91 protein-coding genes and 3 pseudogenes (1 of these 94 running past the window's edge) are annotated in these 115,343 nt (G+C 52.6%); 79 read left to right on the plus strand and 15 right to left on the minus strand.

What is annotated here, in order from left to right:
• Positions 1 to 303 precede the first annotated feature (303 nt).
• From ACFPQ4_RS17455 to ACFPQ4_RS17580, 26 genes and pseudogenes are all read left to right on the plus strand, one after another.
• Positions 304 to 1,404: a hypothetical protein gene (locus ACFPQ4_RS17455; protein ID WP_378113163.1), complete on the plus strand. Its 1,101-nt coding sequence runs from the start codon at positions 304 to 306 to the stop codon at positions 1,402 to 1,404.
• A 449-nt stretch (positions 1,405 to 1,853) separates the two neighbouring features.
• Positions 1,854 to 3,170, plus strand: a complete 1,317-nt coding sequence (locus ACFPQ4_RS17460) for a PDDEXK family nuclease (RefSeq protein WP_378113165.1) — start codon at positions 1,854 to 1,856, stop codon at positions 3,168 to 3,170.
• Positions 3,167 to 4,084 (plus strand): HNH endonuclease, encoded by a 918-nt coding sequence (locus tag ACFPQ4_RS17465; RefSeq protein WP_378113166.1) that lies wholly within the window; start codon positions 3,167 to 3,169, stop codon positions 4,082 to 4,084. The genes ACFPQ4_RS17460 and ACFPQ4_RS17465 overlap by 4 nt, the downstream gene beginning before the upstream one ends.
• A 55-nt stretch (positions 4,085 to 4,139) precedes the next feature.
• On the plus strand, positions 4,140 to 5,318 hold the full coding sequence (locus tag ACFPQ4_RS17470) for a competence protein CoiA family protein (protein WP_378113167.1): 1,179 nt from the start codon (positions 4,140 to 4,142) through the stop codon (positions 5,316 to 5,318).
• Between the two features lie 810 nt (positions 5,319 to 6,128).
• Entirely contained in the window at positions 6,129 to 7,880 is a 1,752-nt protein-coding gene (locus ACFPQ4_RS17475) for an Eco57I restriction-modification methylase domain-containing protein (RefSeq protein WP_378113168.1), read from the plus strand.
• A 24-nt stretch (positions 7,881 to 7,904) separates the two neighbouring features.
• Entirely contained in the window at positions 7,905 to 8,618 is a 714-nt protein-coding gene (locus ACFPQ4_RS17480; RefSeq protein ID WP_378113260.1) for a PaeR7I family type II restriction endonuclease, read from the plus strand.
• Between the two features lie 550 nt (positions 8,619 to 9,168).
• Positions 9,169 to 9,465 carry a hypothetical protein gene (locus ACFPQ4_RS17485; RefSeq protein WP_378113169.1) on the plus strand — a complete coding sequence of 99 codons (297 nt, stop codon included), beginning with the start codon at positions 9,169 to 9,171 and terminating at the stop codon, positions 9,463 to 9,465.
• Positions 9,452 to 9,676 carry a DUF4314 domain-containing protein gene (locus ACFPQ4_RS17490; protein ID WP_378113170.1) on the plus strand — a complete coding sequence of 75 codons (225 nt, stop codon included), beginning with the start codon at positions 9,452 to 9,454 and terminating at the stop codon, positions 9,674 to 9,676. Before ACFPQ4_RS17485 ends, ACFPQ4_RS17490 begins: the two co-directional genes overlap by 14 nt.
• Positions 9,677 to 10,016: 340 nt before the next feature.
• The gene (locus tag ACFPQ4_RS17495; RefSeq protein ID WP_378113171.1) at positions 10,017 to 10,325 is read left to right on the plus strand and encodes a hypothetical protein; all 309 of its coding nucleotides are present in this window, start codon (positions 10,017 to 10,019) and stop codon (positions 10,323 to 10,325) included.
• On the plus strand, positions 10,309 to 11,880 hold the full coding sequence (locus tag ACFPQ4_RS17500) for a recombinase family protein (protein ID WP_378113172.1): 1,572 nt from the start codon (positions 10,309 to 10,311) through the stop codon (positions 11,878 to 11,880). Before ACFPQ4_RS17495 ends, ACFPQ4_RS17500 begins: the two co-directional genes overlap by 17 nt.
• Positions 11,881 to 11,910: 30 nt before the next feature.
• Positions 11,911 to 11,997 (plus strand): annotated as a pseudogene (locus tag ACFPQ4_RS17505) (helix-turn-helix domain-containing protein); the annotation flags it as partial.
• Positions 11,998 to 12,245: 248 nt separating this feature from the next.
• Positions 12,246 to 13,634 (plus strand): MDR family MFS transporter, encoded by a 1,389-nt coding sequence (locus ACFPQ4_RS17510; RefSeq protein ID WP_378113173.1) that lies wholly within the window; start codon positions 12,246 to 12,248, stop codon positions 13,632 to 13,634.
• A gap of 188 nt (positions 13,635 to 13,822) precedes the next feature.
• Positions 13,823 to 14,545 carry an SDR family NAD(P)-dependent oxidoreductase gene (locus tag ACFPQ4_RS17515; RefSeq protein ID WP_378113174.1) on the plus strand — a complete coding sequence of 241 codons (723 nt, stop codon included), beginning with the start codon at positions 13,823 to 13,825 and terminating at the stop codon, positions 14,543 to 14,545.
• Between the two features lie 143 nt (positions 14,546 to 14,688).
• Positions 14,689 to 14,919, plus strand: coding sequence for a response regulator transcription factor (locus ACFPQ4_RS17520; RefSeq protein WP_378113175.1), 231 nt, complete (start codon positions 14,689 to 14,691; stop codon positions 14,917 to 14,919).
• A gap of 436 nt (positions 14,920 to 15,355) precedes the next feature.
• Complete coding sequence (locus ACFPQ4_RS17525) at positions 15,356 to 16,033, plus strand: VanW family protein (RefSeq protein WP_378113176.1); 678 nt, start codon at positions 15,356 to 15,358, stop codon at positions 16,031 to 16,033.
• 22 nt (positions 16,034 to 16,055) lie between these two features.
• Complete coding sequence (locus tag ACFPQ4_RS17530; RefSeq protein ID WP_378113177.1) at positions 16,056 to 17,723, plus strand: GspE/PulE family protein; 1,668 nt, start codon at positions 16,056 to 16,058, stop codon at positions 17,721 to 17,723.
• Between the two features lie 26 nt (positions 17,724 to 17,749).
• Positions 17,750 to 18,961, plus strand: coding sequence for a type II secretion system F family protein (locus ACFPQ4_RS17535; protein WP_378113178.1), 1,212 nt, complete (start codon positions 17,750 to 17,752; stop codon positions 18,959 to 18,961).
• Positions 18,962 to 18,985: 24 nt separating this feature from the next.
• The gene (locus ACFPQ4_RS17540) at positions 18,986 to 19,591 is read left to right on the plus strand and encodes a prepilin-type N-terminal cleavage/methylation domain-containing protein (RefSeq protein ID WP_378113179.1); all 606 of its coding nucleotides are present in this window, start codon (positions 18,986 to 18,988) and stop codon (positions 19,589 to 19,591) included.
• Positions 19,592 to 19,670: 79 nt separating this feature from the next.
• Positions 19,671 to 20,633 (plus strand): type IV pilus biogenesis protein PilM, encoded by a 963-nt coding sequence (pilM, locus tag ACFPQ4_RS17545; RefSeq protein WP_378113181.1) that lies wholly within the window; start codon positions 19,671 to 19,673, stop codon positions 20,631 to 20,633.
• A 4-nt stretch (positions 20,634 to 20,637) separates the two neighbouring features.
• Positions 20,638 to 21,249 carry a hypothetical protein gene (locus tag ACFPQ4_RS17550; RefSeq protein ID WP_378113182.1) on the plus strand — a complete coding sequence of 204 codons (612 nt, stop codon included), beginning with the start codon at positions 20,638 to 20,640 and terminating at the stop codon, positions 21,247 to 21,249.
• Between the two features lie 2 nt (positions 21,250 to 21,251).
• Complete coding sequence (locus ACFPQ4_RS17555) at positions 21,252 to 21,914, plus strand: hypothetical protein (protein ID WP_378113183.1); 663 nt, start codon at positions 21,252 to 21,254, stop codon at positions 21,912 to 21,914.
• Positions 21,915 to 21,936: 22 nt separating this feature from the next.
• Positions 21,937 to 23,004, plus strand: a complete 1,068-nt coding sequence (locus tag ACFPQ4_RS17560) for a type IV pilus twitching motility protein PilT (protein WP_378113184.1) — start codon at positions 21,937 to 21,939, stop codon at positions 23,002 to 23,004.
• A gap of 108 nt (positions 23,005 to 23,112) precedes the next feature.
• The gene (locus ACFPQ4_RS17565; protein WP_378113185.1) at positions 23,113 to 25,893 is read left to right on the plus strand and encodes a vWA domain-containing protein; all 2,781 of its coding nucleotides are present in this window, start codon (positions 23,113 to 23,115) and stop codon (positions 25,891 to 25,893) included.
• Positions 25,894 to 25,910: 17 nt separating this feature from the next.
• Positions 25,911 to 26,453 (plus strand): type IV pilus modification PilV family protein, encoded by a 543-nt coding sequence (locus tag ACFPQ4_RS17570; protein ID WP_378113186.1) that lies wholly within the window; start codon positions 25,911 to 25,913, stop codon positions 26,451 to 26,453.
• A 4-nt stretch (positions 26,454 to 26,457) separates the two neighbouring features.
• On the plus strand, positions 26,458 to 27,090 hold the full coding sequence (locus ACFPQ4_RS17575; RefSeq protein ID WP_378113187.1) for a PulJ/GspJ family protein: 633 nt from the start codon (positions 26,458 to 26,460) through the stop codon (positions 27,088 to 27,090).
• Between the two features lie 13 nt (positions 27,091 to 27,103).
• A complete protein-coding gene (locus tag ACFPQ4_RS17580; protein WP_378113188.1) occupies positions 27,104 to 29,029 on the plus strand; it encodes a hypothetical protein in 1,926 nt (641 codons plus the stop codon).
• A 10-nt stretch (positions 29,030 to 29,039) separates the two neighbouring features.
• Here the strand turns inward: ACFPQ4_RS17580 and ACFPQ4_RS17585 are convergent, their stop codons facing one another.
• Positions 29,040 to 29,333 (minus strand): DUF5658 family protein, encoded by a 294-nt coding sequence (locus ACFPQ4_RS17585; protein ID WP_378113189.1) that lies wholly within the window; start codon positions 29,331 to 29,333, stop codon positions 29,040 to 29,042.
• Positions 29,334 to 29,492: 159 nt separating this feature from the next.
• Here ACFPQ4_RS17585 and ACFPQ4_RS17590 point away from each other — a divergent pair, with 159 nt between their 5' ends.
• The 4 genes from ACFPQ4_RS17590 (at position 29,493) to ACFPQ4_RS17605 (ending at position 33,597) form a co-directional block, all read left to right on the plus strand.
• Positions 29,493 to 30,539, plus strand: coding sequence for an ABC transporter transmembrane domain-containing protein (locus tag ACFPQ4_RS17590; RefSeq protein WP_378113190.1), 1,047 nt, complete (start codon positions 29,493 to 29,495; stop codon positions 30,537 to 30,539).
• 90 nt (positions 30,540 to 30,629) lie between these two features.
• Positions 30,630 to 31,298 (plus strand): ABC transporter ATP-binding protein, encoded by a 669-nt coding sequence (locus ACFPQ4_RS17595; RefSeq protein ID WP_378113191.1) that lies wholly within the window; start codon positions 30,630 to 30,632, stop codon positions 31,296 to 31,298.
• Positions 31,299 to 31,373: 75 nt separating this feature from the next.
• Positions 31,374 to 32,123, plus strand: a complete 750-nt coding sequence (locus tag ACFPQ4_RS17600) for a hypothetical protein (protein ID WP_378113192.1) — start codon at positions 31,374 to 31,376, stop codon at positions 32,121 to 32,123.
• A gap of 130 nt (positions 32,124 to 32,253) precedes the next feature.
• On the plus strand, positions 32,254 to 33,597 hold the full coding sequence (locus ACFPQ4_RS17605) for a DRTGG domain-containing protein (RefSeq protein ID WP_378113193.1): 1,344 nt from the start codon (positions 32,254 to 32,256) through the stop codon (positions 33,595 to 33,597).
• On the opposite strand, the gene ACFPQ4_RS17610 is transcribed toward ACFPQ4_RS17605, so the two are convergent.
• Positions 33,594 to 33,899: a YtpI family protein gene (locus ACFPQ4_RS17610; protein ID WP_378113194.1), complete on the minus strand. Its 306-nt coding sequence runs from the start codon at positions 33,897 to 33,899 to the stop codon at positions 33,594 to 33,596. The genes ACFPQ4_RS17605 and ACFPQ4_RS17610 overlap by 4 nt on opposite strands.
• 198 nt (positions 33,900 to 34,097) lie before the next feature.
• Here ACFPQ4_RS17610 and ACFPQ4_RS17615 point away from each other — a divergent pair, with 198 nt between their 5' ends.
• The 8 genes from ACFPQ4_RS17615 to ACFPQ4_RS17650 all read left to right on the plus strand — a co-directional run bounded on the left by ACFPQ4_RS17615 (position 34,098) and on the right by ACFPQ4_RS17650 (position 49,567).
• Positions 34,098 to 35,834 (plus strand): sensor histidine kinase, encoded by a 1,737-nt coding sequence (locus tag ACFPQ4_RS17615; protein WP_378113195.1) that lies wholly within the window; start codon positions 34,098 to 34,100, stop codon positions 35,832 to 35,834.
• Positions 35,827 to 37,416: a response regulator transcription factor gene (locus ACFPQ4_RS17620; RefSeq protein ID WP_378113196.1), complete on the plus strand. Its 1,590-nt coding sequence runs from the start codon at positions 35,827 to 35,829 to the stop codon at positions 37,414 to 37,416. Before ACFPQ4_RS17615 ends, ACFPQ4_RS17620 begins: the two co-directional genes overlap by 8 nt.
• A gap of 197 nt (positions 37,417 to 37,613) precedes the next feature.
• A complete protein-coding gene (locus ACFPQ4_RS17625) occupies positions 37,614 to 41,474 on the plus strand; it encodes a sugar-binding protein (RefSeq protein WP_378113197.1) in 3,861 nt (1,286 codons plus the stop codon).
• A gap of 106 nt (positions 41,475 to 41,580) precedes the next feature.
• Positions 41,581 to 43,575 (plus strand): GH39 family glycosyl hydrolase, encoded by a 1,995-nt coding sequence (locus ACFPQ4_RS17630; RefSeq protein WP_378113261.1) that lies wholly within the window; start codon positions 41,581 to 41,583, stop codon positions 43,573 to 43,575.
• A gap of 219 nt (positions 43,576 to 43,794) precedes the next feature.
• Positions 43,795 to 44,709, plus strand: coding sequence for an ABC transporter permease (locus tag ACFPQ4_RS17635; RefSeq protein ID WP_378113198.1), 915 nt, complete (start codon positions 43,795 to 43,797; stop codon positions 44,707 to 44,709).
• Positions 44,710 to 44,719: 10 nt separating this feature from the next.
• Positions 44,720 to 45,640 (plus strand): carbohydrate ABC transporter permease, encoded by a 921-nt coding sequence (locus ACFPQ4_RS17640; protein WP_378113199.1) that lies wholly within the window; start codon positions 44,720 to 44,722, stop codon positions 45,638 to 45,640.
• 78 nt (positions 45,641 to 45,718) lie between these two features.
• Positions 45,719 to 47,293 carry an ABC transporter substrate-binding protein gene (locus tag ACFPQ4_RS17645; RefSeq protein ID WP_378113200.1) on the plus strand — a complete coding sequence of 525 codons (1,575 nt, stop codon included), beginning with the start codon at positions 45,719 to 45,721 and terminating at the stop codon, positions 47,291 to 47,293.
• Between the two features lie 105 nt (positions 47,294 to 47,398).
• Positions 47,399 to 49,567 carry a GH92 family glycosyl hydrolase gene (locus ACFPQ4_RS17650; protein ID WP_378113201.1) on the plus strand — a complete coding sequence of 723 codons (2,169 nt, stop codon included), beginning with the start codon at positions 47,399 to 47,401 and terminating at the stop codon, positions 49,565 to 49,567.
• A gap of 64 nt (positions 49,568 to 49,631) precedes the next feature.
• On the opposite strand, the gene ACFPQ4_RS17655 is transcribed toward ACFPQ4_RS17650, so the two are convergent.
• On the minus strand, positions 49,632 to 50,126 hold the full coding sequence (locus ACFPQ4_RS17655) for a hypothetical protein (protein ID WP_378113202.1): 495 nt from the start codon (positions 50,124 to 50,126) through the stop codon (positions 49,632 to 49,634).
• Between the two features lie 4 nt (positions 50,127 to 50,130).
• Complete coding sequence (locus ACFPQ4_RS17660; protein ID WP_378113203.1) at positions 50,131 to 50,454, minus strand: YtrH family sporulation protein; 324 nt, start codon at positions 50,452 to 50,454, stop codon at positions 50,131 to 50,133.
• A gap of 135 nt (positions 50,455 to 50,589) precedes the next feature.
• On the opposite strand from ACFPQ4_RS17660, the gene ACFPQ4_RS17665 reads away from it, so the two are divergent.
• The 7 genes from ACFPQ4_RS17665 (at position 50,590) to ACFPQ4_RS17695 (ending at position 59,939) form a co-directional block, all read left to right on the plus strand.
• Positions 50,590 to 54,348, plus strand: coding sequence for a DNA polymerase III subunit alpha (locus ACFPQ4_RS17665; protein WP_378113204.1), 3,759 nt, complete (start codon positions 50,590 to 50,592; stop codon positions 54,346 to 54,348).
• A 723-nt stretch (positions 54,349 to 55,071) separates the two neighbouring features.
• A complete protein-coding gene (locus ACFPQ4_RS17670) occupies positions 55,072 to 55,260 on the plus strand; it encodes a hypothetical protein (protein WP_027087913.1) in 189 nt (62 codons plus the stop codon).
• 81 nt (positions 55,261 to 55,341) lie between these two features.
• Entirely contained in the window at positions 55,342 to 56,208 is an 867-nt protein-coding gene (accD, locus tag ACFPQ4_RS17675) for an acetyl-CoA carboxylase, carboxyltransferase subunit beta (protein ID WP_378113206.1), read from the plus strand.
• The gene (locus ACFPQ4_RS17680; RefSeq protein ID WP_378113207.1) at positions 56,198 to 57,154 is read left to right on the plus strand and encodes an acetyl-CoA carboxylase carboxyltransferase subunit alpha; all 957 of its coding nucleotides are present in this window, start codon (positions 56,198 to 56,200) and stop codon (positions 57,152 to 57,154) included. Before accD ends, ACFPQ4_RS17680 begins: the two co-directional genes overlap by 11 nt.
• Positions 57,155 to 57,211: 57 nt before the next feature.
• Positions 57,212 to 58,966, plus strand: a complete 1,755-nt coding sequence (gene pyk / locus ACFPQ4_RS17685; protein WP_378113208.1) for a pyruvate kinase — start codon at positions 57,212 to 57,214, stop codon at positions 58,964 to 58,966.
• Between the two features lie 77 nt (positions 58,967 to 59,043).
• The gene (locus tag ACFPQ4_RS17690; RefSeq protein WP_378113209.1) at positions 59,044 to 59,508 is read left to right on the plus strand and encodes an acyl-CoA thioesterase; all 465 of its coding nucleotides are present in this window, start codon (positions 59,044 to 59,046) and stop codon (positions 59,506 to 59,508) included.
• Positions 59,509 to 59,531: 23 nt separating this feature from the next.
• Complete coding sequence (locus tag ACFPQ4_RS17695) at positions 59,532 to 59,939, plus strand: FxsA family protein (protein WP_378113210.1); 408 nt, start codon at positions 59,532 to 59,534, stop codon at positions 59,937 to 59,939.
• Between the two features lie 5 nt (positions 59,940 to 59,944).
• Here the strand turns inward: ACFPQ4_RS17695 and ytvI are convergent, their stop codons facing one another.
• Positions 59,945 to 61,027: a sporulation integral membrane protein YtvI gene (gene ytvI / locus ACFPQ4_RS17700; RefSeq protein ID WP_378113212.1), complete on the minus strand. Its 1,083-nt coding sequence runs from the start codon at positions 61,025 to 61,027 to the stop codon at positions 59,945 to 59,947.
• A gap of 241 nt (positions 61,028 to 61,268) precedes the next feature.
• Here ytvI and ppk1 point away from each other — a divergent pair, with 241 nt between their 5' ends.
• Positions 61,269 to 63,356, plus strand: coding sequence for a polyphosphate kinase 1 (ppk1, locus tag ACFPQ4_RS17705; protein WP_378113213.1), 2,088 nt, complete (start codon positions 61,269 to 61,271; stop codon positions 63,354 to 63,356).
• A 21-nt stretch (positions 63,357 to 63,377) separates the two neighbouring features.
• Here ppk1 and ACFPQ4_RS17710 read toward each other — a convergent pair whose 3' ends face one another.
• Complete coding sequence (locus ACFPQ4_RS17710) at positions 63,378 to 64,922, minus strand: Ppx/GppA phosphatase family protein (RefSeq protein ID WP_378113214.1); 1,545 nt, start codon at positions 64,920 to 64,922, stop codon at positions 63,378 to 63,380.
• 296 nt (positions 64,923 to 65,218) lie between these two features.
• Here ACFPQ4_RS17710 and citZ point away from each other — a divergent pair, with 296 nt between their 5' ends.
• The 6 genes from citZ (at position 65,219) to ACFPQ4_RS17740 (ending at position 72,289) form a co-directional block, all read left to right on the plus strand.
• Positions 65,219 to 66,334 (plus strand): citrate synthase, encoded by a 1,116-nt coding sequence (gene citZ / locus ACFPQ4_RS17715; protein ID WP_378113215.1) that lies wholly within the window; start codon positions 65,219 to 65,221, stop codon positions 66,332 to 66,334.
• 141 nt (positions 66,335 to 66,475) lie between these two features.
• The gene (gene icd, locus ACFPQ4_RS17720; RefSeq protein ID WP_378113216.1) at positions 66,476 to 67,768 is read left to right on the plus strand and encodes an NADP-dependent isocitrate dehydrogenase; all 1,293 of its coding nucleotides are present in this window, start codon (positions 66,476 to 66,478) and stop codon (positions 67,766 to 67,768) included.
• Positions 67,769 to 68,316: 548 nt separating this feature from the next.
• Positions 68,317 to 69,261 carry a malate dehydrogenase gene (gene mdh, locus ACFPQ4_RS17725; protein WP_378113217.1) on the plus strand — a complete coding sequence of 315 codons (945 nt, stop codon included), beginning with the start codon at positions 68,317 to 68,319 and terminating at the stop codon, positions 69,259 to 69,261.
• Between the two features lie 154 nt (positions 69,262 to 69,415).
• Positions 69,416 to 69,850, plus strand: coding sequence for a hypothetical protein (locus tag ACFPQ4_RS17730; protein WP_378113218.1), 435 nt, complete (start codon positions 69,416 to 69,418; stop codon positions 69,848 to 69,850).
• A 109-nt stretch (positions 69,851 to 69,959) separates the two neighbouring features.
• A complete protein-coding gene (locus ACFPQ4_RS17735; RefSeq protein ID WP_378113219.1) occupies positions 69,960 to 71,132 on the plus strand; it encodes an MDR family MFS transporter in 1,173 nt (390 codons plus the stop codon).
• Between the two features lie 20 nt (positions 71,133 to 71,152).
• Positions 71,153 to 72,289 carry a glycerate kinase gene (locus ACFPQ4_RS17740; RefSeq protein ID WP_378113220.1) on the plus strand — a complete coding sequence of 379 codons (1,137 nt, stop codon included), beginning with the start codon at positions 71,153 to 71,155 and terminating at the stop codon, positions 72,287 to 72,289.
• Positions 72,290 to 72,457: 168 nt separating this feature from the next.
• Here the strand turns inward: ACFPQ4_RS17740 and yfbR (ACFPQ4_RS17745) are convergent.
• Positions 72,458 to 72,840: pseudogene (yfbR, locus tag ACFPQ4_RS17745) on the minus strand (5'-deoxynucleotidase); the annotation flags it as partial.
• A gap of 126 nt (positions 72,841 to 72,966) precedes the next feature.
• Positions 72,967 to 75,249: a KAP family P-loop NTPase fold protein gene (locus ACFPQ4_RS17750; protein WP_378113221.1), complete on the minus strand. Its 2,283-nt coding sequence runs from the start codon at positions 75,247 to 75,249 to the stop codon at positions 72,967 to 72,969.
• Between the two features lie 225 nt (positions 75,250 to 75,474).
• Here ACFPQ4_RS17750 and ACFPQ4_RS17755 point away from each other — a divergent pair, with 225 nt between their 5' ends.
• Together ACFPQ4_RS17755 and ACFPQ4_RS17765 are read left to right on the plus strand one after the other, a co-directional pair.
• Positions 75,475 to 76,707, plus strand: a complete 1,233-nt coding sequence (locus ACFPQ4_RS17755; RefSeq protein WP_378113222.1) for a restriction endonuclease — start codon at positions 75,475 to 75,477, stop codon at positions 76,705 to 76,707.
• 214 nt (positions 76,708 to 76,921) lie between these two features.
• Positions 76,922 to 78,298: pseudogene (locus tag ACFPQ4_RS17765) on the plus strand (IS1182 family transposase); the annotation flags it as partial.
• 328 nt (positions 78,299 to 78,626) lie between these two features.
• Here ACFPQ4_RS17765 and yfbR (ACFPQ4_RS17770) read toward each other — a convergent pair.
• Positions 78,627 to 79,214, minus strand: a complete 588-nt coding sequence (gene yfbR, locus ACFPQ4_RS17770; RefSeq protein ID WP_378113224.1) for a 5'-deoxynucleotidase — start codon at positions 79,212 to 79,214, stop codon at positions 78,627 to 78,629.
• Between the two features lie 91 nt (positions 79,215 to 79,305).
• Here yfbR (ACFPQ4_RS17770) and ACFPQ4_RS17775 point away from each other — a divergent pair, with 91 nt between their 5' ends.
• The 3 genes from ACFPQ4_RS17775 to ACFPQ4_RS17785 all read left to right on the plus strand — a co-directional run bounded on the left by ACFPQ4_RS17775 (position 79,306) and on the right by ACFPQ4_RS17785 (position 83,551).
• On the plus strand, positions 79,306 to 80,853 hold the full coding sequence (locus ACFPQ4_RS17775; protein ID WP_378113225.1) for a fumarate hydratase: 1,548 nt from the start codon (positions 79,306 to 79,308) through the stop codon (positions 80,851 to 80,853).
• Between the two features lie 49 nt (positions 80,854 to 80,902).
• Positions 80,903 to 82,705: a two-component system histidine kinase PnpS gene (gene pnpS, locus ACFPQ4_RS17780; protein WP_378113226.1), complete on the plus strand. Its 1,803-nt coding sequence runs from the start codon at positions 80,903 to 80,905 to the stop codon at positions 82,703 to 82,705.
• A 117-nt stretch (positions 82,706 to 82,822) separates the two neighbouring features.
• The gene (locus ACFPQ4_RS17785; protein ID WP_378113227.1) at positions 82,823 to 83,551 is read left to right on the plus strand and encodes a response regulator transcription factor; all 729 of its coding nucleotides are present in this window, start codon (positions 82,823 to 82,825) and stop codon (positions 83,549 to 83,551) included.
• A 20-nt stretch (positions 83,552 to 83,571) separates the two neighbouring features.
• On the opposite strand, the gene ACFPQ4_RS17790 is transcribed toward ACFPQ4_RS17785, so the two are convergent.
• Positions 83,572 to 84,540 (minus strand): LacI family DNA-binding transcriptional regulator, encoded by a 969-nt coding sequence (locus tag ACFPQ4_RS17790; protein WP_378113228.1) that lies wholly within the window; start codon positions 84,538 to 84,540, stop codon positions 83,572 to 83,574.
• A 282-nt stretch (positions 84,541 to 84,822) separates the two neighbouring features.
• Here ACFPQ4_RS17790 and bglX point away from each other — a divergent pair, with 282 nt between their 5' ends.
• A complete protein-coding gene (gene bglX, locus ACFPQ4_RS17795) occupies positions 84,823 to 86,958 on the plus strand; it encodes a beta-glucosidase BglX (protein ID WP_378113263.1) in 2,136 nt (711 codons plus the stop codon).
• A gap of 62 nt (positions 86,959 to 87,020) precedes the next feature.
• Here the strand turns inward: bglX and ACFPQ4_RS17800 are convergent, their stop codons facing one another.
• Both ACFPQ4_RS17800 and ACFPQ4_RS17805 read right to left on the minus strand, forming a co-directional pair.
• On the minus strand, positions 87,021 to 87,893 hold the full coding sequence (locus ACFPQ4_RS17800; protein WP_378113229.1) for a carbohydrate ABC transporter permease: 873 nt from the start codon (positions 87,891 to 87,893) through the stop codon (positions 87,021 to 87,023).
• A 15-nt stretch (positions 87,894 to 87,908) separates the two neighbouring features.
• Positions 87,909 to 88,859, minus strand: coding sequence for an ABC transporter permease (locus tag ACFPQ4_RS17805; protein WP_378113230.1), 951 nt, complete (start codon positions 88,857 to 88,859; stop codon positions 87,909 to 87,911).
• 148 nt (positions 88,860 to 89,007) lie between these two features.
• On the opposite strand from ACFPQ4_RS17805, the gene ACFPQ4_RS17810 reads away from it, so the two are divergent.
• From ACFPQ4_RS17810 to ACFPQ4_RS17820, 3 genes are all read left to right on the plus strand, one after another.
• A complete protein-coding gene (locus tag ACFPQ4_RS17810; RefSeq protein WP_378113232.1) occupies positions 89,008 to 90,789 on the plus strand; it encodes a sensor histidine kinase in 1,782 nt (593 codons plus the stop codon).
• 34 nt (positions 90,790 to 90,823) lie between these two features.
• Positions 90,824 to 92,431 carry a response regulator transcription factor gene (locus ACFPQ4_RS17815; protein WP_378113233.1) on the plus strand — a complete coding sequence of 536 codons (1,608 nt, stop codon included), beginning with the start codon at positions 90,824 to 90,826 and terminating at the stop codon, positions 92,429 to 92,431.
• 108 nt (positions 92,432 to 92,539) lie between these two features.
• Positions 92,540 to 94,249: a type 2 periplasmic-binding domain-containing protein gene (locus ACFPQ4_RS17820; protein ID WP_378113234.1), complete on the plus strand. Its 1,710-nt coding sequence runs from the start codon at positions 92,540 to 92,542 to the stop codon at positions 94,247 to 94,249.
• Positions 94,250 to 94,301: 52 nt separating this feature from the next.
• Here the strand turns inward: ACFPQ4_RS17820 and ACFPQ4_RS17825 are convergent, their stop codons facing one another.
• Both ACFPQ4_RS17825 and ACFPQ4_RS17830 read right to left on the minus strand, forming a co-directional pair.
• Complete coding sequence (locus ACFPQ4_RS17825; RefSeq protein WP_378113235.1) at positions 94,302 to 94,709, minus strand: endonuclease/exonuclease/phosphatase family protein; 408 nt, start codon at positions 94,707 to 94,709, stop codon at positions 94,302 to 94,304.
• Positions 94,710 to 94,770: 61 nt separating this feature from the next.
• The gene (locus ACFPQ4_RS17830; RefSeq protein ID WP_378113236.1) at positions 94,771 to 95,640 is read right to left on the minus strand and encodes an AraC family transcriptional regulator; all 870 of its coding nucleotides are present in this window, start codon (positions 95,638 to 95,640) and stop codon (positions 94,771 to 94,773) included.
• Positions 95,641 to 95,763: 123 nt separating this feature from the next.
• Here ACFPQ4_RS17830 and ACFPQ4_RS17835 point away from each other — a divergent pair, with 123 nt between their 5' ends.
• Positions 95,764 to 96,843: a Gfo/Idh/MocA family protein gene (locus ACFPQ4_RS17835; protein WP_378113237.1), complete on the plus strand. Its 1,080-nt coding sequence runs from the start codon at positions 95,764 to 95,766 to the stop codon at positions 96,841 to 96,843.
• Between the two features lie 48 nt (positions 96,844 to 96,891).
• On the opposite strand, the gene ACFPQ4_RS17840 is transcribed toward ACFPQ4_RS17835, so the two are convergent.
• Positions 96,892 to 97,767 carry a helix-turn-helix transcriptional regulator gene (locus tag ACFPQ4_RS17840; protein ID WP_378113238.1) on the minus strand — a complete coding sequence of 292 codons (876 nt, stop codon included), beginning with the start codon at positions 97,765 to 97,767 and terminating at the stop codon, positions 96,892 to 96,894.
• A gap of 189 nt (positions 97,768 to 97,956) precedes the next feature.
• On the opposite strand from ACFPQ4_RS17840, the gene ACFPQ4_RS17845 reads away from it, so the two are divergent.
• The 17 genes from ACFPQ4_RS17845 to phoU form a co-directional block, all read left to right on the plus strand.
• Entirely contained in the window at positions 97,957 to 99,441 is a 1,485-nt protein-coding gene (locus ACFPQ4_RS17845) for a sugar ABC transporter ATP-binding protein (protein ID WP_378113239.1), read from the plus strand.
• Between the two features lie 20 nt (positions 99,442 to 99,461).
• The gene (locus tag ACFPQ4_RS17850) at positions 99,462 to 100,421 is read left to right on the plus strand and encodes an ABC transporter permease (RefSeq protein ID WP_378113240.1); all 960 of its coding nucleotides are present in this window, start codon (positions 99,462 to 99,464) and stop codon (positions 100,419 to 100,421) included.
• A 151-nt stretch (positions 100,422 to 100,572) separates the two neighbouring features.
• Complete coding sequence (locus ACFPQ4_RS17855; RefSeq protein ID WP_378113241.1) at positions 100,573 to 102,048, plus strand: sugar ABC transporter ATP-binding protein; 1,476 nt, start codon at positions 100,573 to 100,575, stop codon at positions 102,046 to 102,048.
• Between the two features lie 31 nt (positions 102,049 to 102,079).
• Positions 102,080 to 103,057: an ABC transporter permease gene (locus ACFPQ4_RS17860; RefSeq protein WP_378113242.1), complete on the plus strand. Its 978-nt coding sequence runs from the start codon at positions 102,080 to 102,082 to the stop codon at positions 103,055 to 103,057.
• A gap of 74 nt (positions 103,058 to 103,131) precedes the next feature.
• Positions 103,132 to 104,178 (plus strand): substrate-binding domain-containing protein, encoded by a 1,047-nt coding sequence (locus ACFPQ4_RS17865; protein WP_378113243.1) that lies wholly within the window; start codon positions 103,132 to 103,134, stop codon positions 104,176 to 104,178.
• Positions 104,179 to 104,411: 233 nt separating this feature from the next.
• Positions 104,412 to 105,374 carry a sugar phosphate isomerase/epimerase family protein gene (locus ACFPQ4_RS17870; RefSeq protein WP_378113244.1) on the plus strand — a complete coding sequence of 321 codons (963 nt, stop codon included), beginning with the start codon at positions 104,412 to 104,414 and terminating at the stop codon, positions 105,372 to 105,374.
• A 20-nt stretch (positions 105,375 to 105,394) separates the two neighbouring features.
• Positions 105,395 to 106,531 carry a Gfo/Idh/MocA family protein gene (locus ACFPQ4_RS17875; RefSeq protein ID WP_378113264.1) on the plus strand — a complete coding sequence of 379 codons (1,137 nt, stop codon included), beginning with the start codon at positions 105,395 to 105,397 and terminating at the stop codon, positions 106,529 to 106,531.
• A 211-nt stretch (positions 106,532 to 106,742) separates the two neighbouring features.
• Positions 106,743 to 107,831: a TolB family protein gene (locus ACFPQ4_RS17880; RefSeq protein WP_378113245.1), complete on the plus strand. Its 1,089-nt coding sequence runs from the start codon at positions 106,743 to 106,745 to the stop codon at positions 107,829 to 107,831.
• A 25-nt stretch (positions 107,832 to 107,856) separates the two neighbouring features.
• Positions 107,857 to 108,711, plus strand: a complete 855-nt coding sequence (locus ACFPQ4_RS17885) for a phosphate ABC transporter substrate-binding protein (protein WP_378113246.1) — start codon at positions 107,857 to 107,859, stop codon at positions 108,709 to 108,711.
• A 96-nt stretch (positions 108,712 to 108,807) separates the two neighbouring features.
• Positions 108,808 to 109,767: a phosphate ABC transporter permease subunit PstC gene (gene pstC / locus ACFPQ4_RS17890; protein ID WP_378113265.1), complete on the plus strand. Its 960-nt coding sequence runs from the start codon at positions 108,808 to 108,810 to the stop codon at positions 109,765 to 109,767.
• The gene (gene pstA, locus ACFPQ4_RS17895) at positions 109,764 to 110,630 is read left to right on the plus strand and encodes a phosphate ABC transporter permease PstA (protein ID WP_378113247.1); all 867 of its coding nucleotides are present in this window, start codon (positions 109,764 to 109,766) and stop codon (positions 110,628 to 110,630) included. Before pstC (ACFPQ4_RS17890) ends, pstA (ACFPQ4_RS17895) begins: the two co-directional genes overlap by 4 nt.
• A 141-nt stretch (positions 110,631 to 110,771) precedes the next feature.
• Positions 110,772 to 111,674, plus strand: coding sequence for a phosphate ABC transporter substrate-binding protein (locus ACFPQ4_RS17900; protein WP_378113248.1), 903 nt, complete (start codon positions 110,772 to 110,774; stop codon positions 111,672 to 111,674).
• Positions 111,675 to 111,750: 76 nt separating this feature from the next.
• The gene (pstC, locus tag ACFPQ4_RS17905; protein ID WP_378113249.1) at positions 111,751 to 112,653 is read left to right on the plus strand and encodes a phosphate ABC transporter permease subunit PstC; all 903 of its coding nucleotides are present in this window, start codon (positions 111,751 to 111,753) and stop codon (positions 112,651 to 112,653) included.
• Positions 112,650 to 113,537: a phosphate ABC transporter permease PstA gene (pstA, locus tag ACFPQ4_RS17910; protein ID WP_378113250.1), complete on the plus strand. Its 888-nt coding sequence runs from the start codon at positions 112,650 to 112,652 to the stop codon at positions 113,535 to 113,537. The genes pstC (ACFPQ4_RS17905) and pstA (ACFPQ4_RS17910) overlap by 4 nt, the downstream gene beginning before the upstream one ends.
• A 12-nt stretch (positions 113,538 to 113,549) precedes the next feature.
• Entirely contained in the window at positions 113,550 to 114,308 is a 759-nt protein-coding gene (gene pstB, locus ACFPQ4_RS17915; RefSeq protein ID WP_378113251.1) for a phosphate ABC transporter ATP-binding protein PstB, read from the plus strand.
• Positions 114,309 to 114,336: 28 nt separating this feature from the next.
• Positions 114,337 to 115,098 (plus strand): phosphate ABC transporter ATP-binding protein PstB, encoded by a 762-nt coding sequence (gene pstB, locus ACFPQ4_RS17920; RefSeq protein ID WP_378113252.1) that lies wholly within the window; start codon positions 114,337 to 114,339, stop codon positions 115,096 to 115,098.
• 22 nt (positions 115,099 to 115,120) lie between these two features.
• A protein-coding gene (gene phoU / locus ACFPQ4_RS17925) for a phosphate signaling complex protein PhoU (protein ID WP_378113266.1) crosses the window boundary here: on the plus strand, positions 115,121 to 115,343 show its start. The gene runs 437 nt beyond the window's last position; 223 of the gene's 660 nt are visible here — the first part of the coding sequence; its start codon is at positions 115,121 to 115,123; its stop codon lies beyond the right edge, outside the window.

Here is a 115,343-nt window from a genome sequence, read left to right on the forward strand (position 1 = left end):
TATATCGGTCTATGTTTGGACATCTTTTACCGGCTAATTTCGGTCATGGTAGGTTAGCGGAAACAGTAAAATTCCTAGCTGCCGCGAAAATCGGCAGCTATTTCTTTTGTTATGGATATTTCCTCAGCTGTCGATTCCTTCGACAGCTTTTTCTCTGCCCTTATGAGGTGCTAATTTATAACTCCTTTGAATGCTCAACATTTACTTGCAATCCACCCCAACCTACGGTATGAACAACAACAACCTCAATGAGGGCGCTTCCCGCCCATTCGTTGACAATGCCAATTCTAATTGGAGGTAGTTATGAACAGAAAAGACAGAAAAGAATTCGTCAAAGCGTTGAGTAAACACTTAGACGTAAAGCCGAAGTACTTAGGAGCTCCTAGCTTCACTTACGAATTTGATACTCCTAACGGTGTCTACGTGGTCGATCAGGCTGGAAAGTTAACCGATTCCAATGGTAAAGAAGTCGAGGTTAAAGCCCTAATAAGCGGCACTTTAGTCGAGGGGATATCCAATCCCTCAGCCCCTTCCAATCCTGTCGATACAGCCGATTTTGACGCTCCTGCTGACCCTTCCGAGTCGGAAGCCCCGAACGATTCTGTTAATTTGGACGATCCTGTATCTCCAACAGCACCCGACCACCCTATCCCTCAGGAAAGCCCTGAAGATACTGACGCTCCATACGCTCCTTTTCCACCAGACGATGCCGTTCATATCGAGCCTATCGCTTCGGAAGAGTCTGCAGCTTCTACCACTTCTGCTGAACACGCCACACCCGCTGATCCTGAACCGTTGTTAGAGCCGGCAGCTCCATCCGATCAGTCCGTACTGCCTTTCACCGACCTTGAGGTCACGGTTGATATGGACGATCACACTGGAGCCACCCTGCGGAATTTGGCGAATCTGATTTATAGTCGCCAAGCACTCATTGCCAAAGCTCTCGGCTACAGCGGAAACATTATCGAAGAGCCATTCATCGCCGCTATCCATGAGCTGATATTCGACACCAATGAGAAAGTAACGGAAAAGATCGTAGAGGTAGCCTACCTCTGCCCAGGGATCACCTTTGATTTCGACAATAAGAAGCTCACTTTCAAGTTTTTCACTGGTGAGCTGGACGCTGATAAGGTTCAAGCCTACACGCATTTTGTAGCTCTGCTGAACCAGACGGCAAAGACGTTGAAGTACGCATCGTCTAAATCGAAGGATACCGACAATGAAAAGTTCACTTTCCGCTTGTTCCTGATTCGGCTCGGGATGGTCGGAGAAGAGTACAAGTTAGCTCGAAAAATCCTGTTAAGTCGGCTTGAAGGTAACTCCGCTTTCCGAAATGGCGTCAAGCCTGAGAAGGCAGTAGCGGAATCAGTAGAAAGTGTAGGAGTAGCCGAAGACATATCGTAATTCACCGTTATGCAGGGTTCCGAAGTTGTCGCTATCACTTGGCAGCTTCCGGTTTTTCAAAGTTATATAATTTGCTGAGCTAAGGTGTCGAGAAAATCGACACCTTATTTTGTTGTATCGAGGATTAATCGGTATCTGAACCGCCATAGCCAGATTTTATGTTTCTCACCGCAGCAGGGGGAGCTTATTGAGATTTTTCTATTTAAAGAGTAGCGCGGCGAGAAAAGATATTAAGTACAAGGTGAAGTCCAACAACAATCAAAGATTAATTCAAGCGATTCAATAATTAAGGCAACTGAATGACCAACAGTATGTATTCCGTAGCGAAGAACCTCTCCATATTTCTTGGAGAGGTTCTTCGTCTCTATCCTTATTAACTTGGCAACCGACAAAATAAACTCTGTGGTAAAATGTGTTAAGAGTGAGATTGTTAATGCAGGTGATCTTTGATGAAAATGACCACAGAACTCTATAAGTCTAAGGTTTTTGATTTAGTAGGAGACGAGTACACAGTTCTTGGAACTTATATAAACGCTAATGCCAAGATCACCCTTAGACATAACAAGTGTGGTTCGGAAATAACAATGAGACCGTACTTGTTTATCAACGGCACACGATGTAGACGGTGCTTCATTGAAAGTAGGAGAAGGACTCAGGATCAATTTGAAGATGAGGTTCGTAAGCTCGTTGCCGATGAGTATCGAGTCATCGGAGATTATGTTGCAAGCGGCACTAAAATAGAGATGCAACATAACAAATGTGGTCATAACTTCATGGTCACTCCCGCTCACTTTTTGCATGGAACTCGGTGTCCGCAATGCTTTGGAGCACACAAGAAGTCTGATGAACAATTTAAACAACAGGTACATGATCTTGTGGGTCAAGAGTATGTATTTCTTGCGGAGTATAAAGCAGCTCGTTTTAAACTTCCTGTTCGCCATCAGGTATGTGGCAAGGAGTACTTTATTACAGCTAATGACTTCCTTGGTGGTAAGCGATGCCCTCATTGCTATGGTAATCTCAGAAAAACCACCGAAAAGTTTAAACAGTCTCTCAGGGATAAATACGGTGAAGAGTATCTTGTTTTAGGAGAGTACAAGAACAATCGTATCAAGATTGAGCTAAGGCATACTGTCTGCGGGCACGAATATAGTGCTTCACCTGATAATGTCCTTGCGGGGTATGGATGTCCAAGGTGTGCAGGTAATATTCAATGGACAACGGATGACTTCAAGAAGTATGTTGAGGAGCAAGAAGGTTCAAATTACGAAGTGCTCGGAGAGTATGTTAATTCAAAAACCAAGTTAATGATGCGTCATGTGAGTTGCGGCTTTGAGTTCAAGACTACATTAGATGAATTCAGAAATGGTAATAGATGTCCTTATTGTAGGGAGTCAAAAGGGGAGAAGCGCATAACGAACTTCTTAACTCAGCAGCAGCTTCGATTCATCCGACAGTACAGATTCGATGATTGTCGCTACAAGAAACCCTTACCTTTCGATTTTGCTGTGTTTAAGGGGGATTCACTTCTCTGTGTTATCGAGTATCACGGTAGGCAGCATTACGAAATAGTCAAAGCATTTGGTGGAGTAACGGGACATAAGGAAGTGCGCAGGAACGATTCGATTAAGACGGACTATTGTATAGACAGGGGTATACCTTTGATCATAGTCCCTTATTTGGAGCTTTCCAATTTAGAGCGGTTTTTAGAGGAACAACTAGGCGCTCTTACAAACAATAATGTTGAGATGGAGAACTCTACATGACTAATAAGATCATTCCAACAAAAGAAGATCCTATTGTAAATCCGTGGTTACATAAAATAGGTAAGGAACGAGCAGAGCAATGGCTGAAGGATAATGGTGCAATAACGACCGACGAAGATGATGATGATGGGCAAACCCATTTTGTACATGGTGATAATGGCGAATCAATTAAGATTACCGTCCGTTGGCATCATGAAGGTAAAGACAAACCGACTTCTGCACCTAACGTCTCTGCTGTACAAGAGCTTCCATCTAAAGTAAGTCATACCTTACTGGTTCGAACATTCTTCGGTTATGAGGGGTTCGATACTGATTACTGCTACTTTACGTTTATTCCGAGAGCTTTCGCTACGACATCGCAAGATGTAACTTACCGGACCAAGAAGAAAGACTTCATTTATGAGTTAATCCCGCAATCGCAGTTGGAAACGTTTCCTTACAGCAATAACACGTTGCCAGAAGATACGGTAAAAGAAATGGAAGACATGGCTAGTGAGGTAAACTCCCTACCGTTATCCTCCACCGAAAAGGACCAAATGATTAGAGCCCGAATCGGTCAGGGCAAATTCAAACGTGATCTGTTAAAACAAAGTGATAAATGCCGCCTATGCAGCGTTTCAGATCAACGGTTTCTGATTGGAAGCCATATCAAGCCTTGGAGTAAGTGTGAAGAACAGCCGTACGAGCGAATCGATCCCTTTAACGGATTCCTGCTTTGTCCCAATCACGATTCCTTGTTCGATAAGGGGTTAATCTCATTCATCGATTCCGGTGAGGTCATCATTTCGCCTTCAGTCGATACCTTAACGAGAATGTTATTAAACATTCGGGACACTGATGTCATCAGTGTAGACGAGAAGCATCTACCTTACCTGCAATGGCATCGCGTGCACCACAAGGATAAGCTCAGTTAAGCTATTCGAAGCCATTGTTCTTGCCTGTCATTTTTGTTTTTAGAGAAGGGATCATATGTCGATTAAACTTGCAGTTGCCCTTGAGGATAATAAGTATGTAAGGCATATAAAGGATAGACTTAGCAAATCAAGTATATACACTTGCCCTTTTTGCCGAGAAGAGGTAATAGCGAGGAAGGGGTCTGAACGACAACATCATTTTTCACATGCACCAGGCACCAACTGCACTGCAAGTGAAGAAACGATTCTACATTACAATGCTAAGCATTATCTTCTGTATTGCATCAAAAATGCTATTGATATTACTTTTAATGTACCTACAGAGATGATTAAAGACTCGAGAATTACACCAATTTTCGATAGCTTGGGGTTGCGTAAATATCCTTTATCTCTTGCTGCCTTGATAGATTTTTACGGAAAGTCTAATGGATCTTGCGTCGAGAAAGCAATAGGACCATATATTGTTGATGTGCATATGCCAGTTAAGATGCACTCATCCTTTGGGGTCATTTTTGAAATTGTCGTGACTCACGAAATGGAGCAAGAAAAGCTTAATTGGCTTCATCAATACGGTGTCCCGTACCTAGAGCTTTCTCCAGTTGAACGGAGTGATAATTCATTTGACTTTGATATGCTCCGAATTAATATACCTCACTATTTTAATAGAATGGAAAACAATTTCGTAACCAATAGTATCGTTAACTTTTATGACGAAATCTACTCTCAATTAAAGGATTACATCGAAGTTGATCATAAGAAAAAACAAGAGAAAGATCTAAAGATTAAGGCTTGGGATTGGGTAACGGAGAAGATTCTTTATGGAAATCTCCGTTATTGGGTTCCTGAGGAAGCCCAAAAACAAATGAAAAGCTTAACAATTCGTCCCTTTAAGGATCTCGCAATAACGAACACAAAAACAATGCACGGAGCAGCATATAAAAGAGTAAAAGAACATCGAATGGTATTCGCGGTAGATGACTCCGATCATGAAAACTTGGTTCTAAATGATAAGAACGTCCTTGAGGAATTACTACATAAATTAGCTGTTGCCTATCCAACAGAGATGTTGATGGGTAAGGGTATAAATGGGAGAGAAGGTGTTGTTGGCTTTAAGTTTTTAAACCTGATTGACCCTATCACTTACGAAAAAGAATGGCAAGATCATATGAAGGAGTTCTTTCTAACTGTTCGCAATCGCCTAGAAAAGCAAGAAAACAATGAAGATGATGAGTAGGAGGCTCGACACCAACACCGATTTGACTCCCATTGAGAACTTGTATATACATTAATATTTAAGGGGCATTAACAAGTCCAAAAGTGAGGTGACTCCCTCGGCATTCGCATCCCAAAGTCCCTTGCCTTGAAGGTAGCTCTGGAGGCTCTGAAGTTGATCTCGATGTGGAAGATGGTCACCTAGTAATCAAGCCAATCTCGAAAACCTCCTTCCGAGTAACCCTTGGAAGGCTTCTTATATACATCTGAAGCACTGTAGACAGCTCAATATTGAAGTTCCTAACTTTTTCAACTATACTAATATAAGAACGCATGTTCTTTTCTTAGGGGTGTTACCGTTGGGACATAAGCTTGAAGGCAGTGGAATGTGGGAATCGTCACGCATGATCTTGCCTAAGCTTAGGAGACGGATCATCCACGACTATAAAGAGTAAAACCACAGCGAGAAACCGACCTCAGTCGAAGTGGAAATCCAAGTCATTGCGGCGATTGTAGCTCAGTCTTACCGTCAGGAGGTAGAAGCGACCATCGAGGTATTTGATCCGTTCGAGTCTAAGGAAATTCGAGGTATAGTCACGAAGGTCGATCAGCAGCTGAGACGTTTCCGAGTCGGGGAACACGAATGGGTTAATTCAGTGAGGTAATAAAAGCAAGATGAAATAAAGACAAAGTTTACCTTTCAGAGGTTCGCCTTTGAAAGGTATTTTTCAATATCCGCATCACCTATCCCCACATTAAGGTAAAGTACTAAGGCTGTCGGTCGTATGGTATTATTGGAGTTAGATTTTGTCGAAGAAAGGTGCAATGTGTAATGAACAGTTTAGAAGTAGACATACAGCCTACTCAAATAGACATAATTGAATCTAACCAACTTGCTCCCGTTAGTGTCCTTGATGAGATAGTTAAGAAAAAGTCGGGATCTTTCTATACAAAGCCTGAAATTGTAGAATTAATCCTTGATCTGGTAGGCTATACTGCTAATTCGCCATTATTTGAAAAGTCCTTACTTGAACCTTCAACGGGGCATGGAGCATTTCTTATTCCGGCAGTTGAGCGGCTCTTAGAATCTTTAGTTAATCATTTAGGACACAACGTCTTTAATGATGAAGAAAACTTGTATAACTTACTTCATAAGGCAATTCGCTCAATTGAATTGAATAAGGAAAAACATGAGTATTTGATTGAAGCACTTACCGAAGTATTTCTTAAAAAAGGGGCTTCAGCTCGATTTAGTAAACGTCTACTCGACAAGTGGCTTGTGCAGACGGACTTTCTATTCTGGAATCAACCAGTTGAGCAGCCCTTCGACTTTATAGTCGGTAACCCACCGTACATTCGAATCGAAAACATCGAAGAAACGGTTGCTAAAAAATACAGATCAACATATAAGACATTGTTTGATCGAGCAGATATCTATGTTGCCTTCATTGAACACAGCCTAGAGATGCTAAATAAAGATGGACATCTTTGTTTCATTTGCACTGACCGATTCACGAAGAATCGTTATGGTAAGGATATTCGTAAATTAGTCAGTGAGCAATATCATGTCATACACTACCTTGATATCCATAACTCACAGCCATTTATTGATGAAGTCTCCGCTTACCCATGTATATTTACGTTTGGTAATGCACCAAGGGGAGTAGCTCGGACACTTAAAATGGATGAAGTATCTGAAGAGTATCTGCAATTGGCGAGAGATTATCTTATCAAGGGTCAGGATATCGAAAATGATCTTATTGAAACTCACACGATTATGGACTGGTTCCGCGGCAGCGACCCTTGGGTGCTAAACGGAGAGCTTGCCCAAGAGTTACTCAAAAAGGTTGAGGCAAACCATCCACTAATTTCGGAGCCACCACATAACATTACGATTGGTATTGGTGTTGCTACAGGTGCTACGGAAGTTTATGTCATAAAACCTGAGAAAGTTGATATCGAGCCAGAGGTGCTTTTACCGACAGTTATTAAAGATGATATCACCCAGGGGTTCATCTCTTGGAGCGGACATTATGTAATCAATCCCTATAATGATGATGGTTCGCTTGTCGACTTGGAAAAGTTTCCGAAGCTAAAGGCATATTTAATGCGCCACGAAGAACTGCTTCGGTCACGAAGCACAGCAAAGAATAATCCGAACAAATGGTATAAGACCATTGATCGTATTTTTCCAGATCGACTTAAAGAGCCGAAGTTGTTGATTCCAGACATCAAGCTAAAAAATCTGATTGTGTTAGATGAGGGCAATTACTACCCTGAACATAGTTTGTATTATATCACTGCAGGGACTTGGGATATCAAGGCATTACAGTCGTTACTGTTAAGCTCGATAATAAAGTTCTTCATCTGGTCGTATGCCACTAAGATGCGTGGAGATTACTTGAGATACCAAGCTCAATATCTGCGTAAAATTCGGCTTCCTGCTGGTATAACAAAAGAGGATTGCGAAGAGTTAAAGCGAATGTATGAATTGGGAGATTATGATGCAATTGATCGAATTGTGTCACGTCTTTACAATTTGTCTGCTGACGAGCTTCGAACAATTCAAGAACTCGTCCAGTAAGTGAGATGAGGCGGGTTTGTGGATATGTGGATGCCAACAGATGATGAAATAAAGGATATGACTAAGGTTGCCCTAGAAACGTTTTGGGGCTTGCGTCATCTAGGTGATAAAGGAGTAAGAGGCGGCAAGACTATGGATGGTTTTGCCGAAATGCTACAGGGTGTTTTACGTCGTTGTGGTGTAGATGATACAGAGATTATTATGGGCAAGAAAGCGAAGCTGCCAAGCTTCTATAGGTTATCGAAAGATTGGGATATGATCGTTATTCAGAATCGACCAGATGGCTCTCGACGATTGCTTTGCGTGTTAGAGTTCAAGTCGATGAAGGGATCTGTTGGAAAAAACCTTAACAATCGTGTCGAAGAAGCAGTCGGAAGCAGTGCCGATCTTTGGAAGGCTTACGAAAACGATGCTTTTGGCGTGACTCGTCCCTTCCTCGGGTATATTTATGTAATGTCAGAAGATATTGAACTGATCATCGGTAATACAGAGCGAAAAGGCTTATTATTCCCTCCTTTAGAAGCTTTTACGAAGTTTGAGCGTACAGGACGACCTGCAAATTATGAAGAAAGAGCCGAGTTGTTTATGAAGCACATGGCTCAAGAGCACCTATATGACAAATGCGCCTTTATCATTGCTGATCCAGATATTATTGGGGAATATAGGCAGCCGAATCTCGATTTAACTATCGAGTTATTGATAAAAACAATGGTGGGTCATGTTCAAGCTCATCAATAGAACACAATTATCGACACCTCTAGAGGTGTCGTTTTGTTTTGTCTGTCTGTATCAATGATGAATGCTACCTTAAGGTATGCCCTGCTATCCTGTGCTAATCAGTGCTATCTTGTGCTATGGGTTTAAGCTTCTTCAAATCGCCCTGAGCGACTTCTCGCTTAAAACCACTTGCACTATCCTCTCCATTGGATTATCATCCACAACCAACGTAGGAGGGTTATATTATCTAATTCGATGGAGGTGCGCCGATGATTTGCCAAAACTGTAGCAGTAACAATGACGTAACCGATTTCCTTAAAGGAGCCGAACGATGGGTGCTGTGTGCCGATTGTCGCCTTAAAATGTTAGCTCCGCATGTTCAGGTACCCGAGAACCGGTGGAGTAATAACGCATGTCTGGGATATGCGATCTTGGGCGCTCAGCGTCTCTGTTATAGCCAAGCGCAGATAAAGGAATTGGTCAGAGCCATTAACAGTGAGTTCGACCTGACGAGTGTCGAGGAAGCGACAGTAGTTTACGAGCTTTCGCCATATTGAGGGGGTCAACTTATATGAGCAATGAGCATTGTGAGCATTCCAATCAGCGGTATGAGCAGCACTCCTTGACCTGCTCTGATTGTAAGCAGTCGGGTCTGGAGCATCAGTTGAAGGATAGCGACTTCCCTGCATCATTCAATGATGTACACCTGAATGCCGAGACTGGCTTCTCGGTAATCAGAATTAACAACCACGTAGATAAATTAACTTTTTTCCGCAGCTTCGATGGTAATGCGGAATGCCTTGGAGAGTATCACGATCTGCAGGAAGCACTCCTATCCGAGGGGGTATGCATTAATGTTTCCGCATAGTGAACAGGTCAAACAGATTAGAGATGCGAACCCGAAAGAATCAAGAGTCGAGTTGGTTTCGATGTCCGATCCCTATACCAAACTTAAGACAGGTGATCAAGGCACAGTAAACTTTGTTGATGATGCGGGAACGATCTTTGTAAATTGGGATAGCGGCTCGACCCTTGCGGTAGTCTATGGCGCAGACGTCATCAAGCATATCCGCGGCTAATATGTTTTATAAAAGCATTGAGACTTTAAGAACAAGTCCGACATTTTTATTAAACCAGATATTAGGTCAGGTTATTTTTATAAAACCCATAGCAAAAATCAAAATAGCACCTATTCTGTGAAGCATGACTGCTTATCGGTCTGCCGAACAGGATGGATGCTTTTTTCTTCTTATTAAGGGAGTACGGTTTAGTGTCTTATGTTTAGAGCCGAATTGTCCGTTTCATATGGGGATATTTTTCAGAACTTCTCGAGTTGAGTTCAATTTAAGGATATTTAGACGGAGATTATTTATGCAGGCATGGGGTTAAACCTAAATTTTAACTGGGTGGGTAACTGTTATGTCTGCTGTTATCGAAAAGCTAAAAAGTGAAAAAAGTGCAAAGAAGAAAGTTAAGGCGAGTAGTAAAGTTGGAAATGCCCTCGAGCATAGAATGTCAACGGGTGATGCTACCATGATCGTCGAGAAGAAAAAGCCATTTATACTTAACTTTGTCGTAGCAGAAGACCGCAGTGATGCTATCATAACTAAACTTGCCAGGAGAGAAATACAAACAGTACTTGCAAAACATGGTGCAGTGAGTGATAATTTGGACGAGGTTTTGTCCAAATCTATTACAGGGGTAATGTGTTATGGAGAGAAAGGATAAAGGGTATGTTCGGGTATCTACGATGCACGACTCACAGAAAGATAGCCCTGAGCACCAAATGGAATACATCAAAAAGACCGCTTCCGGCGAAGGTATCATATTAACGGATGATGATTTTTACGAAGATAGAGACACGGCAACTTCTATAGTTGAACGTGACGATGTGCAGCGCATGATCGACGATGCGAAGAGGGGCAAAATCAGTTCAATCTGGTTTGCCTCTCTTTCCCGTTTCAGTCGTGATGTAATTGATGCCATTACTTTAAAGCGCACTCTCGTTAATGCGCTAAAAATTCGAGTTGTATCGATTGAGGATGGATATGACTCTGAGAAAAAAGATGATGAGTTGCTGTTTGGGATTAAGGCTGTTATTAATCAGAACACAAGTGGTGACATCGGTAGGTCATCGCGGCGAGGTATCGAACAATCCGCTGAGAAGGGAAACTATATTGGGTCTATACCTCCTTTTGGTTACAAGAAAGTCACTATCGATGACCCAAGAATGAAAAGCGGTAAGCGCAAAACACTTGAAGTGATTCCCGATAAAGCTGAGATTGTTCAAAAAATATTCGACCTTTACGTAAATCACGGTATGGGTGAAAAATCTGTTGTGAACTATCTCAATGGTGAGGCGATACCTTCATACAAAGGAGGTGTATGGGGGTTAACGAGCGTCCAGCGTATCTTACAGAACGAGGTATATACGGGGTATAACATATACGGTAGGCACACTAACGAGGTTCATTATAATGACCTTAGTAATATGTTGGACAGAAGAAGGAAACTTGTCCAAAAGCATAAATCCGAGTGGAAAAAAACTAAGTATCAGACTCATAAAGCGATCATCTCCCAGGAGTTGTTTGACGCGGCTCAGGAAATGAGATTAAAGCGCGGCGGTGGAGAACGTGGTGGTAGGCGCGAATTTGTTAATGCGTTTGCCAAGATGATTTTTTGTGCCGAATGTGGAGCAGCTATGGTGACGATGAAAAGCAAATCTCGAAATGGGACTGACGAATATCGATATTTGCTGTGCTCGAAACGGCGCAGGTCAGGCGATGCTGGATGCAAAAATGGTAAGTGGATTCCGTATTATTTAATGCGTGATGAGCTTGTTGGAGAGATTCTTAGAAGACTTAAGGCTAGGTTGACATTAATTGATTCGAACGATATCAATACATCTTTACCAATCAGCGGGGATAATGATAAAGAAAAGAAAAAGTTAGAGAAACAAATAGCTAATAACCGTAAATTGCTTTTTGAAATTCGTCGTCAGAACATGCAGGGTGAACTGAAGCAAGCGCAATACGAATTTGAACGCGAGGAGTACGAGAAGGAGATCGAAGCAGCCGAAAAAAGATTGTCCGTGATTTCGGCTAACGAACGCCGAGTTATTGATACTGAGCGTATTAAGAAGGAAGTTCGTGCGGCTATAAAAAAGCTTTCTGATATGTCATCTTACGATGATACTGAGAAGTTACGCCCATTGTTGATGGATTGTGTGCAGCGTATAGACGTTCATGCGGACGGTCAAATCGATATAAAATCCTATATCTAAGCCATTTTTTTGTTGTGTGTTTGAAAACCTATTACAAATGTGATGCAAAAGCTGAATGTCAAAGGTCGTTCGCAAGCGGTTGTCGAGCTGATCAAGCTCGGGGAACTGAAGATTTAGAGAGCCTACGCACGTTTATTGCCGCTATTCGATGTAGCACGAGCCTTCTTCGATGTAGCGCCAGCCTTCTTCGTTGTAGCCCAGCAGATGGGAGACGGGGGAAGGCTTTTTTGATTTGTATACCTCGGCTTGCGGGTCGGTTGATAAGTATTGACAGACAAGCCCGGGATAAACATAATAGGGTCTGCACTTATTCAACAAGCAAGTATAAAAACTACATACAATAATCCACGGAAAGAGGTTTTCCTATGACGAAGCAAACGAATATCGTCCCCGTCGTCGTCGGACTCATGGTCGCCTTGTTCATCGGAGCTCTGGACGTAACGGTTGTCAGCACCGCTTTGCCGGACATCGTCGATGATCTGCAAGGAAGAAGCTTGATTAGCTGGGTGTTCGCGATTTATACGCTGACAACCTGCGTAACGACGCCGATCTTCGGCAAGCTTACCGATCTGTACGGCCGTAAAATCGTTTTTGCGATCGGGATCATCTTGTTCGTCCTCGGCTCCGCGCTCTGCGGATTCGCGGGTTCGATGGTGTCCCTTATCTGGTTCCGCGCCATTCAAGGTATCGGTGCAGGCGCGCTTAATCCCGTTTGCTTCACGATCGTCGGCGATTTGTTCACGGGCGAGAAGCGCGGCAAAATGATGGGACTGTTCGCATCTGTATGGTCGGTCGCCGGCTTGCTCGGACCGCTCGTCGGCGGATACTTCGTCGACCATGTAACTTGGCAGTGGATCTTCTTCATGAACATCCCGCTCGGGATCGTCGCTTTGGTGCTCGTCAATGGATTTTTGAAAGAGTCGTTCGAGAAAAAAGCTAAAAAGATCGATTACTGGGGCGCGCTAACCTTTACGATCGCGGTCTCCGCGCTGCTCTATGCGCTGTTAAGCGCCGGCGAGAAATACGCATGGGATTCTCCCGTCATTATCGGCCTGTTCGCTGTAGCGATCGTATTCCTTGCGCTGTTCTTCCTAATCGAGGCCCGTACGGCGGAGCCGATGATGCCGCTCGCCATGTTTAACAACCGGGTCATGAACGTGTCTAACTTGAGCGGCTTCCTCGCCTTCAGCATCGTTTCCGGGGTTATGATCTACGCTCCGATCTGGATTCAGTCGGTGCTCGGACATTCGGCGACCAGCTCGGGTCTCACCGTTATGCCGATGTCGATCGCTTGGCCGATCGCCTCGACGGTAGTCGGTCGCCTGATGTACAAAATCGGCGTCAAAACGAGCGTCATGTTAGGCTCGTTCGTCGTTATCATCGGATGCGCATGGATGGCGGACCTGCAGTTGGACTCCCCATACGGATACTGGGTCGGTATACTGGTGCTGCTCGGCTTCGGAATGGGCTTCATCACGACGCCTTCCACCGTCATGGTTCAATCGGCAGTCGGCTGGCAAATGCGCGGCGTGGCTACTGCCACGAACTCGCTGTTGCGCTCGCTCGGACAGACGGTCGGCGTCGCTATATTCGGCACCATGTTCAACCACTACGTGACGACCGGATCCCCTGTTGAACTCGTCGATGCGATGCATGTTATTTTTGTCGTATTCGGCGTTATCGCCGCGGCTAACCTGCTAACGCTCGCGTTCTTGCCGAGTCACCGTCAGGTCATGGCTCAACAAGCTTCCTAAGAGAATCGATAGTACGCCAGACATCAAAGCCTTCTCGGCCGTTTCCTTATCGAAAGCGGGCGGGAGGGCTTTTTTTGTGCGCTCTTCGATGGCAAGTAAGTTTGATAGGATCCTGTAATTGCAATTCGCAAACGGTTGACACACAATAAGAACGGAATGTTTACGAGGCTAACGAGGAGGGCTATGTCGTGGGGAAAACCGCTTGCGTAACCGGCGCGGATCGCGGATTAGGATTGGCGCTGACGAAGGGGCTGCTGGAGGAGGGTTATCGGGTTGCCGCCGGCAAATACGGATCGGACGACAGCGATGCGCTCTCCGAATTAAAAGGGCGTTACGGCGACAGGCTGCTGACCGTACGGATGGACGTCTCAAGCGATTCAAGCGTGAAGGAAGCGGCGCGATCGATCGCGTCTTTCGCGGACAGCATTGATTTGTTGATCAACAATGCGGCTATTCTTGGCGATATTTCGAGAACGGTAGACGACGAGTTGGATTACGAAGAGATGTTGCGCGTATTTAACGTGAACGCGCTAGGAGCGTTGCGCGTGAACAACGCATTGCTGCCGCTTATCCTTCGGTCGACGCTCAAATTCATCATGAATATTTCGTCGGAAGCAGGCAGCATCGGAGACTGTTACCGGAACAACTGGTTCGCCTACGCGATGTCCAAATCCGCGCTTAATATGCAGACCGCGCTGTTGCACAACCATCTCCGGGATACCGGAGCCCTCGCGCTGTCCGTGCATCCGGGATGGGTTCAGTCGTATATGCAAGGCAAGCTCGACGCGGGAGCGACGTACACGCCGGATCAAGCGGCCGGTCATTTGATCGCGCTCGCGCGTTCTCCCGAGCGATTCCGAGCGGATAAGCCAATGTTCGTAGATTTGTTAGGCGATCCGTTACCTTGGTAGAAGTAGAGTCATAGAAAAAATTCGCTCCGACACGACCGTTCGACAACATTCTCGCTTACGATCTCCTATAATCGTCAATAGAGGCGCTCATTCTCGCGAAGATGAGGTCGTTAGACGATATGATAAAAGGAGATGCATGCACATTGATTCAACTGAAACTGGAAGACGTGTTGCGGCAGGCTAGCGAAGAATATCATCTGACAGGTCGGGAACGAGAGATTATGAGTTACTGGATGAAAGATTTCAATTACCGCGAGATCGCCTTGAAGCTTGGCATTAGCCAGAACACGGTCAAGGTGCACATCTCGAGAATTAACTTGAAGCTGAACGTCAATTCCAAAGCGTCGTTGATTCTGAGAATTATCGGCGCATAACTTCACAATATGCGATATCAAAACACCCGGCTCGCGAAGCGATGACTAACCGTCATAGGCTTCGCGAGGCGGGCTTTTTTTGCGTTCAATGTTTATGTCGAACAGACTCGATGTAATCCCTAGGGGTTAATACCGCAGCATACTTACAAGTGGGACTAGGATATGGTTAAATAGTCATGTGATACGTAATGTAGCAAATCATCTGAAGGAGTGCTTCCGGATGCAGAAGAGGCGAAGAAGCCCGAAAAAAAGAAATGCTCCGGCCATTGTCGGGGTTTTTGTCGTATTGGCGGGCATTGTAGGAGGCATATACGTTTGGGAGCCTTGGAATAAACCGTGGTTTCAACTGAAAGAAATCGGTCAGGAAAAAGCTATCGTACAACAAAAAGCGGATGACTCACCAAATAAAGAGATACAAAATGTATTGGGTGCCGCAATGAAGCCGTTAATCGTTATAACGGGTACCGCATCCGTCTCCGCGAACGAGAAACCCGTGTTCGATGCGTTGAACGGACTGACGATCGGACCGAAATCTTATTTCTCTTTGAATGAATCGTTCAAGCAGGCGCCTAAGGCAGCCCGTAACGCGGTCAAGGAAGACAGTTACAGCTATATGGCGTCGTTGCTCTACGAAGGGGCGGTTACGCTTGGCATGACGACCGGGGAGCGCCAGCTACATGAGTGGCTCCCGGACTATGTCCGACCAGGCTTCGACGTGTTCGCCCAGCCGGATGGCAACGATCTCACCCTATACAATCCGACTAAGTATTCAGTTAATTTGCAAATCTCGTATGCGGGAGACAAGCCAGCGCTACGGTTCGAAGCCGAAGGCGACGTCAAATGGGACATTCAACAAGCGACCGTCCGGCAAACGAGTTACGCGCCCGAACGAATGGTGGTCGAGGACGCATCGGCGGCGGTCGGCAGCGTAAAGACGCAAAGCGAGGGCGAGCCGGGCATGCTCGTGGAAGTCCGCACAGGCGGTAAAACGGTATCGCGCGATTTCTATTTGCCTCAGCCAAGCGTCATCGTTCAGGGACCTGCATCCCCGGACAATGCGGAGACGCAAGCGGGTCAGGGCGACGGAATCGTCGATGTCGGAACTACGGAGTAACCGGAACTGAGGAGCGATCATCATGAAAATCGGGGAAATGCTCGTTAAGAGCGGCCAAGTCAGCCCGCACCAGGTCGAGGAAGCGATGCGTAACCAGAAGACGACCAAGAAGCGATTGGGCGAATTGCTCGTAGACATGGGGGCGGTCTCGGAGCGTCAACTGGTCGACACGTTGGCGGTTCAACTCGGCTTGCCCGCGGTGAAGCTGTACGAGGTGCCGATCGACAGGAGCGTACTGCTGTCGATTTCCGAAGCGATAGCCCGCAAGCATTGCCTTGTACCGATTCAACGAGTGAACGGCAAAATCCGGGTAGCGATGGCGGATCCCCTCAATTACGAAGCGCTCGAGGAAGTACGGATGCTGACGGGATCGATGATCCAGCCCGTCATAGCCGGACGAACGGAAATCGAGAATACGATTCGCAAGATGTACCGGCTCGAAGATACGATGAACGAAATTTTGGGCGAGATCGATCTCGTCACGGCCGTCTCTCCGGAGGAGGAGCCGGACGAGCAATCGGCTCCCGTCGTGCGGCTCGTTCATCAGATCATCCAGTCGGCCGTCATGCAGCAGGCGAGCGACATCCATATCGATCCGCAAGAGAAACAGGTCGTCGTCCGGTTCCGGATAGACGGCGTCCTGCATATCGAGAAGGTGTTGCCGAAGGCGATGCAAAGCGTTCTGACCGCTAGGCTCAAAATCATGTCCAAAATCAACATCGCCGAGCGGCGGTTGCCGCAGGACGGACGCATCCATCTCCAAGTAGAGCGCAAAGTTATCGATATTCGCGTATCGACGCTGCCTACGGTGTACGGGGAGAGCGTCGTGCTGCGGATACTCGACCAATCCGCGGGCATCAAAAAAATAATCGATCTCGAGTTAAGCGAAATGAACGAACGGCAATTCCGCCGAATGATCCGCAAGCCTAACGGGCTTATTTTAATCAGCGGACCGACGGGCAGCGGAAAGACGTCGACGCTCTATTCCGCGCTAGGCGAGCTGAACATACCCGACGTCAAGATCGTAACCGTCGAAGATCCGGTGGAATACAACCTCGAAGGCGTCTCGCAGGTGCACGTCAATGCGCAAATCGGATTGACCTTCTCGAAGGGACTACGGTCGATCCTGCGGCAGGACCCGAACATCGTCATGGTCGGCGAGGTGCGTGACGTCGAGACGGCGGAAATCGTCGTTCGCGCTTCGCTGACCGGGCATCTCGTGCTGAGCACGATACATACGAACAACGCGCTTAGCGCCGTGCACCGAATGAGCGACATGGGGATAGACCGCTATTTGATCGCGCCGTCCCTCGCTTGCGTCATGGCGCAGCGTCTCGTCAGAAAAGTATGCCCCGTCTGCTCGCAGAAGGTTCCGGCGAGAGAAGACGAATACCGTTTGTTCGAGTTGAGCGGACTAACGCAGGGCGATAACGACAACCTCAAGCTGACGAAGGGGAAAGGCTGCGGCGCGTGCAACCAGTCCGGTTACTCCGGAAGGTTGGCCATTCACGAGGTGCTCGTCGTGGACGAGGCGCTTCGCCGGATGATCATCCAGAATCAGCCCGTCGAAGCGATGGAGCGGCACTTGAAGGAGGGCGGCTTCCAGACGATTTTGGCGGATGGATTAACCAAAGCGCGGCAAGGCTTAACAACCGTCGAGGAAGTGCTCAAGGCGGTATCGGATGAATAGAGCGACCGGTGAGAGGGTGAAAGGACATGCCTAATTTCGTGTATGAAGCGGTTAACGATAATGGCAAAAGAATCAAGGGACAGCACCGGGCGACGAACAAGCAGACGGCCATTCAGGAGCTCAAGATGCGAGGGTATGCGATCCGCAGCGTGATGGAGAAGGACGCGTCGGTATGGAGCAACGACCTGAATTTCGGCAGAGCCGTCAAAATGGAGGATTTCGTCTCGTTCTGCAGGCAGTTCGCGACGCTTGTCCGAGCGGGCATCCAGATCGATCGTACGGTCGAGATTTTGGCCGAGCAGACGCGCTCGAAAAAGCTGAAGCAGTCGCTAGAGGACGTGCTGGAGAACGTGCGCTCCGGCTTTCAGCTGTCCAAGGCAATGGCGGCTCATCCGAAGGTGTTCCCGGAAATGTTCATTAACATGATCGAGTCCGGGGAAGCGGGCGGCCACTTGGACGAAGTGCTCGACCGGATGGCCGAGCATTACGAGAAGGAGCACAAGACGATCGCCAAGGTGAAGTCGGCGATGACGTATCCGATCATCCTGACGATAATCGCGATCGGCGTCGTTATTTTCCTATTGGTCAAAATCGTTCCGACGTTCGTGAGCATGTTCGAGGATCAGGGCGAGAAGCTGCCGTTGATTACGCGGATTATTATGGGCGCAAGCGACTTTGTGTTAGGCCAATGGTGGCTCCTCCTTATCATCGTCGTCGGACTAGTGCTTCTTATCAAGGCGCTTACCAACAACGAGAAGGGCAAGTTTTACGTGGACAAGCTCAAATTCAGCATCCCGATCTTCGGAATCGTATTCAAAAAATCCGCGATCGCCAGAATGGCGCGCACGATGTCATCGCTATACACGAGCGGCGTCAACGTGCTGCAGTCGCTCGAAATTACGAGCCGCGTTGTCGGCAACCGCGTGTTGGCGCAAGTGTTGGACAACTCCAGATCGAGTTTGCAGCAGGGGCGGCAGCTGTCCGAGCCGTTCGCCCAGAGCAAGCAGTTCCCGAGCATGGTCATCCAAATGATCATCGTGGGAGAAGAGACCGGGCAATTGGACAAAATGCTCGGCAAGGTGGCCGACTTCTACGAGGAGGACGTCGACCGTAGCGTAGACCAGCTGAAGGCGGTCGTGGAGCCGCTCATGCTGCTGCTCGTCTCGGTCGTCGTCGGCGTTATCGTAGCGGCGGTCATTACGCCTATGTTCACGATGTATCAGAACTTCTTGAAGTGATCGGATTCGGGAGCTTGAGGGGGGGTGAAAAGCAAGTTGAAAAAAGTAGAGGAGGTTAGCAGAGTGCAACACATCGGAACGAATAGAGAAGAACAATCGGGAGGGAAGCCGGAAATGAAAGAGTTGTTTAAGAAACGCAAGGGGATTCTGGGGAATCAAAATGGGCTGACATTGATCGAGTTGCTCGCGGTAATCGTTATCCTGGCGATTATTTCCGCGATTGCGATTCCGGCGATCGGCGGCATCATTAACAGCACGAAAACGAAGACGCATGAGGCTAATGCGCTACTTATTATCGATGCTGCAAGATACTATTCAATAAATGCACAACCAACTGCACCTATCAGAGTTTCTTTAGCAAAGTTAAACACTGACGGATTTTTAGAAGATATCCCGTTGAACCCATCTGTTAAGGGAGCAACATATGATCCTCAATCATTCGTATTCATTACAAAAACAGGTGAAAAGTATAGTTATGCGATCACGCTTGCAACGGATGATTCCAATGCTTCTTCAGTCGGAGCCTATATTACTGGATACGGGTCCGATACAACCGCAATAACCGAACAAAGCATCAAGATCGGAACTCCAGCTACGATCGCAATTCCAACAGGGACAACTCTATTGTAATAACCCAGACACATCCCGCCCATTTGGGCGGGATGTGCACCCCTACCATACAGCCTGACCCTAAGGGAGGTTCACCCCCATGTTCGGCAACAAACCTAAAGGCGGTTACGGCCTCCAGATCACGGATGAGGAATTGCGCATCATTAACTTGGCCGCGACGTCCAGAGGCGTGAAGCTAAAGCTGCATCACAGCGAGCCTCTTATTCTCAGCTCGGTGCGGGACGGCAGAATACTAGACGAGGATGCCGTCGCCGGCAAGCTGCGGTTCGTCGCCGCGCGGCTCGGTCTGCAGGGCGCCAAGGTGCATCTGTCCATACCGACGTCTAGCACGGTGCTCCGCAAGTCGGTGTTCCCGGTCATGAACGACAAGGAGCTGCGCAACATGATCGACGTCGAGCTGAACAGCGGCACGACCATGCCGTTCAAGGAGCCGGTATTCGATTACTTGAGGCTCGGCCCGGCAGTTAACGAAGAGGTAGCCGCTGCAGCGCAACAGCCGAAGTCGAAGGGCCGCAAGCAAGAGGAAGTTCTTATTATCGCAAGCCCGTCGAACGTAGTGGAAAGCTATGTGCGAGTCGTCGAGCAAGCCGGGATGAAGCCCGCGACGATCGAATTGGCGCCGTTCGCCTCGCTACGTTTGTTGCTTGCTTACGCGGGGCAGATCAATCAACCGTTGTCCGATCGCATCATCGTCTTGAACGCGGAGAACGGCCACCTAGAATTCAGTATTTTCGTGGATGGCGTGCCGGTATTCCTGCATACCGTCGCCGAGCTGAGCGCAATGGACGCCTATGCCGGAGCGGCAACCGAATTAAGCCGGATCCTCTATTACTTCACTTATACGATCTCGGCAACGCAAGAAAAGATTAAAGAGATTTACGTGCTGGGCGCATCGGATTGGGTAGAGAATATGCCTGCCAAAATCAACGAAGTGTTCGACGGCTCCGTCTATACGATTCCGATGGACCAATGGTTCATGGAGCCGAACGATGTGATTCAATCCTACGCTGTACCGATCGGGTTAGCGTTGAGAGGTGCTTAAGACGATGAAGCCCGCCTATTCGAATCACCCTATGGCAATCAATATCAATTTGATACCCAGACAAGAGACGCAGCGCAACATCCCTGCTTTACCGATCGCGTTGCTTACCGTCGCCCTTGGCGCTTCCTTAGCGCTCGGCTGGCTCTGGTACGACTCGCATAGCCGGTTAGCCGACGCGAAGCTGGCGCTGGAACAAGCGAACGAGAGCGCGAGCAAGCTTCAGGAAAGCATGACCGCGAGGCCGGCAAGCGGCTCGATCAAGGCTACGCTTGCGCAGCCGAAGTCGCTTCGCGAAGCGGTGCCGCCGACGACGCAGGTGATGGCAGAGTTGACGGAGTTGCTCCCCCTCTACGCGAACATTACGCAGCTCGAAATGAGCAGTGACGGCCATTATAAGCTGTCTGCCCGGTTCTCTACGACCGAAGCGATCATTACGTTCCGACAATCCGTAGCGAAGTCCGACCATTTCGCTATCGTCAACATGGCCGCGATCAACAATATGGAGACTACGCCTGAGGCGGCGCAAGACGCGTCGGCCGTTCAGCCGGGTTCTCTCCCGATCTACCAGACTTCCTTTGATCTGCAATATACGAACTTAGACAAGGGAGGTCAGTGACCATGCAGGAGCTTCGCAGCCTTAAAGGGCAGATCTATGCGATTATCGTCTTTTTGTTGTTGCTCATCGTCGCATACATCTACCTCGTGCAGCCGCTTCGCAAGGACATCGACGACGCGAAGCAGGAGCTTGCCGGCACGAATCAAGAGATTGACGCTTTGGAGAAGGCGCAAGAAACCCAGGCCAAGCTGTCCGGCTCCGATCGGATCGCGCTGGATATCGCAAGACGAGCGGTACCCGAAGCACCCTACGAGGACAACGTCATACGGGATATGCGCAGGTTGGAAGTCGTCAGCGGCATGAACATGAAGCAGTACAATATTTCCGCCGGAGCGCCGGCATCCGCGGCAGCGGATAACGATGCGAATAGCGATGCGGCGGCGAGCATCGTTCAAACCGTTAAAATCGAAACGAGCTTCGTTGGCGAATACGGGCAGATCGATGCGCTCTTCAAGGAGCTGGAATCGCTCGATAGAGTGTATCGCGTGAATAAGCTGTCCTTCAACCGCACCGAAGGCAAATTCGTTCAATTGAACGCTACGCATGAATTGATCGTCGCGAACGTCGCGCTGGAAGCTTATTTTTCGCCTACGTTAGTCAATCTGCAACAACCGTCTAGATTGGATTACTCGCCAGCGGACGGCAAAACGACGCCATTCTATTGATGAGCAGGGGAGGCGATAAGCCATGACGATACACGAGACGGCTGAGCGGGCCTTATCGGTCGACGATTTGCTCCGGCACGCCTATGAAGCCAAAGCGTCGGATCTGCACATCAATGCAGGCACGGTACCGCTGATGCGGCTTCACGGGAGCCTGTCGCCGGCAAGCGAGCGCATTCTTACCGCTCAAGACACGCAGTGGATAGCGGAATCGCTCCTCAGCGAAGAGCAACTGGACAAGCTTGGGGAATCCGGCGAAGTCGACTTGTCCTACGAGATAGAAGGACTGTGCCGGTTCAGGGTGAACGTATTCCGCCAGCGCAAAGTGATTAACCTCGCGTTCCGGTTGCTGATGACGGTCATCCCTACGCTCGAGAAGTTGAATTTGCCCGCCGTCGCCAAGGCTTTCGTCGCCAAGCAGCGCGGCCTCGTGCTCGTCACGGGACCGACCGGCAGCGGCAAGTCGACGACGCTTGCCGCGATGATTAACGAAATCAACGAGCAGTACAACAAACACATTATTACGCTGGAAGATCCGATCGAGTACATGCACACGAGCAAGCAATGCCTTGTCGTGCAACGAGAAATCGGGACGGATACGCTAAGCTTTGGCAACGGGCTCCGCGCCGCGTTGCGACAAGATCCGGACGTCATTCTCGTCGGCGAGATGCGCGATTTGGAGACGATCCGCACGGCCATCACGGCCGCGGAAACCGGACATTTGGTATTCGGCACGCTCCATACGCCCGATGCGCCGCAGACGATCGACCGGATCATCGACGTATTCCCGACCGATCAGCAGGGTCAAATCCGCGTGCAGCTCGCGTCCGTGCTCATAGGCGTTTTCTCCCAAAGGCTTATTCCGAGGAAGGATGGCACGGGAAGAGTGATGGCGCTGGAAGTGCTACTCAATACGCCGGCTGTCGCTAACCTCATTCGGCAAGAAAAAATTTATCAAATCAAATCGGTCATTCAGACGAATCGCCAGCTCGGCATGCAGTCGATGGCGGCCAGCATCCAGGAATGGATCGCATCGGGAACGGTGCACAAGGACGCGATGAAAGAGTACGACATGACCGTCGGCGAGGCGTAGTCCGCTTGCCGGCGGCAATCCCTTTATAGGCGCTTTTCGATAACGACGACAACAAGACCCTAAGATCAGGGCATAGCCAATACAAGGTACAAGAGCGGAGGAACAAAAATGAACAAAAAATGGCGGCGTATCGTCTGGCTTGCGATGGTCGTGCTGTTGACGGTTCCCCTCGTCTCGGCGCAGGCGGCGACCGGTCCGAACTGTCTACAATTGACCGGCAGCGTGTCCATCAGTCCGAACAACCCGACGGAGGTCGATTTGCGCGAAGCGATCAATCTCAACTTCTCGATTTATCCCGGCGGCAGCTATACGGAGACGAAGCCGCGCGCGCCGGTCAATCTCGTACTCGTGCTTGACCAGTCGCAGAGTATGGCGTGGGGGATGAACTCGGATTCGAATCCGGGTCGGAACGAAAAGTCTCGTCTAATTGTGTTGCAGGATTCGGCCAAATCGCTCGTCGACAGCCTGAACAAGCTGAAGGACGGCAGCGGTCAGCCTTATCACGATCAAGTCGGCATCGTCACGTTCAGCGACAACAAGGATAAAGCGACTGCTGTGAGCGGTCTCGTCGATGTGTCTACTACCGCGAACGCAACTAATTTGAAGACGAGCATTAGCAATATCCAAGCGAACGGCAGTACGCTGATCAGCGCCGGCATCGATATGGCGCGCACGATGCTCACGGACTCCACCGGCAAATTCAAGCCGAACTCCTTCATCGTACTCGTGACGGACGGCTCGGCGAGATACTACAATCCGGCGAACGAGACGAAAGCTCGCCAAGAAGCTTTGACCTCTGCAGGCAAGCTTAAAAATGCAGATGGCACGTTCGGCATTCGGGCCTATACGATCGCGCTCGGACCGTCCGGCGTCGACCACGATCTGCTCGTGTCGATCTCGACGACGTCGGGCGGCCAGAAGTACAACGCGACGGATGCATCCCAACTGACGAGCGTCTTTACGCAAATCCAGCAGATTATAGCCAAAGAATCCACGATTACCAACGTTACGCTTACGATGGACCTACCGGCCGGCTTCGTACTGGCGAACAATTCGAATCCGAACGTAACGCTGGTCGACGGTAAGCTTAGCATCAAGCTTGACGATATTCCATACCCCTACACGGTCAGTTCGATCAGCGTGCCGATCGCGATCAAGCAGACGGCGACAAGCGGCAGTTGGACGTTATCCAACGCGGATCTCGATTACTTCAACGCGTGCAAGTCCGATGACAGCACGCTCATTCCGATCAACAAGACGATTACGGTACTGAATACGCCGACCGTGACGGACAGGTGGGGCAACGTGTATGAGTTGAATCGATTCGATGATGTGACCAGGTATAAACTGGGTGATTTCAACAGCCCGCAATGGAAGTTCTCGAAGCCGAGCACCTTAGGCAGCTATGAACCGGTGAACTTTAATGCCACCACGCTATTCAAGAACGACACGACCAACCATTCACAGGTGCATATCGAATATAGCAATGGAACGAGCAATAAGGGCGAAGCGAATATCGACCTGACGCCGAAGGCTCCGAGCAACCTCACGATCAAGGACGCTAACAATGCGACGATCTCGGATTCGAACTGGAAGAAAGGCCCGGCGACCTACACGGCTTCGTATTCGTCGTCGTCATCCAGCGTGCAAAGCAATCTGGATACCGTCGCAGTCAAGAAGGGCAGCACCAACTCGACCGCCAGCGTGACGAAAGTGAACGAAGATTTCTACGCGAATTACATTGCGGGCTTCCAGTATCAAATCAATACGGGCGGCACCTCTTGGAACACAGGACCTATCTCGCAGTCGGGTTCTTATACCGTGTACGTGCGAGGGGCGACGGCCGCCATTACCGGTGATCCGAACAATTGGATCGGAGGCGCGACCAAGTCGCAGGCGATCAAGTTGGACATCGATCCTCCGAATGAAATTCCGTTGGCCACCGCTTTCTCGCAGACATACGGACAATACGTTTATACGCTCGGACTGTTCAGCGACGCGCCGAACGGCAGCGGGTTGACGCAGTCGAACAACAAGGATTACGTCCAGCAATACAAGAACGGAAGCGCGACGAGTCAACCGAAGCGATACGAGAACGAGTCGTTCAACATCGCGACGGCCGACGCCAAGAACAAAATATACAAGTTTCGGCTTACGGACGGTGTAGGCTGGTATAAGGAGAAGTTGATCGACTTCTGGCCGATGGACGACACGCCTCCACTCGCGACGCTGGAAGCGCCGCCAACTACGAAGATGGCTTCCAAAGTTATTAATGTTACGGTTTCCGATCCTGACAGCTACATCAAGGTCGCAGAAGTGTACTTGGACTGCAATCCGAAGTACGCATCCTGCACGAAGACAAAAGGCGACGACTTCACGGGATCGGGCAAGACGATGCCTTCTAATACATCGTATACGATCACTCTGACGACGGGCTGGCACCAAATAATTACTAAAGTCACGAATGGAGACGACGACGTCACGTGGGCGGAGCAATACTATTTAATTAATCCGGGACCTTCCGGATCGATCAAGACCGATTATGACCCGAGAAAGACTTCGACGACCCCGGTCATCGCATGGGTCGAATTCGACGAAGTCATCGTTGCGGGCAAGCCGTTTACGATGCTCGACAGAACGCAGACGAACGGACTGAGTACGGATAGCATTGGCTATCCGATCAAGGTCACGCGATTGGATTACAAGATTCAGTCCAATAGCACGGCACCTCAGCCGAGCAACGTGAGTACGAATCTCGGCGCCAAGAAGTTTCGAGTGAAGAGCGAGGGCAACAACTACGTCTTCGTCATGCTGACAGATACGAATGGGAATACATTTGTCACCCCTTATAAGCTCATCAAAATTAAGTACAACCAACAAAGGTACTAAGAAGGGAAGTAGGCCCCATGAAGCTACGGGATAGATGGCGCGGATGGCGCGACAACGAATCTGGCATTACGCTAATCGAGATATTGGGCGCCGTCATGATTCTATCGATTATTAGCGTCTCCCTCATGGGGTACTTCACTTCGGGGCTCGACAAATCGGCCGATCAGAGTCGCAAAATTATCGCGGCCAACCTGGCGCGGCTGAAGGCGGCGGAAATACGGGACGAAATGAAGGATCCGGCGAACTATGCCAAGCTGCAAGACTTGAGCGCTTCCCCTTACGTATTCAAAGAACAGAGCGATCTTCCATTATCGCTAAATGAAGTAGACTGGCTGGCGCCGTCAAACGTGAACGGAACGAACTATAACTTCATTGTTAGCTTGGATAAAAGGACGGACAACGCTCGCACGGCGCAGCTTGATGCGCTCATGAACAAAGAGCCGGAACAGTATCTCGTGCCCATGTCCATTACGGTCTATTGGGACGTCCCGGCAGGCGCTTCCCCGGCAGCGACCAAATCTACGACCATCGACAGCTATGTGGTCAATCAGGGGGATTAAGCGCATGGCAACGAACCTAGCCGAGGATGAGCTGCTCAAGTCCGGTCAAGATCGGAACGATCGCGGGATGACTATGATCGAAGTATTATCAGCGCTGGTCATTCTGTCCATGCTCGCCATGGTGTTATACGCGTTCTTGTTCATGGGCATCTCCATGCACAAGCGCATCTTGGCCGAGACGCAAATTCGCAATCAAGGCGACGTCGTCATCAGCCAAGTCATTTCTGAGCTGAAAGACGCGATCTATGTCACGCAAGGCGCTTCCGACAAAGAGATCACGTTCGTCAAATGGGCTAAAGTCAACGAGTCGACCTACGACCCCGAGACGTACGTGAACACTTATAAGATGCGGATCGAGCCATTCGAGTTATTGGACGGGCATCCGCTGTACGGTATAGGAGTCTATGATGGAGACAATCATCTGGTCAGAAGGTTCGATATGACTTCTCCGTTGTCTCTGCGCGTTGCCGCGACCGCAGTCGAGTCGCCGTTGTCGCAGCTAACCGCGTTGAACGACCGGATGGTGAACGTGAAGCTGATGTACGAGAACGAGAAGCCGGGCGTGACGGTCGCATCGAAGCTTGAAAACCCGAAATACGAAATCCAGACGCGCATACCGTTGTTTCGGTCGCAGTAGAGGAGAGGGGGAGATGAGCATGCAACAACCAACCCGCGAAGCCGGCGAAAGGCAGACGGTATCGAACCCCTCCGCCCGTCGCATGCTCGGCTCGGAGCGTGGCGCCGCCTTGATTCTCGCTATGCTGACCGTCATCGTCATGACGATGATGGGACTAGTGTTGCTCGACGTTTTGAAGAACTCGAACATCCAGGTTGCCGCCTCCGAGTCTGGCGTGCAAGCGGAATCGCTCGCGCAAAAAGGTCTCGACGAGACGTTATCGCTCATTAAGGATGCGGTAAATCAGGCCAACGGGACCGTCTCGACGACAGGTGGTACGATAGGTGCTGTAATCGCACGGATCAATGCGATGAATGATGAATTCAGAGCGTTGCCAGATCCATGGGGAGATCCATTGGGTATTCCAAGCGTTCCGGGCAACCTTTCAGTGGCAGCCGAGAAAGGAACCTATCAGATCCATATAGAATGGGAAAAGGTCAGGTCGCCCGATCTGTCGGTAACCGATCCATCGGAAATCGAAAAGCTCCCCTACCCACTACAACCCTACGTAATGAAGCTCGTCGTAACGTCTAAAGGCACCATTCCCGGTAACGGACCGAAGCGCTCCGTCACGAAACAGATGGAAGTGTACGTCAGCACGATTAATCCGGTGTTCCGCTATCCGGTATCTTCCGGCTTGGATTTGAAGTTAAACGGGTTTTCTTATATCGTCGGAGACGTGTACGTCGGAGAAGCGCTCGACGGAGGCGTGCTCAGCAGAGGAAAGCTGATTTATTCCGATGAAGCGCTGTTCAGTGGCATGCCGGGCTCCTTGTATGGCAAAGAGACGAACCTGCCTGCGCTCAAAGGCTTCGTCTTTACCAAGGGAGGCTATGAGGACCGTCGCGTCGAAGGCAGTCACAAGGAAACTTGGTCGAGCGAATACTTTTCCAAAGCATATCCGTTCGAAGACCGTACATTGACGGCGGATGAAACGATACCCGTAAGTGACTACGTCGGGCATTACGCGGGTCAGTTGGTTGATACAGATCATCCAGAACGACTTGAACAGTTTTTGAGCCGTTACGATTCTCTCTCCGGAAGTGCCGAATCTTTGGATGGTTTATATCTTGGAAACAACGCCGCACGTCCTTCACTACCTGGAAATCAAAAAATCGTCGACCAGTGGACGACCATCGATGGAATTTTGGATGTTGGAGATTTGGATGCTCGGAAAGACGATCTAGTCGTTGCCGGAGGCGTGTTCGCCTCCAAGCCGTCCGCGCAAATTACGATGAATTCCGGTTCGCTATACATCATCCATCCGGAGGATGACTTTCTCGTCGCTGCCGACCTGTCCGGCAAATTGACACTCGCGCAGGGGCAACAAGCGGTCATAGTCGGGGATGTCGTACTCAATGATGGATTCGAAATGACTGGCAATATGTACGTGCTCGGCAGTCTGAAAATTATTGGGGAAGTCAATATCAATGGGACGATCTACGTAAACGGGGGAGTCGAGCTGAAGGAAGTCGATTCGATCAACGCCGCAACGGATCAGCCTCTCATCGTCATCGCATCCGGCAAGTTCGATTTCTCCGATAACCGTACGGGGGACCAGCGCATACACGCTTTCCTGTATTCGGAGTTGGAGGAAATGAATCTGTACGGCGTAAAGAATAAGATGAATATATTGGGGGGCCTTCACGGCAATATGGTTACATTGAACGCGGTCGGAGAAGATGAAGACAATCCGCCGGTAGACGTGACTATGCATACGTATACTGCGCCAGACGAGACGGAAGAGACGGCATTCGCATTCACTTTCGATCAAGAGAAATTGACCGTGGATCAGTCTAATCTAATCGTTAAATACGACGATTCGTTGTACAATGCTCCACCGGATAGCATTCCAACGACCGATACGCTGAACATCTACGTAAAGAGACTCATCAATTAGTCGATTTGCGCTAGATCAGCAATTCGGTTATCCAATAGCCATGAACCGCCATCACGAACAGATAGGTGACGCATGCCAAAGCTAGCGCCCCTCGCAAAGGCATCGATAACCGCTTCGGCACGATCGCCAACAGCGCGAGCGGCAATCCTATTTTCAATAAGAAGAACAAGAACTCGCTTCGTCCGAACAGCCAATCCATCCATGGATTGGCTTCTTCTATGAGGCCGCGGCGAACGCCGTATTGCGTCAACCAAGCGTCTAACCCGCCGGCAACCGTAATAAACATAATGAGGAACAGTCGCATGCGCACCATTCTCCCGCTTTCTATCGTTTGATAGCATGTGTATGCCTATTATTTTCGGCGGATTCTTAGAAGTTTATTCAAGGGCATCGATAGGGGTTTACAAGAATGGGCAAATGAACGAAAATGGTTCATAAACGCGCGTTTAGAGGAGAGAGCATTTTGCAATCCGCAGCAACAGCCGATAGGAAAGAAGCCCCTTCGTACGGGTTAGAAGAGCTGCTGAACGACGATTCGTTAACCGACCGCCGACCTTCTAGATTGTTATTCCAGCTCTACCGCCAGCACTGGAACAAGCTACTGCTGTCTATCTTTTTCTTCTTGTTCAAACATTCCCCCGTATACGTGCTTCCGATCGTAACGGCGAATCTCATTAACTTGGCCTCTAAGCCGGATCAATACAGCACGAGAAGTCTCTGGATCAACATTATCGTGCTCATCGTCGTCATCGCGCAGAATATCCCTACCCAGGTGCTGCATATCAGTTATATGAGCAAGGCCATCCGGTTCGTCGAGGCGGGATTGCGGAGCACGCTCGTGCGCAAGCTTCAGCGCCTGTCGATGTCCGCACACGGAGAACTTTCGGCAGGTAAACTGCAAACCAAAGTGCTTCGTGACGTCGAAGCGATCGAGACGCTGTCCAAGCAGATCATGATGTCGTTCTTCCCGGCGATCATCAGCGTCATCGTAGCCATTATCATTACGTCGTCCCGCAGTCTGACGGTCATGGGTTTCTTCGTGCTTACGATTCCCGCAGCGCTCGTTCTCGTTAGAGTGTTCCGGCAAAAAATCCGGCGCTCCAACTCCGAATTCCGTTCGCAGATCGAGTCGATGTCCGGTCAAGTGACCGAGATGGTCGGGATGCTGCCGGTTACGCGCGCGCATGGATTGGAACAGACGGAAATTAGCAAAATCGACAATACGCTTAACCATTTGCGCAAGAAGGGCTATCGCCTGGACATCGTAGAAGCTTACTTCGGATCGATAGCTTGGGTCGTGTTCCAGCTTTTCCAAGTGTTCTGTCTCGCGTTCACCGTATGGCTAGCTTACCGCGGCAAAATTCCGGTAGGCGACGTTGTGCTCTATCAATCGTTTTTCAGCATGATTCTTAACTCCGTGTCTTCGCTCTTAACCGTTTATCCGCAAATCGCCAAAGGATTCGAATCGATCTATTCCGTCACCGAGATCCTGCTTTCGAAAGACGTGTAAGCTTATCAAGGCAAACGTAAAGTCGATGCGGTCACCGGCCAATTTTCGTTCCAGAACGTTCGCTTCGGCTATCCGAATTCCGATCGTCACGTGCTGTCGAACTTTTCGCTGGAGGTGAAAGCCGGAGAAAGCATCGCTCTCGTCGGAGCGTCAGGCGCGGGCAAGTCCACGGTACTGAATCTCGTAATCGGCTTTAACAAGCCGAACGGAGGCCAAGTCGTTATCGACGGCATTCCGATGGATGAGCTGGACATGGCTTCTTACCGCAAGCATTTGGCCGTCGTGCATCAGAGCACGGTGCTCTTCTCCGGCACGATCCGCGAGAACATCACGTACGGGTTGCCTACGGTCAGCGAGGAGAAGCTGCTGGAAGTGATCCGGATGACGCATCTCGAGGACGTGATCGCGCAATTGCCGGATGGGCTCGAGTCGGCGATCGGCCAGCATGGCGGGCGATTATCCGGCGGCCAACGTCAGCGTATCGCGATCGCCCGGGCGCTCATCCGCGATCCGAAAGTTATTTTGCTCGACGAAGCCACTTCTGCGCTCGACAACGAGTCGGAGTATCACGTTCAGCAAGCGATGCAAAAGCTGATTAAGGGCCGCACGACGTTCATCGTCGCGCATAGGCTGTCCACGATTCGCGATGCCGACCGCATCGTCGTCATGAAGATGGGCAAATGCGTGGAGATCGGGACGTACGAGGAGCTAATGGCGCTTAAAGGCGAGTTCTATCAGTTAAAAAAGCTGCAGAATTAAAGGATTTCGTGCCATGTCGTCGAATGACGGTATATAGCAAATCATTCCATTGTTGATCTTAGGAGGAGGATTGTGATGTCCGATCAAAATTCCAACCTAGACCATACAAGCGAGGCACAGGTTCATCAGCAAGCCGAGAGCCAAACCGCGGCAGCAGGGGCACCGCAGCAACCGCAGGGAGGCGCTCAGGCGGCAGCTAATCCGCTGGCGAACATCGACGTTCAGAAGCTGATCGGGTTGCTTAAAAATCCGACGGCAAGCGTAAGATTGCAGCCGGCCGTAGATTGGATTTACGGCGTGATCGGCGCGGCGATCGGAGTGCTCGGATTTTTCTTCTTCGTCTGGGCGCTCAAGAACGAGACGACGCCGGACGTCGACGCCGGCGATCTCGACGGATTGTTCAGCGCGCTGTCATCGATCACGACGGCTTGGGACTCGCCGTTCTTCAGTCTGTTCGGCTCGCTCAAGTCCGGCGAATACTTGATCGTGGCGGTTTGCGCCATCGTGCTCGCGGGCGTAGCGTTCACGCTCGTCGGCAACTGGATCGGCGGACGCAAGCGTACTTGGACCGAAGCGGCCACGTATTACGGCGGCACGCAGCTCATGTTCGGCGTAGGATTGTTCGTCTCCGGCATCATCGCCTTCATCTCGGTGGAACTGGCATCGTTCCTCGGCGCGCTGCTGCTCGTCGTCAGCTTGCTCGTGCTCGTGATCCAAGCGCTGGCGCTGCATGAGGTGACCAGAGACCGCGTATTTCCTTACATCTATCAATCGATCGGCGGATTCGGGATCGCGCTATACTTGGTTTACTTGATCTTCCATTAATATTCGGCGGATCGGTTGGCATAACGAAGGTAATGGAAGAAGGCTGTTTCGGGCGGCGATTGCGCTCGAAGCAGCCTTCTGTTATAAGCAAAGGTATAGTATACAGTCGTACGAGATGCGGGAGGTACATATGTCCGGTAACGAAATAGGCCAGACCGAAGCGACGAAGCATGAGCAACTGCTGCAATATATCCGGGCGCTTCCGATCGGCACGAAAGTGTCCGTTCGCCAAATGGCGAAGGAGAAGGGCGTATCGGACGGCACTGCTTATCGCGCGCTTAAGGAAGCGGAACAGCTCGGCTTCGTGAACACGAAGGAACGAATCGGAACCGTAAGAGTCGATAAAAAAAGGCGCGGAAATCCCGAGCAGCTAACGTTCGCGGAAGTGCTGGACATCGTGCAGGGCAGCTTGCTCGGCGGAGAAGAGGGCCTCGAGAAGACGTTGCACAAATTCGTCATCGGCGCGATGGAGCTGGACGAGATGATGACGTACATCGACGCGGGCAGCCTGCTCATCGTCGGTAACCGGGAGAACGCGCACCGTACGGCGCTAGAGCATGGCGCGGGCGTGCTCGTCACAGGTGGCTTCGGCACGAGCGAAGAAGTGCGTCGGCTTGCTAACGAGCGGCAGCTACCGATATTGACTTGTCGGCACGATACGTTCACGGTCGCCTCGATGATTAACCGGGCGATGTACGACCAATTGATTAAACGGAAAATTATGATGATCGGGGATTTGATTGCGCAGTCTTCGCGACAAAGCGCGCTCAAGCAATCGGCGGACGTGGCGGAATTTCTGAAGCTAAGCGCGGAGACGGGGAGCGGAAGGTTTCCCGTTACGGACGAGTGGAATCGCGTAGTCGGCATGATTACGGCCAAGGACGTCGTCGGCTCGAAGCCCGATCAGCCGTTGGACAAGCTGATGACCCGTCGTCCGATGACGGTTACGCTTAGCACGCCGGTCGCTTCGGCTGCGCACAAGATGGTATCGGAGGGCATCGAGCTGTTGCCCGTCGTGGATCGCCAGCGGAAGCTCGTCGGCGCGATTAGCCGCGGTGAAGTGCTGCGGGCGATGCAATTCGCCAATCGGCCAGCTCAATTGGGCGAGACGTTCGACGCGCTCATGTGGGCGGGGTTTACGGAGCAGAGAGATTCGGAAGGACGGGCCTATTACCTCGGCCCAGCAACGCCGCAAATGTCGGGGCCGCTCGGCACGATTTCCGAGGGCGTGCTCACCGCACTTATGCAACAGGCGGCAAGCCGGGCGGTAGCCGATCTAGGGAAGCGGGAGCACGTGCTCGACAACATGACGACGTACTTCCTGCGGACCGCGCCCATCGACGCGAGTGTTACGATCGTGCCGACCATTATCGAGGCGAGCCGCAGGCACGTGAAGGTCGAAGTGCAGACGATGCAAGACGGGGACGCAATCGCCAAGGCGATGCTGACCGTGCAGACGATCGACCAGACTTAACGCGATTGTTCTTGCTGCAAGCGGCTGTAATACGAACGGTTGCGCATGCCCGCGAACAAGTTAAAGATGCCGAGCAACATGAACAATAAGCACACGACGACCAGCAGGCTCGACCCGGTGAACAACAGCATCATGAGAATCGACAGGAAGATGAGCATGAGTCCCATGTATATGTTCATTCGGGAAGCATGCAAGCCGCGCTGCTTGCCGTCTTTGGATTGCCTGGACTTGAAGCTGTTCAGGACGGATAGGCAAGAGGTGGCGATAACGAGGATGGCTAGCACCCATTTCAACGTTAGCATGGCGAGATTAACTCCTTTGGGATAACCGAGTTTTGACTAGTATTGTATCATATACGAACAGCGCCGCGCTTCGGATCAGGAAGCGCGGCTTTTTTGGTCACCAAAACGTTCAAAAAGACACGCTGCAGGGTGGACGCTATCGGGAGCGCGATGAGATAATCGATGGTAACACCATCACGCACACAAAGGAACGAGACTATGAACGTACTCAAATCGCTGCAATTTAAGCTGATTCTCGGCATATTCGCGGTGCTTCTCCCTCTCGTAGCCTATCATTTCTACAATAATATATATGCGATCCATGTCGTTCGCGAGAAAGTAGCCTCTTCGAATAACGACCTCGTCAATATGTTCATTCAGAGCAAAGTCGACCAGGTGCTCGAGGATACGGGCAAATATTTGCTTACGCGCGCCGGAAGCGATCCGGATCTGATTTCGTTAAACTTATACGCGTTCCAAGACGGCGAGTATCAAATAAGGAAGGTTCGGATCATCAACCGTTTCCGGGACGACGTCGTCCTCTATAACGCGATCGATACGTTTTTCGTCTACGCGAAAAGCTCCAAAGATTTAACCGTGAACAACGGAAACTACGAGCGCTTCGGCGATTTGGCCGCATGGCTCGACGGCAACGGTTCCCGCATCGGTTCTAGGTGGACGATATTGCGCAACGGCGATGACTACGGACTCGTTACGGCGGTACAAGCGTCTCCCGATATTTGGATCGGCGCCTGGATCGATCTGAAGCAATTGCTCGCGCCGTTCCAACAGCTTAATCTGGGCGGGGGCGGAGAAGTTACGATCGTGAACGCCGAAGGCGACCCGTTGACGGCTACTTCGTTAACCGACGAAGGACTAAGTTATCTCCGACCGCGATTGGATAAGCTGGAGAATGGATATTTGCTTCTCGACCAGAAGGAAGGACCGATGCTTGCGGTCGGCACGAAGTCGAAGCTATCGGATATTCGCGTCATCGTCCTCGTGCCGGAGCAAAATTTGCTTCAGAAGCTTCCGTTCTTCCTGCGCGCGGCATGGATTATTCCGATCGGTGCCGCGCTCGTGCTAAGCCTGTACGTGCTGTTGCTCAGGCGAGTGCTGTTCACGCCGCTCCGCGATTTGATCAGGGGAATGAGGCGCATTATCCAAGGGGATCTGAGCTTCCGTCTGGCGGAGGATAACACGAGAGAGCTATCGTTCCTTGCCTCGACCTACAACAACATGGCCGATCAGATCAAACAACTGCGCATCGGGATTTACGAGCAGGAATTGCTAGTGAAGCAGGCGGAGCTTAAGCATTTGCAAGTCCAGATCAATCCCCATTTTTACTTGAACAGCTTGCATATTATCTACAACCTGGCGACGCTCAAGCTCTACAAAAACGTGCAAAAGATGTCTTTGTATCTTGCGGATTACTTCAAGTTCACGATTCGCACGAGCCGGACGCACGTTACGGTAGGCGAAGAAGTGAAGCACATCCAAAACTACTTGGAAATCCAAAAACTGAGATATCCGGATATGCTGGATTACGAGATCGACATACCGGAGCCGTGGAGCGGGGCGCCGATTCCCGCGCTGTCGGTACAACCTTTCGTCGAGAACGCGATCGTGCACGGGATGAACATGGAAGGCGATAGGTTCGTCGTACGCATCCATGCGCAAGGGCTGCCGGGCGAGTCGGATCGGTTCGTCATCACCGTGGGCGATAACGGGAAAGGCTTTCCGCAGGAGCAATTGGACAAGCTTGCTTCGGGACGTTATCTGGAGGAAGCGGACGGAAGCCATATCGGAATATGGAACGTCATTCATCGCCTGGGGCTCACTTTCGGGGATCGGGCCCGAATCGATTTTTCGAACGACGAGAACCAGGGCGCGATCGTACGGTTAACGCTGCCGTTCGATCCGGAAGCCGCAGAAGGAGGCAAACATCATGTATAACCTGCTCATCGTGGACGACGAGAAGTATTCGGTCGCCGGCATCGTACAGGGAATCGATTGGACGGATCTCCCCGTCGCCAACGTATTCGAGGCTTACAGCGCCAAGCAAGCCAAAGAGCTTATGGAACGCGAGCGCGTCGATCTCCTGATATCGGACATCGAGATGCCCGGCGACAGCGGAATCCAACTGCTCGAATGGACGCGCGAAAGGCAGCCTCAGGCGGAGACGATCTTCTTGACCGGACACGCCAACTTCAACTACGCCCAACAGGCAATCCACCTGGGCAGCTACGAATATATCGTCAAGCCGATCGATTACGACGAGCTAAAGACGATTATTTCCCGGGCATTGAACGAGATCGAGGAGAAGCGGGAATCCGAAGCCTACATGCAGACGTACCGTCAATATCACGACCGTTGGATCCAGCATCAACCGATGCTCGTCGAGCGATTTTGGCAAGACTTGCTCGGACAGCGGATTTCCGCGGCTCCCGGTAAAATCGAAGAGGCGATTCACCTGTATAACCTGCCGCTCAACGCGGGGCAGGCCGTGCGCCCCGTACTTATTAGCGTGGAGCAGTGGAACAAGGAGCTAGGCACGCGGGACGAGGAAATTATGGAATACGCAATTCGCAACTCGGCCGAGGAAATTTTGTTGGCGGACGGCTTAGGCGCCGTCATTCAAGACAAGGCCGGCGTGAACGTGGCGATTCTTTATGCGGAATTGGCGGACACAACGGGACTTGAGTCGCTGAGAAACCGATGCCGTGAACTACTCGTTGCGGCGAACGAATATTTTTATAGTCGCATCTCTTGTTATATAGGGGAATCGACGGAGCTATCGAAGCTGCCCGAGATGTATCGAACGTTGCTGGAGCAAGAGCAAGACAACGTCGCGGAGACGAACGCGGTGTTTACGCTCGCCCGGTCGTCCGAGAAGCCTACCCAGGCGATTCCGTACGCGCCGGTCGACGATTGGCTTATTCTGTTCGAGACGGGTCGCAAGCAAGAGTTGCTGAAGCGGCTGGAGGAGAACGTGCAGGCTCTCCGGGAACGGGAAGCGACGACTGAGACGATGGACGTGCTCGCGACTTCCGTGAAGCATATGCTGTACAGGGCGTTTCACCGGAAAGGATTGCCCATGTTCGCCGGGAGCGCGTCCAAGGGGAGCGCAAGGTCGATGGCGCAGCTTCAAGCGTGGGCGCTCCAGGTCGTGGAAGAAGCGTTTGACGCCTACCACGATCAAACGCCGGATACGAGGGCGGTCATCGATAAGATTAACCAGTACGTAATGGATAATCTTACCGAAGATGAATTGAAGCGCGAAGATATCGCCAAGCACGTGTTTTTGAATCCCGCGTACTTGTCCAGGTTGTATAAGAAGGAAACGGGCATTGCCTTGTCGGACTATATCCTGCAAGCCCGCTTGGAGAAGTCCAAGGCGTTGCTGGCGGAGACGGACCGCAAAGTGTCGGATATCGCGGAGACCGTCGGTTACGTCAACCTTTCGCACTTCGCCAAGGTGTTCCGCAAATCGGTCGGGATCGGACCGAAGGAATACCGGCAAAAGTACAACAAATAGCGGTTAATTGCCTCCGGCCTTAGGGCTGGAGGTTTTTTATTGTCCAATAGGTAACGGAAACGTCGGTATTGTCACCGGGCTTCGTAGTGGAAGCGCTCGCTAGGGCGATATCATTCAGGTGTGCATCGAGTTGCATTGGCGACGAAGCGACGAAGATGCGCGAAACTAACGAAATCCGGACCTAGGAGGCAATAATAATGGGACAAAAGAAAAGGATGCCGGCATTCGGAAAGTGGCTGCTCGCGGCAACGCTTGCCATGCCGGTCGGACTTCCCGCAGGCGGGGTATCGGCGGCAGCGGACGGCCCGGCGATATGGACGAATAGCTTCGATCCGGATGCGTTTCCGGGCTGGGGATTATGGGCGGGCGACGGAAGCACCGTAACGAAGGACATCGTTAACGGCGTAACCGGGAAGGCGGTACAAATCGATTACGATCGTTCTTCGCAAGGGTGGGGCTTAGTGGCGCACGCGGAGCTTCCCGCGGATTGGAAGCTTGACGGAACGCGGACAATCCAGTTTTACGCCAAAGGAGACGGGGAAGCGCAAGACTTCTTCGTCGGCGTGGAAGAGAAGGACGGCGGCGATAAGTTCCGCAAGCTCGTCACGATCGGCGGAAGGGATTGGACGCTCGTTACGGTTCCCGTCTCGGAGCTCGAACATCAGGACGGCGGAGACGGCAAGCTCGATTGGGACAAGGTCAACTCGCTTAATATTAGTCCGGAGATCAACCGCGCCGGTCGCTTGACGATCGACGATCTCACGCTGGGCGCGTTCGATCCGAGTCTAACTAACACGTTCGCTCCGGATGCTTTCACGGATTGGGGCTTATGGGCGGGAGACGGCAGCAAAATTGAGAAGGCGGAAGCGGAAGGCGCTTCCGGCAAAGGTATGCGCTTCGACTATACGCGTTCCGAAGCGGGCTGGGGGCTCGTCGCGCACGGTTCGCTCCCGGCGGATTGGAAGCTCGCGGGGACGCAGTCGATCCGCTTCATGATTCGCGGGGACGGGACGGCGCGCAAATACTCGGTCGGGGTGGAGGAAAAAGATGGCGGAGACAAGTTCCGCTCCGTCATTAACGTGAGCGGTACGGCATGGACGACGGTGGAGTTGCCGGCAACGGCGTTGGAATACCAAGACGGCGGCGGCAACCATGCACTGGATTGGGATTTGGTCAACTCGATCAATATTAGTCCCGAGGATAACGGGACCGGTTATTGGATGCTGGACGAATTCTCCTTCTACAAAGGAGGCCTACTGCCGTCTATCGTTCGGGAATCCGTGCTGAAATTGGCAAGCGTGACGACCGGCATGGCGGGATCGGTGTTCGCGGGCAACAAGATTTCGCTTCAGGCGAAGGTCGGCAACGCGGGAACGTCGGCGACGCAAGCTACCGAACTGGCTTATGTCGTCAAGGACGGCGCGGGTTCGAAGGTGCTTTCCGGCAAAGCGCCTGTTGCCGCGATGGTTGCGGGCGGGGAAACTTCGGCAACCTTGTCTTTCGAAGTGCCTAAGTACGGCTACTATACGCTGGAAGCGGTCGTAACCGACGCCAGCGGCGCGGAGTCGACCCGAATCGCGGCGTTCGCGAGCATTGCGGCGGCAACCGGTTCCGCTCGCGCGTCGTCCGACCCGACGGTAGGATATTCGACGCACTACGATTATTTGACGAGCCAACCGTTGCGGGAGCAGGAAGCCAGCCTGATTCGGCAATCCGGCGGCGGTCTTGTCCGCAACGACATGCTGTGGGACCAGATCGAGCCTTCCAAGGGCAAATACGATTGGAAGCTCTATGATCAGATCGTAGCCGCGAACAAGAAGGAAGGCTTGCAAATGATCGGCCTGCTCGCTTATTCGGCTACTTGGGCCAGCACGAGTCCGGTGGGCGCGGAGATGCCCGAGCATTATGCCCCGCGCTCGGTTAGCGAGTATGCGGACTTCGTTTACAAGACCGTATCGCGTTACAAGAACGACGTGCACGCATGGGAAATATGGAACGAGCCGAACCTGGACGGATTTTTCCGTCCTACGCACGACGCGGAAGCCTACGTCGAGCTGTTGAAAGCCGGTTATCTCGCGGCCAAGCGGGCCGATCCTAAGGCGACGGTCGTCATGAGCGGCTTATCGGGAACGGGCGGCGGGTATCTCGACGAGATGATCGCTCTCGGCGCGGCGAAGTATACGGATGCCGTCGTTATTCACCCGTATCAAGCGGGAGATCCGGAGGCCGGCGATTCGTTCGTTCATGACATCGCGGGAGTGCAGGCGAAGATGCCCGGCAAGCCGATCTGGCTGACTGAGTGGGGCTGGAGAACCGACGAGCAAGGTGCCGACAAGCAGGCGGTATATACGGTTAAAGGATATTTGCTGGCTAAAGCGATGAACGTGCAGAAGAACGCGCTGTACTCGTTCAACGTCGCGACCGATACGCAATTCGGTCTCGCGGATTCGAGTATCGGCGGAACGGTAAAGCCGGTTTATCCGGCCGTAGCGGCTATGAATCGGATTTTGTCCGGCCACGTCTACATGGGCGACGTGAAGGTGGGCAACGAAGACGCGACCGCGCTCGCGTTCGGCAAGTCGGGCTCTTCGGACGGCCTGCTGGCGTTATGGTCGGCGAAGGGCGGCACGGTCAAGCTGAAGACGGGCAAAAGCGTGAAGCAGTTCGATCTGTATGGCAATGAGACCGTCTTAACGCCCGTAAACGGCGAGGTTACGGTACAGCTGTCCGAACAGCCGACCTACGTTCAAGGCGCGCTGCAAGCGTACATTCGTTCTGCCAAGCCAAGAACGAAGACGGCTTCGCAAGGTGGGAAGCCGGCATCCCCAGCCAACGTCTATCTGATGAAGAGTCCGTATTACAAGCCGGGCAACGTCGCGCTAACCCGCGGCTTCGACAACACGTTCTCGGTAGAAGTGTACAATTACACGAACCGTTCGGTTTCGGGCAAGCTGCAATTACAGGGCATTCCAAGCGGATGGTTCAAGTCGTCCTCGGCGAAGACCCAGACTTATTCGGTTAAACCGTATTCGAGCAAGAAGATCAGCTTCGTCCTGAAGCCGCCTTCGGACGCCGTGCTCGGTACGGTGCAAGCGACGGTCAAGGAAGTCGGCGGAAATAAGGCGATGGCTGCCAAGAAGTTCGCGCTGGACGTCGTGCCGAAGCTGGCCGTGCAGGCGGATAAGAAAGCGGTGCGGTTGACGAACACGACAGACAACAAAATCGCCGGAACGTTGGCGCTGGCCGAGCCGGCCGGATGGACGTTGCAAGCGAGCCAGACGACGTTCACCGTCGAGCCCGGCAAGACGGCGACGATTGCTTATACGCTGGAGCCGAAAGCCGGCACTAAGGCTTCGGGTACGCTCGCGCTATCCGGCAGCGTCCAAGCGGAGGGAGAGACGATTCCGTTCAGCCAAGTCTTATATGCGGTAACGGCCGCGCACGCGGCGAAAGCGCCCGTCATCGACGGAAAGATCGATGCGGCTTGGCAATCCGCGGCGATCGCTGCGGCGGATCAAGCTTCGCAGGTTAGCGCGGATTACCGGTCGAACTGGCAGGCTTCCGATCTATCGGCCGGCGTAAGGTTCATGTGGGATGCTTCCCGGTTGTACGTCTTAGCCGTCGTGAAGGACGATAAGGCGTTCCAGCCTCAAAGCGGCGGAGGCATGTGGCAGGGCGATTCGCTGCAGCTGGCGTTCGACGCGCGGAACGAGGCAGGTCCGGGCTACGGATCGCAAGTATATGAGCTGCAGATCGGCAAGCCCGACGGCGCGGATCCCCAAATCTTCAAGGGCATGGGCTTTGCACAGTCCGGCCTTATGGCTAACGGCCAGATCGCCGTAGTCCGCAACGAGACGGACGGGACGACGGTCTACGAGCTGAGCATTCCGTTCAGCGAGCTGGAAGGGTTCGGCGAAGCGGCAACCAAGAAGGCGACGGGGCTATCGTTCCTGGTCAACGACAGCGACGGCAGCGGGCGCGAAGGCTATATCGAATGGTCTTCCGGCGTCGGCGGAGCCAAGAACGCTTCGCAATTCGGCACGCTTTGGCTTAACTAATAGGTAAGGCAGCAGAGGAGAACAGCATGCGCAGCATCGCGGCTGTTCTCCTTTTATTCATATCGCTGCACCAATACGGACAAAGGAAGGTGGCAAGGTGAAGAAGATGGGTAGCAGGAAACGGGCAAGAGGAATGGCGGGGGCGCTGCTGACCGCGGCGATGGGGCTTGCTCTATTGTTCCCGGCGAGTCTGAGCTTCGCGGGTACGGCAACGACGATTACCGTCGATACGGCCTCCAACGCGGGAACGGTCAATCCGTTCGTCTGGGGCTCCGGGGCTCCGGACAAGTACACGTGGTGGGCGGGCAACGCGGCGCTCAAGACGAGAATCAGCGACGCGAAGATCAAGCTCGTCCGCGTCAATCCGATCCAGAACATGCTGTACAACGGGAGGGATCCGTATCCTTCGGCGAACAATTTCGCGCTGACGGACATGGACGCCATTCTGAACACGATTTTCGATGCCGGGGCGCAGCCGTTATTCGTCATTGCGGGCTTTCCGGCAGGCGTGCCGAATACGCGGGACGGAACCGGGCTGATCACGTCCGCGAACTGGACCGAATACGCCAACTTCATGAAAGGCGTCGTCAAGCGTTATAACACCGATCACGTGCTCGGAGCTTCGAGGACGATCCGCTATTGGGAGCTATGGAACGAGCCGACGATCGAAGGCGACGGCAAATTCGCTTCCCAAGCCGATTATAAGACTTTCGCGCAGACGGTCGGCAACGCCATGAAAACGCAGGATTCCACGATTAAGCTAGTCGGACCGGCGGACGCATGGTCGGATTTAAGTTCGACCGGATACGTCTCGTACGCGGCTAAGCAGCTAGAGAGCCAAGTCGATATTTTAAGCTGGCACGACTACGGACCGGATCCGACGCAATCGGACGCGACTCGCCTCGCTTGGACGAAGCCGCATTATCAGGATAATATCGCGACGGTGAAGTCCGGCGGCACGGGCAATATTTTCAAGGGTCCGTCCGGCAAGCTGTACGGGGCTGCGATTACGGAATACAACATGAGCCATCAAGACGGAGGCAGCGCGTACAACGCCAAATATCACAATATCTTTAATGCAGTGTATACGGCGAGCTCCGTCGTGAACGCGATGAAGGGCAACGCCGACATCTTTACGTCCTATAATCTCGCCGAGACCGGCACGAACTTGCTCGGCTTGTTGGACAATACGTCTTATTCGCCTTATAAGCCCTACTACGCGATCCATCTGTTCGGCAATCATTTTGGAGACCGCAAGCTGACAGGGGCGGGCGGCGCGACTAATCTGGAATTCGTTGCCTCTAAGGATACCGCCACGGGGAAAACGTTCGTCATTGCCGTGAACAAGGATGCGAGCGTCACGTACGACGCCACCGTGCAGTTGCAAAATATCGCTTCGGCTACCGGCACCGTTAACGTCTGGAAGCTGGATGCGTCCACGAACCCGACGTCGAGCACGTCGCTCGCCTATTCCGGCAGCCAATTCGTCTACTCGATCGCCCCGATGACCGTCGTCGCCTTCGAAGTGACGCCCGGCAGCGGAGGCGGGACGACGCTATTCAGCAACGGCTTCGAGAGCACCGATGCCGCTCCGACATGGCTCGATACGTTAGACGGCAGCCAGAACGTAACCGGCTATACGGCGGGTACCAATCCGGAGTGTTCGCCTAGGCTCGAAGCGCCTCATGCGGGGGCGGCAACGCTCATGTTCTCGGGCACGGACAATAGCGCGACGGCATCCTATGCCAAGTGCAAGGTGTTCGACGTTAACATCCCGATCACGTCGACGACGAAGCTCGGCTATTGGCTCTATCCGCAAGTCGATAACGCGCGGTATGTCGCGATCGACCTCGTCATGACGGACGGATCGACGCTTCGCGACAGCGGCGCGGTCGACTACAACGGGTACAGCATGCACCCGAACGCGGGTCATGGCGGGGCGATTCCGCTTAACGCGTGGACGAATATCAAGTCCAACATCGGCACCGTTCTCGCGGGCAAGACGATCGACCGGATCATCGTCAACTACGACCGCCCGTCGAATACGGGCCAATATCGCGGCTATATCGACGACATCGTGCTTACGAACGGCACGTTGTAACAAGCGGAACTTAGCAATAGCGATCTAGCGAGAAATGGCGACGCAGGGCGGCCTTGGCCCCTTGCGTCGCCATTTTTTACGCCAACTTCCCCTAGTCACCAAAACGTCTATCATGTCACCTGCCAGCGTAGAGAGGGGGAAGCTAGCGCCCTATAATTTTAAATAGAGAGAGGGAGTAACAACGCAGACAACATCTTAGACAGAAGAGAGGCAACGCCAGTGAATCGCTATCGAAGCCTGGTTCGATTCCGAATGCTGTATCTGATGATGATCCCGACGATCGTCCTGGTTATCATCAACAACTACTTGCCGATGTTCGGCATTGTGATCGCGTTCAAGAAAATCAACTACGAGCAAGGCATTCTCGGTAGTCCGTGGGTCGGCTTCGAAAACTTCAAGTTTTTGTTCGCGACGACGGATGCCTGGAATATTACGCGCAATACGATTATGTACAACGCCGTCTTCATTATTACGAACCTCGTGCTGGCGATCGCATTCGCGATCATGCTCAACGAGATCAGAAGCCGAACGCTAGCGAAGTTTTTCCAAAGCGCGATGTTCCTGCCCTACTTCTTGTCGGCCGTCGTCATCAGCTACCTGGTGTTCGCGATGCTAGGCGAGGAACACGGATTCGTGAACAACGTGCTGCTGAAAGGGCTCGGCATCGATCCGATCTCCTGGTATGCGAAGCCTGAAGCCTGGCCGATTCTGTTACCCATCATCAACGCGTGGAAAAACGTCGGCTACTTCTCGGTCGTGTACTTGGCGGCCATCGTCGGCATCGACGACGAATATTACGAGGCCGCGCTTATCGACGGAGCGAGCAAATGGAAGCAGATCACGCGCATTACGCTGCCGTTGCTCATGCCGATCATCGTTATCATGACGCTGCTTCAGATCGGACGGATTTTCTACGCGGACTTCGGCTTGTTCTTCCAAGTCACGCTCGATACCGGCGCGCTGTACTCGACCACCAACGTCATCGACACGTACGTATACCGCTCGTTCATGGTCATGGGCGACATCGGCATGTCGTCGGCGGCGGGACTGTACCAATCGGCCGTAGGATTAATTCTCGTATTCGGTTCCAACTATATCGTCAAAAAAATCAACAGCGACAACGCGCTTTTCTGAAGGAGGGCCTATGAAACTATCACGCTCGGGCTTCTCGCCCAATGCCATCTCGAGGCGCTCCAATCTAGTCATCAACGGCTTGTTCTGGTTGTATACGATCGCCTGCGTATTTCCGCTCGTGCTCGTCATCATGATCTCGCTTACGGACGATATGTCCATCCTGAAGCATGGCTATCAACTTATCCCGAAGGCGTTCAGCACGATGGCTTACGACTTGCTGTTCCACGACTCCGCCCAAATCGTTCATTCGTACGGCGTGTCGGTGTTCGTGACGGTCATCGGCACGCTGCTCAGCCTGCTGCTTACGGCGACGTTCGCTTACCCGATCTCGCGTAAAGAGCTGCCGTACCGCAACAGCCTCGCCTTCTTCATCTTTTTCACGATGCTGTTCAACGGCGGGTTAGTTCCTTGGTATCTCGTCTACGTCAAATATTTGCACTTGGACAATTCGATCTGGGCGCTCATGGTTCCGATGCTCGTCCAGCCGTTCAACATCCTCATCATGCGCACCTTTTTCCAGACGACGATTCCGGGAGCGCTGATCGAGGCGGCGACGATCGACGGGGCGGGCGAGCTGAGAATCTTTTATCGGATCGTACTTCCGCTTTCGCTGCCGGTCATCGCGACCATCGCGTTATTCAATACGCTGATGTACTGGAACGATTGGTTCCTGAGCTTGATCTTCATCAGCGACAACCATACGGTCAGCGTCCAGTACCTCATGTACAAGACGATGCTCAATATCCAGTATTTGACCTCCAACGTGCAAGCTTCCGAAGCGCTCACCCGGGGAGGGGGCACGGTGCGGCTCCCAAGCGAATCGATACGGATGGCGATGGCGGTTATCGGGATCGGGCCTATCATTCTCGCTTATCCGTTCTTTCAAAAATATTTCGTCAAAGGTCTTACGATTGGGGCTGTCAAAGGCTGACCCCGGCACCCTATACTACTTGTATAGGCTCGTCCGGTTAGCATAGAGCAATTTAACATCCATTAGGAGGGCTTCAGAATGACCAGGGGAAAAAGAAAAGGTTACTCCGCGTTCGTCCTGCTTTGCACGCTAGGCATGGTACTGGCGGGGTGCGGCAACAACGGAAATAACGGCAACGACAAAGGGGCGTCCCAGTCTCCTAGCGCATCGCCTTCGACAACCGCATCCGCATCGGCATCTCCGTCGGCATCGCAACCGGCACAATTGGACGAAGTCGAATTGACGATGTACTTCCCGGGCTCGCCGCAAAAAGACGAGAAGGCGGTCGAAGAGGCGATCAACGCCTATCTGAAAGACAAAATCAACGCCAAGGTAGACCTGAATCCGATCGATTGGGGCGGCTGGGATAGCAAAATCAATCTGATGATCTCTTCCTCGCAGCCGGCCGATCTCATCTTCACTGCAGCTTGGAACGGCTTCACGGTTAACGTCGGCAAAGGCGCTTTCCTGGACTTGACCGATCTGATCGATCAGTATGGCAAAGAGATGAAAGCCGAGCTCAACCCGGCGTTCTTGCAAGGCTCCAAGATCGACGGCCGCAACTACGCGGTACCAACGAATAAAGAGCTTGCGGCTACCCGCGGCCTGCTGCTTCGCAAAGACATCGTGGAGAAATACAACATGGATTTGAGCTCGATCAAGACAGTCGCGGATCTGGAGCCGTTATTGAAGACTGTCAAGGAGAACGAGCCGGGCATGACGCCGTTCTATGTGTCCAGCGACAGCGGATTGCTGACGAACCTCAACTTCGACTCGCTTGGCGACAACTCGGTTCCAGGCGTGCTTCATAAGATCGGCACGGAGACGACGATTCTGAACGAACCTGCGACGCCTGAGTTCAAAGAGGCCGCCGCGCTTAGCCGCAAATGGTACGAGGCCGGTTTTATCAATAAAGACGCGGCGACTACCAAGGTTAAGCCCGATGAATTGATGAAAGCTGGTACCGTATTCAGCTATACGGCGTCCCTTAAACCGGGAGCAGCCGAAGAAGTTATGCGTTCGGTAGGCGTTCCGCTCGTTCAAGTCGAACTTACGGAGCCTACGATTACGACGGGCGATACGACGGGTTCGATGCTCGCCATCTCCCGCACGTCCAAAAATCCGGAACGGGCGATGATGTTGATCAACCTCCTTCACACGGACAAGACGCTTAACAACTTGGTCAACTACGGCATCGAAGGCACGCACTACGTGAAAGTAGACGGTTCCGACAACGTCATCAAATACCCGGACGGCGTTGAAGCGTCGACTTCGACCTACAACCCCGGAACGAACTGGATGATCGGCAACCAATTCCTCAACTACTTGTTCAACACCGAGAATCCGCAAAAGTGGGAGCAGTTCAAAGTATTCAACGATTCGGCGAAACCGTCGGTCGCACTCGGCTTCTCCTTCAACAGCGACAGCGTGAAGAGCGAAGTAGCGGCATGCGTCAACGTCTATAAAGAATACTTCGGCACGCTTAACGCCGGTATCGTCGATCCGGACAAATACATCCCGCAGTTCCTCGATAAGCTCAAAGCTTCGGGCGTAGAGAAAATCATCGCCGAGAAGCAAACGCAATTCGATGCTTGGAAAGCTTCCAAAGGTTGATTGGATCGTTAACGAGCCGCCTCAACTCCCTAACGGGAAGGTGGGGCGGCTTTCTCATTGAATTGCGCCCTCCGATTGAGGGCTAATAGAGGAGCGTGGAGCATCATGAACATGAAACCTACCGCGTGGGTCGATCCGTTCATCGGCACGGAAAGTCCCGGACATTGTTTGATCGGCCCTTATCTTCCTTATAGCATCGTGAGGCTCGGACCGGATTCGCAGCTTCCGCAGCCTTCCAACGGGTACGAAATCGCCAAGCCGATTCGCCGGTTCAGCCATACCCATGTTAGCGGTACGGGCGGAGGCGGGCGTTACGGAAATATCGGAGTGCTTCCTTTCACCGGCTTGCCCCGGTTCGAAGTCGAATCTACCGGAAAATCGGGGGAGTCGGCAGAAGCAGGTTACTATACGGTGGGGCTGGCGCCATGGAATATCGGCGTCGAGTTGACTTCGACGCCGAGGGTCGGCGTTCATCGTTACCGCTATCCCGAAGGCGCGACGGCTAATTTGCTCATCGACGTCGGGTCGGTCGTTCAAGTGGGCGCCGACTATCCGGGAGAGGATACCGGTTATTCGACGGGAGGGTTTTGCGAATTCGTCTCTTCCACGGAGTTGATTGGTCGAGGAGATTTCCGTGGCGGTTGGGGGCATAAGTTCCCGTACTCGGTCTACTTCTATGCGAAGTTCGATAAGCCTGCGTCGATCCGGCTCGTTCGGAATGCGGCGGGACCATTCCCGAAGCTGGCGATCGACGGGCCGAATTGCATGGCCGTCGCCGGATTCGGCGACATTGGCGAGCTTAACGTGCAAGTCGGAATTTCCTACGTGAGCATCGCCAAAGCGAGAGAGAACGTGGAACGCGAGACGCTCGGCCGCGACTTCGACGACGTTCGGGCATCCGCGTCAGAGACATGGGATCGCTACTTGTCTCGGATCGATGTCAAAGGTGGAACGGAAGAGCAACGCAAGCTGTTTTACACGCTGTTCACCCGGCTGGTCTGCATGCCGAGCGACCTCGGAGTCGACGACGAGAACGCATTCTGGAAGTCCGGCAAGCGGCATTTTACCGACTTCTACGCCCTGTGGGATAGCGTGCGCAACGCGAATTCTCTGATCAGCCTGTTCGATCCGGAGCTTCACGTCGATATGCTGAACTGCCTGCTGGACATCGCCGATCATATTGGCTGGATACCGGATGCCTGGATTCAAGGTCACAGCGCTATGATCCAAGGCGGAAGCTCGGCGGACATCCTGTTAAGCGAAGCCGCGCAAAAAGGCTTTGCCGGGATCGACTACGCTAAAGCGCTGCAGCAAATGCGGAAAAACAACGAGATGGAATCGCCGGATCCGTGGCTATACGGAAGGCATCTTCCCGAATATCGCGATCTGGGTTACTTGTCTACGAACATTCGCAAAAACTGCGTGTCGAGACATATGGAATACGCCTATCAGGATTGGTGCATAGGCAAGCTGGCTGATCAGCTTGGACAGGCGGACGTCGCTGGCGATTACTACGCTAGCTCGCGCAAGCTGTGGAATTTGTGGCGGGAAGATATTCGCTTCTTCGCGCCGAAGCATCCAAGCGGCGAATGGGTCGAACCCTTCGAGCCGAACAAGTGCTACGTCGATTGCTGGAACGACCCTTACTTCTACGAAGGCACGAGCTGGCAGTGGTCGTTCAGCGCGCATCACGATTTCGCGGGGCTCGTCGAAAGGCACGGAGGCGCGGAAGCGTTCATCCGCCATCTGGATCGTTTCTTCGACGAAGGCCACTTCTACCCGAAAGAGACGATGCTCCACGTCCCGTATTTGTACCATTACGCGGGGCGTCCCGATCTGAGTGCTGCCCGCGTGCGGAGTATATTGGAGAAGAGCTATCGCGCCGAACTGGGCGGACTTCCGGACAACGAGGACATGGGCTGCCAAAGCGCCTTCTACATGTGCGGCGCGTTAGGGTTGTACCCGATTATGGGTCAGAACATTTATTTGCTGTCCGTCCCATTGTTCGAGCGGTTCGATATGCGTCTCGGACAATCCGATCGCCTGCTCGTTATCGAGACCGAAGGCGCGAATCCCGGAGACGACGGGGTTCGTATCGTTGGGGCGTCTATTAACGGAGCTCCGCTGGAGCGGGCTTGGATTAAGCACGGGGAGATCGCCGAAGGCGCGGTTATCCGCCTTGTCCTCGGCACGTCGCCAAGCGATTGGGGCACGGGGGAAGAGCGCGTTCCGCCTTCGCCTCTGGGTAAGGCGTTAGAGAAATCCGCGAAATAAACGAGCAGGACCGCGCTTCCGAGAGGAAGACGGTCCTGTTCTATACTCGGCGCGCCAAGCCGTTCTATGGCTTAGGCGTCTTCACGTCCACGCGTACCCATACTTGTAGCACCCCGTCGGATACAAGCATGGTTTGGACGGACATCTCGTAATTTTTGTCGCCGATTTCGTAGACGATTTTGTTCAGCAGCTTGCGCGCAAGCGGAGCGTCGGTGCCAATGTTGTATATGCTGCGGCCGAGAAAGATGTCCAGGTCCGCCTTCAGCCGTTTTTTGATGTCCGTCTCGGTCAGCACGTCGAGCTCGGGGTTTCCTAAAGGGACGACGACATAGGGGACGATGCTTTTGATGACGTTCGTCTTGCGGATTTTCTCCTCGTTTTTCAAGCTTTCCTTCATCGCGTCGACTTGCTGGCGCAGCAGCCGATTTTCCACGATGACAAGATCGTATTGATCGTTCATCAAAGCCGAGTAAACGGCGCTGCCGACGATCATTCCGCAGACGAAGAAAGCCGTAATCTGCATGAACCGCCGAAACCGATCGAAGGAAGGGACGCGCATCGGGTTATCCTCCCGTCCGGCACATCCACCGGACGAGCTCCGTGCCCATGTGGGCGCCGAGGAAGGCGAACAGAATGTAGCCGATTTGGATGATCGCCGGCGACATGGCCCCCTTCAGCATATTCGATTCGATAACCCGGATCGGATCGATCGAGCCGCCTACCGCGGCTACGAGCGCCCATATTTTCAGGCTGTCGGCCACTTCGATCATTTTGATTTTCGGGGACGTCCACAGGAATACCGAGCCTACGCCCGCCAGCATCGCGCCGCCAAGCACGACACCGAACGCGATGAGGAAGCAGAATGCCGCTTTCGTATAGAAATCCATGCCAATCCCTCCACCTTTACTCGCCGGCGCGCGAACGTCGGATAATCCTCTCTATATATGTATGGGACGGGTGTACCCCTATATGATATAATTATCGATAGGGAACACATGTACGGGTGGAAGGCAGGGATAAGCATGTGCGATTTCGTTCATTTGCACGTTCATAGCGAATATAGCCTGCTCGACGGAGCGGCGAGAATCAAAGAGATGGCGGCGAAGGCGGCGGAGCTCGGCATGACTTCGCTCGCTTTGACCGACCATGGCGTCATGTACGGAGCGGTGCCTTTCTATAAAGCTTGCAAAGAGCATGGAATCAAGCCGATTATCGGCATGGAAGCGTACATTACGGCCGGATCGCGTCACGAGAAGCAGTCGCGCAAGGAGCAACCGATCTATCATTTGACGCTGCTGGCGAAAAACGAGAAGGGCTACCGAAACCTGATGAAGCTGTCGTCTATCGGCCATCTGGAAGGGTTCTATTACCGTCCGCGCATCGATTTCGAAGCGTTGTCGGCGCACGCGGAAGGACTAGTGTGCCTCAGCGGATGCATGAGCAGCGAGCTGTCCCAGCAACTGGCCGCCGATAAGTACGAGGAAGCCAAAGAGACCGCATTGCGTTATCGCGGCGTGTTCGGGAACGACTATTATTTGGAGCTGCAAGACCACGGTATCCTCGAGCAAAAGAAGATCGCGGCTGGCGTGCTGCGAATCGCGGAAGAGACGGGCATCCCGCTGGCGGCGACGAACGACTCCCACTATTTGAACCCAGGGGATTCGGGTTTGCAGGACGTGTTGATCTGTATCGGCACGGGCAAAACGTTGGACGATCCGGACCGGCTGAAAATAACGACGAACGAGATTTACTTGAAGAGCGGCGAAGAGATGGCGGCGTTGTTCCGTCACGTGCCGGAAGCGATCGCCAATACGGTGCGGATCGCCGACAGCGTCACGCTGGAGCTCGAGTTCGGCAAGCATATTCTGCCCGCGTTCTCGCCGTTGCCGGAGGGGAAGACGGCGGGTCCTTATTTGCGCGGACTCTGCGAGAACGGTTTGTTGTCGCGGTATGAAGAGCTGCCGGAGTGGGCGGATGCGGGGTTCCGCGATCGTGCCTGGGGACGCTTGGCGTATGAGCTGCAAGTTATCGGCGAGATGGGGTTCGACGATTATTTTCTGATCGTATGGGACTTCATTCGGTTCGCGCACGACAACGGCATCGTCACGGGACCGGGACGGGGCTCTTCGGCGGGCAGTCTGGTCGCGTATACGTTGCGCATTACGGACGTGGATCCGATCGCGCACAAATTGCTGTTCGAACGGTTCCTTAACCCTGAGCGGATCAGCATGCCCGATATAGACGTCGATTTCAGCGACGAGCGGCGGGAAGAAGTCATTAAGTACGTCGTGGACAAGTATGGTAGCGAGCACGTGGCGCAGATTATTACGTTCGGTACGCTAGCCGCGCGAGCGGCGGTTCGGGACGTCGGCAGAGTCATGAATTTGCCGTACGGGGAAGTTGACAAGGCGGCGAAGCTCATTCCGGGCATGCCGGGCATGTCGATCGAGCGGGCTATGCGGGAGAACGAGGAGTTTCGGACACTGGCCGAGGGGGCAGGAAACTCGGCGGCGTTGATCGCGATGGCCCGGCGGGTAGAAGGCATGCCTCGCCATGCGTCGACGCACGCGGCGGGCATCGTGATCTCCTCCGATCCGTTGACGGACTACGTGCCTTTGCAGGAAGGAACGGACGGCGTTCCGCTTACGCAGTATTCAATGGAGCATTTAGAAGCGGTCGGCTTGCTGAAAATGGACTTTCTCGGCTTGCGCACGCTGTCGATCATCGAGCGGACTCTAAGCTGGATCAAAGATTTGACCGGCAAAGAGCTGCGTTGGCAAGACGTGAAGTACGCGGATGCGGCTACTTACGAGCTCATGGGTCGCGGCGAGACGACAGGCGTGTTCCAGCTCGAGTCGTCAGGTATGCGGCGCGTGCTGAAGGATATGAAGCCTAACTCGTTCGAGGATATCGTCTCGGTACTCGCCCTGTTCCGTCCGGGACCGATGGAGTTTATCCCGCAGTTCATTCGAGGGAAGCATGGGCTCGTGGAAGTAGAATATCCGCATGAGCGGCTAAAGCCGATCTTGGAAGATACGTACGGCATTATCGTCTATCAGGAGCAGATCATGCAGATCGCTTCCGTCATGGCGGGCTTCACGCTCGGACAAGCGGATTTGCTGCGGCGTGCGGTCAGCAAGAAGAAGCGCGATGTATTGGACGAGCAGCGAGTGTCGTTCGTTAGCGGAAGCTTGACGATGGGGCATACGGAAGCGGACGCGAACCGAGTCTACGATCTGATCGTTCGATTCGCGGACTACGGCTTCCCTCGGGCGCACGCCGCTGCGTATGCGGTATTGGCATTCCAGACCGCTTACCTAAAGACGCATTACCCTATAGCGTTCATGGCGTCCATGCTTACCTCTGTCGTAGGCAACCAGCGCAAGACGGCGGAGTACGTAGACGAATGCCGCCACATGGGCATACCGGTGTTGCCGCCGGACGTTAACGAGAGCGGCGTATTGTTTACGCCGGTCACTTCGGTCGTCGGAGAAGCGGGGGCGGAATCTGGAGCGGGTTCTGAAACCGGGACATACGGAGGCATCCGTTTCGGGCTTGCGGGCGTGAAAAACGTCGGCACGCAAGCGATCGACAGCGTGCTTCGCGAGCGCGCGAAAGAACCTTTCGAGGGATTGAGCGACTTTTGCAGGCGAATAGATCCGCGAGTGTGCAATAAGCGAGTGATCGAGTCGTTGGTGTTGTCTGGGGCTATGGATTCGCTGCCGGGCCATCGGGCGCAGCTGTTCGCGGCGCTCGAGCCTTCATTGGAAGCGGCTGCCCAGTGGCGCAAAGAGCGCGAGGAGCTGCAGATCGAGCTGTTCGACTTCGAAGAGGCGCCGAACTGGATCGTGGAGCTTCCGGAGATTACGCCGTATACGCAGACGCAGACATTGGAGTTCGAACGCGAGCTCATGGGATTATATTTGTCGGGTCATCCGCTGGACGTTTACGATGGCTTGGCTGACGAGCTACGTTTAGACAAGCTGGTCGAGATTTCGGACGCGGCGGACGGGGCGACCGTGTTCACGGCAGGCATGATCGTATCGATGAAGCCGTTCGTTACGAAGAAAGGCCAGTCGATGGCGTTCCTGGAGCTTGAAGATCGGATTATGGCGGCGGAGCTCGTGGCGTTTCCTACCGTGTGGAAGAACGCGGCATCGTTCGTCAAGAAAGGCGCGCTTGTCCTTGTTCGCGCCAAAGTGCAGCAGGGCGACGAGGACTATAAGCTGCTCGCGGACGATATTCTGCCACTGGATGCGGCGGATTTGAAGCTGCAAGTGGAGAGGTTGCGCCGGATCAGTCAGCAACCGCGTAGGGGCGCGCCTGGCCAGTCTCAGCAGCAGAACCCGCAAGGACAGGGCCAAGCTCAGGGACAAGCTCAGCCGCAAAAGTCTCTTGGGCAAGTTCAATCACAGCCGCAAGTTCAAGGCCAGACTCAGCCGCTACCTCATGCTCCGACGCAAACAACGGTTACGTCGAAGTCTCAGTTTCAGCCCAAACCAATGAGTAACCCTAAAGGCAAGCCTGATGCAGCCTCGACTGATAATGGCGCGCCTGAGCGTGTGTACATCCGCATCGACGAGCCGCATGAGCAGCCGGCGACGCTTATCCGTTTGAAGCTGCTACTCAAGGCGCATAGCGGCACCGTACCGACGGTGTTGCGCTACGAACGGAGCCGCCGCACGGTGGCGCTCAGCGACGAGTTCAGGGTACTGCCGACGCAGGAGCTGTTCGAGAAGGTCGAGAAGCTGCTAGGCGCCGATAGCATCCGGGCAAAGTAAAAGCATTTCAGCGAAATAAGCATACGCGGTGACTCTAAATGGCTCGAAGTACCGAGTTTCGGCGAAATAAGCACACGTGGTGACTTTAATTGGTTCGAAGTAACGGGTTTCGGCGAAATAAGCACACGTGGTGGCTTTAATGGCTCGAAGTAACGGGTTTTGGCGAAATAAGCACACATGGTGACTTTAATTGATTCGAAATATCGGGTTTCGGCGAAATAAGGGCATTTGTGCCACTAACGAAGTCGGAGTACGGGGTTTTGGCGAAATAAGGCATTTGTGCCTCTAACGGAGTCGGAGTACGGGATATTCGGCGAAATAAGGGCATATGTGCCTCTAACGGAGTCGGAGTACGGGATTTCGGTGAATTAAGGGCATATGTGCCTCTAATGAGTACTCGAGCGCACCGTCCGCAAGACGGCATTGCCGATTGCACTTGGTTATTCTTAGCTAAGCGAGCTACGCTCCACTCAACTCAGAATAACCTCCGACATCGACGTTCACGCGCCTTAGCAGGCGCGCGAGAAGTCGATGCTTGAACGATCCGATAACCGCGGCAATGGCTCGCCTACGTTTCTCCGATCGCCCGATGCAATCGTAAAATGCCGTCCTGTGGACGGCATTGCCGATTGCACTTGGTTGCTAGTCTTGCGCCATCTGTGCTATGATTTCTTTATCTTTTCTTTTCCAATGAATGATTAAAGCTATTGGGGGTACCGCTTCATGTGGACGGTCATCTACATCGCACCGACCGCGAAGATCGCCGAACGGATTCAGAAGCGTCTAACCGAAGAAGGTTTTCTCGTACAGGTACGCCCTATCAACCTTACCAAACCGCAATATGAAATATTGGTACCATCTGGCGAAGTGCGGGAAGTACAAGAAGTGCTCGGAAGTATTCTGCACCTGTAATCCATTACGATACCCGCTTTCATCTAGCGGCGTTGCCGCATAGACGAGTCGGTCGCCATTTTTCGCATAAGAGGTGTCGCTGTGTTCAAGGATTTATTCCAGAAAAAAAAGTACGCGGTCGTGCCTTCGGAACGTACGAAACGGGACATACCGGAAGGCTTGATGAACCGCTGCCCTAAATGCGGTACGATTCAGTTCAGCAAAGAACTGGAGAAAAACTTGAAGATTTGTTCGACCTGCGGACATCATTTCCGCCTTAACGCCTGGGAGCGCATCGCGATGACGCTCGATGAGGGGCGTCTTTTTGAGATTGACGGTAACTTGGTGTCGGAAGATCCGCTTAACTTCCCCGGTTATAAGGCGAAGCTGGAGCAACAGAAGAACAATTCCGGCTTGAATGACGCCATCATTACGGGCGAAGGCGAAATCGGCGGGTTCCCTATCGTTCTTGGCGTTATGAGCTTCGACTTCTTCAGCGGAAGCATGGGTTCGGTCGTCGGCGAGAAAGTGACGCGCGCGATCGAGCTGGCTTTGAAGAAGAAAGTTCCGCTGATCCTTTTCTCGACGTCGGGTGGCGCGCGGATGCAAGAAAGCATTCTCAGCCTCATGCAGATGGCGAAAACAAGCGCGGCGCTAGCCAAGTTCCAAGATCAAGGCGGACTGTTCATTTCCGTATTTACCGACCCTACGCTTGGCGGCGTATCCGCTAGCTTCGCGAGTCTCGGCGATTACAACCTGGCAGAACCGGGAGCGATCGTCGGCTTCGCGGGACGAATCGTTATCGAACAGACGATTCGCCAGAAGCTGCCGGACAATTTCCAGACCGCGGAATTCAACTCCAAGCATGGTCAACTCGATAAGGTCGTGCACCGCAAAGATATGAAGGCTGTGCTCACGCAACTACTGGATATGCATGCATGGAAAGGAGAGCCGGCCGATGTCGAATGATTTGCCTTTTGAACGGCCGCTCGCCGAACATCGCAAGAAAATCGACGAGCTGAAGAAATTCGGCTTGGAGAAGCAAATCGACTTCACCGACGAAATCGGTCGGCTTGAAGAGCGGTACAAGCAGATGGAGCTGGAAATTTACAGCAACCTGACCGCGCCGCAAATTATGCACATGGCTCGCCATCACCAACGTCCAACGACGTTGGATTATATTAAATTGGTGTTCACCGATTTTCTGGAAATCCACGGGGATCGGTTGTTCGCTGACGATCTGGCGATCGTCGGCGGTCTTGCCAAGCTGAACGGCGTACCGGTAACGATCGTCGGCCATCAACGGGGCAAAGATACGAAGGATAACATCCAGCGTTTCTTCGGCAGCCCGCATCCGGAAGGGTTCCGGAAGGCACTGCGCTTCATGCAGCAGGCGAACAAGTTCAAACGTCCGATTATTACGTTCATCGATACGAAGGGCGCATATCCCGGAGATACCGCGGAGGAGAGAGGGCAGTCCGAAGCGATCGCCCGCAACCTCGCGGAGATGGCGATATTCGGCGTGCCGATCATCTGCGTCGTTATCGGCGAAGGCGGAAGCGGCGGAGCGCTAGCGCTCGGTGTCGGCAACCGCGTATTGATGCTCGAGAACGCGATTTACGCGGCGATTTCCCCGAACGGAGCGGCTTCCATTCTATGGAAGGATGCTTCGAAGGCGGACCAAGCGGCGGAAGCGATGAAGATTACCGCCAAGGACCTATTGGGAATGGGCGTTATCGAAGATATTATTCCGGAACCGATGGGCGGCGCCCACCGCAATCCGGAAATGCAAGCCGAAGCGATCAAGGAAGCTTTGTGGCGCCATTTGCAGCAACTGATGAAGATGAGCCACGAACAATTGGTGGAGGATCGGTATCAGAAATTCCGCGACATCGGACAATTCGGTACCGTTTAGCATGAATAGCTCTTTATAAACGATTTGTGATGGATAAAACGGAGGAATACGAAAATCATGCGCAAAACGAAAATCGTCTGCACGATCGGACCGGCCAGCGAATCGCTGGAAAACACGAAAAAACTAATTTCGGCCGGGATGAACGTGGCTCGCCTAAACTTCTCCCACGGCGACTTCGAAGAACACGGCAACCGGATCAAAACGATCCGCCAAGCGAGCCAAGAGCTCGGCAAAACGGTCGCGATCTTGCTAGATACGAAAGGTCCGGAAATCCGCACGGGCAAGCTGGGCGTAGACGTCATCGAGCTAGTTGCAGGCGAGTATATCACGCTCTCTACCGAAGAATTCCTAGGCGACAAAGACCGTATTCCGGTCACTTATAAGGAATTGCCGCAAGACGTCAGCATCGGATCGACGATTCTGATCGACGATGGCTTGATCGGCCTGACGGTCGTCGACATCCAAGGCACCGAAATCAAGTGCCAAATCGTGAACGACGGCCCAATCAAAAGCAAAAAAGGCGTTAACGTACCGGGCGTCGCGATCTCCATGCCCGGCATCACGGAAAAAGACGCGAACGATATCAAGTTCGGTATCGAGATGGGCGTCGACTTCATCGCTGCTTCGTTCGTACGCCGTGCAAGCGACGTACTCGAAATCCGCGAGCTGCTCGAGCGTCACGACGCGCGTCACATCCATATCATCTCGAAAATCGAGAACCAACAAGGCGTAGATAACCTTGATGAAATTTTAGAAGTTTCCGACGGCCTGATGGTCGCTCGCGGAGACTTGGGCGTAGAAATTCCGGCAGAGGAAGTTCCGCTCGTACAAAAGCAAATGATCGAGAAATGTAACCGCGTCGGAAAGCCGGTCATTACGGCGACGCAAATGCTCGATTCGATGCAACGCAACCCGCGTCCTACGCGCGCCGAAGCTTCCGACGTCGCGAACGCGATCTTCGACGGCACGGACGCGATCATGCTCTCCGGCGAGACGGCTGCCGGCAAATATCCAATCGTATCGGTAGAGACGATGTCCCGCATCGCCGAGCGCGCAGAATCCGCGTTGCACTACCGCGAGATCTTCACGAAACAAGCGAACGCGCAGCAGAAGTCGGTAACGGAAGCGATCAGCCAAGCGGTTGCCAACTCCGCACTGGATCTTGAAGCGAAAGCGATCGTAACGTCCACCGAGAGCGGCTATACCGCTCGCATGGTATCCAAATACCGTCCGAAGTCGCCGATCGTCGCGGTTACGCCAATCGAACAAGTGATGCGTCGCTTGCAGCTCGTATGGGGCGTGTACCCGGTTAAAGGCATGACGGCGGAGACGACGGACGAAATGTTCGACATCGCGGTTCAAGGCGCGATCGAATCCGGCATCGTTCGCCTCGGCGACACGATCGTCATCACGGCTGGCGTGCCGGTAGGCCGCTCCGGAACGACGAACCTGATCAAAATCCATAACGTCGGCGAATTGATCGCCAAAGGCCAAGGCATCGGATCGCAAAGCGCGACCGGTAAAGTGGTTACGGCGCGTACGCCGGAAGAGGCGGTCAGCAAAATGACGCCGGGCGCGATTCTCGTCGCTCCGTCGACGGATAAAGAATACATGCCTGCTTTCGAGAAAGCGGCTGCGGTCATCACCGAATGCGGCGGCATTACTTGCCACGCGGCGGTCGTAGGCCTGAACCTCGGCATTCCGGTCATCGTAGGCGTTAACGAAGCGCTCGAACTGATCAAAGACGGCACGGAAATCACGGTTTACGCTGAACATGGCGTTATCTATTCCGGACAAGCCAAAGTATTGTAAGAACTACTTAATCCCGCAACCCGCGGCACGCCAGTGCCGTTCGTTGCGGGTTTTCACTATCTAGGGGGTACGTTGCAATGGCCAAATGGTTTTTGCATCCGCTAAGGGTCAGATACCAGGAGACGGACCAGATGGGCGTCGTCTATCATATTAATTATTTGAACTGGTTCGAGATCGGCAGAACCGAATGGGTCCGCCACGCCGGCATAGCCTATAAAGAGATGGAAACGAGAGGTCTGCTGCTGCCGGTGACGGATATCGAAGCCTCTTTCCGCCAGCCGGCGCGTTACGACGAGTGGGTGACGGTGTGCACGCAAGTCGCGGAAATGTCCGCGATCCGCGTACGATTCCAGTCGCGAATCGTCCTAGGCGACATCACGCAACAACATGGTGCCACGTATGAGGGCGATGAGCCGCCAGGTGATCATTTAGTAACCGGCGGTACTAGGCACGTGTGGGTGAATAAAGATTGGAAGCCGGTGCGCTTCGACCGCGAAGCGCCGGAATGGTACGGAGCGATGAAGGCTTTGACCGGACTATAGTAGCGCGAAGGGGGATCTATTAGATGCGACGCTGGTTGCTCGCGCTCATTATTATTTTTCCGGGCGTTGAATTGTGGGGCATTATCGAGATGGGCAAAAAGATCGGCGGTTGGTCGACGCTCGGCTTACTCGTGTTATCCGGCTTGCTTGGCGCATGGCTCGCGCAGTTGGAAGGCCGTAAAGTCCTCCTCCAAGCGCAGCGCCAAATGCAGTCCGGGCAAATTCCCGGCATGTCTTTGCTGGACGGCATCTGCGTGCTGATCGGCGGGGTGCTGCTGATCATCCCCGGATTCGTCTCCGATGCGATCGGGCTGACGATGATTTTGCCGTTTACGCGCCCACTCTACCGCTTGTTCCTTTACCGCTGGCTTGAACGCAAACTTCGAAAAGGCACTTTTACGATTCATCAAGGACCTTGGGGCAGGGACTAGGGTCATTATCTAGCGCCATACCGAATATACTTGGCGATGTCCCTGAACACGCCGGCTCGTTTGCATGCGGTTAATACGACGACGGTGACGGGGCCGATTATAAGTCCGAATATGCCGAACAGCTTCAGTCCGATGAACATAGCCATAAGCGTAGGCAACGCTTCGAGTCCGACGCTGGAGGCGAGCACCTTCGGCTCGATGAATTGCCGGGCGACGAGTACGATGCCGTACAGAATGGAGAGAGAAGTGCCCAGCTCCCAGTCTCCGATGAGAAACGTATAGCCTAACCACGGAATCATAACGGCTCCGACGCCGAGATAAGGCAACAAATCGACGAATCCTATGAACAGGCCGATCGATAACGCATTATGGACTCCGATGATGAATAGACCGATCGTGACGACGACCGTCGTTATCGAAATCATAATAAATTGTGATCTTAGGTAGCCGAATAGGGCGTGCCGCAAATCCTTCCATACGAAGCCGACTTTGTTGCGAAGCGCCGGAGGGAACCAATTTTGCGCGCGCTCAACGTATTTATGCCAGTCTTTGCTGATGAAGAACGAGGCGAGCAGTACGACGACGGTAATGATCGCGATGGACGGAAGCGAAGACAGGAAGCCTACGACGCCCATTAAGAACATGCTGATCACGTTCGTGCCCCCTTGCGCGACCAGCTTTGCCGTGTCCGAGATCCGGTTGTTGATCATCTCCTGGTATTTCGGATTTTCGTTGTAAAAATGGTTGATGCGGTCGATGAGGTCATGAATTTCCGGTCTGGCAATAAAATCGTTATAGGATTGCTCGATCCAATCGACCCAATTTTGCATCGAGCCCGATAGATTCATGATTTCTTCCGTAACTCGCATAACGAGCGTCGTAAGGAGAGTGATCATCGCAGCGGTGAACAGCAGCAGGACGACCGAAACCGCGAGCCAGCGCGGAAAGCGGCCTTTGTTCTGAAGCAGATGCACGAGCGGATTGAGCAAATAAGCAAGAAGCCACCCTAGCAGAAAAGGGTAGACTAGCGGCAACGCCCACCAGATCAAAGCGCCTCCGCCGATCACGACCGCAAGCACTATCAACATCCGCATCAGCCGCCCGGTAACTTTACGATCCATTCTCGTGCACCAACCTTCCGCCGCAGTAGGTTCATGTCGAATTCTTTTTGTGAACAATTGCTAATAAACGTTCGTAAATTGAGATAAAGTCGTTCATTTAACACTCGGATGATGTTTCGGTAACGCAGACTTTACATTCGGATAACATAATGGAAGCGATGCGTGAATTCGAGCCGCAGTTGTCGAATGATGAACAGGGGGAAGTTAGATGTCCGGCGCCCAAAAATACATAAACCGAGACTTGAGCTGGCTAGAGTTTAATCGGCGCGTGTTAGAGGAAGCCGAAGATGCGAGCACGCCGTTGATGGAGCGACTGTCTTTCCTGTCAATCGTATCGAGTAACCTTGATGAGTTTATGAGCGTTCGCGTCGCGGGATTACAAGAGCAGCGCAAAGCGGGCTACGCAAAAACGGATTTCACCGGATATACGCCGCAAGGCTTGCTTAAACGGATCACGAAGAGGACGTTCCGTACCGTACGGCAACAATACAAGGTTTATCGCGAGCTGATGAAGCTCCTATCGCGGGAAGGAATCGAGCTCACGAACGTACAAGAGCTGGATGCGGAGCAGAAGGCGCTTATAAAGATGCATTTTCTAGAAATCATCTATCCCGTCCTAACGCCGATGGCGGTCGACGTAAGCCGTCCGTTCCCGCTCGTGCATAGCAAGGAGCTCTATCTAGCCGTCGTCCTGAAACCAGAAGGGCAAGTCATAGGTACCGAAGAAAAGACGGTATGCGCGATCGTGCAGGTGCCGTCGATATTGTCGCGCGTTATACCGGTTCGATGCCGGAAAAACAGCAGGCGAAGCTGTTATGTGCTGCTCGAGGATTTGCTGAAGGAAAACATCAGCTTGCTTTTCAGCGGCTATACGACGGAAGCGGTTCATGCGTTCAGAGTGACGCGCAACTCGGATTTGACGTTGAACGAGGAAGGCGCGGAGGATTTGCTTCAGGAGATCGAGAAGGAGCTGCGCCGCCGCAAGCACGGGTTGCCGGTACGGCTCGAGGTCGAGAAGGGAATGCATCCGCATGCGCTTCAGTTGCTGAAGGAAGAGTTGGAGCTGTCGCCTGAAGACGAACCGCTCGAAATCGAAGGGCCGCTCGATCTCGGGTTCCTATCCAAGTTCGTCTCCATGCTGCCGAACGTCGATCATTTAAAATACGAGAAGACCGAGCCTGTCTACCCTTCGGAGTTCGATGAAGCCGACGACATCTTGTCGGTGCTGCGGGAGAAGGATGTCCTCGTATATCATCCATATGAGTCGTTCGAAGCCGTTAATGACTTCATTCTGGAAGCCGCGGCGGATTCCGACGTATTGGCCATCAAGATGACGTTGTATCGCGTGAGCGTAAACTCCGTTCTCATTCAAGCGTTGGCAGGGGCGGCGGAGGCGGGTAAGCAGGTTACTGTCGTGGTGGAACTGAAGGCGCGGTTCGACGAGGAGAGAAACATCGCTTGGGCGCGACAGCTCGAGAACGCGGGTTGTCACGTCGTGTATGGCTTGGTAGGGTTGAAGACGCATGCGAAAATAACGTTGGTCGTACGGCGGGAAGACGGGGCTTTAAGGCGTTACGTGCATGTCGGCACGGGCAATTATAACGAAAATACGGCTAGGCTGTATACCGATGCTGGACTATTCACGAGCCATCCGGATATCGGCGCGGACGCATCGGCTTTATTCAACGAAATGACCGGCTACTCCACGCCGCACGACTGGCGTTCCATAGCCGTCGCGCCGATCGGGCTCAAGGATAAGCTGTTCGAGCTGATCGATCGCGAGATCGAGCATGCGCAGGCTGGGAGGCCTGCCCGTATCGTGGCGAAGATGAATTCGTTGTCCAATCAGCAGATGATCGATAAGCTGTACGAAGCATCCCAGGCCGGCGTGAAAATCGACCTTATCGTAAGGGGCGTATGCTGCTTGCGACCGGGAGTCGAAGGATTAAGCGAGAATATTCAGGTCATCAGCATCGTTGACCGTTATTTGGAGCATTCGCGGATCATGGCGTTTGCCGGAGGCGGAGAAGAGGAAGCGTACATTTCTAGCGCGGATTGGATGACCCGCAACCTGAGCAGGCGGGTCGAAATCCTTTGTCCCGTCTACGATCCCGCTATTCGCCGCAGTCTAATCAACCTGCTGCAGCTGAACTTGCAAGACAATGTCAAGGCGAGGAGATTGTCTTCGATGGGGGCATACGTAAGAATAGACAAAGAAGCCCAAGCCCCGCTTAGAAGTCAATTCGCCGCTGCGGAGCTTGGACTATGGAAAACAAACTCGAATGCTAAAGCTTAGATCGCAACGCGAACAGCCGATTTATCTCAGAAATTTAGTGGCCACGGAAAGCTTGGGCGTTAGTCCCCAAGCTTTTTTGATTTCTTTGGCGATGCTCTCGACTTCCATCTGTTCGACAGGCAGAAGATGATCCGCATGGGCAATGAGAAGGAGCTTGTTGCCCGAAATCAATACGTCCAGTGCGGAGATCGCCTGCGCTTCGCTGCGATCGAGCGCGGCGGCGAGCTGAAGCAAAGTGCCTAGCCGTGCGGCGAGCTCGATATCCCCTTCGCTCAGGAGCGCGCGGAACGGAGCTAAATTGCGTTTGAGTTGACCGGCGCTCGCAAAAGCGGCAATCGATGCGGCAAGCAGCATCTCGCGGTGCGGAAGGCCGTTCCAATGCGTATGCAGCAGCATATAAAACGTATGCTCCGCGCTATTGTTGTAATCTATCGCGGTCCCGATCCGATACAGTTTAGCAGCCGTCTCCAATAGGCGTCGCGCTTGCGGCGGAAACGAGTATTTGGCGCTTAGGCGCTCGTAAAGCGTTACCGCCAGCATACGAACTTGGTTTAGGTGATCTTCGGGAGCGGTGGGATATAACGCCGTTAAATTGCGAATGCTTTCTTGCAGAACGGACTCCGCGGACTGGGGCCGGAACTGCGGCAAACAAGTTTCGAAGAACAAGCCGTCCCGCAGTCCCGCGCCGCATACGACGACTTGAGAAGCGGCGGTATGCCTGAGAATGCCGAGCAATACGGCCAGGCCGGAAACGATCACGTCTCCGCGGTCTTTGGACAAGCCGGGAAGCTTCTTCCTCTTGTCCACGCTGATCGCCGCAAGTTGGTTAAGTCGCCCGTCTACTTCTTCTTCCCGGAGTTCGTATCCGTGAATGTGATTCAACGGATAGTCGGCTTCGCGTTGCTGCAGCTTGGCGAGCGCGCGCACCGTTCCTCCTAGACCTATTACGGGGAGGCCGGGGTATTGCTCGATCCACTTTTCCTTGCCGAGCTGTTGCCGGACGAACAACTGCATGTCGTGGAGAACGGAGGACGGTACCGGTTCGGTACCTAGCGCGAATCGCGTCGTCATATTCACACAACCGATCGGGAACGAAACGGCGTGAATGACTTCCCGGTTCAAGAGCAGGCTGATTTCCGTGCTGCCGCCGCCGATATCGATGACGAACCCGTCCTTGAAGCCCATCGTGCAAAGCATGGCATGGCTGCCGATGCGAGCTTCGTCTTCTCCCGACAACACTTCGATCTCGATGCCGATAGCCCCGCTCAATCGCTCGATAATGCTGTCGCGGTTGGCGGATTGCCGAATCGCCGCCGTCGCCACGGCGCGAATGCGACTTACCCCGTGCATTTGGCATATACGCCGGTAGTGCCGAAGGACGTCCGTGAGCTCTTCGATTGCTTCGTTCGCGAGATGACCGTCCTCGTTCATATGCTGGCTGAGGCGCGAGGCGAAGCGGCCCTGATCGATAACCCGGTAAGCGCCGTTATCCGAAAGCTGATACACGGCAAGCCGGACCGTGTTCGAGCCGATATCTATTATCCCTGTAGTCAGATCCTGTTTCATGGCTCGTTCTCCTTCTCACGGTACGGATATCTTCGCATTATTGTACCACCGGACGCGGGCTTGGCAAAAGAACCTTTATGATCGCGATAAAACAATTCTATGTGAGGATCGGTTCCATTCGTTGTTAAAATCGATTATCATTAAAAAAGGTCAAAAAATGTGAAGTAATTCGTAGTTTGCGTGAATTTCTGAGCCGAGAAACATTCTCGCTCTCGCACAGGCGATCATGGAGTCAATCGGAAGGCGTGCGATCCTATCCGGTTGTCTTGCATTTTTTGGATAAAGGAGAGATGAACATGACGGCAACTAAAGGCTTGGAAGGGATTGTCGCGGCAGCATCGTCGATCAGCTCGATCATTGACGGCGTTCTAACTTACCGCGGCATCAACATCGACGAATTAGCGGAGCAAGCATCCTTCGAAGAAGTCGCGTACTTGCTTTGGTACGGACAGCTTCCTACTAAGCAACAATTGGACGGGCTCATCTCGCAATTGGGCGAATATGCGGCTTTGCCGGCCGAAGTCATCGCGGGCTTGCGATTGTACCCGAAAGGCAGTAATTCCATGGCGGCGCTAAGAACCGCCGTGTCCAGCTTGGCTTTGTACGATGGCGCTGCGAACGAGATGAGCCGCGAGGCGAACTTGACCAAAGCGATCAAGCTGCAAGCGCAGCTGCCGACGCTCGTAGCGGCTTATGCGCGCATTCGCGACGGCAAGGAACCGGTTGCTCCTAAGAAGGGCGTAGGCATCGCGCATAACTTCCTCTACATGCTGACCGGCGAAGAGCCTGCTGCCGTAGCGATCGAAGCGATGGACAAAGCGCTTGTCCTGCATGCGGACCATGAGCTCAACGCATCGACGTTCGCGGCTCGCGTAACGGTAGCTACGCTGTCCGATATTTACTCCGGCGTAACGTCGGCGATCGGTGCATTGAAGGGCCCTCTGCATGGCGGCGCCAACGAAGCGGTAATGGTCATGCTTGACGATATCGGCTCCCTGGCTAACGTGGAACCGTATATTCAGAACAAGCTGAACAACAAAGAGAAAGTCATGGGCTTCGGCCACCGCGTGTATAAGAACGGCGACCCGCGCGCTAAGCATCTAATGCAAATGTCCCGCCAGCTCGGAGAGCTGAACGGCGACATGACCCTCTACGAGATGTCGATCAAGATCGAAGAGCTCGTAACCGGTCAAAAAGGGCTTAAGCCGAATGTCGACTTCTACTCCGCATCCTGCTACACGATGCTGGGCATCCCTCGCGACTTGTTCACGCCGATCTTCGCGATCAGCCGCGTGTCCGGTTGGACTGCCCACATCCTGGAACAATACGAAGACAACCGCCTTATCCGCCCTCGCGCGGAATACGTAGGACCTGTCGGACAGCATTATGTTCCGCTTAGCAATCGGGGTTAACAATCGATAGCTTGCGCCGGCGGGCTGCCTCCTTCGATGAAGGAAGCGCGGCACGCCGGTTTCTTGCGAGATTATGCCAAGGGCTCGCTTACGGCGGTCCGCGGACAAATACAATTTCCATTCGAATTAGGAGGATTATTCATGCAACTCGACAAAATTCCAGCACCTACATCCGGCACTCCCATTACGGTAGACAATGGCGTACTTAACGTTCCTAACAACCCGATCATCCCGTTCATCGAAGGCGACGGCACGGGCCGCGACATCTGGAAAGCATCCAAGCGCGTACTTGACGCTGCCGTAGAGAAAGCCTACAAAGGCGAAAAACAAATCGCTTGGTACGAAGTGTTCGCCGGCGAAAAAGCCTACAATACTTACGGCGAGTGGTTGCCTGCTGACACGCTTACGGCAATCCGCGAATTGATCATCGCGATCAAAGGTCCATTGACGACGCCAATCGGCGGCGGTATCCGTTCGTTGAACGTTGCGCTTCGCCAAGAGCTCGACCTGTACGTCTGCTTGCGTCCCGTTCGTTACTTCGACGGCGTGCCTTCCCCGGTTAAACGCCCGGAGCTTGTCGACATGGTTATTTTCCGCGAAAACACGGAAGACATCTATGCGGGCATCGAGTACCAATCCGGTTCCGAGCAAGTGAAGAAAGTGCTTGAGTTCCTGCAAAAGGAAATGGGCGTCAACAAAATCCGTTTCCCTGAAACGTCCGGTATCGGCATTAAGCCGGTATCCGCGGAAGGCTCCAAGCGTCTTGTTCGCGCGGCTATCGAATACGCAATCAAGCACGACCGCAAATCCGTTACGCTCGTTCACAAAGGCAACATCATGAAGTACACGGAAGGCGCGTTCAAAAACTGGGGCTACGAAGTCGCAGAGCAAGAGTTCGCCGACCAAACGTTCACATGGGGCCAATACGACGCTATCAAAGCCGAGAAGGGCGAAGAAGCGGCTAACGCGGCTCAAAAAGCGGCTTTGGAATCGGGCAAAATTCTGATCAAAGACGCTATCGCGGACATCGCGCTTCAACAAGTTCTGACTCGTCCTACGGACTTCGACGTCATTGCGACGTTGAACTTGAACGGCGACTACCTGTCCGACGCGCTTGCTGCGCAAGTCGGCGGCATCGGTATAGCACCGGGCGCTAACATCAACTACTTGACCGGCCACGCGATCTTCGAGGCTACGCACGGCACGGCTCCTAAATACGCGGACAAAGACGTCGTGAACCCGGGTTCCGTAATCTTGTCGGGCGTTATGATGCTTGAGCATCTCGGCTGGCAAGAAGCGGCTGACCTCATCTACAAAGGCTTGGAAACTTCGATTAACGAGAAAGTCGTTACTTACGACTTCGCTCGCTTGATGGAAGGCGCGACCGAAGTTAAGTGTTCGGCGTTTGCTGATAACGTTATTGCGAAGATGTAATTTGGAATGTTAGGGGGCTGCCCCCTAACGACCCCCGGGTTCCGCCAACCCCCTAAATCCCCCTTCCCCGGAAGGGGGACTCCAAGGGCTGCCGCCCTCTGGACACCTGCCCGAAGTTCCTCGGAGTTACGGGAGTGCGGTGGAGGGGAGGTTGGCTGGTGCTGGGACTCGCGTTTCCGGTTCTTGGCCGATGCAAATCGGCTGCGTACCGGAAAAGCTTAAGTGCGTGAACTACCGCCTACTTCGTGGCGTACCCTCGTCGATTACTCGACTCGGGAAGTGCTTGAAGGTCAACTGCGTGAACTACCGCCTACTTCGTGGCGTGCCCTGCGCCGGGTTCCCGGCTACGGGAAGTGCTCGATGGGCAAGTGCAAAGAAGCTACAGATGATTTGGAACGATTGGCCTAGGCTGCATCGACCGGATTAACTGTAGCTTTTTGCTTTTTTTAAGTCAGTTATCGCGTACTGCTTGGCATTCTTTTGCCGAGAATCGGTAAACTAAGAGATAGGACATTTTCCGCCGTTCGGCGGATGAGGAGGCTATTCTGGTGGCGATTAAACGTGCGAAAATTACGGTTGTAGGAGCCGGCTTCACGGGAGCGACTACCGCGCTTATGCTGGCGCAAAAAGAGCTTGGGGACGTCGTCTTGCTCGACATCCCGCAGATGGAAAACCCGACGAAAGGCAAAGCGCTAGACATGCTTGAGTCTACGCCGGTACAAGGGATCGATTCCAACATCGTGGGCACGTCTGATTATGCGGATTCCGCGAACTCCGACGTCGTCATCATCACCGCGGGTATCGCGCGCAAGCCCGGCATGAGCCGCGACGACCTGGTGAACACGAACGCGGGAATCGTTAAGTCGGTGTGCGAGAACGTGAAGGCGACAAGTCCGAATGCCTACGTCATCATCCTCTCCAACCCAGTCGACGCGATGACTTACGTCGCGTACAACGCGCTGGGCTTCCCTAAAAACCGCGTCATCGGCCAGTCCGGCGTTCTGGATACGGCTCGCTACAATACGTTTTTGGCGCAAGCGCTGAACGTATCCGTGGAAGATGTGCGCGGCGTCGTCATGGGCGGTCACGGAGACGATATGGTTCCGCTCGTTCGTTACACTTCGATCGGAGGCATTCCCGTAGAGAAGCTGCTTCCGAAAGACCAGATCGATGCGATCGTGCAACGGACGCGCGTCGGGGGAGGCGAGATCGTCAACCTGCTCGGCAACGGCAGCGCGTATTATGCGCCTGCGGCTTCGCTCGTCCAAATGACGGAAGCCGTTCTCAAAGACAAAAAACGGATATTGCCGGTTATCGCGCTTCTCCAAGGCGAGTACGGATACGACAATTTGTTCATGGGCGTTTTGGCCGTGCTTGGGGGCGACGGCATCGAGAAAGTCATCGAGCTCGACCTGACCGACGAAGAGAAAACGGCGCTCGAGAAATCCGCGCAATCGGTTCGCAGCGTCATCCAAATCGTCGACAAAGCATAAGCGATCGACTTTCAAGGAGAGAGCCCGTGGGCTCTCTTTTTTTGTCACATTTCCGGTGACAGATTGATGAGCAATGCGGCTGACGGTTTTGTTCATTCCCATAATTGTGTATACTAAGCTTGTCTTTGTTTGTTAACTATTGGAGGGATTCGTAATGTACAAAGTGATGCTATTTTTGCATGTCGTCGGTGCGGTCGGAATGGGCATATACGCGATATTGCCGTTTATCGCCGGGAAATTCAAGCAGCTGTCCGGAGCGGCGCAAGAAGGTTTTGCTAGTGGACTAGTGTCCGCAGGCCGCCTCGGTCAATACGCGCTCGTCTTGCAGCTGCTAACCGGCGGATATTTGATGTCGAACTCGGACGCGAAAGACTACGCCGTATCTTGGATGATCACGGTCGGCGTCATTTTCATCGCGCTCGGCGCGTTGACGGGCATCATTCAAGGACCGTTGAAACGTATCGTCGTTGCTTCGGCTAACGCGCAAAGCGCGAGCTCATCGATCGGCAAAGTACAGACGATCAGCGCTATCGTATTCATTTTGTTCCTCGTTGAAATTTGGTTCATGACGAACCCTTGGCTGAAATAAATACGTAAATCAACCCCCGTTCACCTTGCGTAAGCGGGGGTTTTTGCTTACTTTTGGACGGACGTGCTGTGCTATAATATTTGGCATGACAAACAAGATCGTTAACCTCATGGGACGTTATGACGCTGGCATCTGGATCAGGGTACTCGGCACGGCATTATCTACCATTACCGGATTTATGATTCGCCCTTTTCTGGTGCTTTACCTGTTCGATAAAATGGAAGGCTCCGTCATGCTGCCGATGCTCGTCGTGGCGCTGCAGCCGCTTTGCGGCATGATCGTAAGCTGGACGGGCGGCGGACTAAGCGACCGTTACGGGCGCAAGCCGATTATGTTCGCTGCGCTGCTGTTGCAGATGTGCAGTATGCTCGGCTATGTTTTCTCGGACGAATTATGGCATTACGCGTTGTTCTCGATCGTTAACGGGATCGGGTCGGCGTTATACATGCCTGCGGCGAACGCGCAAATTACCGATATGGTGCCGGAGGAGCGGCGCGCGGAAGTGTTCGCTCTTATGCATACGGCGTTTAACGTTGGCGCGGCAGTAGGACCGGCTATCGGATTGTTCATGTTCAAATGGAACGCTTCGGCCGTCTTCCTCATTTCGGCGGGGATGTTCGTGTTCTACGCGTTGCTCGTGGCGATTAAGCTGAAGGAAACCGCTCCGATGCTCGGCAACAAAGATCGGAAGCAACGAGCTAAGGCACAAGTGAAGTTCAAGTGGGCGCTGCATAAGCCGCTGCTCCAATTAACGTTGCTTGGTCTGCCGATCGGAATGCTGTACGCGCAAGTCGAGACGACGTTGCCGATTCATCTGCAAACGTCGTTCGAGCATTATAAATCGGTGTTCGCGGCGCTATTGAGTTTTAACGGCATTATGGTCATTTTGTTGCAAATTTGGATTGCCCGCAGGACGGAAGCAATCGCGTCGCGCATCGTTATCGGAGCTTCGAATGCGTTGCTCGTGATCGTTGCGCTCGGATACGGCTACTCCGAAGTCGTCCTGATGCTCTTTTTGTCCGAATTCGTCTTTACGATCGGAGAGATGCTGTACGGACCGCATTATCAGAAGACGTTGTCGATATTGGCTCCGCCCGAACAGCGCGGATTTTATTTCTCCGTTAACGGCGCGAGCGTGCTAATGGCCAAAGGTATCGGTCCGTTGCTCGGTGGATGGCTGCTCACCGCGACGAATGGAGAAACGCTGTTTACCGCGCTTGCGATCGTAATCGGCGTATCCGGTTACATGCAATATAGGGTCGTTCGGAAGATTACCGCTTAACGCGTTCGGAGGGATTACGCATGCGAATCGTGCTTGCGCCGGATTCATTAAAAGGATCGCTGACCGCGACCCAAGCGTGCCAAGCCATAGAGGAAGGCATCTTGAACGTAGCGCCTGACACGGAAATCGTCCGGCTACCGATGGCTGACGGAGGAGAAGGAACGATCGAAAGCTTGGTGTACGCGCTCGGGGGCAGCATACGCGAGGCAACGGTTCGCGATCCGCTTGGACGCGAGGTGCGAGCATCTTACGGCGTGCTGGCGGACGGCATAACCACCGTCGTCGAGCTGGCTCAGGCGTCCGGGCATACGCTGCTGTCTAAGCAGGAACGCAATCCGCTCGTCGCATCGACTTACGGCACCGGTCAACTGATCGCTCGTTGTCTCGATGACGGGTATAGGAACGTGTTGCTCGGGCTCGGAGGCAGCGCGACTAACGATGCCGGAACGGGGATGATGCGGGCGCTCGGCGTGCGGTTTTTGGATGAGGCCGGCTTGCCGTTGCCCGACGGCGGAGATGCGCTTGGCGCCCTTCGAACGATAGACCTGTCGAGCATTGACCCGCGGCTTGCCGAGACGAAGGTGACGGCCGTGACCGATGTGCGCAACGCGTTATGCGGGGACGATGGCGCTTCGCGCGTGTTCGGGCCGCAAAAGGGTGCGACGGAGGCCGATGTTAGGCGATTGGACGAGGCGCTTAGCACGTTCGCGGATGTCGTGAAGCGGCAGCTTGGATTCGACGTAGCCGTAATGCCGGGTGCGGGCGCGGCCGGCGGAACGGGCGCCGGGGCGCTGGCGTTTCTCGGGGCGGAGCTAAGGCCAGGCTGCGAATTGCTTGCAGACTATTACAGATTTGACGAGCGGATCGCGGGTGCGGATCTGATCATTACGGGAGAAGGCAGACTGGACGCGCAGACGCTGTCGGGGAAAGTGGTGGCGGGCTTATGTCGCAGAGCGAGGGTGCAAGGCGTTCCCGTCGCGGCGTTATGCGGATCGATCGGGCTGTCCGCCCGCGAGATGGATGCGATCGGACTCGCGGCGGCGATGTCCATCGTAAGCGGTCCATGCAATCTGAGCGAAGCGGTCGACCATGCGTACGAGTGGATGCGCGATCGCGCGGAGCAATTGATGCGGATCGTTAGGCTGGGCAGGCTCTGAGGCTAGCCGAATTCATGCTTAAAAGCCCGGCTAACTGTAGCCGGGCTTTCCGTATGTTGAGGCATCGTCAAATAGCCTTATGGCATAACTTTATTACCTTGGATGGGCGCATTGTGAAGCGAATAAGGTGATGGGATAACGCTATTACCTAATGTTAACCGTAGCCAATTAATAGTCTTCCGCCAATTCGTCGATCGTACGCTCGAAGCTCGGGGCGAGATACATGAGGAACCATTTTACTTCGGGCAGATCGAGCTTTCGCAGCTTCTCTTCGCTCTGGCGACGAGCGGTCGCGAACTCTTTGTTGCCGGCGGACGTCTCGCTGATGCACTTCAAGTAGGCATCCAGCAGGTCTGCGGCTTTAAGAATTGTGGCGAGCTCCGGATTGTCTGGTTTGCGAGCGATCAATGGCTCGTACACATGACGAAGCTCGGGGGGACAGTAGCGACGAGCCTCTCCGCGGCCAAGTTTTCGATTTCGCGAAAATTTGCGAGAATACGCGGATTATGATGCTTTACGGGCGTCGGAATATCTCCCGTAAACACTTCGCTGTATTATCTAGATGAAACTGTGGTGCACATATTAGAAAAGTACTCCAAAATCCTTGTGAAGAAAGGAAGGAAAAGACTTTATATTAGTGCACATAAATATATGTCTGCACAAATTACGTAATAATCTCAATCGTCCCTATCATGTTCTTTTCCATAGTTGGTGACGAAGGAATCAATAACTTCTTTATAAGAGTCATACAGATTAGTACTTGATTTTATTGATTCAATCCTATGTTTGATCTTATCAGTTTCTGGTACCAAATCACTTAGATTTGTAAAGTTAAAAGTGATTAGGCTTCTTGATACATAATCACCCATTGTCGTGACGTGAGAATGATGTCTATACTTTTGTAAAAACTTTAATAACGAAACATCATCGCTAACTATTCGCTTAATATATAAATTCAAATCATCTGACTGATCCCATTCTTTCCAGCGGTACAATATGTACAAAAGATGGCTGTTTTCTAATAGTTCATTGTCGTTTGTATGTATCTTAAGTCGTTCGATGCATAGCTTCTTCAAATCTGCTAAGTGTTCCTCTGTTAGCAATTTTATTTTGCTATTTTGATTGGAAGGAGACTCCGTTGATATTTTGAGGAATATAGCATATAGCGAACTAGATTGATTAACTGCATCACGCAGTAGAGTATAATTTAATTCTTTATTGTTTTCTCTCTTTAGTAATTGATAAATTACACGCATAACGTCCCAATCTGAACCGAAATCTGCCATTCCTTTTCTTTCGCTAGGAAGAGAATCAGTGATATCAAGAAGTGGGACAATGATATTTTCAAAATATTGAGTGGGGAACTTGGTTTCATCATCCGTGTAGTCTTGAAATAAACCAAGCAGTTCTCGAATCTTTCCGTTTGCAATGTAGCATTGTAATTCTGATTCAAATTCATTCCTATCTCTGATTTTCTGCATTGCAGACTCTAATTCAAATTGACTTATCTGTTCACTCGATCCTTTGGGTAGATAAGCAAAATAACTGTCAAAATGCGTTGGTGAGCATACTCTAAGTTCTTTTGTCCAGCCAGATATCCATGAGTAACCGTACGAGGAATTACCATTCTCTATAACGCCTTGGAGCTGAGGGAATAATTGTTTAATTAATTCGGTCAAAGTATCCGAATTGGTCACTGCTTGGCTTGTTAACGCGTTTACGATAGAGGTTTGTCTTTGAGTATCATTCCGAGAATTATATTCTGATCTGGTGGATGTAAATAAATCTTTGTTTTGTCTCATAAAATTATAGAATCCTGGTTCGAAGATTCTTATGCATTCAATAGCAATAAAATCTACGGGATTAATTTCAATCGTTTCACCTGTATACATTTGTGAAATGTTGAATTCAAGACTGCTAATATAACGTTTGACGGTTCTTAAATTTTTAAGGTACTGCCTTACTCCAGAATGAAATATGTTGCCCCAATAGGCACTTTCGGAAGAAAAGAATTTTTCTACAGAGGAAGGTAAAGTAGATAAAATTCGATCTAAATGCATAAAGAGATACTTGTGTACATCGACGGTTCTTGCTTCAGGAATATCAAAAGTGACTTGAATGATTTTTTCTAGATATTTCGATCCTGAAACCCCTAGAGAATTATCTAGACTTAATTCAACAACGTGTCTATCGAATGATAATAAATATATGGTATTAGGAAAGTCGGCATTTACTTTAATCAAGCGGAATATCTCTTTTATTTCTCCGTTTGTTAATCTATCAATATCGTCAATAATAATGACCAATTTTTTATTGCGTTCTGCTAACTCGGCAGTAATTTCTTTTTTTAGATCTAATGCAGTTGGATTGCTAAATTTTGATTTTCCTTCGTAATATACAGACAGTTTGCTAAGAAAACTTTGAGCAACCTGTTTAAATAAAAGAGCGGCTCCCCCAACGAATAGTATCAACCGTAAAGTCTTATTATTAATGTTGAGCCAATCGGCTATTGAACTTACTGATATGCCCGCGAGACCCAAACCTATTACGAATTTATCATAACTTGATTTGATAATATTTTTCTCAGGAAATACATTGAGCAGACTCGCATATAACTTTAATTTATGGGCAATTTTTTTATCTTTGGCTGTTTGGTTCTGAATTTCAAGTTCTTTTGAAATTTCACCGAAAAAATGAGAAGTTATACTGTTTAAATCAGAATAGATCCATGGATTGAACGAAACTATTGTTGGAAAATCATCTGTATTGATGGTTTTAATTTGTGATAAAGCAATATTAATGATCGAAGTCTTTCCGACACCCCATTCACCATTAAGAGCTATGACAAGACTTTCTTTGTCTTTCCACTCACAGATAGCTATTGCTAAATGGGCAGAGAACTTCTTCCTATCTAGTAAATCTTCATTTTCTCTCATGATCGGGTTATCGCTAAGAAACATAAGATACCTCCCTGATAAAGTTCTATAAGTAAAATGGCACAGATCCCACGCTATGCAAGACAAGATTCCCACATATCAAATATACAAAATTCTCCAAAATATTTAAAGGTGAGTCGATAAATGCGTAAATAAATATCAATCAAACCTTTAAGATGGTAAAATATAATTGCCCATTTCTTTTGTTAGAGGGGCATCTTACGACCGAGAATTTCAGAGGTGAATTATGTGAGCATACATACAATGGACGGATATGAATTTGAAATGCTTATTTCTAATCTTTTAAAAAACATGGGATTTTCAGTTGAGATGACTCCCCTATCAGGAGACGGGGGTATAGATTTAATTGCTTATTCAAAAGAGCCAATTTTTAAAGGTAAGTATCTTGTACAGTGTAAACGATGGAATGCTTCTATTGGAGAGCCAGTGATAAGGGACTTATATGGGGTTGTGTTAAGCGAGAATGCTAATAAAGGGATTGTAATAACAAATTCAACGTTCACTGAAAAGGCGATTGAATTTGCTAATAACAAAAATATTGAGTTAATTGACGGTTCACTTCTTGTACAGTTATTGGACAAGCACAAAATAAACACCTTGAATTCAACTCAAGTTATTAAAAAGAGATTTGATGAATTTGAAAATTTTGATCGGGATAAATATCAATATCTAAAATCTAGAGTTGAAAATGACAGAAATGAAAAACAACATTATGAGTTATTGCGGGATTTTTACCAAAGCTATGTAGTTCAAACTGATCCTGTAATCATTAAAGCTGGATTACTCGATGAATATATAAATTTTAATGAAGAATATATTAAACGCTTTCTCAAAAAATCTAAAAAACTATTGGAAGAAAAGAAAGCTGTACAGTATATCAATGGTGTTTTGTATTTATTAAAAGGCAACTTGTTTAAATCTGTTGAGATTTTTCGTGATCTGCAGTTATTCGATAGAACGTCATTGTATATATTATTGGACAGGTATGGTCAATTTGCAGAACATAGAATGGCGGTTACTTATACAATTAAAAAAACCCCAAATAACTCGCCTGAGATCATACTAAAGAATTTTTATATGCTATTTACCGCTTTGGGGTTTAAATACGGTAAAAATAAAATCGGAACTTTGATTAACGATTCATATCAGTCACAACTTCAGAACTTCCAAAAGGACATGGGCACTATTTTTTTAAACAATAATCAATATCATATGGAAATGGCTCTATTTAAAGATATTCAAGAAGCCATATCTGATATCGATAATGGTAAGGATAGAAAGTTTCACTTGCCGAAGAATTACATTTTAGAACAAGACGCCTTCAATACAAAGGATTACTTTATTAAGATGAATTTTGACGAAAGTTGTTTTGTTACATTTGATCAATTGGTTAATGATTATTGGAATCACCCATCATCGGATCATGATGATTTAAAAACGCTTGAACTGTTATTCAAATAAATAATACATACACTAGTGTGGAGTTAGCTGTGGGATTGGGAAATATGGAAAAACGGCAACCATTGGTTGCCGTTTTAATTTCTGTTTCTGATTGGGTTTAACAATTCATTAACCAGTTGAGCCAAGTTACAGAAAGACACCATCACCTTATCAGGAATCTTCACACTATCCGATGTCGGCTTCACCTAAAGCAAAGTTTATTGGCTTCACTTAAGTCATCATCTACGCCTACACTCAGCGTATATATTCTTCTCGCCAAATCGCCAAAGCCTTCCGGGAGAACGTCATGTTCAGGTGGATTGCCGGCAGACAACGGCCGGACTTTCGCACCATTAATCGGTTTCGATCCGAGCGAATGAAAGTGGTTCTAGAGACCGTGTTCACCGCTGTACTCCAATTTCTCGCCGACGAGAAGTACGTTCAGCTTGAGCACTACTTTATGGACGGCACCAAGATCGAGGCCAACGCCAACAAGGACACGTTTGTTTAGGGAAGAGCCGTCGTGAAGCAGAAAGCCAAGCTGCAAGAGAAAGTCCAGACGTTGTTCTCGGCTATAGAAGAAGCTGAAAAGATGGACGAGCAAGAACATCGTGGGCTAGACTTACCCGAGCTCGGCGAATCAACAAGCCTCACGAGTGAAAAACTCGAAGCCGCTGTCAAGCGACTGGAAGACAAGCTGCATGAGCAGCCCAAAGACAAGCCGCTCAAGAAAGCGGTTCGCGAGTTGCGTAAAGATTTGCTGCCCCGGTTACAGAAGTACGAAGACCAGCAAGCGGTTCTCGGAGACCGGAACAGCTTCAGCAAGACGGATCCTGACGCCACGTTCATGCGGATGAAAGAAGATCATATGCTTAATGGCCAGCTTAAGCCCGGATACAATGTGCAAATCGGCACTGAAAATCAGTTCATAGTCGGCTACAGCCTTCACCAACGCCCTACGGATACACGTTGCCTCAAGCCTCACGTGGAGAAAGTCAAAGCTGCACTCGGCAGACTGCCCGGCACCGTTATTGCAGATGCAGGGTATGGTGGCGAAGAAAACTACGCCTACCTGGAAAGCGAACAGCTAGAGGCACTCGTGAAGTACGGCACTTATCATAAGGAAAAATCAAAGAATTGGCAGAATGACATTAGCAAGATCGATAACTGGGACTACAATGATGCCGAAGATACTTGGACGTGTCTGGCAGGGCGAATGCTCGTATTCCGTTATGAAAGCAAGGGAAAGACCGAGAGCGGATTTGAAATTCAGCACCGTCATTACCGCAGTACGAGCTGTGAAGGTTGCCCGTTGAAATCCTGTACGAAAGCGCAAGGTAATCGGGAAATCAAAGTAAGCTTGCGGTACATGCGATATAAGCAACAGGTTCGAGAGAAACTCCTAAGCGAAGAAGGATACGCGCTATCGGTTCGACGGATGATTGAACCGGGAAGTGTGTTCGGACAAGTGAAGAGTAACCGGAGCTTCCGACGCTTCCTGCTTCGCGGCTTGCCAAAGGTAAGCTTAGAAGTAGGTTGGCTTTCGCTTGCCCACAATCTACTTAAGAAGGCTGCAATAGACCAAAACAAAATGAAGATGGAGCAGATATAAACCCTGCTCCATCCTCATTTTTATTTTTTGCGTTGATTTCTTAGAATGAGCTGTCTCTACAAGTGAATTTTGGTCACTTTTGAGTCAGCCCCTTTCCGTATGTTGAGGCAATCGTCAAATAGCGTTATGGCATAACTTTATTCCGTGGAATGGGCGCATTGTGAAGTGAATAAGGTGATGGGATAACGTTATGTGCTCATTTATGTGACTGTTGGCGGGTAAATCGATACGATAGTGCTATCGAAAAACGCTATTCTGTCGAAATGGTGTGCGGCAATGCGAATAAGGTGATGGGATAACGCTATTACCTAATGTTAACCGTAGCCAATTAATAGTCCTCCGCCAACTCGTCGATCGTGCGCTCGAAGCTCGGGGCGAGATGCATGAGAAACCATTCCACTTCGGGCAGGTCGAGCTTCCGCAGCTTCTCTTCGCTCTGGCGACGAGCGGTCGCGAATTCCTTGTTGCCGGCGGACGTCTCGCTGATGCACTTCAAGTAAGCATCGAGCAGGTCTGCGGCTTTAAGGATTTTAGCAAGCTCCGGATTGTCGGGCTTGCGCGAGATCAATGGCGCGTACACATGACGTAGCTCGGGAGGGACGGTAGCGACGAGCCTCTCCGCGGCCAAGTCCTCGATTTCGCGGAAATTAGCGAGAATACGAGGGTTATGGTGCTTCACCGGCGTCGGAATATCTCCCGTAATCACTTCCGTGGCATCATGGAAGAGGGCGTATGCGACAACTTCGTCGGGATTGACGTCGCGGCCGAATATTTCCCGAGAAATGGTGCACAAAGAATGGGCCAACAGCGCTACGTGAAACGAGTGCTCGGCGACATTTTCCGAGGTCGTGTTGCGCATTAGGCTCCAGCGTTCGATATGTTGCAGGCGATAGAGATAGGCCAGATAATGGTTCATGGCGGATGGACTCCTTTTCTCCTAAACCGTGTCTATATGCTATTATAGTATTACAGAGAAGCAACGACTAGAGAGGAGAGCTTTACCTATTATGTCTATTTTCGAAGAAAGCATTTATAAACTCATCGTCGAAACGTCCACGAACCTTCCGGCGGACGTCCGTCGCACGATCGCGGCGGCTCGGGAGAAGGAAGACAGCGCGACGCGCGCGGGTTTGTCGCTTACGACCATTGCTCAGAATATCGATATGGCGGAGTGCAACGTCTCCCCGATCTGCCAGGATACAGGAATGCCGACGTTCGTCGTGCACACGCCGGTAGGCGCGAACCAAATTGTTATGCGCAAGGAAATCCGGAGCGCGATCGCGAGAGCGACCAAAGACGGCAAGCTGCGCACGAACTCCGTCGATTCGTTGACGGGCGGCAACTCGGGAGATAACCTCGGACCGGGTACGCCGGTCATCCACTTCGAGCAGTGGGAGAAAGACGAAGTCGACGTGCGCCTCATCCTGAAGGGCGGCGGCTGCGAGAATAAGAACATCCAATACAGCCTGCCTTGCGAGATCGAAGGACTCGGCAAAGCTGGCCGCGATCTCGACGGCATTCGCAAATGCGTACTCCATGCGGTGTACCAGGCGCAAGGTCAAGGCTGCAGCGCGGGCTTCATCGGCGTAGGCATCGGCGGCGACCGGACGACCGGCTACGAGCTGGCGAAGCAGCAGCTGTTCCGCCACGTCGAAGACGTGAATCCGATTCCCGAGCTCGCTCAGTTGGAAGCCTATATTATGGACAAAGCGAACCAGCTAGGCATCGGGACGATGGGCTTCGGCGGCAACGTAACGCTGCTCGGCTGCAAAGTCGGCGTGAACAACCGGTTGCCGGCCAGCTTCTTCGTGTCCGTCGCCTACAACTGCTGGGCTTATCGCCGTCAAGGCGTCGTGCTCGACGGGGAAACTCACGAGATTAAGAGCTGGGTATACGAAGGCGGATCCTCGGTTCCGATGAATGCGACGGCCGTATCCGAGAATGCAGCAGAAGCATCCGCCGCTCCGACCGAGCGACGCGAGATCGTGCTGCAAATGCCTTTGACGGAAGAAGACGTGCGCGGCTTGAAAGTCGGCGACGTCGTCATTCTGAACGGCGAAATGCATACCGGACGGGATGCGCTCCATAAGCATTTGATGGATCACGACGCGCCGATCGATCTGACGGGCGGCGTAATCTACCACTGCGGACCGGTTATGTTGAAGGACGAAGCAGGCTGGCACGTTAAGGCGGCCGGGCCGACAACGAGCATTCGCGAGGAGCCTTACCAAGGCGACATTATGCGTAAGTTCGGCATCCGCGCGGTGATCGGCAAAGGCGGCATGGGACCGAAGACGTTGAAGGCGCTGCAAGAGCATGGCGGCGTATATTTGAATGCGGTAGGCGGCGCGGCGCAATATTATGCGGAGTGCATTAAGCAAGTGAATGGCGTAGATTTCATGGAATTCGGCATTCCGGAAGCGATGTGGCATTTGCAGGTCGAAGGTTTCGCGGCGATCGTCACGATGGACGCGCACGGCAATAGCCTGCATGCGGACGTCGACAAAGACTCGAGAGAGAAGCTCGCGCAATTCAAAGACCCGGTATTCGTCTAAACCGGTTAATCGAACGTAAGTCGTCTATTGAAGGAGAAGCCCGCAGGCCATGACTAAATTTCGCTGGAAGCTTACCGCGCTCTTCATGCTTCTGATCGGACTCTCCGTATTAGCGGCGGGCATTCTGACCGGGAACACGTATACGAGGAACCATCAAGCCGCGCTGGAGGATCACATGATCAGGGAGCTGCGCGTATTGGACGCGATGGCTCCTTGGCCAACCGACGGCGATCAGTCGTCGCAGAGCGTCTACTTACAAAGCTTAGCGCAGCGATTCAAGGTGATCGCCGGCATGCGCGTTACCTACATACGCGCGGATGGCGTCGTGATGGGCGATTCCGATCATCTCCCCCAGACCATGGATAACCATCTTACCCGCAAGGAAGTCGCGGAAGCGATAGCAACCGGGACGGGCAGCAGTAAGCGGTATAGCGACACGTTGAAGATGAACATGCTGTATGTCGCTATAACGTCTTCCGTGAAAGACGCTGACGGAAAGCACGGCGTCATCCGGCTTGCCATGAGCCTAAGCGATGTCGAGGGAAGCCTGAACAAAATGTGGCTAGCGCTCGTTTTCGGCTTGTTCTTCTTATTCGTGCTTGCTGCGATCGTAAGTTACCGCGTGGCGCTTAGCGTAACGCGTCCGCTCGAGAAGATGACGTCCGTAGCGAAGCGCATCGCGAACATGGACTATGCGATTCGCGTGCCGGAAGGCGGCAAGGACGAGATCGGAGAGCTCGGGCGCACCTTGAACGCGATGGCGGGCAGCTTGCAAGGGCAACTCGACGAAATTCGCCAGAACGGCGCGAGACTGCAAAGCGTGCTCGACAACATGACCAGCGGCGTCGTCATGATCGGACACGATGGGCGCATTACGCTGTATAACCAACAGGCTGAGCTCTTGCTCGGCAGTTCGGCGCGCGAAAGAGTCGGCAGGAGTTATTCGGAAATCCGCTATCATTATGAGTTGCTTAACTTAATTCGCGATGGACTCAACATGCCGGAATTGGTGCACGAAGAGCTGACGGTGTACTATCCGGAGGAAAGACTGCTCCGGATCGGTCTCGTGCCGATGACGATGAGCGGCGAAGAAGAACCGGGGTTATTGCTCGTTATGCAGGACATTACCGCGATTCGCAGGCTGGAAAACATGCGCAGCGAGTTCGTCGCGAACGTTTCGCACGAGCTGAAGACGCCGGTGGCCGCGGTCAAAGGGTTCGCTGAGACGCTGTTGTCGGGCGCGATGGACGATCGGGACACGGCAATATCGTTCCTCACGATCATTAACGAAGAGAGCGATCGGCTCAACCGGCTTATCGGAGACATTTTGGAGCTGTCGAAGATCGAGTCCCGTCGTTCGCCGCTGCAATTTTCGCCGATCGACATACCGCATTTTCTCAACCGAATGACGGAATTGTTATACGCGGATGCGGCCAAGAAGTCGATTACGCTCGACGTGCAGTCGGAGCCGGAGTTGTTCTTGGAGGCGGACGAGGATCGTCTCGGACAGATGGTCATGAATTTGATGCAAAACGGCATTAACTATACGCCGGAAGGCGGCATGGTGAAGGTGCGCGCGGAGTTCGTCGCCGGAGAAGATGGAGAAGACTCGGATATCGTACGGATTACGGTATCGGATACGGGCATCGGCATTCCGAAGAAAGACATGCAGCGGATCTTCGAACGGTTTTACCGCGTGGATAAGGCGCGTTCCCGCAGCTCGGGGGGAACCGGTCTCGGGCTGTCGATCGTTAAACATCTCGTCGAGCTGCACAACGGGACGATCCGGGTGGAAAGCACGGTAGGGGTCGGCTCGCGATTCATTATGGAGCTTCCGATGCTGCATCAGTGATCCTGGCAAAACGTTTACATTCCGTTAACACTTTATTGGTGTTCCGTTTACATGGATATGATAAAACTAACATAACAAGTAATAGATGCGGGGCAGCCTGCTAGACCGGAGGTACTCATGTCGGACAAAGTGTTGATCATTGAGGACGAGCCGACGCTTGCCCGTCTCGTGACTTACAATCTCTCTCAAGAGGGATACGAGACGGAAGTGGTAGGTAACGGAGCGGAAGGACTGCATCGGGCGATACATGAAGCGTTTGCCGTTATTTTTCTGGATTTGATGCTTCCCGGGATGAACGGATTCGAGGTACTGCAAAAGCTGCGCCAAAACGGAGTAAAGACGCCGGTTATTATTCTGACCGCGAAAAACGCCGAAGAGGAAGTCGTGCAAGGTCTTAAGCTAGGCGCGGACGACTACATCACGAAGCCGTTCGGCGTAGCGGAGCTGCTCGCGCGCACTTCGGCCGTGCTTCGCAGATCGCGCAACGAGGATAACAAACCCGCGAAATCCGCGAACGGCGAGAAAATCATTACGTTAGGCGATCTTCAAATTTATCCGGACAAATACGAAGTGTTTCTGAACGGCCAATGGATCACATTGCGTCCGAAGGAATTCGAAGTGCTCCTTTACTTGGCCGAGCGGCCGGGCATCGTCATTACCCGGGACGATCTGATGAACGTCGTATGGGGCTTCGATTATATCGGCGGTCAGCGAACGGTCGACGTTCACGTCAGCTCGCTGCGCAAGAAGCTGGAGCTGAACCAGCAGACGGTGCAGATCGAATCGATCCGCGGCGTCGGTTATAAATTATTCATCAATCGCAAAGCAAGCTCTTCCGGCCGTTAGGCTGGGGAGCTTTTTTTATTTCATATCGGCTTCACCGAGTCTCCGTTGATTAGCCTGACGTAGATTCGCTCGGTCTCGACGGCCTCTCCGCCGAGCATCTTCAGCAGCTGTTCGGCGGAGAGAGCTCCCCACTTGCGCATCGAGTAGTCGATCGTGGCGAGTCTTGGACGCAAATATCGCGACAGCTCGATATTATCGAAGCCGATCAGATGAATATGCTTACCGACTACGAGGGAGGTATGGGTCTCGATATAGTCGAACAGTCCTACGGCCATCTCGTCGTTCAGACAGAAGACGCCCGCCGGACGATCGTATTCCTGTGCGATTAGGGACCCGGCCGCGAAGCCCGATGCCTTATCGAAAGACCCCGGTATTTCCGTTAAGCTCGCATGAGGCGCCCGTTCGATCGCTTGCCTAACGGCACGCATCCGTTGCCGGGCGTCATAGGAGCTTTCCGGTCCGCTTACGGCATAGATTCGCTCCAAGCCATGGGACAATAAGTGCTCCACGGCAAGCGTCGCTCCTGCTCTGTTGTCCAACAGCACCTGGTTGATCCGGGGATGGTGCAGCTCCCGGTCCAGCACGACCAGCTTATGGCCGCGGTTCGCGTATTCGAGCAGCTCCGCGTCGGGGAACGCCGCGTCGAGAATAATGGCGCCGTCGAACGTTCTCTCCGGAATCATCCGATGCGACCGTTGCCCGCTGCAGACGATGAGATCGTAACCCCTCCGATTGAGCTCCTCCTTCGCCCCTTGAAGCAAATCGCCGTAGAAGTGACCGTAGTAATCGGTTATGAAAATACCGATAAGCATAGACTCCCGCTTCTTCAGCATCCGGGCCGCCCCATTGGGCACGTAACCCATCTCGTTGGCAATGGAAGTAATGCGCTCCGCTGTCTCCTTCATGATCCGATCGCTGCCGTTCAGCGCGTAGGACACCGTCGATATGGACACTCCCGCCTTCTTGGCAATATCCTTAATGCTGACCACGAAACAACCACCTTGTTCCGTTCTATTCGTCCCGCACTTAATCGAAACGTTTGAATTCCCGCGATTCGACATGCCGCGTTTATAATTTATAGGAAACACGAGCTATTTACAACTAAAAATGAAGTTTGACGTGTATGGACGGTGGATTTATAATTATTGTAGAAACGTTTCGACGGATTGCTAACACCTAAGAGAGAAGGTACGCCTATCATGCCCACGCCTATCACCGGCAACCTTGCGCCAACAGGGGAGAAGCTCCCCTTGCACGTCTATCTTGAACGCATGACGTTAGAAGAGAAGATCGATCAGTTAATCCAGCTTGCCGTTCCCTTCTTCGAAGGGGCTTCGGAAACAGGCCTTATTACCGGTCCGATGGCCTCGCTCGGCATTACCGAGAATACGGTTCATAACGCCGGATCGGTACTCGGCATGGCCGGTGCGCAAGAGACGATCAACGTCCAGCGCAAACATCTAGAGAACAATCGCCTCGGCATTCCCTTACTTATGATGGCCGATATCGTTCACGGCTTCAAGACGATATTCCCCGTGCCGATCGCGATTGGATGCTCTTGGAACCTGGAGCTCGCGGAGCGTAGCGCGGAGATCGCAGCCAAAGAAGCGTCCGTCTCCGGCGTTCACGTGACCTATGCGCCGATGGTCGATCTCGTTCGCGATCCCCGATGGGGAAGGGTAATGGAGTCGACTGGCGAAGATCCCTTCTTGAACGCGGAGTTTGCCCGGGCGTTCGTACGCGGCTTCCAAGGAACCGATCTGACCCATGATTACGACCGCGTCGCCGCATGCGTGAAGCACTTCGCCGCTTACGGCGCGGCCGAAGCCGGACGCGACTACAATACCGTCGACCTATCGGAGCGGCAACTTCGCGAGTTCTACTTGCCGGCCTACAAGGCAGCGCTAGACGAAGGCTGCGAGATGGTCATGACGTCTTTCAATACGGTCGACGGCATCCCTGCTACCGGCAACGCTCCGCTCATGCGCAAGCTGCTGCGGGAAGAATGGGGCTTCGACGGCGTGCTCATCTCCGACTGGGGTGCAGTGAAGGAATTGATCGCGCACGGAATCGCGGCCGACGAGTCGGAAGCGGCATTAAAGGCGATGGTAGCCGGCGTCGATATCGAGATGATGACCTCTTGTTATACGAAGCACCTGTCCGACCTTGTGCGAAGCGGAGAAGTCGATGTGGCGCTAATCAACGAAGCCGTTATGCGCATCCTGCAATTGAAGGACAAGCTTGGCTTATTCGACAACCCGTACCGCGCCGCCGATCCGGAGCGCGAGGCGGAGATCGTGTTCAGCGACGCCCACCGCGCGGTCGCGCTCGAGCTTGCCCATCGATCCGCCGTGCTGCTGAAGAACGACGGCGTCCTGCCGCTCAAGCCGACGCAACGCGTCGCGGTCGTCGGTCCGTTCGCCCGCAGCGGCGATCTGCTCGGCCCTTGGTCGTGGACCGGCTCGCAAGATGCCGTAGTCCGTCTATCCGAAGCCGTACGCGGCAAGCTAACGGCGCCTTCCCACACGACTGTCGCCATAGGCTGCGGCATCGAGACCGAGGCGACGGAGCAACAATGGCTAGAGGTCGTTCAAGCGGCGCAAGACGCGGATGTCATCGTCCTTGCGCTCGGCGAGCACTCCGACATGAGCGGCGAAGCCGGATGCCGCGCGGACATTCGCTTGCCGCTAGCCCAGCTAGAGCTCGTTCGCCGCACGAAGGCGCTGGGCAAACCGATCGTCGCCGTCCTGTTCAACGGACGCCCGCTGGATTTGCACGGCGTATTCGAGGAGTCGAGCGCCGTTCTCGAAGCGTGGTTCCCGGGCTCCGAAGGCGGACAAGCCGTCGCCGACCTGCTCTTCGGAGATGCCAACCCTTCGGGCCGACTGACGATGTCGTTCCCGTTCAGCGTCGGACAAGTGCCCGTGTACTACAACGCCTATAATACCGGACGTCCCCAAGGCGCGCCGGATGCGCAAGTCCGTTACGTCTCGCAGTACCTAGACATTCCGAACGCGCCGTTGCTTCCGTTCGGTTTCGGACTTGGCTACGCGACGTTCGAATACGAAGGAGCCGCGCTGTCTTCGGATACGATGACGCCCGATCAATCGCTCTCCGTCTCGGTGCGGGTGACGAATACGGGGGCCGTCGCCGGCGAGGAAACCGTTCAGCTCTATGTCCGCGATATGTCGGGCGAGGTCGTCCGTCCGGTGAAAGAGCTGAAAGCCTTCCGCAAGGTCGCGCTGCAGCCGGGAGAAAGCGAAGAAGTCGTCTTCGAATTGAACGAAAGCCAGCTGCGATACTATCATTCCGATCTGTCCCACGCCAGTGATGCGGGCGCGTTCCTCGCGTTCGTCGGGCCTAACAGCAGGGATAACGCTTCGCTTCCGTTCCGCCTAGTCAAATGAATGGAATAGCGAAAAGCCCTCGGAGTTAATCTCCGAGGGCTTTCATGTAGGGAATGCTTCGACTATTCTTTCACGGCTCCGATAACGATGCCTTTAACGAAGAAGCGTTGCAGGAACGGATAGACGATCAAGATCGGCAGCGCCCCGATGAAGATCTGCGAAGCGCGCAGCGTCCGCTGGGACAAGTTGACGATAGCCGACGGATCAAACTTCGTCATGTCCGATTGTACGATGATCGTCTGCATGAAGCTGGCGAGCGGCAGCTTCGCCGAATCTTTCATATAGATCAAGCCGTCGAAGTACGCGTTCCAATGTCCGACCATCGTGAACAAGCCGACCGTGGCAAGCGAAGGCATGGAGATCGGCAAGTAGATGGAGAAGAAGCTGCGCAGATGTCCTGCTCCGTCGATGAACGCCGCCTCTTCCAGCTCCTTCGGCACCGAACGGAAGAAGTTCAAGAGCAAGATGATATTGTATACGGTGACCAATCCCGGCAAGATCAACGCGAACAAGTTATTGATCAGATGCAGCTTAAGAATAAGAATATAGCCCGGAATGAGGCCGCCGCTGAACAGCATAGTGACGACGAAGTACCAAAGATAGGCGTTTCGCGCGCGGAACACGTGGGTTTCCTTGGATAAAGCGTACGCCGCTATCGCGTTGACCATCATGCCTAGCACCGTGCCGATTATCGTCCGCTGTACGGATACCCAGAGAGACGCGAGGAAGTTCGTGTTCCGGAACGTCTTCTCGTATGCCTCGAACGTGAGCCCCTTCGGCCAGAACGTGACGAGCCCGCCGTTCGCCGCGGCGCTCGAGCTTAAGGACACCATTAGCAGATGGAACATCGGCAATAGACAGACGATCGCGATAATCGTCAGCAACGCGTTATTGAATACGCTGAACACGCGGTAGGTTAACGTTTTGTGATACACGAGGCTTCACCCTTTCTAGAAAATCCGGTACCCTGCGAATTTGTGGGCAAGACGGTACGAGAAGACGATCAAGACTAAGCTGATGACCGACTTGAACAAGCCGACGGCCGTAGCGAAGCTGAATTGTCCGCTCAACAAGCCTTCGCGGTAGACGAACGTATCGATAATATCGCCCTGTTGGTAGATCATCGGGCTGTACAGGTTGAACACTTGGTCGAAGTTGGCGTTCAAGACGTTGCCCATCGCCAGCGTCGCGACGACGATCAGGATCGGCAACAACGAAGGCATCGTAATGTTCAGCGTCTGCTTCCAGCGGGATGCGCCGTCGACTTCGGCTGCTTCGTACAGCGCGGGGTTAATGCCGGAGAGCGCCGCGAGGAAAATAATCGTGTTGAACCCGAACTCTTTCCAGACGTCGCTGGTGACGATAGTAATTCGGAACCACGTTCCGTCGCCCAGGAAAAAAATCGGTTTCATCCCGAACACGTTCGAGAGCATCTGATTGACGATCCCCGTCTGTCCTAGCAGATCGATTAGAATGCCGGACAGCGTGACCCACGATAGAAAATGGGGCAAGTAGACGAGCGTTTGGATCGACCGCTTCAGCCCCATGTTGCGAACCTCGTTGAGCAACAGCGCGAACAGGAACGGGATGATCAAATTCATAACGATTTTCGAGCAGGCGAAGATGAGGGTGTTCGCCGTGATTTTCATGAAGTAGTCGTTCGAAAACATGTAGTGGAAGTGCTTGAATCCTACCCACGGCGAATGAACGAACCCGAGCCGGGCTTTGTAATCTTGGAACGCCATTATAATGCCCGACATCGGGACATAGGAGAAGACGAGAACCAACAGGGCAGCCGGCAATACCATCAAGTGAAGCATCCATGGTTGCTTGTAGCCGCGGTTCGCGTCCGCCCGCCGCCATTTCGTGAATTTGAGTCGTTCTTTCGTATTTGCTTCCATAGCTCTCTCCCGTCTAGGTATAATAGTCTTTTGTATAGGTAGAACCCTTATTGAACTATAGTAGCAATCGGGCAGGCGGTCTAACTATAAGACATTGTTAGGATCGATAGGGTTTTGTTAGGGACATCGTCTGGGGGGAATGGATCGAATGAATGCAAGAAGAGGACTGGCATTGCATAACAGGAGAAGGCCGGTGAAAATAAGCCTTATCGCCAAATATACGGGACTGATTGTTATCCTTCTCATTCCGATAGGCATTATGTTTGCCTATTCCAACAATGTCACGAACCGCGTAATCAGCAAAGAAATACGGGCGTCGAACATTAAACAGCTATCTTTTTTATCCAACCAGATTGATTCGCGGATCAACCAGACGATGGATTTCGTCTTTACTTTCTCAAGAGATCCGAACGTCCAGAAGTTTAACGGGCTCAACATATGGGACGACCAATACGACCGGATGCAGACGAAGTACATGGTTCAGGAGAAAATGGCGTTGCAGTCCGGTATCGTGAACATCTGGCCGGTCGAGTTCACGGTCTATTCTCAGCTCCACCAAGAGGCCATATCCAATTCCGATACGAACATCGCTTACGATGAGGCTTACTTGAAGCGCAACATGTCCGGCATTTGGACTTACGGCGACGGAGAGACGCCTGTTTCCGGCACGGGGAAAGCTTTTCACTGGTTTTATACCGACTCCTTCGGACAGCAGAACGAGCTTAAGGGGAGCAACCTGATCGTTCAAGCTAGCTTCGGAGAGTCGAACATACAAAATATGCTCGATACGTATAAGGAAGGCGGACAAGGCGATCCCTTATTCTACTATAAAGGCGAAGCGCCGATCCTGAACCGCAGCGCGTCTGCCGAACTCGCCTTGGAACTAACCGGCTACTTGGACGGGCAGTCGTTGGAAGACACGATGCAGAAGACGATTCGGTTGAACGGGCAGAGCTATCTGGTAAGCCTCGTGAAATCGCCGTTGCTGAATTGGTACCTCGTCGATCTCGTGCCGCTGGATCAAATTCTCGGTCCGATCTCGACCAGCCGGAACCTCTTTTACTTGTCGATGGTGTTGCTGCTCGTGATCGGGATTTTCATTTCCGTCTTGCTCTATCGCGACGTTCAACGCCCGATTCTCAAGTTGATCCGGGGCTTGCAGAAAGTTCAGCGAGGCGACTTCTCGGCGCGTATAGACGCCAAGGCGAACAACGAATTCACTTTCTTGTTCTACCGGTTCAACGATATGTCCCGGCAGATCGAGAGCCTGATCGATAACGTGCTTAACGAGAGACTGCGCGCCCAGGAAGCGACGATGAAGCAGCTTCAAGCGCAGATCAATCCTCATTTTCTGTACAACTGCCTGGGTTATATGATCAATATGGCGCAGATGAAGGACGAGGAAGCCGTCGTTACGATGGGCTACAATTTAAGCTCTTATTATCGCTACATTACGCGGATGGAACGACCTACGGCGAGTCTCGGGGACGAAATCAAGCTGATCGTCAATTATTTGGACATCCAGAAGCTGCGCAACGGCAGAATCCATTATTCCATCGACATTCCCGAAGAGATGCTTCGCCAGCAAGTCCCGCGACTCATGCTGCAGCCTCTTGTCGAGAACGCGATCATCCACGGCGTAGGGAATTCCTATTCCTCGGGCGAAATTCGCATTACCGGCGAGATGTCGGGCGGCTTTTGCCGGATTTTCGTCGACGACGACGGTCCGGGTATGAACCAGGAGCAGCAGGAGCAACTGAATCAGAAGATGCGGGGACCGTTGCAGGAAGAGATGGGCTGCGGTTTGTGGAACACGAACCAGCGCGTTATTCACCGGTTCGGCGAACAATCCTCCCTTTTCTTCGCACAGTCGTCGCTCGGGGGATTCCGTACGGAAGTCGTCTGGGAAATTCCGAAAGACGAAGCGTAAAACTACTATTACCGCGACAAGGGGGGGCCTTCCCATGCAAATGATCATCGTAGACGACGAAGCCCACTGGGTGGACAACTTGTCCATGCACAAGCCGTGGCATACGTTAGGAATCGAGCACGTCCATAAAGCCTACTCCGCGCGAGAGGCGTTGCAGATTATCGGCACGCACCCGATCGATATCGTAATCTCGGATATTCTCATGCCGGAGATGACGGGGATCGAGCTTATCGAGAAAGTCAGGGAGCACGACAAACGGATCAAATGCATCATTTTATCCGGTCACGCCGACTTCGACTATGCGAAGGAAGCCGTACGGAATCACGCGGTCGACTACTTGCTCAAGCCGCCGACCGACGACGAGTTGTTCGGCGCGGTGCGGGCGGCGATCGAGCAATCTAAGGCGGAATGGGAAAGCGTCAGCTCCCATGAACGGACGCAATTTACTTTGCGCGAGAACTTGCCGCTCTTGCGCGGGCAATTGCTTCTTAGCGCGTTCAGGGGCGAGAGGATGTCCGTGGAGGAATGGACGCGCAAGCTAGACAATTACGCGCTCCCGTTCCGCGACGGACATTGCGCGCTCGCGCTCGTGCGGTTAGAGGACGAATTCGATCCCTACCGGAACAACGGACAACCGTTGCTGGAGTATGCGATAACGAATATCGCCGAGGAGATATTCGGCGAATTCATGGAAGTGTGGAGCGTGAAGGAGGAGCACGGCTATTTGGCGTTCCTCCTTCAGCTTAAGAACGAATACGACATTGACCGACAGGATATATTGCTCGAGAAGCTGTCCATGCAGGTTCAATCGAAGGTGAAGCAGTTTCTGAAGGGGTCGCTATCCGTCGTCGTCACCGAGCTGTTCCGGTTCCCGGAGCAACTGCAGACGCAATATCGCCGGGCGACGTCCTACTTCCGCCGAATCGTCGGGGACGAACGTGAATTCGTCATGAAAGTCGACCGCGCGGAACAAACTTCTGCGCTAAGCGCACTGGACGTCATCTATCGGCCGCCCGTTCTCATTAACTTGCTGGAGGCCGGGCGATGGGATGCGGCGGAGGAGAAGCTTGCTGCCGTATTCGCGGAATTGGAGGAAAAAGGCTCGGAATCGTGGGAGCACTGTCTCGAGGTCGGATTCGCGATCTCGTCCGCATTCATGCATTTGGCCCATCGTAGCGGTCAAACATTGGCTCTGCTATTGGGAGCGGATATCGAGCTGTTGCAGCACGGGGAAGCGTTCTCTTCGATCGGCAAGCTGCGCAAATGGTCTTCCGGCGCGCTGGGCAAGCTGCGCGAAGGCATGACTCACGAAGCCCAAGACGCGCGTTCCCAATATGTTCTGAAGATCAAGGAATTCGTGGACAAGAACCTTCATCTCGACGTCTCGCTGCGAGCGCTGTCCGATCACGTCAACTTGCATCCTACGCACCTGTCCAAAATTTACAAGCTCGAGACGGGAGAAGGAATAAGCGATTACGTAGCCGCGCTTCGAATGGAGCGCGCCTGCCATCTGCTCAAATCGACAGACAAGAAAATTTACGAGATCAGCACCGAGGTCGGATACTTGGACCCCGCGTACTTCATCAAAGTGTTCAAGCGGCAATTCGACGTTACGCCGCAAGAATATAGGGAAAGCCGATAACAGCCTAACAGAGTCCTACGAAAACTAATATCGCCATATGGATGCGATCCCCAGATTCTTGATAGAGTTACACATGTAGTGAACTTACAGCATTGGGGGATATGATAAATGAGCAAGTTTAAGAAATCATGGCTAATGCCTGCGGCGATGTCCGTCGTCGTGCTGGCATCGGGCTGCGGAAACAACAATAATAACGGCAACGCGGCTAGCCCGGCGGCAACCGCAACCGGAACGACGGCATCCGCTACGACTTCCCCGGAGCTGTCCGCAGCCGATGCGGCGTTCAAAAGCGGCAAATACGATCCGCCGATCGAGATCAGCACGATCATCATGCCTACGACGTACACGAAGGGCGACACGAAGGAGAACAACGTTCACGACCGCTGGATGCTGGACACGCTCGGCCTCAAGATGAGCAAGGATACTTGGTATCCTGCCGGAAGCGACCAATACAAGCAACAGCTTCAGCTCGCGCTGACTTCCGGCGAGAAGCTGCCTGACTTCATCATGGTACCTACCGATCCTGTCCTGACGAACCAACTGATCGACTCCGGAGAATTCATGCCGATCGATGAGTTGTTCGATAAGTACGCGAACCAAACGTGGAAGGACCACGCGGCGCAACATCCGGAGCTCTGGTATCCGTTCACGAAGGAAGGAAAGAAGTGGAACCTGCCGATTCTCGAATACACCGACAACGACGATACGCTGCTTTGGCTGCGCGAGGACTGGATGGAGAAGCTTCATCTGGAAGCTCCGAAGACGATCGCAGACCTCGAGAACATCATGGATAAGTTCAAAAACGAGAATCCGGACGGCTTGTCTCCGAAAGACGTATATCCGCTCGCGATCTCGCTCAAAGGCAACTCGAACACGTGGATGGGCGGCCTTGACTGGTTATTCGGCGCATTCGGCACGATCGAGGAGCAATGGAACAAAGACGCGAACGGCAACCTGGAATACGGCTCCGTTAATCCGGGAGCGAAGCAAGCGCTCGCTACGCTTCAAGATTGGATGAAGAAAGGTTACATCCATCCGGATACGGCGCTATGGGACGAAGGTAAATCCGCCGAGATCTGGACCAAGGGCAACGCGGGCATATTGCCTGGCGCGAACTGGGTACCGGACTGGCCGGCTCCCGATTTGATCAAGAACGTCAACGGCGCGAAGTATAAAGCCTATCCCGTTCCTGCTGGCCCAGACGGCAAAATCGGCACGAAATGGCAAAACTCCGGCGTTAACAGCAGCTTTATGATCAATAAAAACGCCGAGCATCCCGAAGCGCTCATTCTCTATTACAATTACATGCTTGATAACTTGGCTAACCCGACGGTCGGCAGCAAGTACGAGTACGGTTTCGCTCAAGGCTATGACTGGGATATCATCGACGGAAATCCGACGAGCGACAAAGACAAAATTCCTGAGTTTAACAACAAGTTCCCGTACATCACGGGCCCTGCGCGTATTCCGGATCTGTACATGTCGTCTCTGGTGAAGTTGGCTAACGGCGAAACGCCGGCAACCCCGTACGAGAAGCAGCTATCCGAATTCCGCAAGCCGGAGAACTGGTACGCGGCGAAGGTCGTTATGTCCCAGCTCGATGTCCGCAAACAGAACTACTTCACCGGCGCGGCAACGCCGACGATGATCTCCAAGTGGAACCTTCTGCGTCAATCCGAGCTGGAGACGTTCAACAAGATCATCTATAGCAAGCTGCCCGTCGACGCGTTCGATACGTTCGTCTCCAACTGGAAGTCGAACGGCGGCGACCAAATTACGCAAGAAGTCAACGATTGGTTTAAATCCGTATCGCAATAAGCGGATGCGAAAAGGACGGTGCGAGAGCAATCTCGGCACCGTCCTTTTTAACTTATTTAGACAATACGGCGCACACGGGATAATGATCGGAAGGATAAAGCCCCTCGTATTTCCCGCGATCTACTTCGATCCGTTCGATCGCGACATCCGGCGAAGCGAAAATATAATCGATGGGCTTCCCCGTTTCGCCGCCTTCTACCCGCCATTTGTTCTTATCGTACAAGATCGCGCAAAATTCGTCCTCGAATCCACCCCGTCTGCCTTCACCGATCCATCCGTAATGGCCGAGCGACGGATCTAAGTCCCGAAGCATCGAATAGAGGCCTTCCTGAACGCACACGATGTCCGCCTTATGGCGCAAAATCGTCCGCGCAACGGCAGCAACCCGCAGCGGCCAGGCGTTAGGTCCATCCGAATCCACGTTGACTCTCAGGTTAAACGTCATCGCTTTCCATTTCATGCTGTAGTCACCTCGAACCATTCGTTTCGGCTGGAGCTTTACGATTTTACGATAGTCGTAATTACCGCCGTCCCCAAGCGAGCATCTTGCGTTGGAACTCTTTCGGCGAGCAGCCGTTGAAGCGCTTGAACATTTTATAGAAGTGGGCCATGTTAGCCATGCCGATCTGGTCGCCGACTTCGGTGACGCTCAGGTCGCGGGTGAGGAGCAGCAGCTCGGCCCGTTTGATTTTGCGGAAGTTGACGTATTCGGTGAACGATTGACCCATGATCTTCTTGAAAAACTTCACGAAGTAGTAGTAGCTCATGTTCGCCAGCTTGCACGCGTCTTCCACCGCAATGCGGCCGTCGATGTTCGATTCGACGAAATCAAGCACCGGCTTGAGCCGAATACGCTCGACGCGATCTTGATCGGCCAGCAGTCCCCGGGTATCGTTGCGGATGAGAATGAGCAGCAGCCTTTTGATTAACAGGTTGACCGCGAGCTCGTAACCGCTTTCTTTGCCGATCGCTTCTTTAAGGATTTGGCTGATGCACTCGGCGGCTTCCTCGTTCGCTTGCGGATTTTCCCGAAAAACGTAATTCATCGTGCTTAGCGGCACTTTCGTCTCATTAAAGTATTGCAAATAGGGAATCGTACTTTGGTCGAAGAATGTGTTCAGATCGAACTGCAGCACGATATAGTCCAGTAATCCGCCCGTATTCCGGTCCCGGTGCAACTGAGAGTTGCCTAGGATGACGACGTCGCCCGATTGCAGCGTATACGTCTCGTCGCTTAGATCGATGTCGAGCTGGCCCGACTTCACTAGCATGAGCTCGCATTCCGGATGGTAGTGCCATGCGATATTGCCGACGTCGTTGCGTGTGGATTGCCATATTTTCAAGGAAAGCAGCGGGTTCTCGTATTGAATCTTCTCTCTGACAGCCTGCATGGATGATCCCTCCGATGGCAAAATCGCATATAATCGTCCCATCAGGGCGGATGGGATTCCGAAGTAAATATGATAAACTAATTGTAGAATGAATATTGAAAACCCGCAAGGAGGACAAGCATTTTGACAAAAGTTAACGTAGGTATGATTGGTTGCGGCGGAATCGCCATGGGGAAACATTTGCCTTCCCTCGCCAAAATCCCAGAAGCCCAGGTGGTAGCGTTCTTCGATATTTCGTCCGATCGCGCCCATGAGGCGAAAAATAAATTCGGAACGCCGGACGCCCGAATCTATAACGACGTCTACGAGTTGCTGCGCGACCCGGACGTTCATGTCGTCCACGTCTGCACGCCGAACGACACGCACGCGGAAATCTCGATCGCGGCGATGGAGCACGGCAAGCACGTACTATGCGAGAAACCGATGGCCAAAACCGCTCTCGACGCCGAGCGCATGCTCGAAGTGTCGGAACGTACCGGACGCAAGCTTAGCATCGCCTACCAGAACCGTTTTCGCTCGGATAGCCGTTGGTTGCACGAAGCTTGCAAAGCAGGCGACCTCGGGGATATTTACATGGCCAAAGCTCACGCCGTACGCCGTCGCGCGGTTCCGACTTGGGGCGTATTCCTTGATCTGGAGAAGCAAGGCGGAGGTCCGTTGATCGATATCGGCACGCACGCGCTCGATCTCGCGCTCTGGATGATGGACAACTACGAGCCGAAGCATGTTCTAGGAACTTCGTATCGCAAGCTAGCCGAGCAAGGAAGCCAGGCGAATATGTGGGGATCTTGGGATCCTTCGAAGTTCACCGTCGAAGATTCGGCGTTTGCAATGATTACGATGAAAAACGGCGCAACGGTATGGCTAGAGTCAAGCTGGGCGCTTAACGTGCTCGACGGCGACGAAGCGAAGGTGACTTTGGCAGGAACGAAAGCCGGTGCGGACATGAACAAAGGCGTTCTTCGCGTGAACGGCGAAGAGCACGGTCGTTTGTACACGAAAGAAGTGCAGATGTCCGGTTACGCCGGATGGGGCGGTTCGACGCCGGACGATGCAGCCGAGATGGAAGCACGTGCATGGATCAACGCGATTCTCGATGACAAAGCGCCTGTCGTGACCGCGAAGCAAGGTCTCGTCGTGCAACAAATTCTTGAAGCGATCTACGAGTCGGCTAATAAAGGACAAGCGATCAGCTTCGTCTAAAGCAACAAAGCCTCAACTCCGGCGGAGACGCACGGGCTTGAGGCTTTTTTATTTGTGCTTGCGGTATTTGCCGGGCGAATGTCCGGTCATTTTGCTGAACAGCAGATTAAAGTAGTTGGCGTTCGGGTACCCGACCTTTAGGGCGATATCGCGAACCGATTGCTCCGTCTCGATGAGCAGTCGTTTCGCTTCGTCGATGCGGCATTTGATCAAATATTGGATCGGCGACATCCCGACCTCTTCCTTGAATACGTGGGCGAGATGGTACGGACTGACGAACACTTGCTGGGCAAGATCGCTTAACGACAGCTCCAAATCATAATGCTGCTCGATGTAAACCTTTACATTTTGCGCCACGCTAAATCCATTCTCTTGATTGCGAGCACGGGAGGATTCAGGCGACTGCGCCGGTTGAACCGGCACGGCTGACGGAACGGGCGCATCCGGCGGATGCTCGTACGTTGCAAGCTCTCTTAAGCAATGGATGATGAGCGTCCGCAGCAACGAAGAGATAATGTCCTGGCTGCCTAGCTGGGGCGTCCTTGCTTCGTAGAGAATATCTTCAAGCACCCTTTTGAACTGCATATGATCGGGTTTGACCGGAATGACGAAGGGAAGCTCGCGCGCCGTAAGCAGACCTGGGGGCAAGCCTTGAACGCGAAGGTTCGCCACATAGAAGACGATGGCCCGCAGCGGCAATCCGGGAGGAGGCTGCAGCGCCATCTCGGCGTTCGGGGGAACGAAAAGGAACATGCCTTCTTTAAGCGTCAAAAGGTGCTGGGCGGAGCGCGCCTCGGCCGATCCGGAGCGAAGCCATACGAGGCATGACCGGCCGACGGGGCTTATAGGCAGCGGGTCGATACCCGTCCAGTCGCACCAGCTTGCCAATTGCGGAATGTCAAGCAATACCGAGGGCATGTTCATCGCGGACCTAAGCCTCCCCTCCTTTGACTCGAATTATCTATGATCGTTACCTAAAAAACAATATAATCGTTAGGACATCGCAAGAAAGTGAATGAAAGTAAGTTGAAATACGCAAGATCGTTCATTTTCTCGGCCCGTATTCATCTTCTAAACTAAGAGTTAGGGGCTTTCCAAGGGGAGCGTGACTCCATGCGATTACATATGAAGGGAATTTCCAAGTCTTTTTACGGGGTGCAGGTGCTCGGCGACATCGATTTCGAGCTGCTTCCCGGAGAAGTGCATGCGCTCGTCGGAGAGAACGGAGCCGGCAAATCCACGCTGGCCAAAATCATTTCCGGCGTTCATCGTCCGGACGAAGGGTATATGATCGTCAACGGGAAGCCGAGCACGGCGCATTCGACGATCGATTCCCAGCGGATGGGCATTTCGATGATTTACCAGGAGTCGTTTCTCGTACCCGAGATGAGCATTGCGGAAAACGTATTCCTCGGTTCCGAGCTCAGGTGGCTTGGCTTATTTTCCAACATGATCAAGATGAAACGCGAGACGAAAAGCATCCTCAGGTCGCTGGGCATGCCGCTGCATCCGAGCACGAAGATCAAAGACTTGTCTGCGAGCGAGCATCATATCGTGGCGATCGCCAAGGCGCTGTCTCATAAGGCGAACATCCTCGTCATGGACGAACCGACGGCCGCGTTGTCCGATTCCGAGCGCCTGCGGTTGTTCGATATGATTCGCCGGTTCAAGGAGGAAGGCGTCGGCATCGTCTACATTACCCATCGTCTGAAGGAGATTTTTGAAATTTGCGATCGGGTAACGGTGCTTCGCGACGGGAAAAAGGTGCTTACGAAGCACGTGAGCGATCTTACCGAGAAGGTGCTCGTCCGGTCGATGGTCGGGCGCGAGCTGACGCAAGTTTATCCGCCTTTATCGGTGCCGACGGGGAGGGAGCTGCTCCGGGTTGACGGACTGACGCGGAAGCCGTGGTTCGAGTCCGTCGATTTTACGCTTTGCGAAGGCGAAATTCTCGGCATTACCGGCCTTGCGGGGTCGGGGACCGAAGGGCTGGCGAAGACGATTTTCGGGGAAGCGAAGCCGGACAAAGGCAAGGTATATTGGCAGAAGCAGCCGGTCCGGCTCACGACGCCCCGGCAGGCGATCGACACGGGCTTCGGTTACGTGAACAGGGACCGGATCGAATCCGGCCTTTTCATGGAGATGAACGTCTACCATAATCTAACGATCGCCGGGCTCAAAAAAATCCATCGGCATGCGCTCGTCCAAGAGCAGCAGGAGTACGGCAAAGCGATAGACGCGATGATCCAACTGGATATTAAGGCGCGAGATCCCGAGCAGGAAATCAAATTCCTCAGCGGCGGCAACCAACAGAAGGTCATGCTCGGCAAATGGCTTGTGGCGGAGAGCGACCTGTACATTCTGGACGAGCCGACGCGAGGCATCGACGTTGCATCGAAAAGCGAGCTTTACGTGCTGCTGCACGAGCTCGTGAGAGAGGGTAAAGGAATCATCGTCATTTCGTCCGACATGTCTGAGCTGATAGGGCTATGCAACCGCGTTCTCGTCATGCACGAGGGAAGGCTGGTCGACGAAATGACGCACGAGCAGGCGACTCAAGAGCGGATATTGCAGGCGGCTTCCGGCATTCGGGGATAGCCGTCCAAGGAGGGCAACCTATGCAGCCGATGGAGGCATCGACGGCAAATGTCCAAAGATGGGTTTCGCGCAACAAAATATTCGTTACTTTGCTTGTGATCGCGTTATTGGCCGCGGTAACGAGCGATTATTTCTGGACGTGGAACAACATCATGAACGTGCTGCGACAATCGTCCGTCATCGGTATGATCGCGCTCGGCGTGCATTTCGTCGTTCTGATCGGCATGCTCGATTTGTCGGTCGGGTCGATCCTCGTCTTCTCCGGCGCCGTCGTGTTATGGGGGCAAAATCTGCTTAACCTGGACATTGCCGGTTCCTTCGCGCTTGGCGCAGTGTCCGGATTGCTGCTCGGCAGCGTTAACGGACTTTTCATCACGTACGGCCGGGTGCCTTCATTCATTACGACGCTCGGCACGATGTTTATCTACCGCTATTTCATGATGTGGATCGCCGACGCGGGAGCCGTATCTGGCAACCGGATCAACCATACGTTTTTGGGGCATGGGTACTGGCTTGGCATCCCCGTCGTCGTCGTGCCGCTCGCGGCCGCGGCGATTTCGGCGCATTTGCTGCTCTCGCGTACGGTGTTCGGACGTTACCTATACGCCGTCGGCCAAAATCCTAAGGCGGCGTTCATCGTCGGGGCGAACATTCGCAAGGTGACGATCGCGGCATTCGCGCTTAGCGGGATGGCGGCCGGGCTCGGCGCCGTACTGGAAACTGCGAGGCTCAATTCGATTTCGACCGCGAACTCCGGCGTCTATTACGAGCTGGACGCCATTGCAGCCGTCGTCTTGGGCGGCGCCTCCTTGAGAGGAGGCAAAGGCACGATCCTCGGCACCGTGTCGGGCGTGCTCCTATTTTCGATACTTAACAACTATATGAACTTGCAGAACGTATCGACGTATTTGCAGGGGGTGCTCAAGGGGCTGCTCATCTACCTAGTCCTGTACCGCCAAAATCGCCTTCGGGAGGAATAGCTCCCGGAGGCTTCATTTTTTTGCGCGCAATATTAGAGAGGCGTGCTCCGCAAGAATGTATATCGGCTTTCGCAATCTAGTTAATTGTGGAAGCGGTTTCGAAACTTTAGCATGGAAAATGTAAAGCCGAACGAAAGCGGGTGCTTAGGGCATGCTGGCGATGAAAGGAATCACGAAGCAGTTTTACGGCGTAAAGGCGCTTCAGGACGTTACGTTCGAATTGCGCAAAGGAGAAGTGCATGCGCTAGTCGGCGAGAACGGAGCCGGCAAGTCCACGTTAATGAAGGTGCTCGCGGGCATTCACGCGCCGGACGAAGGGACGATCGAGCTGAACGGGAGGACGATCCAGATCGGCTCTCCGCAGCAATCGCAGAAGCACGGCTTCGCGATTATCCATCAAGAGCTTAATTTGGTGCCTCATATGTCGGTTGCCGAAAATATTTTTTTGGGACGGGAACGCAGAAAGGCAGGCGTGTTCTCGAACTTTAGGGCGATGGTCGAGGAGACGCGCCGGCTGCTGGACCAATTCGGCCTTGCGCTGGATCCGGAAGCGAAGGTGTCGGCGCTCAGCATAGGAGAGAAGCAAATCGTCGAAATCGCGAAAGCGCTCTCGATGAACAGCGAGGTGCTGATCATGGACGAACCGACGGCCGTGCTGGAGGAAAGGGAAGCAGGCAGGCTGTTCGAGCTCATCCGGCGTTTCAAAGAGCAAGGCGTATCGATCGTCTATATCTCGCACCGTCTGCATGAGTTAAGGGGCATATGCGACCGGATAACGGTGCTGCGAGACGGCAGGCATGTCACGACGCAAGAGATGGAAGGGCTGACGGAGCGGGATATCGCTAACTTGATGGTCGGCCGCGAGCTGAAGGATATGTATCCGGATCGGCCTTCTCGATTCGGCGAAGAGCTGCTGCGGGTGGAGGGCTTAACGCTCGCTCCGCATTTCGAGAATATTAGCTTCGGCGTACGCAGCGGGGAAATCGTAGGCTTCGCGGGGCTTATCGGAGCCGGAAGAACGGAGCTTATGCGGACGCTGTTCGGGGACTGGCAAGCACAGCGGGGAACCGTCGAATGGAAAGGGAAGCCGGTTGCCATCCGTAACCCGCTGGACGCCGTCGGGCTAGGCTTCGGGTTCGCTACGGAAGACCGCAAAGGCTCCGGCTTGCTGCTGGAAATGAACGTGGCGCACAATATGACGCTCACGAATCCGGCTAAAGTGAGCCGGTGGCAGCTCATCCGAAGGAAAAGCGAAGCGGCGATCGTGGGCGACAAAGTCCGCGAGCTTAACATCAAAGCGAAGTCGCTAAGCGGTCCGGTCAAGCATCTTAGCGGAGGCAACCAGCAGAAGGTCGTCATCGCGAAATGGCTCGTGTCCGATACGGAGCTGTTCATCATGGACGAACCGACGCGCGGCATAGACGTCGGCGCGCGCAGCGAAATTTACAACCTGATCGTGAGGTTCGCGTCGGAGGGCAAGGCGGTTATCGTCGTTTCCTCCGAGCTGCAGGAATTGCTCGGCATCTGCAATCGCATCTACGTCATGCATCACGGCACGCTGCGGGGTGAGCTTGCCGCGGAAGAAGCGAACGAGCAGAACATTATGGCGATGGCTACCGGCCTTTAACGGCCTTTAATCTCAAAGGAGGAACGACCCGATGTCTCAAGCAGCAACGGATCTGGAATCGAAACGCAAGTCCGCCGGCATTCGGTGGGGAAAAGTGTTGTGGGAACAATATAGCGTTATCTTCGCGTTCATCGTGCTGGTCACGTTGGCGGCGCTTCTTAACGAGCATTTTCTCGATATCGGCAACATCACAAACGTGCTGCGCCAAGTGTCGATCGTCGGCATATTGTCGCTCGGCATGACGTTCGTCATCATTCTCGGCGGCATCGACCTGTCGGTCGGCTCGGTGCTGGCGTTCGCGGGCACGGTCATTATGGCGGCGCAAGTCACCTATGAGCTGCCAATTTGGGTGTCGATCGTGCTCGGTTTAGCGGCCGGCGCCTTGCTGGGGGCGATAAACGGGCTCATTATCACCTATGGCAAAATCACCGCGTTCATCGCGACGCTCGCCATGATGACGATCGCGCGCTCCTTGGCGCTTTATTATGCGGACGCCGGCGCGATTTCCGGCTTCGATTCGACTTACAGCAAAATCGGCAACGAATATATCGCGGGTATCCCGATCCCGGTAGTCATCTTTGGTATCATCTTTCTGCTTAGTTATATCGTGCTCGAGAAAACGGTGTTCGGACGCCACATTTACGCGGTCGGAGGCAATCTCCAGGCTGCGCGGTTATCCGCGATTTCTGTTTTCAAGGTCACGATCCTGTCGTACATCATTTGCGGGTTGACCGCTTCGATCGGCGCCGTCATAGAGACGTCGCGGCTGAATTCCATCAGCACGTCCAGCTCTGGGCATATGTACGAGCTCGACGCGATCGCGGCTGTAATTATAGGTGGGACCAGCCTTTCCGGAGGGCGCGGTCGCATCGTTGGAACGTTGTTCGGTGTACTGATACTCGGGGTACTGAGCAATATTATGAACTTGCTGAACATTTCGCCATATTTGCAGGGGGTGGTCAAAGGCGTCATCATTATCGGCGCGGTTTTGCTGCAAAAACGAGATTAGTCTCTACTTCTTTTGATATTCGAACAAGACACCGAGATTCGCATAACGAATTTATTATGGGAGGGTCATTTGCTATGAAAAAAAGGTCTTTAACGCTTCTCGCAATCGTACTCGTTTTATCCGTCGTGCTAGCCGCATGCAACAATAAAAACGAGAAAGCAAGCGCCAACGAAGAAAGTTCCAAAAGCTCCGGCTCCGAGCAAGCGGACGCGCCGGCCGGCAATTATACGATTGGCATCTCGTTGCCGTCCGCCGACCACGGCTGGATGGGCGCGCTGATCAGCAACGCCAAGGCGGAAGCCGAGAAGCACAGCAACATTAAATCGATCGTGTATACGGCTAAAGATCCGGCCAAGCAAACGTCGGACATCGAAGACCTCATCACGAAAAAAGTCGACGCCATCGTCATGCTGCCGATCGAATCCGCGGCGATGACGCCGGCCGCCGACAAAATCGCCAAAGCCGGCATTCCTTTAATCGTCATCGACCGCGCCGTCAATTCGGAAAACTACCGGACTTACATCGGCGGCGACAACTATGGCATCGGTTACGGGGACGCGAAATATTTGGTCGAGGACCTGATCAAGCGCAAAGGGAAAGCCGAAGGCAAAGTCGTGGAGATCAGCGGCGTTCCGTCGTCCGTTACCGATCTGCGTTCCCAAGGCTTCCGAGACTACATTAAGGAATACCCCGGCATCCAGATCGTTGCCTCCCAACCCGGCGATTTTACACGGGAAAAAGCGCTTAAGGCGATGGAAAACATCTTGCAGGCGAACAAAGAAATCGACGCGGTTTATTCGCAAGACGACGATATGACGGTCGGCATCGTGCAGGCGATCAAGGACGCCAAGCGGCAAGACGAGATGTTCATCGTCAGCTCGGGCGGCATGCAGGAAATTTACAAAATGATGAAAGAAAAAGCGAAGCCGGAAGTCGTCGTGTCGTTAACCTATTCGCCGACGATGGGCGGTTCCGCGGTAAGCCTGGCGTCGCTGATCCTCGAAGGCAAAGGAATGGGCGGCACGTGGGAGAAAAGCGTTCCTCACCATATTGTCCTCGAAGCGACGCCGGTCACGCCGGTCAACGTGGATAAGTTTTTGAACCCGGACTCCAAATACTAATATAAAAAAGGCACAATTCGGCATTTTAATCAGGGATGGTTCCGTGTACACTGATATCGCCGGTTGCGGAAAGAGCGAGGCGGGCCGCCGTAAAGCGGTCTGCCTTCTTTTTCATCGCGAGGGGTAGAAATCGGTAACCCGTTTCATGTAAACTAGAGATAGGTTTTGAATGAACACGCGTACATATCGTGCGTGAAGCGATGACTATGGGATGAAAGGTTCGGTGGAAAATAATGAAAGCTGGCGTATTTATCGTTTTGTTCGGCGAACAATCGTTCGAACAAGCACTGGATACCGCGAAGGCAGCTGGTCTCCAATCTGTGGAGATCGGAACCGGTGCATATCCGGGAACCGCTCATGTTAACGCACAAAACATCGTGAACGACGAAGCGGCCATTAAGCGCATTCGCGACGCGGTAGATAGCCGCGGATTGACGATCAGCGCGTTAAGCTGCCATGGCAACCCGCTGCATCCGAACAAGGAGATCGCGGACGCGCATCACAACGACTTCGTCGCGACGGTCAAGCTTGCCGGCAAACTCGGCGTCGATACGGTCATCACGTTCTCCGGCTGCCCGGGCGACTCCGAGAACTCCAAATATCCGAACTGGGTAACTTGCCCATGGCCGGACGATTTCCTGACGATCCTCGAATGGCAATGGAACGAGATCGCTATTCCGTACTGGAAAGCACAATCCGCGTTCTGCCGAGAGCATGGCGTCAGAGTCGCGATCGAAGCGCACCCTGGCTTCCTCGTGTACAATACCGAGACGGCGCTTCGTCTTCGCAACGAAGCGGGCGACAACATCGGCGTCAACTTCGATCCGTCCCACTTGTTCTGGCAGGGCATGGATCCGATCGAGTGCGTCAAGGCGCTCGGCAGCTCCATTTACCACGTACATGCCAAGGATACGAAGATCGACAAGCGCAACGTAGCCCTTAACGGCGTACTCGATACGAAGCATTACGGCAACATTCTGAACCGTTCCTTCGTGTTCCGCACGGTCGGTTACGGTCACGACGACGAGTTCTGGAAAGACCTCGTCAGCATCCTGCGCGTCGTCGGCTACGACGGCACGATTAGCATCGAACACGAGGACGGCATCATGAGCGTGAACGAAGGCTTCAACAAAGCCGCCAGCTTCCTGAACTCTCTTATTCTCCAAGAAAGCGCGGGTGAGATGTGGTGGGCGTAAAGAAAAAAATTAACGTCGGCATGGTCGGTTACAAATTCATGGGTAAAGCCCATAGCCATGCTTACAAAGACGTAGGAATGTTCTTCGATACGGAAGCTGACGTCGTCATGAAGGCGATCTGCGGACGCGACGAGCAAGGCGTCAAAGACGCAGCCGAGAAGTTCGGATGGGAAACGTACGAGACCGATTGGCGCAAAATGGTCGCTCGCGACGATATCGACTTCGTCGACATCAACGCGCCGAGCGACGCGCACAAGGAAATTACGCTTGCGGCGATCGCCGCAGGCAAGCACGTATTTTGCGAGAAGCCGCTTGCACTGAACCTCGCGGACGGACGCGAAATGCTTGAAGCCGCGGAAAAAGCGGGCGTAAAGCACGCGATCTGCTTCAACTATCGGTTCCTGCCTGCCGTACAGCTTGCGAAGCAAATTATCGATGAAGGCCGCCTCGGCGAAATCCATCACTATCGCGCAACGTACTTGCAAGACTGGCTCGTCGATCCGAACACGCCGCTCGCATGGCGCCTGAAGAAGGAAGTTGCGGGCTCCGGCGCGCATGGAGACATCAATGCGCACAGCATCGACCTCGCTCGGTTTCTGATCGGCGAATTCGATCGCGTCGTCGGCCACAGCCGCACGTTCGTGAAAGAGCGTCCGCTCTTGACCGGTTCCGCCGGGTTGTCCGGATCGGGTTCGGCTACGGAGAAAGGCGAAGTCACCGTTGACGACGCAACCGGCTTCCTGGCCGACTTCAAAAACGGCGCAATGGGCGTATTCGTCGCTTCCCGCTTCGCAGCCGGACGCAAAAACCATAACACGTTCGAGATTCACGGCAGCAAAGGATCTATCCGTTGGGACCTCGAGAAGCTGAACGAGCTCGAAGTATACTTCCGCGAGGACGAGCCGAACTTGGCGGGCTTCCGACGCATTATGGTGACCGAGCCTTCCCACAAGTACGCGGGCAACTGGTGGCCGACCGGTCACATTATCGGTTACGAGCATGCATTCGTGCATATCGTATACGAGTTCGTACAGCATATGACGACTAACTCTCCTTTCACGCCGACTTTCTACGATGGCGTGAAATGCCAAGAGGTGCTCGAAGCGGTCGATCTGTCGATCGAGCGCGGCGCTTGGGTTAACGTCGACGAAGTGTAATCCATAACTTATTCCCTTAAAGTCTGCTCCTTCTGCCTTACTAGGCGAGGAGCAGGCTTTTTTGCGTTTCAAAACGTTAATCACCCAGAATTATGCGCCTGCCGAGATTTAACAAACAACGCGTTTGGTGTTGACAGAGAATTTACACTAGGCAGATATACTCAATTCTAGCAAGAAAAATCTACCACTATCAGAAGGGTGATCCTAGTCGATGTTCTTAAAAAAAGCGTCAATCGTATCCATCGTCGCTGTAGCCGCACTTGCAACGTCCGTTAGCGCGGTATCCGCAGCAGAGGCAACCGCAACGGCAACAGCTGTAAGCACAACCCCAGAATTGCTCAGCAGCGTGGATCATGTGCAATGGGCGGATGCATCGCATCTTATCGCAACGCAGCTTACAGATGACGGCAGACAAGACTATATAGTGGACTCCCAAACGGGTCAATACAAGCCGCTGAGACTCAATGCGAGCGCGTCGGATATCGTCGTAGCTCCAGGCGGCAAGAAAGCCGCTTACACGAATGCAGCGGGCGAAACGTTCGTCGTCGACTTGAATGGCCGCATCTCCTTCAAAATCAGCAACGATATTTCGATCAAGCCCGAACTGGTCTGGTCTTCGGACGGCAAGTTCATCTACTTCCTGCAAGGCGATAAAGGCAGCGTAATCGCCAAGATGGATATCAGAGACGGTTCGATCACCAAAGTACTTGATGATAAAGTCGATTACAAAGCAAACCTAAGCGTGTCCGACGACGGTAAAACGTTTACTTATACGGTTGCCCTCCAACCGAAAGTTACGGATCCAGGCGCGGTCGAAGGCACTGAATTGAAAGATGACGGTCTTGCCATCGATGCTTCTACTGAAGTAACGAATATCTATCAATACGATTCGTCCAGTTCTACTAAGAAACCGGTTCAACTGTCGACTTCCAAAGACGACAAAATGTACATCGAAGCTTCCGCTGACGCAAGCAGCAGCTACTATGTAAGCGTAGGAAGCGATGCAACTACTAATTCCGCTCTGATTTCAGTCGCTAAAGACAAAACGGTTAAAACGTTGTTCAATCAAAAAGACGTATTCGAAGCTGTGATGTCCGGCGGCAAATGGTACTTGCTGACGGCTGGCGACGGCGCAAATCAATTCATCTACGAAGTCGATGCTGCGGGCGTAGCTAAACAACTGTACACCGTAGCCGATACCGTAACGGATATCGAAGTAAAAGACGGTTCGGTTGCAATCGTTAACGACGGCCACGTGTATGTCGCTAACGGTAGCGAGTGGAAACAAACTTCCCTGTAATTCAAACTGAGAGGAGAAAAATTCAATGAAATTTATTAAATCGTTATCCGTCGCCGCAATGGCGATTGCACTTATCACTACGGCAGTAGCACCTGCAAGCGCAGCAAGCACCCTGAGCGGCAAGATCGTAATCAATGGTTCCTCCGCGCTTCTTCCATTGACTTTGCAAGCAGCTAACGAATTCAAGAAGCTGAATCCAAAAGTTAAGATCTCGGCTTCCGCCGCGGGTTCGGTAACGGGACCTCAAGCGGTACGCAAAGGGATCGCTGACATCGGAGCTTGCGACTGGGATGCTTCCACTGACGTTCCGGGCTTCAAGAAATTCGAAGGTCAAGTCGCTTCGAAAGTTGCCGTCATTCCATTCGCGGCTGTCGTGAACAGCGGAGTGAAAGTCGACAACCTAAGCACGCAACAATTGAAAGACATCTTCTCCGGTAAAATTACGAACTGGAAAGACGTTGGCGGAGACGATGCTACGATCATCGTTGTAAACCGTCCATTCGGCTCCGGTACTCGCGTAAACTTCCAACAAAAGGCGCTTGAGGGCGGCACTTTGATGGATAAAGGCAATAACACGAAAACAGCTGCGAAAAGCGGCGATATGAAAACGAATATCGAAACGACGCCGAACTCCATCGGATACATCGACCTCGTATACGTAGCAGGCAGCAAAATGAAAGCTTTGAAGCTGAACAACGTTTCACCTACGGAAGCTAACGTAATTAACGGAACTTACAAAGTATGGAACTATGGCTACTTCATGACGAAGGGTCAACCTACCGGTGCAACTAAAGCTTTCATCGACTACATCCGTAGCACGAAATTCCAAAACGGTTCGTTGAAAAAACTTAAGTTCATTCCGCTTTCCGCAATAAAATAAGCATGCAACTCGTATTCCAACTAACTTAGAACTAATTCGGATGCAACCAGCATCGCATACGCGATGCTGGTTGATTCATGGGGAGCGATGATCGTGATGCAAGAAACGATGGCGGAACATTTGGCTATTAAGCCGCGCGACCTTGGGACCAGCATCAAAGCGGGCTCGGGCCGGCGATTCGACCGGAAAAACAGATTGCTGTTTTATAATCGGACCTTCAAAATCATTTGCATATCTAGCGCGGCTTTCGTATGTCTTATCTTGTTCTCGATTTTGTATTTCATGTTCCAAACCGGGATTATGACTTTTCGTTATGTTTCGCCGATCGAGTTTTTCTTCTCATCGAACTGGTCGCCGGAGACGGAAACCTACGGTGCATTCCTATTCATTTTCGGAACATTCGCGCTGACCGCGCTTACTCTTTTAATTTCAGTACCGATTTCCATTTTAGTTGCCGTATTTTTAGCCGAGATGGCGCCGAAATGGCTGCGCGGCCTATTGCGTCCGGTGTTAGACATGCTTGTCGGCATTCCGTCAGTCGTGTACGGCTTCCTCGGGTTAACGATATTGCTGCCGCTAATGCGCGATATGACGGGCCGAGATATGACGGATGGCATACTAGCTGCCGCAATCGTCTTGTCCATTATGATTCTCCCTACGATCGCAAGAATTAGCGATGATGCAATCACCGCCGTACCCGAAAAATATCGCAACGCCTCATATGCGCTTGGAGCAACCCGTTTTCAAACGATCTTCAAAGTCATAATCCCGGCTGCCCGCAGCGGCATAATGTATGCGGTCATCTTGGGGATGGCAAGAGCGATTGGCGAGACGATGGCTGTCGTTATGGTCATAGGCAATACGCCGCAATTGGCGGACGCGCTGTTTAAGCCGACTTCGGTATTGACCAGCAATATCGTCATGCAAATCGCCAACGTTCCGTTCGATTCAACTTGGAACTACGCGCTCTACATGATGGGCTTCTTGCTGCTTCTAATCTCGCTAATTATGATCATCGTCGTGCGTTTGTTTCAGCGGAAAGGGGCACATGAATGAGTAGCGCAAGCAGAACGATCAACCGCGTAAATAATCGCATTTTTACCGTAACCGTCTGGATCATCTCCAGCATAGTCGTCTTTTTCATATTAGGATTGCTGTTCATGATTTTACGGAAGGGTTTGCCCAACCTGACATGGGACTTCATCTTCGGCTTGCCAAGCGAGATCGAAGAAGGAGGGGGAATCGGACCGGCACTATTCAATTCCTTCTACATGCTGTTCATTTCCTTGGTCATTGCAATACCGCTTGGTATGGCCGCCGGGATTTACTTAGCGGAGTTCGCGCCGAAAAATAAGCTCATCGCTTTGGTCCGCGTGTGCGTGGAAGGACTGGCTTCGGTACCTTCGATCATCTTCGGGTTATTCGGGATCGCGATCTTCGTGGAGATGTTCCAAATCGGTCTTACCATTATTGGCGGTGCGATCAGCTTGGCGTTCCTTAATCTTCCCGTACTGACGCGCGTAACGGAAGAAGCGATCCGCGCCGTGCCGAAGGAAATGAAAAGCGCCTCGTTCGCTCTCGGCGCGACGCATTTACAAACTATCCGCCGGGTTCTGATTCCGGTCGCGAGTAACGGGATCATCACGGGCATTTGCCTTACCGCCGGCAGAGCTTTCGGCGAGAGCGCCGTTATTATCCTTACGGCGGGCGTAACGACTTCCGGCGCCATGTGGGATTTCAATCTGTTGTCGCCCGGAGAGACGCTGGCTGTTCATCTCTGGTACGTCCAGTCCGAAGCGATCGTACCCGATGCGGTCGAGATTTCCGACAAGGCAGCCGCTGTTCTTCTATTCACCGTTCTTATGATAAATGTTCTGTTCCGGGTTCCTTTATGGATCAGAAATCGAAGCAGAGGGTAATCTAACTGGGAAACAATGGCTTGTCGAAAAGTCCGGAATTTACACTGCGTTAACAAAACTCGGCGTTTATTTTAACGCAGGACTTATACAATGAATCTCGTAAGCAAATATAAAAAGAGTTTGGAAGGGGAACCTACTAGAATGAAAAAACTACTGGTTTTGATGTTGGCTCTGTCGTTGACGTTGGCTCTTGCCGCTTGCGGTAAAAATAATAACAATGCCGCTAACAACGGCGCAAGCAATGCAGGCGGAGATTTGTCCGGATCGTTCCTAGCTTCCGGTTCCACCGCTATTCAAAAGCTAGTCGAACAAGTGTCGCAAAAGTTCATGGATAATAACTCCGGCGTATCGATTCAAGTTCAAGGCGGCGGTAGCGGCACGGGCTTGACGCAAGTATCCGAAGGCCAAGCGGACATCGGCAACTCCGATCCATTCGCGGAAGAGAAGCTCGACGCAGCGAAAGCCGCTGAATTGGTCGATCACCAAGTTGCTGTCGTAGCTATGTCAGCGGTCGTTAACCCGGACGTTAAAGTAGACAACTTGACGAAACAACAACTCGTCGACATCTTCACCGGCAAAGTAACGAACTGGAAAGACGTAGGCGGCGACGATGCGAAAATTCAGATCATCAATCGCCCTGCCAGCTCCGGTACCCGCGCAACGTTCGAGAAGTTCGCGCTTGGACAAAAAACCGAAGACCTTCAAGGCTCCATCCAAGAAGATTCCTCCGGCACGGTTAAAAAGCTCATTAGCGAAACGCCTGGAGCGATCGGTTACTTGGCGCTGTCCTACCTGGACGACACGGTTAAAGCAGTGAAATACGAAGGCGTAGATGCAACGGTCGACAACGTAGCAACGGGCACATATCCGATCTGGGCATACGAGCACATGTACACGAAAGGCGAGCCTACAGGCGCTCTGAAAGCTTTCCTCGACTACATGCTCAGCGATGAAGTTCAAAACGGCGACGTCGTAGAACTCGGTTACATCCCAACCGGCAAAATGCAAGTTAAACGCGATGCAACGGGTAACGTAACGAAGTAAGCATCCTGAAAATATTTTTGGTCCAGTCAAGAGGCGGGCTATCGCCTCTTGACTGACTGCGTAAAGGGAGAGAGTTATGGCTAAGTCTTATGAACGACAAGAAGCGAAGCCGCATCTTGCGGAGGAATGGGTCGGGAAGGTTTACACCTTCGTTTGCATTTTGTTCCTCGTCATCACGATCTTCTCGATGGTTTACTTCGTCGCTTCAAAAGGACTTAGCACCTTTTTCGTAAACGACGTTAAGATCGGCGATTTGCTCACCGGCTTGAAATGGAGTCCGGAAGCCGATATCCCACTGTACGGCGCTTTACCATTCATTTTCGGTTCCTTCAGTACTTCTATACTCGCGGCGCTCATTGCCGCTCCGCTCGGTTTTTGCGCGGCCGTGTTCATGGTCGAAATTTCTCCCAAATTCGGTCGCAAATATTTGCAGCCGGTTATCGAGCTGCTCGCCGGCATTCCATCCGTCGTGTACGGATTCGTCGGACTCAGCGTTATTGTTCCCTTTTTCCGCGATGTATTCCCAGGTCAAGGGATTGGGATCGCGGCAGGCGCATTGGTGCTTTCCGTCATGATCCTACCTACAATTACGACAATCGCAACGGATGCGCTGGCCGCATTGCCATCGGGACTCAAAGAAGGTTCCTACGCGCTAGGCTCCACCCGTTTTCAAACCATATACCGCATCGTGCTTCCGACGACGCTGCCCGCGCAAATGACGGGCATCGTGCTCGGCATCGCGAGAGCGTTCGGCGAGGCGTTGGCCGTGCAAATGGTCATCGGCAACGCGCCGCACATTCCGCATTCCTTGTTCGAATCGACATCCACGCTGACGAGCGCCATCACGCTAAGCATGGGCAACACGGCGATGGGGTCCGTGCACAATAACGCGCTATGGTCGCTTGGGCTTATTTTGATGATGATGACGTTCCTATTCGTGTTCATCATCCGCATGCTGGAAAGGAGATCGAAACTGTGAAAGCCAAAACCGTCGATAAAATCGCGACCGGCGTCATCATCGGCGTCGTGGCGTTCATCGTCCTTCTTCTGGCGAGCTTGCTCGGCTACATCCTTGTTCGAGGCGTAAGTCATATCAGCTGGCATTTCCTTACGTCGGCGCCCCAAACGATCCGCGAAGGCGGAGGCATCGGACCGCAGCTGTTCAATTCCTTGTTCCTGCTCGTGCTTACGATGATCATCACGATTCCGGTCGGCATCGGAGCGGGGATTTACATGAGCGAATACGCCAAGCCGAACAACATTACCGCCTTCGTTCGCCTCGTCGTCGAAGTGCTGTCGTCCTTCCCATCGATCATCGTCGGACTGTTCGGCTTGCTCGTGTTCGTTAACCTATTCGGCTTCGGCTTCTCGCTTTTCTCGGGTGCGCTCGCGCTAACCGTGTTTAACTTGCCCCTTATGGTGCGCATCACGGAGCAAGGTCTGAAAGGCGTTCCCATTCAGCAAAAGGAAGCTAGTCTCGCTCTCGGCATATCGAAGTGGAAAACGATCCGCTCCGTCATGCTGCCCGTCGCTCTTCCCGTTATATTGACCGGTTCCATTCTTGCCGCGGGACGCATCTTCGGCGAAGCGGCCGCTCTAATGTTCACGGCCGGCATGAGCAGCCCGAGATTGGATTTCACGAACTGGAACCCGCTCGACGCGGTGTCCCCGCTCAATCCGTTCCGCCCGGCCGAGACGCTCGCCGTCCATATATGGAAAGTCAATTCCGAAGGGATTGCCCCCGACACGCCGGAAATCGCCGCGGGAGCTTCCGCCGTTCTCGTCATCTTGGTTCTCGCCTTTAACCTGGGCGCTAGAATGCTCGGCCGTTACTTGCACCGCAAATTCACTGCCACGAAATAAGGAGGGACTCTTATGGGAGAAATCGCGCTGTCCGCCAAAGACTTAAGCGTATATTACGGAGAACATAGGGCGGTCAAGAACGTCTCGCTCGATTTCGCGGCCAAGGGAGTCACGGCGCTGATCGGACCGTCGGGATGCGGAAAATCGACATTTTTGCGCAGCTTGAACCGCATGAACGACCTCATTCCGAATTGCAAAGTAACGGGAGAAATTTGGATTCGCGACCGGGACATCAACTCTCGGAGTACCGACGTCGTCGCGCTGCGCCAAAAAATCGGCATGGTCTGGCAGCGTCCGAATCCTTTTCATAAATCGATCTACGAGAACATCGCTTTCGGACCTCGTTACCATGGCATCAAGAACAAAAAGCAGCTCGACGAAATCGTCGAACAATCTCTGACCAAAGCCGCGCTTTGGGAAGAGACGAAGGATCGCCTGCACAAATCCGCGCTAGCGTTGTCCGGCGGACAGCAGCAAAGGCTTTGCATTGCGCGTTCTATCGCGGTCAAGCCGGACATCATTCTTATGGACGAACCGGCATCCGCGCTCGATCCCGTATCGACGGCGAAAGTCGAAGAGCTTATCTCCGAGCTGAAGCAAGAGTTTTGCATCGTCATCGTTACGCACAACATGTATCAAGCGGCAAGGGTATCGGAAAAAACGGCATTTTTCCTGCACGGGCAAGTCGTAGAGTACGATTCGACGGACAAAATGTTCACGGATCCACAAAAAGCGGAAACGAGCGACTATATTTCGGGTCGTTTCGGATAACAAACCTTTCGAATAAGGGGATAGGACCATGAGTGCCAACGCAATCATCGACATCAACGATCTTAACCTGTACTACGGCGATTTCCATGCCCTGAAAAACGTATCCATGGATATTCCGGAAAAGGCGATCACCGCGTTTATCGGACCGTCCGGTTGCGGGAAGTCCACTTTGCTTCGCACGCTCAACCGGATGAACGACATGATCGCCGACACGCGCATCGAAGGGACTGTCGCGATTGCCGGCACCGACATTTACGGAGGCGAGATAGACGTAGAGACGCTTCGCAAAAAAGTCGGCATGGTGTTCCAGCAACCTAATCCTTTCCCGAAATCGATCTACGACAATGTCGCTTACGGCCCGCGCCTGCATGGCATCACGGACCGCAAAAAGCTCGACGAAATCGTCGAAACGAGCCTTCGCTCCGCGGCGTTGTGGGCGGAAGTGAAAGACCATTTGAAGCGTTCCGCGCTTAGCCTCTCCGGAGGACAGCAGCAGCGTCTTTGCATCGCCCGCGCGCTTGCGGTCGAACCGGACATTCTGCTCATGGACGAAGCGACTTCGGCGCTCGACCCGATCTCCACGCTCAAAATCGAGGAGCTGGCGCAAGAATTGAAAGATCGCTACACGATCGTCATGGTCACGCATAACATGCACCAAGCGGCGCGCGTATCGCAGCAGACCGTCTTTTTCCTGAACGGAGAAGTCGTCGAATACGCGGAGACGGAGAAGCTATTCTCCAATCCGACAGACCAGCGCACGGAAGATTACATTAGCGGACGGTTCGGCTGAAACCGGGGGGGACGAGAAGATGATGGTTAAACGTAAAGAGTTCGATCTCGGGCTGGAAGAAATGCAACACATCCTAGCGCAGATGGGCGCTAGAGTTGATAAAGCTCTGACGGAATCGATGGAAGCTCTTAAGAACGGCGATATCAAAACGGCGCAAAGGATCGTAAAGGAAGATCCCGAGCTGAACCATATGGAAGAGATAATCAGCGAGATCGGCGCCAAGCTGATCGCGACGCAGCAACCGG

Source organism: Cohnella yongneupensis, from assembly GCF_042655785.1.
Classification (GTDB): Bacteria; Bacillota; Bacilli; order Paenibacillales; family Paenibacillaceae; genus Cohnella; species Cohnella yongneupensis.

Excerpts from the sequence above, each read along its gene's own strand:
- ACFPQ4_RS17805 (WP_378113230.1), bottom strand. The coding sequence starts at position 88,859 with ATGGAAGCAAATACGAAAGAACGACTCAAATTCACGAAATGGCGGCGG.
- pstB (WP_378113252.1), top strand. The coding sequence starts at position 114,337 with ATGAGTGCCAACGCAATCATCGACATCAACGATCTTAACCTGTACTAC.
- ACFPQ4_RS17735 (WP_378113219.1), top strand. The coding sequence starts at position 69,960 with ATGGGACGTTATGACGCTGGCATCTGGATCAGGGTACTCGGCACGGCA.
- ACFPQ4_RS17620 (WP_378113196.1), top strand. The coding sequence starts at position 35,827 with ATGTATAACCTGCTCATCGTGGACGACGAGAAGTATTCGGTCGCCGGC.
- ACFPQ4_RS17615 (WP_378113195.1), top strand. The coding sequence starts at position 34,098 with ATGAACGTACTCAAATCGCTGCAATTTAAGCTGATTCTCGGCATATTC.
- ACFPQ4_RS17550 (WP_378113182.1), top strand. The coding sequence starts at position 20,638 with ATGAAGCCCGCCTATTCGAATCACCCTATGGCAATCAATATCAATTTG.
- ACFPQ4_RS17510 (WP_378113173.1), top strand. The coding sequence starts at position 12,246 with ATGACGAAGCAAACGAATATCGTCCCCGTCGTCGTCGGACTCATGGTC.
- ACFPQ4_RS17530 (WP_378113177.1), top strand. The coding sequence starts at position 16,056 with ATGAAAATCGGGGAAATGCTCGTTAAGAGCGGCCAAGTCAGCCCGCAC.
- ACFPQ4_RS17850 (WP_378113240.1), top strand. The coding sequence starts at position 99,462 with ATGCAGCCGATGGAGGCATCGACGGCAAATGTCCAAAGATGGGTTTCG.
- pstC (WP_378113265.1), top strand. The coding sequence starts at position 108,808 with ATGCAAGAAACGATGGCGGAACATTTGGCTATTAAGCCGCGCGACCTT.
- citZ (WP_378113215.1), top strand. The coding sequence starts at position 65,219 with ATGACGGCAACTAAAGGCTTGGAAGGGATTGTCGCGGCAGCATCGTCG.
- ACFPQ4_RS17605 (WP_378113193.1), top strand. The coding sequence starts at position 32,254 with ATGTCCGGTAACGAAATAGGCCAGACCGAAGCGACGAAGCATGAGCAA.
- ACFPQ4_RS17555 (WP_378113183.1), top strand. The coding sequence starts at position 21,252 with ATGCAGGAGCTTCGCAGCCTTAAAGGGCAGATCTATGCGATTATCGTC.
- ACFPQ4_RS17670 (WP_027087913.1), top strand. The coding sequence starts at position 55,072 with ATGTGGACGGTCATCTACATCGCACCGACCGCGAAGATCGCCGAACGG.
- yfbR (WP_378113224.1), bottom strand. The coding sequence starts at position 79,214 with ATGAACCATTATCTGGCCTATCTCTATCGCCTGCAACATATCGAACGC.
- pstA (WP_378113247.1), top strand. The coding sequence starts at position 109,764 with ATGAGTAGCGCAAGCAGAACGATCAACCGCGTAAATAATCGCATTTTT.
- ACFPQ4_RS17485 (WP_378113169.1), top strand. The coding sequence starts at position 9,169 with ATGAGCAATGAGCATTGTGAGCATTCCAATCAGCGGTATGAGCAGCAC.
- ACFPQ4_RS17750 (WP_378113221.1), bottom strand. The coding sequence starts at position 75,249 with ATGTTTCTTAGCGATAACCCGATCATGAGAGAAAATGAAGATTTACTA.
- ACFPQ4_RS17570 (WP_378113186.1), top strand. The coding sequence starts at position 25,911 with ATGAAGCTACGGGATAGATGGCGCGGATGGCGCGACAACGAATCTGGC.
- ACFPQ4_RS17600 (WP_378113192.1), top strand. The coding sequence starts at position 31,374 with ATGTCCGATCAAAATTCCAACCTAGACCATACAAGCGAGGCACAGGTT.
- ACFPQ4_RS17585 (WP_378113189.1), bottom strand. The coding sequence starts at position 29,333 with ATGCGACTGTTCCTCATTATGTTTATTACGGTTGCCGGCGGGTTAGAC.
- ACFPQ4_RS17680 (WP_378113207.1), top strand. The coding sequence starts at position 56,198 with ATGTCGAATGATTTGCCTTTTGAACGGCCGCTCGCCGAACATCGCAAG.
- icd (WP_378113216.1), top strand. The coding sequence starts at position 66,476 with ATGCAACTCGACAAAATTCCAGCACCTACATCCGGCACTCCCATTACG.
- ACFPQ4_RS17860 (WP_378113242.1), top strand. The coding sequence starts at position 102,080 with ATGTCTCAAGCAGCAACGGATCTGGAATCGAAACGCAAGTCCGCCGGC.
- ACFPQ4_RS17815 (WP_378113233.1), top strand. The coding sequence starts at position 90,824 with ATGCAAATGATCATCGTAGACGACGAAGCCCACTGGGTGGACAACTTG.
- ACFPQ4_RS17495 (WP_378113171.1), top strand. The coding sequence starts at position 10,017 with ATGTCTGCTGTTATCGAAAAGCTAAAAAGTGAAAAAAGTGCAAAGAAG.
- ACFPQ4_RS17865 (WP_378113243.1), top strand. The coding sequence starts at position 103,132 with ATGAAAAAAAGGTCTTTAACGCTTCTCGCAATCGTACTCGTTTTATCC.
- ACFPQ4_RS17775 (WP_378113225.1), top strand. The coding sequence starts at position 79,306 with ATGTCTATTTTCGAAGAAAGCATTTATAAACTCATCGTCGAAACGTCC.
- ACFPQ4_RS17885 (WP_378113246.1), top strand. The coding sequence starts at position 107,857 with ATGAAATTTATTAAATCGTTATCCGTCGCCGCAATGGCGATTGCACTT.
- ACFPQ4_RS17870 (WP_378113244.1), top strand. The coding sequence starts at position 104,412 with ATGAAAGCTGGCGTATTTATCGTTTTGTTCGGCGAACAATCGTTCGAA.
- ACFPQ4_RS17470 (WP_378113167.1), top strand. The coding sequence starts at position 4,140 with ATGTCGATTAAACTTGCAGTTGCCCTTGAGGATAATAAGTATGTAAGG.
- pilM (WP_378113181.1), top strand. The coding sequence starts at position 19,671 with ATGTTCGGCAACAAACCTAAAGGCGGTTACGGCCTCCAGATCACGGAT.
- ACFPQ4_RS17645 (WP_378113200.1), top strand. The coding sequence starts at position 45,719 with ATGACCAGGGGAAAAAGAAAAGGTTACTCCGCGTTCGTCCTGCTTTGC.
- ACFPQ4_RS17655 (WP_378113202.1), bottom strand. The coding sequence starts at position 50,126 with ATGCGCGTCCCTTCCTTCGATCGGTTTCGGCGGTTCATGCAGATTACG.
- ACFPQ4_RS17640 (WP_378113199.1), top strand. The coding sequence starts at position 44,720 with ATGAAACTATCACGCTCGGGCTTCTCGCCCAATGCCATCTCGAGGCGC.
- ACFPQ4_RS17810 (WP_378113232.1), top strand. The coding sequence starts at position 89,008 with ATGAATGCAAGAAGAGGACTGGCATTGCATAACAGGAGAAGGCCGGTG.
- ACFPQ4_RS17825 (WP_378113235.1), bottom strand. The coding sequence starts at position 94,709 with ATGAAATGGAAAGCGATGACGTTTAACCTGAGAGTCAACGTGGATTCG.
- ACFPQ4_RS17480 (WP_378113260.1), top strand. The coding sequence starts at position 7,905 with ATGTGGATGCCAACAGATGATGAAATAAAGGATATGACTAAGGTTGCC.
- ACFPQ4_RS17875 (WP_378113264.1), top strand. The coding sequence starts at position 105,395 with ATGGTCGGTTACAAATTCATGGGTAAAGCCCATAGCCATGCTTACAAA.
- ACFPQ4_RS17730 (WP_378113218.1), top strand. The coding sequence starts at position 69,416 with ATGTACAAAGTGATGCTATTTTTGCATGTCGTCGGTGCGGTCGGAATG.
- ACFPQ4_RS17525 (WP_378113176.1), top strand. The coding sequence starts at position 15,356 with ATGAAGCCGTTAATCGTTATAACGGGTACCGCATCCGTCTCCGCGAAC.
- ACFPQ4_RS17650 (WP_378113201.1), top strand. The coding sequence starts at position 47,399 with ATGAACATGAAACCTACCGCGTGGGTCGATCCGTTCATCGGCACGGAA.
- ACFPQ4_RS17625 (WP_378113197.1), top strand. The coding sequence starts at position 37,614 with ATGGGACAAAAGAAAAGGATGCCGGCATTCGGAAAGTGGCTGCTCGCG.
- pstB (WP_378113251.1), top strand. The coding sequence starts at position 113,550 with ATGGGAGAAATCGCGCTGTCCGCCAAAGACTTAAGCGTATATTACGGA.
- ACFPQ4_RS17475 (WP_378113168.1), top strand. The coding sequence starts at position 6,129 with ATGAACAGTTTAGAAGTAGACATACAGCCTACTCAAATAGACATAATT.
- pstC (WP_378113249.1), top strand. The coding sequence starts at position 111,751 with ATGGCTAAGTCTTATGAACGACAAGAAGCGAAGCCGCATCTTGCGGAG.
- ACFPQ4_RS17740 (WP_378113220.1), top strand. The coding sequence starts at position 71,153 with ATGCGAATCGTGCTTGCGCCGGATTCATTAAAAGGATCGCTGACCGCG.
- ACFPQ4_RS17820 (WP_378113234.1), top strand. The coding sequence starts at position 92,540 with ATGAGCAAGTTTAAGAAATCATGGCTAATGCCTGCGGCGATGTCCGTC.
- ACFPQ4_RS17900 (WP_378113248.1), top strand. The coding sequence starts at position 110,772 with ATGAAAAAACTACTGGTTTTGATGTTGGCTCTGTCGTTGACGTTGGCT.
- ACFPQ4_RS17845 (WP_378113239.1), top strand. The coding sequence starts at position 97,957 with ATGCGATTACATATGAAGGGAATTTCCAAGTCTTTTTACGGGGTGCAG.
- ACFPQ4_RS17660 (WP_378113203.1), bottom strand. The coding sequence starts at position 50,454 with ATGGATTTCTATACGAAAGCGGCATTCTGCTTCCTCATCGCGTTCGGT.
- bglX (WP_378113263.1), top strand. The coding sequence starts at position 84,823 with ATGACGTTAGAAGAGAAGATCGATCAGTTAATCCAGCTTGCCGTTCCC.
- ACFPQ4_RS17560 (WP_378113184.1), top strand. The coding sequence starts at position 21,937 with ATGACGATACACGAGACGGCTGAGCGGGCCTTATCGGTCGACGATTTG.
- ACFPQ4_RS17665 (WP_378113204.1), top strand. The coding sequence starts at position 50,590 with ATGTGCGATTTCGTTCATTTGCACGTTCATAGCGAATATAGCCTGCTC.
- ACFPQ4_RS17565 (WP_378113185.1), top strand. The coding sequence starts at position 23,113 with ATGAACAAAAAATGGCGGCGTATCGTCTGGCTTGCGATGGTCGTGCTG.
- ACFPQ4_RS17575 (WP_378113187.1), top strand. The coding sequence starts at position 26,458 with ATGGCAACGAACCTAGCCGAGGATGAGCTGCTCAAGTCCGGTCAAGAT.
- ACFPQ4_RS17500 (WP_378113172.1), top strand. The coding sequence starts at position 10,309 with ATGGAGAGAAAGGATAAAGGGTATGTTCGGGTATCTACGATGCACGAC.
- ACFPQ4_RS17490 (WP_378113170.1), top strand. The coding sequence starts at position 9,452 with ATGTTTCCGCATAGTGAACAGGTCAAACAGATTAGAGATGCGAACCCG.
- ACFPQ4_RS17710 (WP_378113214.1), bottom strand. The coding sequence starts at position 64,922 with ATGAAACAGGATCTGACTACAGGGATAATAGATATCGGCTCGAACACG.
- ACFPQ4_RS17880 (WP_378113245.1), top strand. The coding sequence starts at position 106,743 with ATGTTCTTAAAAAAAGCGTCAATCGTATCCATCGTCGCTGTAGCCGCA.
- ytvI (WP_378113212.1), bottom strand. The coding sequence starts at position 61,027 with ATGTTGATAGTGCTTGCGGTCGTGATCGGCGGAGGCGCTTTGATCTGG.
- ACFPQ4_RS17465 (WP_378113166.1), top strand. The coding sequence starts at position 3,167 with ATGACTAATAAGATCATTCCAACAAAAGAAGATCCTATTGTAAATCCG.
- ACFPQ4_RS17630 (WP_378113261.1), top strand. The coding sequence starts at position 41,581 with ATGGGTAGCAGGAAACGGGCAAGAGGAATGGCGGGGGCGCTGCTGACC.
- ACFPQ4_RS17690 (WP_378113209.1), top strand. The coding sequence starts at position 59,044 with ATGGCCAAATGGTTTTTGCATCCGCTAAGGGTCAGATACCAGGAGACG.
- ACFPQ4_RS17610 (WP_378113194.1), bottom strand. The coding sequence starts at position 33,899 with ATGCTAACGTTGAAATGGGTGCTAGCCATCCTCGTTATCGCCACCTCT.
- pnpS (WP_378113226.1), top strand. The coding sequence starts at position 80,903 with ATGACTAAATTTCGCTGGAAGCTTACCGCGCTCTTCATGCTTCTGATC.
- ACFPQ4_RS17855 (WP_378113241.1), top strand. The coding sequence starts at position 100,573 with ATGCTGGCGATGAAAGGAATCACGAAGCAGTTTTACGGCGTAAAGGCG.
- ppk1 (WP_378113213.1), top strand. The coding sequence starts at position 61,269 with ATGTCCGGCGCCCAAAAATACATAAACCGAGACTTGAGCTGGCTAGAG.
- ACFPQ4_RS17535 (WP_378113178.1), top strand. The coding sequence starts at position 17,750 with ATGCCTAATTTCGTGTATGAAGCGGTTAACGATAATGGCAAAAGAATC.
- ACFPQ4_RS17455 (WP_378113163.1), top strand. The coding sequence starts at position 304 with ATGAACAGAAAAGACAGAAAAGAATTCGTCAAAGCGTTGAGTAAACAC.
- ACFPQ4_RS17695 (WP_378113210.1), top strand. The coding sequence starts at position 59,532 with ATGCGACGCTGGTTGCTCGCGCTCATTATTATTTTTCCGGGCGTTGAA.
- ACFPQ4_RS17460 (WP_378113165.1), top strand. The coding sequence starts at position 1,854 with ATGAAAATGACCACAGAACTCTATAAGTCTAAGGTTTTTGATTTAGTA.
- ACFPQ4_RS17785 (WP_378113227.1), top strand. The coding sequence starts at position 82,823 with ATGTCGGACAAAGTGTTGATCATTGAGGACGAGCCGACGCTTGCCCGT.
- pyk (WP_378113208.1), top strand. The coding sequence starts at position 57,212 with ATGCGCAAAACGAAAATCGTCTGCACGATCGGACCGGCCAGCGAATCG.
- ACFPQ4_RS17840 (WP_378113238.1), bottom strand. The coding sequence starts at position 97,767 with ATGAACATGCCCTCGGTATTGCTTGACATTCCGCAATTGGCAAGCTGG.
- ACFPQ4_RS17830 (WP_378113236.1), bottom strand. The coding sequence starts at position 95,640 with ATGCAGGCTGTCAGAGAGAAGATTCAATACGAGAACCCGCTGCTTTCC.
- ACFPQ4_RS17580 (WP_378113188.1), top strand. The coding sequence starts at position 27,104 with ATGAGCATGCAACAACCAACCCGCGAAGCCGGCGAAAGGCAGACGGTA.